Source organism: Haladaptatus sp. ZSTT2, from assembly GCF_037081775.1.
In the GTDB taxonomy this organism is placed as follows: domain Archaea; phylum Halobacteriota; class Halobacteria; order Halobacteriales; family Halococcaceae; genus QDMS2.
Genome location: NZ_JBAMHQ010000002.1, coordinates 288,358 through 403,700, shown reverse-complemented (window position 1 = coordinate 403,700; position 115,343 = coordinate 288,358). Strand labels below are relative to the sequence as shown.

General features: G+C 59.1%; 105 protein-coding genes (2 of these 105 only partly in view). 59 read left to right on the top strand and 46 right to left on the bottom strand.

All coding sequences use genetic code 11. The features are described from left to right. Positions 1-210, top strand: part of the annotated coding region (locus tag V5N13_RS16690; RefSeq protein WP_336361735.1) for an acyl-CoA dehydrogenase family protein (this coding region is incomplete at its 5' end). Its footprint begins 558 nt before the window's first position; 210 of its 768 annotated nt are in view. Positions 211-222: 12 nt separating this feature from the next. Here V5N13_RS16690 and V5N13_RS16685 read toward each other — a convergent pair. The 3 genes from V5N13_RS16685 to V5N13_RS16675 are packed head-to-tail and all read right to left on the bottom strand — an operon-like array spanning position 223 to position 2,322. Beyond that, a complete protein-coding gene (locus V5N13_RS16685; protein WP_336361734.1) occupies positions 223-804 on the bottom strand; it encodes an amino acid synthesis family protein in 582 nt (193 codons plus the stop codon). Further along, positions 801-1,946 carry an amidohydrolase family protein gene (locus V5N13_RS16680; RefSeq protein ID WP_336361733.1) on the bottom strand — a complete coding sequence of 382 codons (1,146 nt, stop codon included), beginning with the start codon at positions 1,944-1,946 and terminating at the stop codon, positions 801-803. Before V5N13_RS16680 ends, V5N13_RS16685 begins: the two co-directional genes overlap by 4 nt. 1 nt (position 1,947) lies before the next feature. Next, positions 1,948-2,322, bottom strand: a complete 375-nt coding sequence (locus V5N13_RS16675; RefSeq protein ID WP_336361732.1) for a cupin domain-containing protein — start codon at positions 2,320-2,322, stop codon at positions 1,948-1,950. 247 nt (positions 2,323-2,569) lie between these two features. Here V5N13_RS16675 and rdfA (V5N13_RS16670) point away from each other — a divergent pair, with 247 nt between their 5' ends. Both rdfA (V5N13_RS16670) and V5N13_RS16665 read left to right on the top strand, forming a co-directional pair. Then, positions 2,570-3,211 (top strand): rod-determining factor RdfA, encoded by a 642-nt coding sequence (gene rdfA / locus V5N13_RS16670; protein ID WP_336361731.1) that lies wholly within the window; start codon positions 2,570-2,572, stop codon positions 3,209-3,211. A 2-nt stretch (positions 3,212-3,213) separates the two neighbouring features. Next, on the top strand, positions 3,214-4,992 hold the full coding sequence (locus V5N13_RS16665) for an archaea-specific SMC-related protein (RefSeq protein ID WP_336361730.1): 1,779 nt from the start codon (positions 3,214-3,216) through the stop codon (positions 4,990-4,992). Positions 4,993-5,681: 689 nt separating this feature from the next. Here V5N13_RS16665 and rdfA (V5N13_RS16660) read toward each other — a convergent pair. After that, positions 5,682-6,296 (bottom strand): rod-determining factor RdfA, encoded by a 615-nt coding sequence (rdfA, locus tag V5N13_RS16660; protein WP_336361729.1) that lies wholly within the window; start codon positions 6,294-6,296, stop codon positions 5,682-5,684. Positions 6,297-6,532: 236 nt separating this feature from the next. Between rdfA (V5N13_RS16660) and V5N13_RS16655 the strand changes: the two genes are divergently transcribed. Both V5N13_RS16655 and V5N13_RS16650 read left to right on the top strand, forming a co-directional pair. Beyond that, positions 6,533-7,042 carry an FAS1-like dehydratase domain-containing protein gene (locus tag V5N13_RS16655; protein WP_336361728.1) on the top strand — a complete coding sequence of 170 codons (510 nt, stop codon included), beginning with the start codon at positions 6,533-6,535 and terminating at the stop codon, positions 7,040-7,042. Then, a complete protein-coding gene (locus V5N13_RS16650; RefSeq protein WP_336361727.1) occupies positions 7,035-7,439 on the top strand; it encodes a MaoC/PaaZ C-terminal domain-containing protein in 405 nt (134 codons plus the stop codon). The genes V5N13_RS16655 and V5N13_RS16650 overlap by 8 nt, the downstream gene beginning before the upstream one ends. On the opposite strand, the gene V5N13_RS16645 is transcribed toward V5N13_RS16650, so the two are convergent. Continuing rightward, entirely contained in the window at positions 7,436-8,644 is a 1,209-nt protein-coding gene (locus V5N13_RS16645; protein WP_336361726.1) for a CaiB/BaiF CoA transferase family protein, read from the bottom strand. The genes V5N13_RS16650 and V5N13_RS16645 overlap by 4 nt on opposite strands. A 111-nt stretch (positions 8,645-8,755) precedes the next feature. Here V5N13_RS16645 and V5N13_RS16640 point away from each other — a divergent pair, with 111 nt between their 5' ends. Both V5N13_RS16640 and V5N13_RS16635 read left to right on the top strand, forming a co-directional pair. Continuing rightward, positions 8,756-9,649 (top strand): CoA transferase subunit A, encoded by an 894-nt coding sequence (locus V5N13_RS16640; RefSeq protein ID WP_336361725.1) that lies wholly within the window; start codon positions 8,756-8,758, stop codon positions 9,647-9,649. After that, positions 9,649-10,392 carry a CoA-transferase subunit beta gene (locus V5N13_RS16635; RefSeq protein WP_336361724.1) on the top strand — a complete coding sequence of 248 codons (744 nt, stop codon included), beginning with the start codon at positions 9,649-9,651 and terminating at the stop codon, positions 10,390-10,392. The genes V5N13_RS16640 and V5N13_RS16635 overlap by 1 nt, the downstream gene beginning before the upstream one ends. Here the strand turns inward: V5N13_RS16635 and V5N13_RS16630 are convergent. From V5N13_RS16630 to V5N13_RS16605, 6 genes are all read right to left on the bottom strand, one after another. After that, positions 10,389-10,802 (bottom strand): Zn-ribbon domain-containing OB-fold protein, encoded by a 414-nt coding sequence (locus V5N13_RS16630; RefSeq protein WP_336361723.1) that lies wholly within the window; start codon positions 10,800-10,802, stop codon positions 10,389-10,391. The two genes, V5N13_RS16635 and V5N13_RS16630, sit on opposite strands and share 4 nt — an antisense overlap. Beyond that, a complete protein-coding gene (locus V5N13_RS16625) occupies positions 10,802-11,749 on the bottom strand; it encodes a hypothetical protein (RefSeq protein ID WP_336361722.1) in 948 nt (315 codons plus the stop codon). The genes V5N13_RS16630 and V5N13_RS16625 overlap by 1 nt, the downstream gene beginning before the upstream one ends. Then, positions 11,746-12,915 (bottom strand): thiolase domain-containing protein, encoded by a 1,170-nt coding sequence (locus tag V5N13_RS16620; protein ID WP_336361721.1) that lies wholly within the window; start codon positions 12,913-12,915, stop codon positions 11,746-11,748. The genes V5N13_RS16625 and V5N13_RS16620 overlap by 4 nt, the downstream gene beginning before the upstream one ends. A 58-nt stretch (positions 12,916-12,973) precedes the next feature. Then, positions 12,974-14,974 carry a TRAP transporter permease gene (locus tag V5N13_RS16615; RefSeq protein WP_336361720.1) on the bottom strand — a complete coding sequence of 667 codons (2,001 nt, stop codon included), beginning with the start codon at positions 14,972-14,974 and terminating at the stop codon, positions 12,974-12,976. Between the two features lie 9 nt (positions 14,975-14,983). Continuing rightward, the gene (locus V5N13_RS16610; protein ID WP_336361719.1) at positions 14,984-16,051 is read right to left on the bottom strand and encodes a TAXI family TRAP transporter solute-binding subunit; all 1,068 of its coding nucleotides are present in this window, start codon (positions 16,049-16,051) and stop codon (positions 14,984-14,986) included. A gap of 71 nt (positions 16,052-16,122) precedes the next feature. After that, on the bottom strand, positions 16,123-17,754 hold the full coding sequence (locus V5N13_RS16605; protein ID WP_336361718.1) for a thiamine pyrophosphate-binding protein: 1,632 nt from the start codon (positions 17,752-17,754) through the stop codon (positions 16,123-16,125). A 148-nt stretch (positions 17,755-17,902) separates the two neighbouring features. Between V5N13_RS16605 and V5N13_RS16600 the strand changes: the two genes are divergently transcribed. The 3 genes from V5N13_RS16600 to V5N13_RS16590 all read left to right on the top strand — a co-directional run bounded on the left by V5N13_RS16600 (position 17,903) and on the right by V5N13_RS16590 (position 20,988). Beyond that, a complete protein-coding gene (locus tag V5N13_RS16600; RefSeq protein WP_332900302.1) occupies positions 17,903-19,084 on the top strand; it encodes a CaiB/BaiF CoA transferase family protein in 1,182 nt (393 codons plus the stop codon). Next, complete coding sequence (locus V5N13_RS16595) at positions 19,085-19,981, top strand: DMT family transporter (RefSeq protein ID WP_332900303.1); 897 nt, start codon at positions 19,085-19,087, stop codon at positions 19,979-19,981. Between the two features lie 215 nt (positions 19,982-20,196). Beyond that, positions 20,197-20,988, top strand: a complete 792-nt coding sequence (locus V5N13_RS16590) for an IclR family transcriptional regulator (RefSeq protein ID WP_336361717.1) — start codon at positions 20,197-20,199, stop codon at positions 20,986-20,988. A gap of 132 nt (positions 20,989-21,120) precedes the next feature. Here V5N13_RS16590 and V5N13_RS16585 read toward each other — a convergent pair whose 3' ends face one another. The 4 genes from V5N13_RS16585 to V5N13_RS16570 all read right to left on the bottom strand — a co-directional run bounded on the left by V5N13_RS16585 (position 21,121) and on the right by V5N13_RS16570 (position 26,367). Continuing rightward, positions 21,121-23,070 carry an archaea-specific SMC-related protein gene (locus V5N13_RS16585; protein ID WP_336361716.1) on the bottom strand — a complete coding sequence of 650 codons (1,950 nt, stop codon included), beginning with the start codon at positions 23,068-23,070 and terminating at the stop codon, positions 21,121-21,123. A 140-nt stretch (positions 23,071-23,210) separates the two neighbouring features. Then, positions 23,211-23,846 carry a rod-determining factor RdfA gene (rdfA, locus tag V5N13_RS16580; protein WP_336361715.1) on the bottom strand — a complete coding sequence of 212 codons (636 nt, stop codon included), beginning with the start codon at positions 23,844-23,846 and terminating at the stop codon, positions 23,211-23,213. Between the two features lie 225 nt (positions 23,847-24,071). After that, a complete protein-coding gene (locus tag V5N13_RS16575) occupies positions 24,072-24,845 on the bottom strand; it encodes an IclR family transcriptional regulator (protein WP_336361714.1) in 774 nt (257 codons plus the stop codon). Between the two features lie 316 nt (positions 24,846-25,161). Next, positions 25,162-26,367 carry an acyl-CoA dehydrogenase family protein gene (locus V5N13_RS16570; RefSeq protein WP_336361713.1) on the bottom strand — a complete coding sequence of 402 codons (1,206 nt, stop codon included), beginning with the start codon at positions 26,365-26,367 and terminating at the stop codon, positions 25,162-25,164. A 187-nt stretch (positions 26,368-26,554) separates the two neighbouring features. On the opposite strand from V5N13_RS16570, the gene V5N13_RS16565 reads away from it, so the two are divergent. From V5N13_RS16565 to capA, 5 genes are all read left to right on the top strand, one after another. Further along, positions 26,555-28,009, top strand: a complete 1,455-nt coding sequence (locus tag V5N13_RS16565) for an acetyl-CoA hydrolase/transferase C-terminal domain-containing protein (RefSeq protein WP_336361712.1) — start codon at positions 26,555-26,557, stop codon at positions 28,007-28,009. A 57-nt stretch (positions 28,010-28,066) separates the two neighbouring features. Continuing rightward, the gene (locus V5N13_RS16560; RefSeq protein ID WP_336361711.1) at positions 28,067-28,633 is read left to right on the top strand and encodes a MaoC family dehydratase; all 567 of its coding nucleotides are present in this window, start codon (positions 28,067-28,069) and stop codon (positions 28,631-28,633) included. A 79-nt stretch (positions 28,634-28,712) separates the two neighbouring features. Further along, positions 28,713-29,450 carry an aspartate/glutamate racemase family protein gene (locus tag V5N13_RS16555; RefSeq protein WP_336361710.1) on the top strand — a complete coding sequence of 246 codons (738 nt, stop codon included), beginning with the start codon at positions 28,713-28,715 and terminating at the stop codon, positions 29,448-29,450. A 65-nt stretch (positions 29,451-29,515) separates the two neighbouring features. Continuing rightward, entirely contained in the window at positions 29,516-31,276 is a 1,761-nt protein-coding gene (gene capB, locus V5N13_RS16550) for a caprolactamase subunit beta (protein ID WP_336361709.1), read from the top strand. Next, entirely contained in the window at positions 31,276-33,339 is a 2,064-nt protein-coding gene (capA, locus tag V5N13_RS16545) for a caprolactamase subunit alpha (RefSeq protein ID WP_336361708.1), read from the top strand. Before capB ends, capA begins: the two co-directional genes overlap by 1 nt. Positions 33,340-33,383: 44 nt before the next feature. Here the strand turns inward: capA and V5N13_RS16540 are convergent, their stop codons facing one another. Together V5N13_RS16540 and V5N13_RS16535 are read right to left on the bottom strand one after the other, a co-directional pair. Continuing rightward, positions 33,384-34,295 carry an ABC transporter permease gene (locus V5N13_RS16540; RefSeq protein WP_336361707.1) on the bottom strand — a complete coding sequence of 304 codons (912 nt, stop codon included), beginning with the start codon at positions 34,293-34,295 and terminating at the stop codon, positions 33,384-33,386. Positions 34,296-34,364: 69 nt separating this feature from the next. Continuing rightward, positions 34,365-35,759: a substrate-binding domain-containing protein gene (locus tag V5N13_RS16535; RefSeq protein ID WP_336361706.1), complete on the bottom strand. Its 1,395-nt coding sequence runs from the start codon at positions 35,757-35,759 to the stop codon at positions 34,365-34,367. A 196-nt stretch (positions 35,760-35,955) separates the two neighbouring features. Here V5N13_RS16535 and V5N13_RS16530 point away from each other — a divergent pair, with 196 nt between their 5' ends. Continuing rightward, on the top strand, positions 35,956-36,723 hold the full coding sequence (locus V5N13_RS16530) for an SDR family NAD(P)-dependent oxidoreductase (protein WP_336361705.1): 768 nt from the start codon (positions 35,956-35,958) through the stop codon (positions 36,721-36,723). 4 nt (positions 36,724-36,727) lie between these two features. After that, the gene (locus tag V5N13_RS16525) at positions 36,728-37,144 is read left to right on the top strand and encodes a DUF3830 family protein (RefSeq protein ID WP_336361704.1); all 417 of its coding nucleotides are present in this window, start codon (positions 36,728-36,730) and stop codon (positions 37,142-37,144) included. A 24-nt stretch (positions 37,145-37,168) separates the two neighbouring features. Here the strand turns inward: V5N13_RS16525 and V5N13_RS16520 are convergent, their stop codons facing one another. Next, on the bottom strand, positions 37,169-38,011 hold the full coding sequence (locus V5N13_RS16520; protein ID WP_336361703.1) for an ABC transporter permease: 843 nt from the start codon (positions 38,009-38,011) through the stop codon (positions 37,169-37,171). Between the two features lie 86 nt (positions 38,012-38,097). After that, positions 38,098-38,853, bottom strand: a complete 756-nt coding sequence (locus tag V5N13_RS16515; protein WP_336361702.1) for an SDR family NAD(P)-dependent oxidoreductase — start codon at positions 38,851-38,853, stop codon at positions 38,098-38,100. A gap of 82 nt (positions 38,854-38,935) precedes the next feature. Between V5N13_RS16515 and V5N13_RS16510 the strand changes: the two genes are divergently transcribed. After that, positions 38,936-39,559, top strand: coding sequence for an isochorismatase family protein (locus tag V5N13_RS16510; protein ID WP_336361701.1), 624 nt, complete (start codon positions 38,936-38,938; stop codon positions 39,557-39,559). A 4-nt stretch (positions 39,560-39,563) separates the two neighbouring features. On the opposite strand, the gene V5N13_RS16505 is transcribed toward V5N13_RS16510, so the two are convergent. The 6 genes from V5N13_RS16505 to V5N13_RS16480 form a co-directional block, all read right to left on the bottom strand. Continuing rightward, positions 39,564-40,601, bottom strand: a complete 1,038-nt coding sequence (locus V5N13_RS16505; protein WP_332900121.1) for an LLM class flavin-dependent oxidoreductase — start codon at positions 40,599-40,601, stop codon at positions 39,564-39,566. Between the two features lies 1 nt (position 40,602). Beyond that, complete coding sequence (locus tag V5N13_RS16500; RefSeq protein ID WP_336361700.1) at positions 40,603-41,838, bottom strand: Zn-dependent hydrolase; 1,236 nt, start codon at positions 41,836-41,838, stop codon at positions 40,603-40,605. A 115-nt stretch (positions 41,839-41,953) separates the two neighbouring features. Beyond that, complete coding sequence (locus tag V5N13_RS16495) at positions 41,954-43,144, bottom strand: ABC transporter ATP-binding protein (RefSeq protein WP_336361699.1); 1,191 nt, start codon at positions 43,142-43,144, stop codon at positions 41,954-41,956. Positions 43,145-43,146: 2 nt separating this feature from the next. Further along, positions 43,147-44,295 carry an ABC transporter ATP-binding protein gene (locus V5N13_RS16490; RefSeq protein WP_336361698.1) on the bottom strand — a complete coding sequence of 383 codons (1,149 nt, stop codon included), beginning with the start codon at positions 44,293-44,295 and terminating at the stop codon, positions 43,147-43,149. A gap of 108 nt (positions 44,296-44,403) precedes the next feature. Further along, the gene (locus V5N13_RS16485; protein ID WP_332900125.1) at positions 44,404-44,838 is read right to left on the bottom strand and encodes a universal stress protein; all 435 of its coding nucleotides are present in this window, start codon (positions 44,836-44,838) and stop codon (positions 44,404-44,406) included. Positions 44,839-44,914: 76 nt separating this feature from the next. Then, on the bottom strand, positions 44,915-45,349 hold the full coding sequence (locus V5N13_RS16480; RefSeq protein WP_336361697.1) for a GNAT family N-acetyltransferase: 435 nt from the start codon (positions 45,347-45,349) through the stop codon (positions 44,915-44,917). A gap of 159 nt (positions 45,350-45,508) precedes the next feature. Here V5N13_RS16480 and V5N13_RS16475 point away from each other — a divergent pair, with 159 nt between their 5' ends. From V5N13_RS16475 to V5N13_RS16465, 3 genes are all read left to right on the top strand, one after another. Continuing rightward, positions 45,509-47,608, top strand: a complete 2,100-nt coding sequence (locus V5N13_RS16475) for a hydantoinase/oxoprolinase family protein (RefSeq protein WP_336361696.1) — start codon at positions 45,509-45,511, stop codon at positions 47,606-47,608. Continuing rightward, positions 47,605-49,413 (top strand): hydantoinase B/oxoprolinase family protein, encoded by a 1,809-nt coding sequence (locus V5N13_RS16470; protein WP_336361695.1) that lies wholly within the window; start codon positions 47,605-47,607, stop codon positions 49,411-49,413. Before V5N13_RS16475 ends, V5N13_RS16470 begins: the two co-directional genes overlap by 4 nt. A 64-nt stretch (positions 49,414-49,477) precedes the next feature. Next, entirely contained in the window at positions 49,478-50,842 is a 1,365-nt protein-coding gene (locus V5N13_RS16465) for an MmgE/PrpD family protein (RefSeq protein WP_336361694.1), read from the top strand. 31 nt (positions 50,843-50,873) lie between these two features. Here the strand turns inward: V5N13_RS16465 and V5N13_RS16460 are convergent, their stop codons facing one another. The 5 genes from V5N13_RS16460 to V5N13_RS16440 form a co-directional block, all read right to left on the bottom strand. After that, positions 50,874-51,713, bottom strand: a complete 840-nt coding sequence (locus V5N13_RS16460; RefSeq protein ID WP_332900130.1) for a polysaccharide deacetylase family protein — start codon at positions 51,711-51,713, stop codon at positions 50,874-50,876. A 155-nt stretch (positions 51,714-51,868) separates the two neighbouring features. After that, complete coding sequence (locus V5N13_RS16455) at positions 51,869-53,638, bottom strand: TCP-1/cpn60 chaperonin family protein (RefSeq protein WP_336361693.1); 1,770 nt, start codon at positions 53,636-53,638, stop codon at positions 51,869-51,871. A 94-nt stretch (positions 53,639-53,732) separates the two neighbouring features. Continuing rightward, complete coding sequence (locus V5N13_RS16450) at positions 53,733-55,112, bottom strand: dihydroorotase (protein WP_336361692.1); 1,380 nt, start codon at positions 55,110-55,112, stop codon at positions 53,733-53,735. Between the two features lie 77 nt (positions 55,113-55,189). Beyond that, entirely contained in the window at positions 55,190-56,614 is a 1,425-nt protein-coding gene (locus V5N13_RS16445) for an amidase (RefSeq protein ID WP_336361691.1), read from the bottom strand. Positions 56,615-56,747: 133 nt separating this feature from the next. Then, a complete protein-coding gene (locus V5N13_RS16440) occupies positions 56,748-58,085 on the bottom strand; it encodes an aspartate aminotransferase family protein (RefSeq protein ID WP_336361690.1) in 1,338 nt (445 codons plus the stop codon). A 138-nt stretch (positions 58,086-58,223) separates the two neighbouring features. On the opposite strand from V5N13_RS16440, the gene V5N13_RS16435 reads away from it, so the two are divergent. After that, positions 58,224-58,985 carry a LamB/YcsF family protein gene (locus tag V5N13_RS16435; protein ID WP_336361689.1) on the top strand — a complete coding sequence of 254 codons (762 nt, stop codon included), beginning with the start codon at positions 58,224-58,226 and terminating at the stop codon, positions 58,983-58,985. 127 nt (positions 58,986-59,112) lie between these two features. Here the strand turns inward: V5N13_RS16435 and V5N13_RS16430 are convergent, their stop codons facing one another. Together V5N13_RS16430 and V5N13_RS16425 are read right to left on the bottom strand one after the other, a co-directional pair. Next, a complete protein-coding gene (locus tag V5N13_RS16430; RefSeq protein WP_336361688.1) occupies positions 59,113-59,697 on the bottom strand; it encodes a DsrE/DsrF/DrsH-like family protein in 585 nt (194 codons plus the stop codon). Between the two features lie 3 nt (positions 59,698-59,700). Further along, complete coding sequence (locus V5N13_RS16425) at positions 59,701-59,943, bottom strand: sulfurtransferase TusA family protein (RefSeq protein ID WP_336361687.1); 243 nt, start codon at positions 59,941-59,943, stop codon at positions 59,701-59,703. A gap of 204 nt (positions 59,944-60,147) precedes the next feature. Between V5N13_RS16425 and V5N13_RS16420 the strand changes: the two genes are divergently transcribed. The 7 genes from V5N13_RS16420 (at position 60,148) to V5N13_RS16395 (ending at position 65,276) form a co-directional block, all read left to right on the top strand. Continuing rightward, complete coding sequence (locus tag V5N13_RS16420) at positions 60,148-61,329, top strand: MBL fold metallo-hydrolase (protein ID WP_336361686.1); 1,182 nt, start codon at positions 60,148-60,150, stop codon at positions 61,327-61,329. A 1-nt stretch (position 61,330) separates the two neighbouring features. Next, positions 61,331-61,825, top strand: coding sequence for a YeeE/YedE family protein (locus V5N13_RS16415; protein ID WP_336361685.1), 495 nt, complete (start codon positions 61,331-61,333; stop codon positions 61,823-61,825). Beyond that, entirely contained in the window at positions 61,822-62,277 is a 456-nt protein-coding gene (locus V5N13_RS16410) for a DUF6691 family protein (RefSeq protein WP_336361684.1), read from the top strand. The genes V5N13_RS16415 and V5N13_RS16410 overlap by 4 nt, the downstream gene beginning before the upstream one ends. An 80-nt stretch (positions 62,278-62,357) precedes the next feature. Continuing rightward, the gene (locus V5N13_RS17205) at positions 62,358-62,519 is read left to right on the top strand and encodes a DUF7512 family protein (protein WP_442905108.1); all 162 of its coding nucleotides are present in this window, start codon (positions 62,358-62,360) and stop codon (positions 62,517-62,519) included. Next, positions 62,519-63,535, top strand: coding sequence for a sulfite exporter TauE/SafE family protein (locus tag V5N13_RS16405; protein WP_336361739.1), 1,017 nt, complete (start codon positions 62,519-62,521; stop codon positions 63,533-63,535). Before V5N13_RS17205 ends, V5N13_RS16405 begins: the two co-directional genes overlap by 1 nt. Before the next feature lie 90 nt (positions 63,536-63,625). Further along, the gene (locus V5N13_RS16400) at positions 63,626-64,036 is read left to right on the top strand and encodes a helix-turn-helix domain-containing protein (RefSeq protein ID WP_336361683.1); all 411 of its coding nucleotides are present in this window, start codon (positions 63,626-63,628) and stop codon (positions 64,034-64,036) included. 115 nt (positions 64,037-64,151) lie between these two features. Beyond that, positions 64,152-65,276: an MBL fold metallo-hydrolase gene (locus V5N13_RS16395; RefSeq protein ID WP_336361682.1), complete on the top strand. Its 1,125-nt coding sequence runs from the start codon at positions 64,152-64,154 to the stop codon at positions 65,274-65,276. A gap of 121 nt (positions 65,277-65,397) precedes the next feature. Here V5N13_RS16395 and V5N13_RS16390 read toward each other — a convergent pair whose 3' ends face one another. Next, positions 65,398-66,744 carry an acetyl-CoA carboxylase biotin carboxylase subunit gene (locus V5N13_RS16390; RefSeq protein WP_442905107.1) on the bottom strand — a complete coding sequence of 449 codons (1,347 nt, stop codon included), beginning with the start codon at positions 66,742-66,744 and terminating at the stop codon, positions 65,398-65,400. A gap of 122 nt (positions 66,745-66,866) precedes the next feature. Between V5N13_RS16390 and V5N13_RS16385 the strand changes: the two genes are divergently transcribed. The 4 genes from V5N13_RS16385 (at position 66,867) to V5N13_RS16370 (ending at position 70,241) form a co-directional block, all read left to right on the top strand. Further along, entirely contained in the window at positions 66,867-67,772 is a 906-nt protein-coding gene (locus V5N13_RS16385; protein ID WP_332900136.1) for a 5-oxoprolinase subunit B family protein, read from the top strand. Continuing rightward, positions 67,769-68,746 carry a biotin-dependent carboxyltransferase family protein gene (locus tag V5N13_RS16380; RefSeq protein ID WP_336361681.1) on the top strand — a complete coding sequence of 326 codons (978 nt, stop codon included), beginning with the start codon at positions 67,769-67,771 and terminating at the stop codon, positions 68,744-68,746. The genes V5N13_RS16385 and V5N13_RS16380 overlap by 4 nt, the downstream gene beginning before the upstream one ends. 61 nt (positions 68,747-68,807) lie before the next feature. Further along, complete coding sequence (locus V5N13_RS16375; protein ID WP_336361680.1) at positions 68,808-69,050, top strand: acetyl-CoA carboxylase; 243 nt, start codon at positions 68,808-68,810, stop codon at positions 69,048-69,050. An 801-nt stretch (positions 69,051-69,851) separates the two neighbouring features. Further along, positions 69,852-70,241, top strand: coding sequence for a VOC family protein (locus V5N13_RS16370; RefSeq protein WP_336361679.1), 390 nt, complete (start codon positions 69,852-69,854; stop codon positions 70,239-70,241). A gap of 172 nt (positions 70,242-70,413) precedes the next feature. Here the strand turns inward: V5N13_RS16370 and V5N13_RS16365 are convergent, their stop codons facing one another. Continuing rightward, the gene (locus V5N13_RS16365) at positions 70,414-71,181 is read right to left on the bottom strand and encodes an IclR family transcriptional regulator (protein ID WP_332900140.1); all 768 of its coding nucleotides are present in this window, start codon (positions 71,179-71,181) and stop codon (positions 70,414-70,416) included. 221 nt (positions 71,182-71,402) lie between these two features. Between V5N13_RS16365 and V5N13_RS16360 the strand changes: the two genes are divergently transcribed. Further along, positions 71,403-73,025: a UbiD family decarboxylase gene (locus tag V5N13_RS16360; protein ID WP_336361678.1), complete on the top strand. Its 1,623-nt coding sequence runs from the start codon at positions 71,403-71,405 to the stop codon at positions 73,023-73,025. Positions 73,026-73,083: 58 nt separating this feature from the next. Here the strand turns inward: V5N13_RS16360 and V5N13_RS16355 are convergent, their stop codons facing one another. Next, entirely contained in the window at positions 73,084-74,511 is a 1,428-nt protein-coding gene (locus V5N13_RS16355) for a UbiD family decarboxylase (RefSeq protein ID WP_336361677.1), read from the bottom strand. Positions 74,512-74,887: 376 nt separating this feature from the next. On the opposite strand from V5N13_RS16355, the gene V5N13_RS16350 reads away from it, so the two are divergent. Then, positions 74,888-75,667 (top strand): ABC transporter ATP-binding protein, encoded by a 780-nt coding sequence (locus V5N13_RS16350; protein ID WP_332900143.1) that lies wholly within the window; start codon positions 74,888-74,890, stop codon positions 75,665-75,667. A gap of 76 nt (positions 75,668-75,743) precedes the next feature. After that, complete coding sequence (locus tag V5N13_RS16345; RefSeq protein WP_336361676.1) at positions 75,744-77,378, top strand: thiamine pyrophosphate-binding protein; 1,635 nt, start codon at positions 75,744-75,746, stop codon at positions 77,376-77,378. 12 nt (positions 77,379-77,390) lie between these two features. Here V5N13_RS16345 and V5N13_RS16340 read toward each other — a convergent pair whose 3' ends face one another. Further along, complete coding sequence (locus V5N13_RS16340; RefSeq protein ID WP_336361675.1) at positions 77,391-78,884, bottom strand: aldehyde dehydrogenase family protein; 1,494 nt, start codon at positions 78,882-78,884, stop codon at positions 77,391-77,393. A 192-nt stretch (positions 78,885-79,076) separates the two neighbouring features. On the opposite strand from V5N13_RS16340, the gene V5N13_RS16335 reads away from it, so the two are divergent. The 7 genes from V5N13_RS16335 (at position 79,077) to V5N13_RS16305 (ending at position 86,699) form a co-directional block, all read left to right on the top strand. Next, on the top strand, positions 79,077-80,213 hold the full coding sequence (locus V5N13_RS16335) for an ABC transporter substrate-binding protein (protein WP_336361674.1): 1,137 nt from the start codon (positions 79,077-79,079) through the stop codon (positions 80,211-80,213). Positions 80,214-80,291: 78 nt separating this feature from the next. Next, on the top strand, positions 80,292-81,122 hold the full coding sequence (locus V5N13_RS16330) for an ABC transporter permease (RefSeq protein WP_336361673.1): 831 nt from the start codon (positions 80,292-80,294) through the stop codon (positions 81,120-81,122). A 1-nt stretch (position 81,123) separates the two neighbouring features. Further along, entirely contained in the window at positions 81,124-81,936 is an 813-nt protein-coding gene (locus tag V5N13_RS16325) for an ABC transporter permease (RefSeq protein WP_336361672.1), read from the top strand. 148 nt (positions 81,937-82,084) lie between these two features. Continuing rightward, complete coding sequence (locus V5N13_RS16320) at positions 82,085-83,338, top strand: MFS transporter (protein WP_336361671.1); 1,254 nt, start codon at positions 82,085-82,087, stop codon at positions 83,336-83,338. A 120-nt stretch (positions 83,339-83,458) separates the two neighbouring features. Further along, positions 83,459-84,574 carry a tripartite tricarboxylate transporter substrate-binding protein gene (locus V5N13_RS16315; protein ID WP_336361670.1) on the top strand — a complete coding sequence of 372 codons (1,116 nt, stop codon included), beginning with the start codon at positions 83,459-83,461 and terminating at the stop codon, positions 84,572-84,574. Positions 84,575-84,606: 32 nt separating this feature from the next. Beyond that, complete coding sequence (locus V5N13_RS16310) at positions 84,607-85,206, top strand: tripartite tricarboxylate transporter TctB family protein (RefSeq protein ID WP_336361669.1); 600 nt, start codon at positions 84,607-84,609, stop codon at positions 85,204-85,206. 2 nt (positions 85,207-85,208) lie between these two features. Then, positions 85,209-86,699: a tripartite tricarboxylate transporter permease gene (locus V5N13_RS16305; RefSeq protein ID WP_332900152.1), complete on the top strand. Its 1,491-nt coding sequence runs from the start codon at positions 85,209-85,211 to the stop codon at positions 86,697-86,699. A 77-nt stretch (positions 86,700-86,776) separates the two neighbouring features. Here the strand turns inward: V5N13_RS16305 and V5N13_RS16300 are convergent, their stop codons facing one another. Both V5N13_RS16300 and V5N13_RS16295 read right to left on the bottom strand, forming a co-directional pair. After that, complete coding sequence (locus V5N13_RS16300) at positions 86,777-87,346, bottom strand: UbiX family flavin prenyltransferase (RefSeq protein ID WP_332900153.1); 570 nt, start codon at positions 87,344-87,346, stop codon at positions 86,777-86,779. 72 nt (positions 87,347-87,418) lie between these two features. Further along, a complete protein-coding gene (locus V5N13_RS16295) occupies positions 87,419-88,909 on the bottom strand; it encodes an aldehyde dehydrogenase family protein (protein WP_336361668.1) in 1,491 nt (496 codons plus the stop codon). A gap of 95 nt (positions 88,910-89,004) precedes the next feature. Between V5N13_RS16295 and V5N13_RS16290 the strand changes: the two genes are divergently transcribed. The 11 genes from V5N13_RS16290 to V5N13_RS16240 all read left to right on the top strand — a co-directional run bounded on the left by V5N13_RS16290 (position 89,005) and on the right by V5N13_RS16240 (position 98,973). Further along, on the top strand, positions 89,005-89,433 hold the full coding sequence (locus tag V5N13_RS16290; protein WP_336361667.1) for a universal stress protein: 429 nt from the start codon (positions 89,005-89,007) through the stop codon (positions 89,431-89,433). Between the two features lie 81 nt (positions 89,434-89,514). Continuing rightward, a complete protein-coding gene (locus V5N13_RS16285; protein WP_332900156.1) occupies positions 89,515-89,982 on the top strand; it encodes a CoxG family protein in 468 nt (155 codons plus the stop codon). Further along, the gene (locus tag V5N13_RS16280) at positions 89,979-90,836 is read left to right on the top strand and encodes an FAD binding domain-containing protein (RefSeq protein ID WP_332900157.1); all 858 of its coding nucleotides are present in this window, start codon (positions 89,979-89,981) and stop codon (positions 90,834-90,836) included. Before V5N13_RS16285 ends, V5N13_RS16280 begins: the two co-directional genes overlap by 4 nt. Then, positions 90,829-93,195 carry a xanthine dehydrogenase family protein molybdopterin-binding subunit gene (locus V5N13_RS16275; RefSeq protein WP_336361666.1) on the top strand — a complete coding sequence of 789 codons (2,367 nt, stop codon included), beginning with the start codon at positions 90,829-90,831 and terminating at the stop codon, positions 93,193-93,195. Before V5N13_RS16280 ends, V5N13_RS16275 begins: the two co-directional genes overlap by 8 nt. Beyond that, the gene (locus tag V5N13_RS16270; RefSeq protein WP_332900159.1) at positions 93,192-93,695 is read left to right on the top strand and encodes a (2Fe-2S)-binding protein; all 504 of its coding nucleotides are present in this window, start codon (positions 93,192-93,194) and stop codon (positions 93,693-93,695) included. The genes V5N13_RS16275 and V5N13_RS16270 overlap by 4 nt, the downstream gene beginning before the upstream one ends. Positions 93,696-93,747: 52 nt before the next feature. Next, on the top strand, positions 93,748-94,410 hold the full coding sequence (locus tag V5N13_RS16265) for an MBL fold metallo-hydrolase (protein WP_332900160.1): 663 nt from the start codon (positions 93,748-93,750) through the stop codon (positions 94,408-94,410). Positions 94,411-94,544: 134 nt separating this feature from the next. Continuing rightward, positions 94,545-95,306 (top strand): IclR family transcriptional regulator, encoded by a 762-nt coding sequence (locus V5N13_RS16260; RefSeq protein WP_332900161.1) that lies wholly within the window; start codon positions 94,545-94,547, stop codon positions 95,304-95,306. 90 nt (positions 95,307-95,396) lie between these two features. Beyond that, positions 95,397-96,605 (top strand): molybdopterin molybdotransferase MoeA, encoded by a 1,209-nt coding sequence (locus V5N13_RS16255; protein WP_336361665.1) that lies wholly within the window; start codon positions 95,397-95,399, stop codon positions 96,603-96,605. Further along, positions 96,602-97,213, top strand: coding sequence for a nucleotidyltransferase family protein (locus tag V5N13_RS16250; RefSeq protein ID WP_336361664.1), 612 nt, complete (start codon positions 96,602-96,604; stop codon positions 97,211-97,213). The genes V5N13_RS16255 and V5N13_RS16250 overlap by 4 nt, the downstream gene beginning before the upstream one ends. 49 nt (positions 97,214-97,262) lie before the next feature. After that, a complete protein-coding gene (locus V5N13_RS16245) occupies positions 97,263-98,180 on the top strand; it encodes an extracellular solute-binding protein (protein WP_336361663.1) in 918 nt (305 codons plus the stop codon). Then, positions 98,155-98,973 carry a molybdate ABC transporter permease subunit gene (locus V5N13_RS16240; protein WP_336361662.1) on the top strand — a complete coding sequence of 273 codons (819 nt, stop codon included), beginning with the start codon at positions 98,155-98,157 and terminating at the stop codon, positions 98,971-98,973. Before V5N13_RS16245 ends, V5N13_RS16240 begins: the two co-directional genes overlap by 26 nt. Here V5N13_RS16240 and V5N13_RS16235 read toward each other — a convergent pair. Beyond that, positions 98,956-100,302: an RNA-guided endonuclease InsQ/TnpB family protein gene (locus tag V5N13_RS16235; protein WP_336361661.1), complete on the bottom strand. Its 1,347-nt coding sequence runs from the start codon at positions 100,300-100,302 to the stop codon at positions 98,956-98,958. The genes V5N13_RS16240 and V5N13_RS16235 overlap by 18 nt on opposite strands. Before the next feature lie 145 nt (positions 100,303-100,447). Continuing rightward, positions 100,448-101,587 (bottom strand): XdhC family protein, encoded by a 1,140-nt coding sequence (locus tag V5N13_RS16230; protein ID WP_336361660.1) that lies wholly within the window; start codon positions 101,585-101,587, stop codon positions 100,448-100,450. A 97-nt stretch (positions 101,588-101,684) separates the two neighbouring features. Between V5N13_RS16230 and V5N13_RS16225 the strand changes: the two genes are divergently transcribed. Continuing rightward, positions 101,685-102,605 carry an HAD-IA family hydrolase gene (locus V5N13_RS16225; RefSeq protein WP_336361659.1) on the top strand — a complete coding sequence of 307 codons (921 nt, stop codon included), beginning with the start codon at positions 101,685-101,687 and terminating at the stop codon, positions 102,603-102,605. Positions 102,606-103,244: 639 nt separating this feature from the next. On the opposite strand, the gene V5N13_RS16220 is transcribed toward V5N13_RS16225, so the two are convergent. Both V5N13_RS16220 and V5N13_RS16215 read right to left on the bottom strand, forming a co-directional pair. Beyond that, positions 103,245-105,236, bottom strand: a complete 1,992-nt coding sequence (locus V5N13_RS16220) for a TRAP transporter permease (protein ID WP_332900168.1) — start codon at positions 105,234-105,236, stop codon at positions 103,245-103,247. A 12-nt stretch (positions 105,237-105,248) separates the two neighbouring features. Further along, entirely contained in the window at positions 105,249-106,295 is a 1,047-nt protein-coding gene (locus V5N13_RS16215; protein ID WP_336361658.1) for a TAXI family TRAP transporter solute-binding subunit, read from the bottom strand. 232 nt (positions 106,296-106,527) lie between these two features. On the opposite strand from V5N13_RS16215, the gene V5N13_RS16210 reads away from it, so the two are divergent. After that, positions 106,528-108,081, top strand: coding sequence for a long-chain-fatty-acid--CoA ligase (locus tag V5N13_RS16210; protein WP_336361657.1), 1,554 nt, complete (start codon positions 106,528-106,530; stop codon positions 108,079-108,081). Between the two features lie 111 nt (positions 108,082-108,192). Further along, positions 108,193-109,332 carry an acyl-CoA dehydrogenase family protein gene (locus tag V5N13_RS16205; protein ID WP_336361656.1) on the top strand — a complete coding sequence of 380 codons (1,140 nt, stop codon included), beginning with the start codon at positions 108,193-108,195 and terminating at the stop codon, positions 109,330-109,332. A gap of 50 nt (positions 109,333-109,382) precedes the next feature. Here V5N13_RS16205 and V5N13_RS16200 read toward each other — a convergent pair whose 3' ends face one another. After that, positions 109,383-110,519, bottom strand: a complete 1,137-nt coding sequence (locus V5N13_RS16200; protein ID WP_336361655.1) for a thiolase family protein — start codon at positions 110,517-110,519, stop codon at positions 109,383-109,385. A gap of 252 nt (positions 110,520-110,771) precedes the next feature. Between V5N13_RS16200 and V5N13_RS16195 the strand changes: the two genes are divergently transcribed. Next, positions 110,772-111,563, top strand: coding sequence for an IclR family transcriptional regulator (locus tag V5N13_RS16195; RefSeq protein ID WP_336361654.1), 792 nt, complete (start codon positions 110,772-110,774; stop codon positions 111,561-111,563). A 575-nt stretch (positions 111,564-112,138) separates the two neighbouring features. Next, positions 112,139-113,512 carry an MATE family efflux transporter gene (locus V5N13_RS16190; protein ID WP_336361653.1) on the top strand — a complete coding sequence of 458 codons (1,374 nt, stop codon included), beginning with the start codon at positions 112,139-112,141 and terminating at the stop codon, positions 113,510-113,512. 91 nt (positions 113,513-113,603) lie between these two features. Here V5N13_RS16190 and V5N13_RS16185 read toward each other — a convergent pair whose 3' ends face one another. The 3 genes in view from V5N13_RS16185 to V5N13_RS16175 are tightly spaced (each overlapping or abutting the next) and all read right to left on the bottom strand, a layout consistent with a single transcriptional unit that may run on beyond the window. Beyond that, the gene (locus tag V5N13_RS16185; RefSeq protein WP_332900175.1) at positions 113,604-113,816 is read right to left on the bottom strand and encodes a hypothetical protein; all 213 of its coding nucleotides are present in this window, start codon (positions 113,814-113,816) and stop codon (positions 113,604-113,606) included. Further along, a complete protein-coding gene (locus V5N13_RS16180) occupies positions 113,813-114,946 on the bottom strand; it encodes an ABC transporter ATP-binding protein (protein WP_332900176.1) in 1,134 nt (377 codons plus the stop codon). Before V5N13_RS16180 ends, V5N13_RS16185 begins: the two co-directional genes overlap by 4 nt. Further along, positions 114,939-115,343, bottom strand: the final stretch of a protein-coding gene (locus tag V5N13_RS16175) for an ABC transporter ATP-binding protein (protein ID WP_332900177.1). The gene runs 636 nt beyond the window's last position; the window shows 405 of its 1,041 coding nt (coding positions 637-1,041); the start codon falls outside the window, past its right edge; the stop codon is at positions 114,939-114,941. Before V5N13_RS16175 ends, V5N13_RS16180 begins: the two co-directional genes overlap by 8 nt.

The window sequence follows — 115,343 nt, the reverse complement described above, 5'->3', positions numbered from 1 at the left end:
GTGTCGATGGCAAAGCGCAACAACGTCCGGATGGCGCGCGACCAGTCGCGCATCGCTCGTGAGATGCTCGGCGGGAATGGGATTACCGCCGACTACTCACCGATGCGCCACATGGCGAACATGGAGACGGTGTACACGTATGAGGGAACCCACGACATCCACACCCTCATCCTCGGCCACGACCTGACGGGGATTCCTGCGTACGAATAAGCTCGAATTTTCTCAGTCGGTACGCGACTCGACTTCTTCTTTCTGGAGGCCCCCAATGCGTGGGTGAGGTCGGCCGCCGTTCGTGACGACGATGGCGAGCAGAAGCTCGTCTGGCCGCGGGGCATCGTGGACGCGCACCTCCATCGCATCGTAGTGCGTCCGCACGTAGGCTTCGTCTTTGTAGTGGGTTGGCACGTCGAGCGTGGTGCCGTGGCCGCCGCGTTTTTTCGCGCTTGGGATGATTGCCTCACCACCGCCCACTTCAGCGCGAAGTGGCGTTCCGAGTTTTGGGTGGAGCAGCGCGGCGACGTGTTCGAGTTCGCCGTCACCGCCGACGATGCCACCCTTGCCGTAGCTCTCGACTTCGTCGGGGCCGCCGAGTTGCTCGACAGCCGCACGGGTAAGCGTCTCTCCCAACTGTTCACCCCAGTCAGTCAAGGCCCCAAGGTCGTCTTTCCACTGTCCCGCGTACGGGTTCTCGAAGACGGCGATAGCGGCCACTTTTTTCACGGGCGTATCGAGGTCGTGTTCGCCATCTCTGTGCGTTTCTTCTACCGTCACCACACGCTTTCTGATAGAGAGGTCTGGGGTCATGGGCGCACCTCCGCAGCCTGCTTTGCGGGGGCTGTGTTCCGACTCCGCGTTACGAGCAGCTCGCCGTCTACGAACACCTTGTCCACGGCGGGGTACTCCCCGTGGGCGAGGGTGTCGAGTGCGGTGTCTTTCGGCCCGCCTTTCGGTGCGCCCATCAAGACGAGATCTGCAGGTTTCCCGACTGCAATCTCACCCGTTTCGAGGCCGTGATGGGCTGCCGTCGTTCCGGTGGCGAGACAGAGCATTTCTGCCGCAGACACGCTCGTCATGCTGGCGAGGATGGCCGACTGGAGGAGAACGCCAAGTGGCGTTACGCCGGTCCCAGACGGTGTGTCAGTCCCGAGCTGCACACGGGCGAGGTCGTCGCGTTCTGCGGCCAGTTCGAGCACATCGACGGCGACACGCTGATTTCCGGCGAGCACGATGTCCAACACGAGGTCTGTCTCGGTCACGAGTTTCTCGACTTCCACGTCCGGAATCGGGGTTGGCCCGCCGTTTACGTGCGCTGCGATGTCGGGTCGGATGTCCATGAACAGGTCAGCATCCGTCGATTTCACGCCGGGGAGGCTGGTGCCGCCACAGTGCATGAGCACGATCATGTCGTGGTCGTGGCCCCACTCCACGAGGTTTCTGCCAAGCGTCCGGTCTTCGACGGGCATGAGGAATTTCAGGCGTTCGACCCCCTCTTGTGCCACGTCTTCGATGTCGGCTTCGGTCATCCCATCGCTCAGGATGAGGGTTCCACCACGCACCTTCACGCCGCCCGGTCGGTCGTTTTCGAGCGACTTTCGCGCGAGCGTGGCGAGGGCTTTCGCGCTTTCGACATCGCGGGGACGGCCCGGTAGGTGGGGTTCGCCGTTCGAAATCATCGACGTAATTCCCCCGTGAAGGTAGCTTTCACACCAGCCAATCGTGTTCTGGCGCGGGGTGAAATCCCCGAAAACGGGGTGGACGTGCGAGTCGATGAGTCCCGGCGTGAGCGTGAGTCCGTTCGCGTCGAGAACGGTGTCTGCGGTGGTCGTCGTTGCATCGAGTTCGCGGATGTACCCATCTTCGACGTACACCGATTCGACGCTGCGTCGAGGGTCATCGAGGTTCCCACTCACGACCGAACCGAGATTTTCGATGAGGAGGTCTGGCATCTCACTCACCTCGCGCTCGAATCGCCTTTTCCGGACCCTGTGGGGCGAAAATCCACAACTTCTTCCACTCCTCGTCGCCGGTGTTCTCGTGGTAGTGATGCACGCCCGGCGGGATGATTGCTGCCTGCCCGGCCGCAAGATCGTGGCTGTCGTCCTCGGTGACGATGCGCCCGGTTCCAGAAAGGACAAACACGATTTCTTCGACTTCCCGAACGTGTCTCGACCCGCGTGCGCCCGGGGCGATTGTCACGACGCCGACGCCGACGTTTTCGACGCCGAGGGTCTCATCTGCGAGTATCTGACTCGAGAGGTCGCCGCTCCCGAACGATGGCAAGTCAGCTAGGGTTCTGACGACGACTGTTGGCTCGTCACTCATATGAATCGCTCACCTTGTGCGTATCTCTGCGGCGGACGAGACGTTCCACTGGAGTTGTCTATTGGTACCATATCACAGAGTGATTCGGCCGAGTCGCTAAAAAGAATTATGTCTGCTGGATGCTCTTTGAGCCGGTCGTGCTATCCCGTTTTTTGGTCAACCAGTCCGCTCGTCGGATGTAGCAAGCGAGTTGTTCGTTTCTCCCCTTTGAGTCAGATTTATACAGATTGTAAACAAACATGGGGTAATGGCTACCCAAACTCGGTGCAAGCTCGACATTGTTGCCGAGAGATATGATTTAGATGCGGCTCTCCTTCGGTACGGGTCGCTTGACGAGCATTTGCTGACGAGGTGGACTGGTGCGGACGGCAATGAGCCTGCAGGCTATCGCAGCCTTGCAAAGTGGTTCAACTTACGACTGCTCACGCGCGTCTACGACGAACATGGCAGAGAGGTGACCGGCTCACGAGTCGAGAGCGATTATGCGGCGCTCACGGGGGGAGACGACATTGTCCGCGAGGAGGTGCTTGATGACATGCGCGCAGATGGCATCAATGCAGACCTGCTCGAAGCCGACCTCATCTCGTGGAGTACGATGCGCCAACACCTGAAAGAGTGTCTCTCTGGGACGAAGCCGATTGAAACGGCCAAAACTGAGTGGGAGCAAAAAAGCGTCAACGTGGCAAAGCACGTAAGCGCTTCGAAGGTCAGCGAAGCGCTCAGTTCGCTCGATACGAAACAGCGCTTGCCCGGGGCGTCTACCGCCGAAGTCGAAATGCAGGTGTTGCTGAGCTGTCCACACTGCATGACGCGCATCCCCTTTGAGGATGCCTTAGACCGCGGATTCATCTGCAAAGACCACCTGCAAGCCTCTGTCGCCTCAGAATAATCATGACTTGGAAACTTACGATTACGAACATCGCAGGTATTCGCACAGGAAAGGCAACCATCGAACCCGGAATCAACGCGGTTCGCGGCTCGAACTGGCAAGGAAAGTCGAGTCTCCTCACCGCAATCGAGACTGCGATGGGGACGGAGACGGTGTTGACCGAAGGCGAGACTTCAGGCGACGTGACGCTCGAAACCAAGGAGAAAACCGCCCGCGTTGACCTCACCCGAGAGAACGGGACTGTCGTGAGTCAGGGAACCCCGTATCTCACCACCGAACAACAGCAAACTGCCGCCCGCCTCTATGCGTTTCTCGACGAGGATAACGCGGTCAGACAGGCGGTCAGAAACGGCGAAAACATGGAAGCCGTCCTGATGCGCCCGCTCGATTTCGAGAACATAGACGAGCAGATTGCGACGCTCAAAGCAGAACGCAATCAGGTCGAAGCCGAACTGGAGCGCGCAGAATCCGCCTCGAACAAACTGCCCCAGGTCGAACAGCAGATTGCGAGTATCGAAGACGAACTTGATTCACTGCGGCGCAAGCGAAGTGACCTCGGAGATGGACAGACCGAAGGAGACGATGGCAAACGCGACGAGCTTGCGAACGCAAAAGCAGAGCGCGACCGCGTCGAAAACCAGATCGACCGCCTCGAACGGACGGTCGAACGAACCGAAGAAAAGCTCGCTGAGATACGCGAGCAACGAGACGAACTCACGATTCCAGAGACGCCAGACGACCTCGAAGCGGAACTCGAAACCCACCGCGAACAGTACGAACAACGGCGTCGTGACGCAGAGTTGTTGCAGTCGGTGTACGCGCCAACGAAGCGAATTCTCGACGAAAACCGCCTTGACCTCATTACCGAGGTCACCCACGAGTTGGCAGCAGACAGCGCCACCTGTTGGACGTGTGGCACCGACGCGACCCGTGCTGCGTTCGACGAGCACGTAGACAAGCTCCAATCGCGCGTGGCGAGCCTCTGGGAGGCAGCAAACGAACACGAAGCGCAGTTCAACGAACTCCAATCTCGGAAAGAAGAGCTCCGCGAGGCACAACAGCGCGTCGCAGACTTAGAAGACCAGCGTGCAGACTTAGAGCGCAGACTTGAAGAGCGGACGGCAAGCCTCAAAACGGCCGAATCTCGCCTTACAGAACTCGAATCGAACATCGAGTCGCTCTCTGAGGCCGTCAAAGAAGACGACGACAAACTGGCTGACGTGGACGGTGAAATCAAGTACGCAGAAGCGCGCCTCGAAGATGCACGTGAACAGCGAGAGACGCTCGAAACGCAGGCACAGCAAAAGGACACCTTGCAAGCAGAGTGCGACCGAATCGACGAGGAGATCGTCTCCCTTCGCACGCGAAAAGAAGCGTTGAAACAGCGCACCCGAGAGGCGTTCGAGGCGGCGATGCAGGAACTCATCCCGCGTTTTGCGGTCGGGTTCGAAACCGCACGGCTGACCAGCACCTTCGATTTGGTCGTCGCCCGCGACGGGCGCGAGGCGAGTCTCGATGCCCTGAGCGAGGGCGAGGTCGAACTACTCGGATTGGTGGCCGCGCTTGCGGGCTACGAAGCGTTCGATGTCGCGGACACGGTTCCCATCATGCTCGTGGACAATCTCGGCGGGCTTGCGGACGAAAACCTCCAAACGCTCGTCGAGTATCTCGAATCACGGGCAACATATCTGGTGGTCACGACCTACCCCGAACACTCCTCGTTCGAGGGACACACCATTAACCCCGGCGAGTGGACTGTCGTGTCTCCACAATCACCGTAACGTCCCTGCTGTTTGTGGCTGTCGCGAATTTGTGCGTGAGTGGGAACTCTAGCGTATCGTGAGCACAAGCAGCGTGCTGGCTCACCATCCGATTTTATAACTATCTTTACTATATCTAGATGATGATGAGTTCGTTGTCATCACAATCAGTTGATTGTAGTGCGTTGAAAATTCCTCTTCGCCATTGTCGTATTCATTCTTAGAATTACTTCAAAAACATCGTAATTTGAGAGTTAAGTTGGTATCCGGCTGAATATTAAAATTAATACGCCATTCGTAACGTTCTCTCTTGATAGTGCGAAATGGTTCCGGCGAACAATCCGCTATCAAACCACTCGATTTTTACTTTCAAAATACTGTGGGCTCCAAAAACTACTAATTATTTTGGGGTGTTTGGATATTCTCTCACAACAGTCTGGCCGTACTCTGAAAGTGGCGTATCCCGATCTGATATTGGGGCGTGTGAACACGTCTGTTGAAAGTTGACACCACAATTTCCGCTGTTTTTAGCCTGCAGGCCCGCGAAACTTTCGGCTGCTCGTCGGTTTCTCTGCCGTCGTCTTTGGCACATCGACGGTGGATCCGACATACTTTGACGCCAATACTGCGGTAGTCGCTCCGCTGAAACGTGGCACACCACTATTTCCGATGTTTTAACCCGCTGACTGCGTGCGAAAAGGAAACCGTACTCACTCGGCAGAGAACGGCGTCTGACCGCAGCTACAGGTCGCCCCTGAAAGAACCTCGCTCGCTTCGACGCGCTCACCACACACTTTGCAGATCACTTCGATGTTGGCGACGACGAGGAAGTCCTCAAAACTCATAGAATCCTCGGTGCGTGAACTCTCGACGGCGTCTCGGGTGACCGCCTGTATTCGGCCACGCAACCGTTCGATTGTCTCTCGAGGATCTTTTTTTGTCACCGCTCGCTCTACGTCGTGGTACTTCTGGAGGAACGTATGTACCGCTTGGTGGGTGACGAAGTCGTTCAAAACGGTCTCGACGTCGACGCCATCGCGTTCGAGCGAACGCTGTGCCTGCGTCCGGTCACCGCTGCTCACGTCGGTGTCTGTGAGGAGTCGGTAATAGTTCGCCACCTCGCCTTCGAGCGGCGTCATCCCAGCCTCTACCATCGCTGCTTCGAGAATGCGTCGGTTGATTTGATGAGCGAGTGACCGGAGGCTTTGCTGGTCGCCGTTTTCTCCAAGCCAGCGGCTTGGCAGTTCTTCAGCTAACTGCGGAAGGTCGTACTCGGCCAACACCCGCCCGACTTTATATCGCGTGGCGGGGATGTCGTCGTTCATTGCTACTCCCTTTTTGTTGCGGTGCGTATTAATTTCCTCTTCTCGCTCGCAGTGGCCCGTGCCCATTTCACGGCGACGGTGCTGGTCGGAGAACTCTCGCTTGGTCAGGTTTTATCTCGCTGTTGTTCGTTGTTGCCATATGCATCCAGTGTCGTCGTGGACCTATTCACGACCCAGCCGTGCGTATTGCATACGTTCTTCGCCGCGTCCGGACGCAGCTTCAGAGAGGTGTTCGGATGCCTACTAAAGCGCTCGAAACGCTCAAATCACTCGTCGGGGAAACCCGCGAGACGGTACAGGAGTTTCGCGTCGAACGCGGAAAAATCGTCGAATTCGCAGCGGCGATTCACGCAACGAATCCGATTCACACGGACGTCCAGGCGGCCCGCGAGCAGGGGTATGCTGACGTGGTCGCACCGCTCACGTTCGCAAAGACCTCCTACTTCCCACACAACCGTCCGGAGGGAATCGACGAAAATCTCGGCTTCGACCTCGGTTTCGAGCCGTCGCGCATCGTCCACGGCGAACAGGCGTTCGAGTACGAACGACCCCTCGTCGCCGGAGACGTGTTAAACGGAGAGACGACGCTCACCGACGTGTACCAACGCGAGAGCAACCGTGCGGGGACGATGACCTTTGCGTGCTACGAAACTCGGTTCGTAGACCGCGACGGAGATCTCGTTCTCACAAGCGAAACTACCCGCATCGAAACGGGACAGGCCATCTCGGAGGCCGACGATGCGTGAGTTGGCTGTCGGTGACGAGGGGCCAACAATTCGCGTCGATGATCTCTCTCGTCCGGATTTCGTCCGGTATGCGGGCGCGAGCGGCGACTTCAACCCGATTCACTACGACGAACCGCATGCAACCAGCGCCGGAAACAAGAGCGTGTTCGGTCAGGGCATGCTGACCGCCGGGATTCTCTCGAATGTGCTCACCGAATGGTTCGATATTGGTTGTATCACGCGCTTTGAAACGCGCTTTACTGGCCAAGTGTGGCCGGGCGACTCGGTCATCGCAACCGGCGAAGTCGTGGCAGTCTCCGAAGACCCTCCCTCGGGCTACGAACTCTCGCTCACTGCGGAAACCGACGATGGGCGAACCGTCATCACGGGAAGCGCGACGGTTGAGCAGACGGATTAACCCGATTCGTGGATGACGCCGTCCGTAAATAGTTTCTCGACCGTCTCTTCGTCGTAGAGTTCAGCGAGTAGCTCGCGGCTGTGTTCGCCGAGTCTGGGAGCCGGACGGCGAATCGAAATCTCATCGCGCGACAGTGAGAGAGGTGACGCCGTCAACGACAGTTCTCCAAAGCGCTCGTGGTCTATCGTGACGAACGTGTCGCGGTGGGCGTACTGCTCCATCGCCGCGGCCTCTGCGATGGTTTGTGACCGCGCTGCGGGGATGTTGTGGGCGTTCAGCGTCTCAACCGCTTTTTCTGTGGGGACGGTCGAAAGCCACTCCTCGAACAGCCCGGTTAATTTCTCTGCGTCCGCCATTCGCCCGGCATCCGTCGCGTACCGTTCGTCTGCGAAGAGGTCGGGGCGGTCTAGGAGCGTACACAGCCCTTCCCAAATTCGGTCTGAGTAGAGCAAGAGTCCCACGCAGATGTAACCATCTGCGGCGGCGGCCGCACCGTAGAGCATGTCGGGGTCGAAGAAGGCATTCCGACCGCCTGCGCGGGGTTTCTCGCCAAGGTTGTTGTAGTATTCGTAGGCGGCATCCATGTTGTGGGCGAGCGATTCGAGCAGCGATACATCCACTAGCTGCCCACCTTCGCCGCGGTCTGCGGCCCTGAGCGCCCCCATCGCACTCAGCGCGCCGCTGTAGGCCGCAAAGTAATCTGCGAGCGAGGACTGTGACCGGATTGGCGGCCGGTCGCTGTCGGGATAGCCGTGGAGTTGGGCGAATCCGGAGAGATGTTGGACGAGCGTGTCCAATCCCGGATTGTTCGCCATGGGCCCTGTCTCACCGTAGCCGGTGATGTGGACATAGACGAGATCCGGGTTCAACTCGCGCAGCGTATCGTAATCAACGCCAAGCCGCTTTGCGACGCCGGGCGGCCAGTTCTGGACGAAAATGTCGGCCACTTCGACGAGGTCGTAGAGCGCAGCGAGTCCGTCATCATGTTTGAGGTTGAGGGCAAGTGCGCGTTTGTTCCGGTTGTAGAGTTCGAACGGTGGGCTGAACGGCTCGCCATTGAGTTGGCGGCGTTCGGTGCGATAGGTCTCCCCTGTGGGCGGTTCGACCTTGACCACGTCCGCCCCCATATCTCCGAGAAAGGTGGCACAGAGCGGCCCCGCGATCACTTGTCCGCAGTCTATGACGCGGACGTCACTGAGTGGCATATCTAGCTCTCACGCTCCACTCATACAGTCTTGTCGGCATGTACCATGCGAAAAGTTATACTGGTCCCTCCCCGGAGTGTGAGTACGAACGCAATGGCGACACTCACAGACATGGCTAGCGCGATCTCTGCGGCGCTATCCGATGGCGACAGCATCTATCTGGCCGGATTCACGCATCTCATTCCCTTTGCCGCCGGTCACGAAATTATCAGACAGGAGTACCGCGACTTAGAAGTCATCCGCGCGACTCCGGACCTCGTCTACGACCAACTCATCGCCGCGGGCTGTGTCCGCAAGGCAACGTTCTCGTGGGCCGGGAATCCGGGCGTTGGGAGCCTACGCGCGTTCCGCCGCGCGGTCGAAGACGGCGTTCCGAACGAAATCGACCTCGAAGAGTACAGCCACTACGGTACGACTGCCCGCCTCTACGCGGGTGCGACGGGGCTTCCGTTCATCCCGCTCAAGACGTTCGCTGGCTCCGACCTGCCGAAGGTCAACGACAACATCAGACCGGTCGAATCTCCGTTCAGCGACGAGACGGTGTACGCCGTGCCGCCACTCAATCCTGATGTGACCGTCGTCCGCGCACAGCGTGCAGACGAATCGGGGAACGCCCATCTCTGGGGCATTCCCGGCGAGCAAAAAGAGGCCGCCCTCGCCGCGAAGACGGTCATTCTGAGCGTCGAAGAAATCGTAGACGAATCGGTGATTCGCTCAGACCCGAATCGGACGCTCATCACGGCCGACGACGTTGATTTCGTCGTCGAAGAACCGTTCGCCTCCCATCCCTCGTACGCACAAGGCTACTACGACCGCGACAACGAGGCCTACATCGAGTGGGACGACATCTCGAAAACCCACGAGTCGCTCACCGAGTGGCTCGATGAGTGGGTGTACGGCGTCGAAGACAGAGCCGAGTACGTGCGCAAACTCTCGACAGACCGCGTGCTCTCGCTCGGAGCGGGCAACAACTACGGCGTGCCAATCAACATGGGTGGAAACTAATGGACTACACAGACACGGAACTGATGATGACGGCGGCGGCGCGACAGCTAGAAGACGGCGACTCGGTGCTCGTCGGCATCGGCGTGCCGAATCTTGCGTGTAACCTCGCAAAGCGAACCCACGCCCCTGACCTGCAGATGGTGTACGAATCAGGAACCATCGACTCGAATCCTGATTCGCTCCCGCTTTCGATTGGCGACCCCGTTCTCGCGGCGGGCGCAGCGAGCATCGAGTCGCTCATGGGTGGGTTTAGCTACTACCTCCAAGCCGGACGCATCGACGTGGGCTTTCTCGGCGGGGCGCAAATCGACCGCCGGGGCAACATCAACTCGACGGTCATCGGCGACTACGACAACCCGAAGGTGCGCCTCCCCGGAAGCGGCGGGGCCTGCGAGATTGCGAGCAACGTCGAACGCACGCTCATCATCACGCCCCACCAGCGCCAGCGCTTCCCTGAAGAAGTCGACTTCATCACGAGTCCGGGCTACATCGAAGGCGGCCGCGAAGCACACGGCCTGCGCGGCGGCCCGGAAGCCGTCATCACCGACAAAGCCGTTATGGGCTTCGAAGACGGCGAGATGGTGGTCGAATCCCTCCACCCCGGCGTCACCCGCGAGGATGTCCAAGAAGCCACGGGCTGGGAACTGCAGTTTGGAGACGACGTGAGCGAAACAGAGCCACCGACAGACGAAGAACTCAGACTCATCAGAGAGGAGTTAGACCCGGACGGGGTCTACCTCTAAACAGGGCGGAATTTCGCGCCGTAACGGACGATGCCTTCTTGTTCGAACATCTTTCTGACCACCGCTTCTACGCGGTCGCCGCGGGCGAATTCGTGGGGGTCGCAGTCGGTCAACATGCCCGGCACTCTGACGCCCTCGTCAAGTTCGACGAGCACCGCACCGATTGCGTCTTCGGCTTCGAGCAGTGCTTCGAATTCGGGAGGTGCGCCGCCTTCGATGACGGTGTGGGCGACAATCGTGCCCGTACCTTCCGGTTCGATGCGCTCGAACGCCGCGACCGAGGCGCACGTCGCACACGCACCTTCGGGCGGGAAATTGAACGCTTCACAGTCGGGACACTGACCCACGACGAGTCGGTATCGGCTATCAAGTTGCTGCCACCAGGTTGGAATGCTTACGTAGGCTCCCATCAGTTCTCACCCTCCACGTCGAGGTAACCGCGTTTTCGCAAATACTGTGCATACGAGATATCGACCGCCTCTCGCGCCCAATCACCGTCGAGGCGACCAGTAAACGTGAGTGCGTCTGCGCCCGCGCCGTCACCGTAGCTGAGGACGGTTACCTCATCTTCGCCGTCGTTCCACGCCGCGAGCAACGAGAAGAGTGCGCTCGCCGCGCCGAGGTCACCGAGCGTCCGGGCAGCGTGGTACGGTGTAACGTCTCCCGATAACGTGCGTGCGCCGCGAGACGGTAGGCTTCCGTCAGGAGCGGTGAGCGCCACCGCGTCGGCGACGGATTCGAGATTGCTCGCCGCGCCCGAAACTGCGTCAGTGTAGGCGTCGCGCTCGTAGCCAGTCGCGTTGTACGCTTCGCTCGAACTCGCTCCGCGTTGGCGAAAGCGCGTGCCGGGATACTCACGGGCGTAGCTCGCAACGTCGGTGACCGACACGTCGCCGGGTGCGGCCACGAACGCGACAGCGCCTGCCCCCGCGGCGTGATCGAGGCCATTTTTCGGGGCGGCCTGCGGGGAGTCCGCCGCAACGGCGAGCGCTGGACCGTCCGCTCTGAGCCCGGTAAGGAGGGCGCGCGTTCCGGCGCGTGTCGATTGCGTGTGCACCGAAATTTCGACATCTCGAGAGAGACCGAGAATCTCTGCGACCTGTACACCAACGTCGCCCTCGTCAACCGGCGGCGTCGTGGTTGCGAAGGCCAATGCCGTGAGGTCGTCGCGGCTGTGTGCCGAGTCTGCGAGCGCCTTGCGGGCGGCTTCGACAGCCATCGTGACCGTGTCCTCGTCGCCCGAGAGCACGCGCTTTTCTGCGACGCCGCGGGCGCTGAAGCCGCCGAGGGCGTCGCCGATGGTCTCTGCCGTAATTCGATAGCGCGGGATGTACGCGCCGACGCTTTCGACGTTCATGCCCATCCCTCCTCGAAGACGTGGACGGCGACCGAACCGCCGGAGCCACCCACGTTGTGGGTGAGGCCCCTTGAGAGGCCGTCCACCTGTCGGTCACCCGCCTCACCGCGGAGCTGTTTGTAGATTTCGACCACTTGGCCCGTGCCGGTCGCGCCAATCGGGTGGCCCTTGCTCTTGAGGCCACCAGAGAGGTTTACTGGGCGCTCCCCGTCCGGCATCGTCGCACCGGATTCGATGTACGGTCCGGCTTCTCCCTCTTCACAGAAGCCAAGGCCTTCGTAGGCCAGCAGTTCGGCAATCGAGAAGCAGTCGTGGACTTCTGCGAAGTCGATGTCTTCTGGCGAACAGTCTGCTTCCTCGTAGGCTTGTTCCGCGGCCTTTTCGGTCGCGGGAATGCCCGTGAGCGTCGGTCGCTGGAACAGTCCAACTCGCCCGCTCGCCTGCCCGCTGCCGGTCACGCGAATCGGGTTGTCGGTGAGTTCTTCTGCGACCTCGCGGCTGGCGAGGAGAACTGCGCTCGCGCCATCCGAGGTGGGACAGCAGTCGTAGAGATTCAGCGGGTCTGCGACCGTCGTCCCCTCGATAGCGTCTTCGAGCGAGCACTCGAAACCGAGGTGCGCGTGTGGATTTTTCGCGCCATTCGCGTGATTCTTGTAGGCGACGTGAGAGAGTTGTTCGCGCGTCGTTCCGTGTTCGCCCATGTGCGCGTCTGCCATCTGGGCGTAGACGCCCGCGAACGTCGTCCCGGCCATGCGCTCCCACTCGGTCTCGCCGGAGACGCCGAGCCAGAAGCGCGTGCGGTCGCTGCTCATGTCGTTCATCACTTCGACGCCACCCGCGAGCGCCGTGTCCGCGGCTCCTGCGCGGATGGCGAGAATGGCCTGTCGAAGCGCCACGCCGCTCGCCGCACACGCGTTCTCGATGCGCGTACACGAGGTTCCATCGAGGCCCACGTGTTCGGTGACGCTCGGACCGACCAACCCGAGTTGGCGACCGCCAACGCCGAGCGTCCCGATGTACGCCTCGTCGATACGTCGTCTGTCTAGCTCACCGTCGGTCGAGTCGAGCGCGTGCTCGAACGCCGTCTTGAACAGTGAGCGATAGGACTCAGTTGGAAACGAGCCGAAGTCTGACTGGCCCGCACCAACGAGATACACCTCTCGCATACCTGAAGGTCATCGGGGAGTGTGTAAACTGTTTCCATTCGACAGGGAAAAGGAGGGGTTAGTGCTGTTTCTCGGCCACTGCGTTTGCCTGCCCAATCGTCGTCGAGGGCACGCGCAGTTGCACGAGGTAGAGGACAATCGCCGCGGCGACGAGGCCGACGCGAACCATGACGTTTGGATACACCATCGCCCCGACACCAAGCACGAGGAACACAGCACGCGTGACGAGGCCAATCGCGCGACTCGACAGCGGTCGTTCGTAGTAGTTGAGGCCGTGGGTAATCGCGATGGCTCCAAGGATGGCGAGCGTTCCGGAGACGATGGTTTCAGGCGTGAACCCACCGAGGACGAGTTCGGGGTTGTAGATGAACGCGAAGGGCAACACGAACAGCGGTGTTGAGAGCTTCAGCGCCTCCAAACTCGTCTTCCAGAAGTTCGACTCGGCGATGCCAGTCACCACCACCACCGCAATCGCAATCGGTGGCGTGATGCCAGATAGAATCGCCGAATAGAACACGAAGTAGTGCGCCGCGAGGTTCGGCACGCCGAAGTCGCTCACGAGCGTCGGCGCGATGAGCAACGCGACGATCGTGTACGCGGCGACCGTTGGCATTCCAAGCCCGAGGATGATGCAGATAATCATCGCCATGACGACGCCGATTGCCATGACACCACCCGAAATCCCGATGAGTGCGAGCGAGAACTTACTCGGCATGCCCGTTGCCATCAGCAGGTCAACGATACCGTTTACGGCAGCGATGATGATGGCGATTGGTGCAATCGAGATGGCTCCGTAGCGAAGTCCGCGAATCGTCGCGGCCGCATTCTCTTTGACCGTCTCGCCGACGGACTCTTGCTTGCGGAAAATGCTCAGCGCGATGGGAATCCCACCGCCGGTGAGCACCATTGTCACGCAGGTGATGAGCGCAGAGGTCATCACGGTGAACTGTGCAACGCCGAGGGCGTACATGAGCACCGCGAACGGAATTCCGAAGCGTGCGGCTTCCACGAGCGGGTGGAAGCCGTCGTTCAGTTCGTCTATCTGTGACTCGATGTCGAGGTCGGCAGCGGTGAGCTGGCGGACGCTCATGTAGTGGACACCGATGGAGACCGAGACGAAGAAGATGAGCGCGGGAATGATGCCCGCGATGACGACTTGGATGTAGGTAATCCCGAGCAGCGACGCCATCACGAATGCGGCCGCGCCCATGACTGGTGGCATGATTTGTCCGCCAGAGGAGGCAACGGCTTCGATGCCGCCTGCAGTCTCCGATTTCATGCCGCTGCGCTTCATCAGCGGGATGGTAAACGAACCGGTCATCGCGGCGTTCGCCGTCTGTGCGCCGTTAATCGAGCCGATGATGAGGCTCGAAATGACCGCAGACTGCGCGACGCCGGATTTGACGAATGTTGCCGCGCGAAACGCGATGCGCATGATGATGTCGAACGCACCGAAGGCGCGAAGCAGTCCTGCGTACAGCAAGAACAGCGCGACCCACGCGGCGACGATTTGCGTAATCGAGCCGAAAAAGCCGTCGTACTCAAGCACGAGCAGGTTGACGATGCGGTCTAAGCTGAACCCGCCGTGTTTGAGCAGTCCGGGGAACAGATACCCGAAGGCGGCGTAAATCAGCGCGAGGACGATGACGGCAAGGAACGCTCTGCCGAACGCGCGGTAGGTCAGATAGAGGATGACGACGGTGAACACCGCCGCCAGTGAGTACTCGTGGGGGAGCGCGTAGCCCGTTCGAATCGTCGAGAGGACGTCGTAGTTTACGTACACATACACAGTCGTTACGACTGAGACGATCCCCGAAGCACCGAGAAGGAGCAAGTCGAGGTACGCGCCGTCTTCGAGTGCCAGCAGTTCAGAGACGAGATAGACGAGGATACCGCCGCCGAGGAACAGCACACCGTACTGGGCCCGTGGGATCGCTTGCGTATACGCATAGCTGATGACTGCAACCCAGAGCGCCACCGACAGCACGGTGAGTGCGTTGTTCGCGATGTGCTCTCGGGAGCGGGTTAGTGGAGAGCGAAGCGGTGAGTGTTCCGACATGAGAACGCCTCAGGCTTGCGGTTCGCCACGCGTCCAGTCGTCGTTCCACGCGTCGTTCTCTTTGAGGAAGTCCGCCACGCCCGGATGCACCGGTGCGTCTGGCAGATAGCCGTCGGTCATGTTCTCGAACTTCGAGTGGTCGAGGTATGACGGCTGGCCCTCACGGACTTGTTCGTAGTGGTCGTGGCTCAGTTTGGCGAGTTCGTAGCCAACGTCCACGGACATGTCCTTTGCAAAGTGGAATTGGAACGCAGACGGCCACGTCCCCATCGTGTCAGAGCCGACGTCCTGCTCCCAGCCGTAGGTATCGACTTCTTGGAAGCTCGTCCCTGCCGTCTTGTTGATGCCTTCTTTGAACTGGTCGGTGACTTCGATGGAATGGAGTTTCGCCCGGGCGTCGACTTCGGTTGCCCAGCCGGGGAGGTTCACGTAGTTCGCGCCGTAGGCGACGATGGCGTCGACACGACCTTCTTCGATTGCCCCCGCGATGTCGCCCGTGTCCGCGTCCACGACGTTCGGCTCGATGTCTTCCCAGACACCGGCGTTCTTGAGCACGGCTTCGGTCATCTGACGCAGACCCCAACTTGGGGGGAGCGGCCAGACGTTTTTCCCGATGAGGTCGTCGGTCGTCTCAATGCCCGAGCCTTCCACTGCCATCCAGTGGAGGTGGAGCGTCGCAATCATGAACCCCTGATATGGGAGACTTTCGACCGGTTGCTCTTCGAACGGTGGCTGGTCTGCCATTGCCTGAGCCAGTACGAAGTTGCCCGCGGTGAACGCGTCTAAGTTGCCCTGGTCGTACTGTCGAATGCTCGCTGGGTCGCCACCCGTCTCTTGGGTGTTCCAGCTAATCGTCTCGGATTCTTCGCTCACGACGCGCTGGAACGCTTGACTTGCCTGTCCCGTCGTCGTACTGCTGCCCGGAACGCCAACGGCGAGCGAGGTCGAACCCCCGCCGCCGTTTCCATCGCCCTCGCCCGAGCTACTGCCACCAATACTACCCAAACAACCAGCCAGTCCAAGTGCACTTACGCCTGCCAGACTCTTCAGCGCATTGCGCCTGCTAATGTCAGCCATAGTCTAAACGTCTCATCGTGCCACATAAGTGTTCCCCTTCATTATTCGGGAAGGTTTGGAACGTCCAGTTTCTAGTCAGATTTCGTCATCCACTCACTCGCTTGTGGCTCGTAGGGGTCGGTCGGAATCTCGATGAGCGTTGCGCCCTCGCTCGTGCGTGCGCGGTCGAGTTCCGCCTGGATCTCCGTCGACGTTTCTGCACGCCGTCCGGTCAGACCCATCGACTCCGCAAGTGCGACGAAATCAATCGGGGCGTCGCCCCAGCCGTACGCCCCGTCAGAAAGGCCGTAGCTTCGGGCAGCCTCCTCGCTGATAATCGCATAATCGTGGTTCGTGAACACGACCACCGTCACGTCGATGGCTTCTGCGGCAAGGGTGTGCAGTTCGTGAATGCACATCATCAGCCCGCCGTCGCCGTTGAGCGAAACCACATCGCGTTCTGGGTTGGCCACCTTTGCGCCGATGGCGGACGGGAGGCCAGTTCCCATCGTCGCCCACGACCCGGGGTTGACGTAGCTCCGGGCATCGTACGCCGGAAACGCGACGAGCGTCCAGATACGGAAGCCACCGGCGTCCGCGGTGACGATTGCGTCGCGAGGGACGCCGTCGCGGATGGTCTGGAGGGCTTCGACGGAGGTGAGTACATCCGAGTCGTTCACCAGCGCGTCGAATCGCTCTTGGTCTGCCGCGCGTGCGGTGCTGGCGCGTTCTGCGCCATCGCTGTGCTTCGCTGGGAGCGCGTCCACGAGCGCCCGAAGGGTCCGGTCTGCGTCTCCGACGATACCGACCGCCGGGTCGTAGCCCGTCCCGATGTCGTCTGCGTGGTAGGTGACGTGAATCAGCTTCTCGGGGAAGTCGTGTTTCCACTTCCCGGTCGCTACGGCGTCGAAGTCCGTTCCGACGGCGAGCAGCGTGTCGGCTGATTCGAGCACGGCTGCGACTTCTGGACTCGTCCCGCCACAGAGCACACCCGCAGAGAGGTTGTGGTCTTCGGGGAAGGTTCCTTTCCCCTTGTACGTCGTGACGACAGGTGCGTCGATGTGCGCGGCAAGCTCTTTGAGTGACGTAGACGCCCCACTCGCTCTGATGCCACCTCCGGCGAGAATGGCTGGGCGCTCAGCCTCTGCGAGGAGAGAAACCGCGTCGTCGAGTGACGGATTCTCGCGGTCGGTGGTGGTTTCCGTCACTTCATCTGCCGTCGCTTGGGTCACATCCATCGGCAGGAAGTTTTTCGGGATGCCGACGCGGACGGGACCTTTCGGATGCGAGGTCGCTTCTTCGAGGGCGCGTTCGACCACCGCGACCGCGCTCTGTGGCGTCTCGACTAGCAGGTTCGCCTTGACCACGTTGTCGTAGGTGTCCGGTGGCGTTTCGTGAATGCCGTCGCCACCGCGCACCTCGGGTTCAGTCTCGACGGCGATGTGCACGAGCGGCGTGCAGTCGTTGAGCGCGTTCTTGAGTCCGTTCATCGCGTTCATGTCGCCCGGGCCGGGAATCACGACGGTCGCGGCGGGGCGGCCAGTCGTCTCGGCGTAGCCCCACGCCTGATGGCTGACCGCGGTTTCGTGGCGCGCGACCACGTAGCGGATGCCGTTTTCGGCCATCGCCTGATTCAGCGGTAGGGTTTGCTTTCCGGGGATTCCGAACACAGCGTCGATACCACCTGCAGCGAGCGTTTTGACGACTGCGTCACCGACGCGCATCTACGGCACCCTCGTGTGGTCGGCGGGCGTGCGTCGCGGTTGTCTCGTGTGTTGCATCATCCCGCCGATTTCCGCAATTGCCTATTAAGTGTTGCTCCGTGGGAGCGAGTGCCATGAGTTATATCGGAGGAGCCTACACATGGGTTGTATGCAACCGCTTGACGACCTCGTGGTCGTCGACGCGACGCAGGCACTCGTGGGGCCGCTGGCGTCTCAGACGCTTGGCGACCTCGGCGCGGACGTCATCAAAATCGAGCGGCCTGGTCACGGCGACCTCACCCGGACGTACTCCCCAGCTTACGGCGACGAACTCTCTGCGTACTTCGTCAGCCTCAATCGCAACAAACGCAGCCTGACCCTCGACCTCACCTCGGCCGAGGGCCAAGAAATCCTCCACGACCTCGTCTCGGAGGCGGATGTGTTCATCCAGAACTTCGCCCCCGGCAAGGACGAGGAGTTCGCCGCCGATTACGACACCCTCAACGAACTCACCGAGGACCTGATCTACTGTGACGTCTCCGGCTACGGCAACGACAGCCCGTACGCAGACGAAAAGGCGTTCGACATCATCCTCCAAGGCGAGTCGGGCATGATGAGCATCACCGGCACGGAAGACCAGCCGGCGCGGGTCGGCATCTCCATCTGTGACATCTCGTGTGCGATGACCGCCATCTACTCCATCATGACCGCGCTGTATCACCGCGAACGGGCGGGCGAGGGCCAATATATCGACCTCGCGTTACTCGACACGAGCTTTCAGTTCCTCCTCTATCACGTTACGAACTACTTCGCCACCGGCGAGAACCCCCAACGGATGGGCACGCGCCACCCGAGCCTGATGCCGTATCAAGCGTTCGAGACTGCAGACGCCTACATCATCGTTGGCGTCATCAGCGAACGCCACTGGCCGGGCTTTTGCAAAGCAATCGGCCACGAAGAGTGGATCGACCTGCCCGAATACGCCACCTTCGCAGACCGCGTCGAAAACCGCGGCGAACTCGATGCGATTCTCGACGACATCTTCGCAGAACTCACGACCGAAGAGTGGCTCTCCATCCTCGGTGAAGAAGACGTGCCGTGTACGCCCGTCAATTCGGTGGGCGACCTCATCGACGACCCACACATCGAAGCCAAGGACATGGTCGCAGAGATGGAACACCCCGACCTCGGCACGTTCAAGTCACCGGCGAACCCGGTCAACTTCTCGTCGCTCGACACAGACGCGGCCGAGGCCCCGCCGCGTCTTGGCGAACACACGGATGAAGTACTTTCCGACCTCGGTTACGACGACGCCGCGCGCGAACAGCTGCGCGCAGACGGAGTTATCTGAGTGGGAGCACTCCCGTCCGTATTCTCTGGGGAACTCCTCGCGCTCGGCGCGGCGCTCATCTCGTCGGTCGGCTACGTGAGCGCCCGACGGGGCCTCGCAGACGCGTCCGCCGAAGTGTTGGTGACGGCCACCACGCTCGTGAGCGTCGTTCTCTTACTCCCGTTCGTTTTTCTGTCGGGCATTCCCACCCTCTCACCGGAGGCGGTTGGCGTGTTCATCGCAAGCGGGATTCTGGGGTCGGGACTTGGCCGGTTCATGCTGTCTCACGTTATCGGCAAAATCGGTGCGGGCGTGACCCACGCCGTAAAGAGTGCGAGCCCGGTGACTGCAGCCGTGTTTTCCGTCCTCTTTCTCGGTGAAACGCTTTCGCCACCGCTCGCCGTTGGCATCGTCATCGTCGTTCTCGGACTCATCTTGCTGACTCGCAGGCCGCAAGCCGAACCCACCGAACCGACCGCAGACACCACCACGACGGCGATTCTCGCGCTTGTGATCGTTCTCTGGTTCGGCGTCACCCCCGTCATCAGAAAGTTCGGACTTTCAGTGCTTGGAACGCCCCTCTTACCGGCGCTCACCCTCAACTTCGCCGCCGGGTTGCTCGTCGGCGTGGTCATCTCCCTGTACACTGATTCGAGTCAACTGCGACGCGCCGTCTCTGGGAAGGCACGAAACTACCTGCTTCTCACCGGCGTGTGTTGGACCGTCGCCATCGGCGCGTACTTCACCGCGCTCTCGCGGGCGGACGCCGTCGTCGTGGTTCCGATTTTCAATTCGAGCCCGCTGTTCACCGTCGCGCTCAGTATTTTCCTCCTCGGTGAGCGCGAAGCGGCCCGCCCGAGTACGCTCATCGGTGCCGTCGTCACCGTCGTCGGCGTGGTGCTCATCACGCTCGGCTGAGGGCTCGTTCTGCTTCGTATCGCACAGAGCCGGCTCGGTGGGCTGTCGTTGCGGAAAACGCCGAAGGCAACCCATTGGTGACCGTTGCGACCCAATACGAAACGATTCAGCGACTTTCGGTGCATGAACCTGAGAATATTCTCTCACTCGAATCGAAATCATCCGTTCGTTTCGCATGAGTAAATTATTTGTGTCGGTGCGTGTGACCAGCACACATGACCGACGCCCCGGCAAACACATCGGCTCGTCACCCGACAACAGCGACGATAAAGAGTCTGGATACGACCTTTGCCATCATCGACGCGGTAAAGGAGTTAGAAGCTGCGCGTGTCACGGACATCGCCACCCACGCGGACGTCTCAAAGAGCACCGCACACAAACACCTGGCAACGCTCGTCGCCCACGAATACGTGACAAAGACGGGCAACGAGTACCGACTGGGCTTCCGATTTCTCGACCTCGGCGGCCACACTCGCTCACGATTTCCCGGGGCGCACATTATCAAGCCAAAACTCCAAGAACTGGCTGCCAAAACGGGCGAGGTTTCGCAGTACATGACCGAAGAGTACGGGCAATCGGTCGTCCTCTACAGAGAAGAAGGACAGAACGGCGTTCCCTCGAAAACGCGGCCGGGGACTCGGATGTACATCCACCAAACCGCTTCGGGGAAGGCGATTCTCTCACAGCTACCGCGAGAGCGCGTAGAGGCAATCGTGGATAAGTGGGGGCTCCCGAAAGCCACGAGTTCGACCATCACGGACCGCGAAGCCCTGTTTGAAGAACTCGCAGCGATTCGTGAACGCGGGATTTCCTACAGCTATGGCGAAAGCACGAAAGGTTTGTACGCGGTGGCGGCCCCGATGACTGACCCTGATGAAACAGTGCTAGGGGCGTGCGTTGTCTCAGGTCCTAGCCACCGGATGAAAGGAGAGCCGATGGAAGAAACATTTCCACAGCTATTGTTGAGCATTGTCAATGAAATAGAGCTGAACATCGCTCATTCATAGAATTTCGTCATGGTGAACGATTCCTAAACGACGGGAGCGAGTACCGCGAAAATGGCCGTACTCCACGACATACATAACAGGCGTACTGTTGTTAGCCAATTGGTGCCCGAAAACGGGGAAAAGCGCGAACCGTTAGATTTCGGTGATGCGCTGGTAGTCGTCGCTGACGGCGGCCGCGTCCTCTGGGAGCAACGCGACGACGAGGTACTCTGAGTAGTCGTCTAAGTATTCGAGAAGCGACGCGATACGTTCTGAGTCGATGGCTTCGAGCGAGTCAAGCAACATGAACGAGACAGTCTCGTGGACGTCGTGGGCGAGATAGCCAGCGAGGGCGAACACGAGGCCCGTCACCTCCCGCTCGCTTTCGCTCAGGTGGTCAACCGTGTCCTCGTAGGTTGCACCGGAGGCCGTGCTCCGGATGACGTGCAACTCGAACACGCTTTTTTGGACTTTCCGTCGCCCCTCGCGCACTTCACGTTCGATACGTTCGAGCCAGATACGTTCGATATTGGCGTAATCGAGCATCGAGAGCACTGTGTCCATGTGCTCGTTGAAGCCTTCGATTGCCTCTTCTTCGATGCGCTCGATTTTCGTCCGTAGCTCTTCGATGTCGGCTTGCACCGATTCGCGGGTCGAAACGAGGCTGTCGCGCTCTCTGATGCGTGATTCGAGCGTCGAAATCTGGTCTTCGACACGCTCTAAGTCGTTTTCGAGCTTGCCGAGTTCGTACTCCAGCTGGTTGGCTTCGCGGTGAACCTCGATAATCTCGCTGTAGGAGTCGTCTTCTACGTCATCGACCGTTTCTTCTATCTGCTCGATTTCTTCGGTCAGCGCCTCACGCCGCTCTCTCAGCGTTTCGATGCTCTCGTTTCGGTCTTCGATTTCGTCTTCGATTTCCGCGAGGCGACGTTCGACCCGCTCGCGTTGCTGTTGTTTTTGCTGGAGGGAGCTCCGTTCTGCTTTCAATTCGTCTAAATCCGACTGAATCTCGTTTGTCGCGCTGATCTTCTGCCGATTTAAATCTTTGAGCTGGCTCACCGTCGACGTTATCTGGTCGGTTTCGACCGCACTGCCACAGGTCCAACACGTCGTTGCGTCGGCTTCGAGCAGCTTGTCGGTGAGCGACCCATCACCGTCACGCTCTGCGCTCAGCGCGTCGAGCAGTTCGCGGTTCGTCCCGTTGAGCATCTCCTCGTTGAATCGGATGATGCTCTGGAGTTCCGTCAGCTCGCTTTCGATGGTCTGTTTTTTTCCGCGCAATCGTTCGATATCTGACTCGATGTCCTTGATTTCACCGACCGGCGCGTCCGGCAGGGATTGTGACTCGTCTTCGAGTTCGTGTTGCTCTTGCTTGAGCGCAGAGAGACTTTCTTGTTCTGTCTCAAGGTCGTAGCGAACGTCATCGAGCGAGGAGCGCTTCCCTCGAAGTTTGTCGAGCGTTTCTTCGAACTTTTCTTTCTCCTCACGCGACTCTTCTACGTCTGCATCTATCGTCTCAATCTCTTGTTCTTTGGCTTCGAGTGCTTCCTTTTTCTCCTCGATTTGGGCTTCGAGGCGCGTGCGTTCGCTTTCGAGCTCTGGCAGCTTTCCTTTGAGCGAGTCGATTTCTGCAAGTTCGTCTTCGAGCGACTTGCGCTCTGCAACGAGCCGAGAGATTTCGGCTTGAATCTCCTCTGTATCGACCGGGCGCATGATGAGTTCGCGGAGGTCTTCACCGAGGGCGACGGCTCTGCGCGCCTCGTTCGATTCGAGCAAGAACGCAAACAGGTCTGCGAGCGTGGGATTTTCGAGATGTGGGGTTCCATCACCACTCACCACGCCGTTGTGACGCGAGAGTGTACGCGTGTAGGTTTCCTCCCCAATCGTGAGTTCGACGTAGGCCTCATCTGCGTCGCCCTTGACGGAGACGTTGTCGCTCCCGCACACGGCCATGATAGCCTGTAAGAGCGAAGTGCGGTTGGTTGCGTTTCGACCAGCAAGAATGGTGACTCCGGGCGAGAATGTGACATCCGTTTCAGAAATTCCACCGATATTTTCAACGTGGATACTCGCTTTTTCCTTCGTTTGTTGTTCAACGCTCATTCTTATAACACACTGAACGGCGAGTTATCTTAAGTCTTGAGGGTACTTTGAGCGAGAGACTGCCCCCTTGGGATGCTGTTTGGCACACTCGATGTGACACGTCTCTGCTCTCCTCTCAAGAACGCGATCGCCGGGGCGTTTCAGTCGGTCGTTTCACAGTCACAAGCACCGTCGTCTAAAAGTTCTGCGACTTCGTACTGGCCGCCACAGTCCTCACAGAACACGCGAACGCTGACCATCACGCGAAACTCACCCAGCGAGAGTCTGTCGGTGTTACGGAGTTGGGCAAGTTTACTCTGGGTGACTGTTTCTGTGCGCCCACGGAGCTTTTGGATGTTCTGTGATTCCCGTTCGAGGCGATCGCCATGGTCTCGGTCATATTCGACACCGCGAACTTTCGTGAGATACGTCCGCACGGCCTGATACGAGACGAAATCACGGGTGAGGTCGTCAATTGGCACCTGTTGGCGCTTGAGGCGGCGTTCAATGCGGAGTTTATCCCCGCTGCTCGTGTCGTCGTTGGTCAAGACCTGATACGCTGTCGCAACTTCGTCATCGACGGGTTGCATTCCCGCGTCAGTCATCGCTTGCTTGAGCATCGCCCGATTTGCACGGTCTGCTAAATCCCGCAGACTCCAATGGTCGTCGCCCGTCGCCGTCCACAGTGCGGCAAGTTCCTCTCCCATGTCGTCGAGTCCGTACTTCGTGAGCTTGCGATGAACCTTACTCCGCCGACCTGCTCGCGTGCCGTCTTCCGACTCGTTCGTGTTTGCCATCCGTATCTACTCTCTGTTCGCAACCCTCATGAGCATTTCCATCACAACAGTACTTCTGTTATACATTCCCGACTTCTGGAACTGTAGCGGCGATTCACGAACTAAATGTGTATATGCGGCGGTTTTTCACAATTTTGTATGCTGTTCATCAGTACTGAACTAGAATACCATTCGAACATCACAATTAATGGGTTGGCGATACGAGAATGTCACGTTTCTGCGCCCTTAGCGCGGATATGCTAGGTTCAGTTCGATTTCGTTCGCCAACCCGAGCAGAAAGTCTGGAATCTCCTGTTCGAAATACTGGCCTTTGAGACGGTGAGACGGGCCGGACACGCTCATCGCCCCGATTACGCCACCATCTGGGTCTCTCACGGGAACTCCCACGGCGTTCAGCCGCTCTAAATTCTCCTCGCGGTTGAAGGCGTATCCCTGTTCTTTGATCGTTTCCAACTCTGTCAAGAGCTCCTCGCGATCGGTGATCGTATAGCTGGTCACTGGTGGCAGCCCCCACGTTTCGATGATGTCGTGTACTCGTGATTCGGGCAGGTGGGCCAGTATCGCTTTGCCCGCGGCAGTGGAGTGAAGGAAGATGCGCTTTCCGACGCCAGAATCGGTTCGGACCGCGTGCGTTCCCGTCTCACGAAACAGGTAGACACCCTTGCCGTTTTCCTCGACAATGAACTGAGCGCGCTCTTCAAAGTGTGACGCAAGATTCTCGGTGTGCCGTTGAAACAGTCGATACTTCGGGTGGTTGTCCCGAATCTCCTCGCCTAGCTTGAGAAAACGCCAGCTCAGCCGGTATTTCTCCCCCTCACGGACGACGTAGTCGAGATTCTTCAGGGTAGTGAGATGGTTGTGGACGGTGCTCTTTGCGAGCTCAAGCTCCGTGGCGATGTCGGTCACCCCGGTCTGTTGGCTCTCTGCGAGCAGTTCCATGATGGCGAACGCCGTTTCTACCGATTTGATGTTATCGGTTGTAGTGGGCGTTTTGGGCATATATATGGAAAACCATACCACACATGGACAAAAGGTTTCCGCCCTGACTGTGCCAAATTAACACGCTGGCTGCACCAAATCGCCTACCTTCGTGTTCGGCAGTACTGAACGGAATGTGGGTGGATAACGCTATGCATATTCCCGATTTTTTCGAACAAATTCCGCAAATATTGAGATTGATAGAACGGTACCACCATTCTACATCGGAACTGAGGATGCTGTTCGTACATAGTGTGGGCCCACATCAGACAGCGGTCTGTTCGGCACCGCTGAACACTCTTGCCTGTCGGTGTTCGATGCGACGCAAATGTTGAACTCAGTACGAACGTGGCAACCCGAGCACTTTCGTCCCAACATAGTTGAGGACGAGTTCTTGGGTAATCGGGACGAGGCGGGTCAGTCTGGCTTCCCGGAAGTAGCGTTCGACGTTGTACTCGCGGGCGACGCCAAAGCCGCCGTGACACTGTACCGCCGCGTCGGCGGCCTCGAATGCGGCATCTGCGGCGAGGAACTTCGCCATGTTCGCCTGTGCACCGATTTCTCGGCCCGAGGCCTTCTCCGCGATGTTTGCGGCGCTGTAGGTCAACTGTTTGGCCGCCTGGACGCGCGCGTAGGCTTCTGCGAGCGGGTGTTGAATCGCTTGATTCGAGCCGATTGGCCGGTCGAACACCACACGTTCGCGAGCGTAGGAAACGCCGCGGTCGATTGCGAGCTCGCCAAGCCCGAGACACTCTGCGGCGATGACCAGCCGCTCTTCGTTCAAGCCGTCTAAAAGGTGATAGAAGCCCTTGTCTTCCTCCCCGATGAGGTTCTCCGCCGGAACGCGAAGCCCCTCGAACCAGAGTTCGAAAGCGTGGACGGCGTTGCTCGCAGTTTTGTCGATTTCTTTCATCTCTAACTGCCCCGCTGCTTTTGCCTCCGCGATGTCGACAAGAAACAGCGAGATGCCGCGTGTGCGTTTTTCAACCTCGGCTTTCGGCGTCGTCCGGGCGACGACGACGAGGTAGTCGCTCGCATCGACGCGAGAAATCCAGATTTTCTGGCCGTTGATGACGTACTCGTCTCCCTTTTTTTCGGCCGTCGTCTCGATAGAGGTCGAATCAGACCCAGCGTTTGGCTCCGTCAACCCGAGTGATTGAATGGCCTTCTCACCCGCGGCGACTTTGGGTAAGAGGTCGGTTTTCATCGCCTCGCTGCCGTATTTCACGAGCGGGACGCTGTTGTAAATACCGCCGTGGATGGCCTGTGCTGCGGCAAATCCGCCGCCGCTCGCGGCAATCTCCTCCATCATAACCACGGTTTCCGGTGTCCCCATCCCGACGCCGCCGTACTCCTCGGGGATGAGAATGCCGAACCAACCGCCCGCAGCTAGCTCGTCGACGAACGCCTGTGGGTACTCGTTGTTCGCGTCTTTTGCACGCCAGTACTCGTCGTCGAACTCGCTGCAGATGTCGCGTATGCTGTCTCGTACCAATCGCTGTTGCTCCGATAACTCGACCGTATCGGTCGGAATGTCCACCATCGGACGTTGCTTTGTGTGGGCATCAATAAATCTATGCCCTTTGCTACCTTGCCCCGAGGGTTGCGTAGAATCTGGCTCGACACAAACGCTTAACCCCTATTCGCACTGACTATGCATAACAATCGCACGGCCGAGTGGCGAACAGTGGCTAAACTCGTCCGCCCACCGCCGCGACAGAGAGACACTAATGACACGCAATCTACAACGCAAGACGGGACAGCTACCGAGCGGGTCGCCTGCGGAGGCGGCGGCGAGTATCGGCGATGACGCCACGGTCGTTGTGAGTGGGTTTGGCCGCGCTGGGTATCCGAAAGCGGTCCCCCTCGCCCTTGCAGAGAGCAGCCGTGATCTCTCACTCACCCTGATCAGTGGGGGGAGTGTGGGTGACGAAATCGACACCGCCCTCGTGGAGGCGGGCGCGATTGCCCGCCGGTTTCCGTATCAGGCGACCGCAAGTGCTCGCGCCGCAGTCAACGACGGAACAATTGCCTTTCACGACCGACACATCTCCAAACTCGGGGATGAGGTGTTGTTAGGGCACTTTGGCGACCCGGACGTCGCCATCGTCGAAGCCGTCGCTGTGGGTGAAGACTGGTTCATTCCGACCACCTCCATCGGCCACACGCTCTCTTACGTTCGCAGTGCGAAGAAACTCATCGTCGAACTCAACCACGCCCAGCCCCTCTCTCTGGCAGCGCTTCACGATGTGTACGAACGAGAGTTGCCCCCGAACCGCGAACCCATCCCGATTGACGGCCCCGGCGACCGAATCGGTGCGGCGAAGATTTCGTTCGACCCGGGAAAACTCGACTTCGTTGTTGAGACAGACCGCCCGGACAAACCCTACCAGTTTCGCGCGCCAAACGACGTAGATCGCGACATCGCCGCGAATCTGGCCGGATTCCTCGAAACCGAAATCGAAGTGAATCCCCTGTACGAATCCGACGTAAATCTGCAGTTCGGCGTGGGGAGTCTCGGTAATGCACTCATGGCGTCGTTCAAGAGCTTCGATTTCGGTGAGCGTACCGTCTCGTATTTCGGTGAGGTCATTCAAGACGGCCTGCTCGACATGATCGACGAAGACAGCCTCGCTTCTGCGAGCGCCGCGTCGCTCGCACTGAGTGCCGACGGCCAGAAACGGCTGTTCGAGGACATCGACCGGTACGCGAAGTCGGTCATCGTCAGAAATGCAGATATCTCGAACAGCCCGACGCTCATCGACCGCTTTGGCGTCATCGGCGTCAACAGCGCGCTTGAAGTCGATATCTTCGGCAACGCAAACTCGACGCACCTCGGTGGCCGACACATGATAAACGGTATCGGCGGTAGCGGCGACTTCAGCCGCAACAGCACGCTCGCGGTCATCGCCCTTTCCTCGACGGCGAAAGACGGCGCAATTTCGAGAATCGTCCCCGCCGTCCCTCACGTCGACCACACCGAACACGACCTCTCTGTCATCGTAACAGAACAGGGCGTGGCTGACCTGCGCGGGCTCTCGCCGCGCGAACGCGCAGCAGCACTCATCGAAAACTGCGCACATCCCGACTACCGCGACGCACTCCGTGAGTATCTCACGCAGGCGACGGCCGACGGCGGCCATATTCCGCTCGACACCGAAACGGCATTCGACTGGACGGGCTAAGCACTGTCACGATGGAAAACCTCCTATAGCAGGCCAGCGTGGGTAGGAGTGACACAGATGACAGAGGACAGCGCACACGCACGGCGACTGGTAGCTGGATGGCAGGGACGGTATTACGAAGATTTCGAAGTTGGCGACATCTACAAACACCCCTACGGCCGCACAGTAACGGAGACGGACAACATCTGGTTCACGAACATCACGATGAACCTGAACCCGATGCACTTCAACGAGGCGTACGCCTCACAGACCGAGTTCGGCGAGATTCTCGTAGACGGCACGTTCGTCATCGCACTCGCGGTGGGCATGAGCGTCATCGACATCTCCGCGAACGCGACGGCGAACCTCGGTTACGACGACATCCGGCATCACGGCCCGGTGTACCACGGCGATACCCTGTTCGCAGAGAGCGAAGTGCTCAAAAAACGCGAGAGCAAATCGCGCGACCACGTCGGCATGGTCACCGTCGAACTTCGCGCCTACAATCAGGACGGCGACCTCGTCCTTTCACTCGAACGCACGCCGATGGTGCTCAAACGCGAGTACGCACAGCCAAGCGCCGCGAAGCCGACGGGCTGGCCAGACGGCATCGGCACTCAGCCAGCAGACCTCGAAGACGAGTAACGCAGCGCACGAACGATTTATTGCTCTTGGCTCAATTGTCAACACAGCGCATGGGCAACCGCCCGTGACTGGCAAGCACATGAAAATCAAAGCAATCAATCCGAACACAACCCTCGAAATGACCGAGAACATCGGTCGGGTCGCAAACCGCTACACTGCAGACACAACCGAAGTCGTCGCCGTCTCGCCCGAGCGCGGGCCAGTGAGCATCGAATCGTACTACGACGACTACCTCGCTGTGCCCGGACTTGTCGAAGAAATTCTGAACGACACGGATGAAGAGTTCGACGCGTTCATCGTCGCTTGCTGGGGCGACCCCGGCATCGAAGCCTGCAGAGAAGTGACCGAAAAGCCGGTCGTCGGCATTGCAGAAGCTTCCATGTACGTCGCGAACATGCTCGGTGCGACGTTCTCGGTGGCGACCATCCTTCCGCGGGCGAAACACTTCATCGAAGCCGCCGTCAAAAAGACCGGCCTCGAATCGCAGTGTGCCTCCGTCCGGTGTACCGACCTCACCGTCATCGAGACCGAGACGGCGCGCGAGGCGACCGTTGAAGGCCTCCTCGAAGTGAGCTGGCAGGCAATCGAAGAAGACGGCGCAGAAGCCATCTGCCTCGGCTGTGCCGGGATGGGTGGCCTAGACGAGGCGCTCGAAGCCGAACTTCCGGTTCCCGTGGTCGATAGCGTCGGCGCGGCCGCCGTGCTCGCAGAGTCGCTCGTGCAACTCGGCAAGTCCACGAGCAAGGTCATGACCTACAAACCGCCCGAGCCGAAACTCATCAAAGGCTACGGCGAGTTGTACCAACACGGCGACTAATCGATACACTGCTTTTGGGTCGCGTGCGCCGCTAAACCTATTTAGGAGTATGCGAGTCATTAACTGTGATACAAAGAGAGATCGATCCCATTACCCTCTCGGTCGTCCAGGGCGCACTGGAGACGGCCCAGCGGGAAATGACAACGACGATGATGCACACCGCCCGGTCGAGCGTGCTCAACATCGCCCGCGACTACTCGAATGCGCTGTTCGACGCGGAGGGCCAAATGCTCATTCAGGGTCAAGACATCCCGATTCACCTCGGCAGTCTGATGCCCGCGACGAAGGCGATAATCGAGCGCTTCAAAGACGACGTGAAACCCGGCGACGTGATGTACCACAATGACCCGGCGTACAAGGGGAGTCACATCCTCGACTGCTGTATGTACAAGCCGGTGTTCGTAGACGACGAACTCATGTACTGGACCGTCTCGAAGGGCCACGTCACGGACATCGGCGGGCCAGTTCCGAGTGGCTACAATCCCGAGGCGACCGAAATTTACGCAGAAGGCCTCCGGATTCCGCCCATCAAGCTTTGGGACGGTGGCGAACTCAGAACTGACGTGCGCGACTTACTGCTTGCAAACGTGCGGTCGTCAGAAGACTGGAAGGGCGACCTGAACGCCCAACTCGGTGCGGTGCAAATCGGTGAACGCCACCTCGTCCAACTCGTCGAGCGCTACGGCGCAGACACCGTAAACGCCTGCTTCGACCAGCTACTCGACCGCGCCGAAGAACAGATGCGCGAAGAGATGATGACGATTCCTGACGGCACCTACACCGGGACGGTGCCGCTCGAAGACTCGGGCCACGGTCTTGGCGAAATAGACATCACGGCGCACGTCACCATCGACGGCGACGAAGCCCACGTCGAACTCGAATCGCCACCACAGCTACCATACTACATCAACTCGTATGAGGCGAACTCGGTCAGCGGCATCTACCTCGGATTCATGATGTTCATGCAACTCGACCCACCGTACAACGAGGGGCTCTACCGACCCATCACCGCGGACGTGGGCGAACCGGGTACGATGACGAACGCGCAGTCACCGGCCCCGCACGTCAACTGTACGACGACGCCGAGTGAGACCATCACCGACGCCGTCCGTACCGCGCTCGAACATGCGGTTCCTGACCGAGCAGTTGCTTCGTGGGGTCACACGAGCGGCGTGAACATTGCGGGCACGAAACCCGACAGCGGAAAACCGTACACGACGATGGTGCTCGCGTCGATTATCAGCGGTGCGGGCGCATCGAACGACGACGACGGCTGGCACTCGCGCGGGCCGCTCTGTTGTTTCGGCGCGCTGTCGAGCGGTGACGTCGAGATTATGGAGCACATGTACCCGTTCATCCTCCACCAATACGCGCTTCGACCGGACAGTGGCGGTGCGGGCCACCACCGCGGCGGCTGTGGCACCATCTGGGAGGTCGAACCCCGCGACCACGAGATGCAGGTCATCATGTGGGGCGAGGGGCGGAAAAACGAGACGCCGAACGCACTCGGTTCCTACAACACGCTCACCGAGCCGAAACTCGGGCGGGTTGAGCATCTGCACGCCGACGGCGACGTAGACGAGTATCGTGAGAACACCATCATCGAAGTTTCCCCGGGCGAGCGTGCAATCAACTACAACCCCGGCGGCGGGGGTGTGGGCGACCCGAAGACCCGTCCAGTCGAGATGGTGGAAGAAGACCTGCGAAACGGGATTGTCACGCCACTCGGTGCGACCGAAGAGTACGGCGTCGCGGTGAACGACGACGGGACGATTGATATGGAAAAGACAGCAACGCTGCGCGCGAGCGCGGAGGGTGAGAACTGATGTACCGACTCGGTATCGACAGCGGCGGGACGTTCACGGACTTCGTCCTCGCGGGCGACGGCACGCTGAACGTCTACAAGACGCCCTCGACGCCCGACGACCCCTCGCGCGCGGTGATGGACGGCATCGAACTGATTGCAGACGACCTCGACACCGACGTGTCGGGGCTGCTCGAATCTATCAACATCATCATCCACGGGACGACCGTTGCGACCAACGCGCTCATCGAGCACACCGGCGCGAAAACCGGCCTCATCTGTACGGCGGGCCACGAGGATTCGCTCGAAATCCGCCTCGGCCACAAAGAGGACGGCCACCGCTACGACACGGCCTACCCGATGGCCGAAATGCTCGTCCCACGCCATCTCCGGATGCCCGTCCGCGGGCGCATGCTCTCTGGCGGCGAGGAACACGAACCGCTGAACGAAGACGACGTGTACGCGGCAATCGAACACTTCCGCGAGGAAGACGTAGACGCCGTCGCCGTCTCGCTCGTCTGGTCGTTCGAAAACCCCGCTCACGAAGAGCGGGTGCGCGAGATTCTCGCAGAGGAACTCCCCGACGTGTACACCTCGCTTTCAGTGGATGTCCTCCCGCAAATCAGAGAGTACACCCGAACGAGTACGACCGTCGTGAACGCCTACGTGAAGCCAACGCTCGACCAGTATGTCGCACGCGTCGACGAGTACCTTGAGGACCACGGCTTCACCGGCCAGATTCGCTACATCCAGGCGAACGGCGGCATCGCGAGCAGCGAACTGCTCCGCGAGCGTCCGGCCTACGCCATCAACTCCGGGCCAGCGGGCGGGCCTGCGGCGGGGCTTCACCTCGGCAAGCAGTTTGGCTCCTCTGACGTCATCACCATCGACATGGGGGGGACGAGTTTCGACGTGAGCCTGACCAAAGACGGCGCGACGGAGATTCGCAAGGACTTCGACCTCATGCGCTATCGGATGGGGCTCCCGATGCTCCAAGTCGAGACTATCGGTGCGGGCGGCGGCTCGATTGCGGCGCTGAATCGCGGCGTCCTTGAAGTCGGTCCGGAGAGTGCGGGCGCAGAACCCGGCCCGGCGTGTTACGACCGGGGTGGCACGAAGCCCGCCGTCACCGACGCGCTCGTCGTCCTTGGCTATCTCAACCAAACCGAATTGCTCGGCGGGCGAATGCAGATCGACGCCGACGCCTCTCGGAAGGCCATCGCAGACCACATCGCAGATGATTCGCAGTTAGACGTGGAAACGGCCGCCGCGGGCATCCTCGAAATCGTCAACAAGCGCATGGTCGCGGGCATCCGGCAGGTGAGCATCGAGAAGGGCCACGACCCACGGGACTTCACGATGGTGTGTGGCGGCGGCGCAGGCCCCGCCCACGCGACCGGACTCGCAGACGAACTCGGCATCAAGCGCGTGCTCGTCCCGAAGACGGCGAGCGTGCTCTGTGCCTACGGTGAGGTCGTCTCAAACTACCGGCACAACCACCTCGCGTCCTACCCCTCGGCCATCGGTGACATCGACCCAGCCAACCTCGAAGCACAGTTTACGCAACTCGAAGCAGACGCAACCGCACAGCTCCAGTCTGAGGGCATTGACGATGACGACATTCGTCTGGAGCGTGTCTTCGAGATGCGCTATCAGAACCAAATCAAAGAGTGTGAGGTGTCGATGCCAGCCGAACAGATTACAGACGAGTGGCTCGCCTCGCTCAGAGACGCCTTCGACCGTCGCCACGAGGAGCTGTACACCTACGCAGAGCCGGAGACGCCGGTCGACCTCATCAACATCGAGTCCATCGCCCACGGGCACATCACGCCGCCGGACATCACGGGCGACATCCCCGAGGGAACGCCGCTCGAAGACGCACAGGTCGCGACGCGCGACGCCATCTTCGAAGGCGAGACCGACGCCGCGCCAGTGCCCGTCTACGACGGCGAGGTAATCCCCGTCGATGGCACGCTCTCCGGTCCGGCCATCATCGAAGAGCCAACGACGACCATCGTGGTCAACCCAGAGTGGACGGCACGCTTAGACGCCGCTGGCGTGTACGAACTCACGAAAGCCGAATAAGCTGCGCTCGGCATTTTTTTGCGACTGCGAAAAAGAAGGCGAGATTAGTTCTGCGCGATGTCCGTGATGTCCACGTAGCGCGTTAGCAGGTAGACGATGGAGAAGATGATGAGCAACAGCGTGATTGAGAGCGCCGCTGCGTCCGGGTAGTTGAGCCCGTTGTTCACCGAGAGGTAGATGAGCGTCGTGATGGTGCCCGTCCCGCCCGAGAGGAACTGGGGCACGGTGAAGTCACCGATGGAGAGGACGAACACGAAGATGACGCCGATGATTACACCGGGCATGCTCAGTGGGAGGGTGATGTGCCGGAACGTGTCGAGCGGGTTGCCACGGAGCGTCTCCGAGGCGTCGAGGAGGTCTTCGTCAATCTGCGCGAGCGAGATGTAGATTGGGGAGGCCATGAACACGACGAACGCTGCGACGTAACCCGCCGTTTGTGAGAACGGCGAGAACAGCAGGAAGCCGAGCGGAGCGTCGATGAGGCCCCACGAGACGAGGAGCTTGTTCACGACGCCCGTGCGACCCAGAATCGGGTACCAGCCAATCGTGCGGATGACCGCGGAGGTCCAGAACGGAATCACGAGGAACAACAGCAGTAGGATACCGCCGTTCTGGCTCATGTAGAACCGCATGTAGTAGGCAAGCGGGTAGCCGACGATGAGCGTGAGCGCCGTCACGAGGATCCCAATCACGAGCGAACTCGCGAACACGCTGTAAATCGTTGGCTGGAACACGGCTTCCCACGCCGCGAGCGTGAACGTGTGTTCCACGCTGAAACTCGAATAGGTGAGGAAGCTGTAGTAGAGAATGACGACGAGTGGGGCGAGCAAGAACAGCGTAAACCAGAGGATTGTCGGGCCGACCAGCAGTTGGACTTCGCCAATGCCGTTCCGACGAATTCTCTCTGGGAGGCTTTGCTTTTGCTTGACAACTTGGTCTGTCGTTTCCGAACTCATTGTATGTTGATAACGCTTCGCATGAATGTAGGTTTCGGTTGGTGCTAAAAAATTTCGGGTGTTTTGCGTTTACGCGCTCGTGAACTCTTTCCAGCGTTCGAGCATGTAGTCTGCGTTGCTTGGCCAGATCTGGAAGAAGCCAATGCGGTCGATCCGCTCTTCGACCGGGCCACTGTTGCGGACCTGTCCATCGGAGGCTGGCGAGCCTTCTTCCATCGACCATTCGTACTTCTGTGGGTCGAACAGGCCGGGTTCGTCCACGGACTCGTAGGTCGCCTTTCCTTCGTACGCCCAGTCGTAGTACTCGGGACCCATTCCCTGTCCGGAATCGTCTTCGCCGTCGCGGACGAGTTCCTTGTTCGGGTAGTGTGGCACCGAGTAGCCCCAGCCCTGAATGAAGCCGGGGAACCATGCGCCGTAGTGCACGTCGTTGATGAGTTGGTGCACTTCGTCGACGTTGTTCCGGTCTTTTGCGCCGGGGTTGAGCGGGGCAATGCCGCCGAACCAGTAGCGGTAGCCCTGGATACCGTCTTCCATCGTCGCGTAGGTACACGGCGTCCCGGCACGGCGAACGTCGAGACAGGCGGGTTGCCAGATGTCACCGATGACGGCCTCTTCACTGGACATCAGGTTCACGGAGTTGCCGTAGGCAACCCACGTCGAGCGGAACTGGCCGCCCTGTTTTTGCTTGATGAGGAAGTCAACTGCTGCGTCGAGTTGGTCTTCGGACGGGTCGTTTAAGTCGCCAACTTCACCCTCAATCATGTTGTTGTCCATGAGGTGCATCAGCGCTTCAGGGATGCTGATTGCTGAGGTTGCGCCCATCGCAACCTTCCCCTTGTACTGTTCGTCGAATAACGCACTCCACTTCGTAATCGAACTCTCATCGACCAGTTTCGGGTTGAGGCCAATGGCGTCGAAGTTGTAGACGTGTGGTGGGAACCGAAGCTCGGTCTTTTCATCGTCTGCCCACAGCTCATCGAGCATCGTGTCGGTCTGTGCGCCGAGGTAACTCACACGCTCGCCGGGGTTGGTGAACAGTTCAGTAATCTTCTCTTCGTCCCACTTATCGAGCGCGTCTTTCGGAACGGACAGACTCGCGTCGTTGTCTTTCGTGAGTGCTCCTGCACCGGAGGAGTCAATCGAAAAGGCGTCGAAGTTCGCCCGGTCACCGCTCAGTAGTTTCTGCTGTGTCGTTGGAATGTCCGCCGTCGTTGTCTCGATATCGGTTCCAGTGATCTCCTTGTATTTTTCCGCTTGGCCGTCCCGGACTGCCCAGGCCGGCCCCATCCATTTAATCGGGCGAGAGCCGTCGTCGGTGGAACCGCCACCGCCGCCGTTTCCGTCGCCGCCGCCGTTACCATCGCCGTCTCCTCCGCCTCCGGTACACCCAGCTAATGCGAGTGCTCCCGAGACTGCGCCAGCGCGAACCATGAAGTTGCGCCTATTGATACCATTTGGCATTGTGTGAAAGAGGTGAGTCAGACTACTTATAGATTTACATATATCCATGAATTACATGCTGTACCAAACATTCACCAGCTACTGAAAGTTGAAAAATCGGGAAATTTGCTACATTTTTTTGGTTGCAACTGGCGACAATCATCCGGACTCCACGTCGCGCCGATAACTCTATTCGACCCTAGATGAATGGTTTCGTATGACACGGCTACAAGACCGAGTCGCACTCGTCACTGGGGCAAGCTCAGGTATCGGCAATGCAATCGCAACCACCTTCGGCAGAGAAGGCGCGAAGGTTGTACTCGCTGACGTTCGCAAAGAGCCAAAACTCGAAGACGAACGCTCGGTGTTCGACAAACTAGATGAACTCGATGCGACCTACACCTATGTGGAAACGGACGTGACGACTCCCGAATCAGTCGAGAAGGCAGTCGAAGCGGCTGTCAGTGAGTTCGGCGGCCTCGACATTCTCGTCAACAACGCGGGTATCTACTACCAGTACGCGGTGGGTGAAACGCCGCTCGAAGAATGGGACCAAATCATGGACGTGAACCTCAGAGGGCTGTTTCTGTGCTGTAAAGCCGCCCTCCCCGAACTCGAACGCTCGGAACACGCGAAAATCATCAATCTCTCTTCGATCTACGGGTTGGTCGGTGGGAAAGGCAGTGGGGCCTACTGCGCCTCGAAAGGCGCGGTGTCGAACCTCACCCGCCAGATGGCGCTCGATTACGCCGCAGACGAAATCAACGTAAACGCGCTCGCACCCGGTATCATCAAAACTGCCCAGAACGCCGAGTGGCGTGAGACAGACCCAGAGTTGCTCGCAGACTGGCAGGCGGCCACGCCGTGGCCGCGCTTTGGCGAACCGGAAGACGTGGCGAACGCCGCGCTGTTTCTCGCAAGCGACGAGAGCGACTTCGTGACCGGCACCGTCCTGAGCGTCGATGGCGGCTGGACGGCGAGGTGATTCGATGGGCGAACTCGAATTTATCCTTGGCGACCAGACGTTCACCGCGACCCTGTTAGAAGATGAAGCACCCGAATCCATCGCGGCCATGCGTGAGTTCCTGCCACTTGACTCTGAGATACAACACGTCCGCTGGAGCGGTTTTGCGGGCTGGGTGAACATCGACGAAGTCGACCTGCCTGACTTACCGCGAGAGAACCATACTGTCTACCCTTCTCGTGGTGACGTGCTGTTGTATCCGGGCTACAAGAACGACCAAGAGATTCTGATACCCTGTGGCCCAACGTGCTTCAAGAGTCCGGCCGGTGAACTCGCGGGTAATCACGTCGCCATTCTCGACGCGACTCGCGAGGAGCTTGCGTCGCTCGAAGTGTCGCTTCTGGAAGATGGGTCACAGCCAATAACGATTCGCGAACGGTAAACGCGGAAAAACTCGAATTTTTTGTTAATTGCGCGCAGAGAAGACGAGGAAGCCAGCGAACGCGAGCAAGATGGTCGAGGCAATCGTCGTCACGCTTCCGAGGGCGAACAACACCGGGGTTGCGCGGGTTGCGGATGCGACCGAGAACACTTCGAGCGGCATCGTGTTGCTGCCGCCGAGGAGCAGGAGGCTGCGCGTTGCCTCGTTGTACGAGAGGGTGAACGCGAACACGGCCGCGCCGAGGACGGTCGGGGCAATCTGTGGGAGGATGATTTCGCGGAACACGGTGATGTTGTCCGCACCCATGACACGAGCGGCTTCTTCGTTCTCCGCGAGATTCGGCGGGAACCCCGCGAGTAGGACAATCACCGCGAAGGGAAGCGTCCAGACGACGTGAACCGGCGTCGCGAGCCAGAGGCCCTTTTCGAGGCCGAGCAGTTCGTTCAGGAAGAGGGTCGCACCCACCCCGTAGGTGATGCCCGGCGTGATGATGCCGAGGATGAACAGGAACAACAGGCCACGCTGGCCCCAGAAGTCATAGCGGTAGGCAAGCGCCGCCATCGTTGCGAGCACCGTGGTGATAATCATGACCACAATCGCAAGCTGGAGCGACCGATACACTGCAGACACCATCGACTGGGTCTCCAACAGCTCGCTGTACCAGCTCGTCGTGAACTCGAGGAACGGGAAGGTCAACCCGCCCGAGTTAAACGAGAACCCGATGACAGACAGTATCGGGAGGTAGATGTACAGCGCGATGAGCGCGGTGTACACCGCGAGAATGTGTTTCATACTGATGCGTTCGACGAACGAAGCAAGGGCCGACTGATTGCGTTGCTCGCCCGAGCGGCCGGTTTGTGTTGACATCTATCACACCAGTTCTCCCCCATCTATATAAATTCTCAGGACACCGCTCGCATCGTGCTACTCAAGAAGACTGTTCGCGAATCGGCTCAGTGCATCGCGTCGCCACCGTCCGGACTGAGCGTCTGTCCGGTGTAGTAGCTGCTGTCGTCCGAGGCCAAGAACACGGCCGTCGGCACTACGTCTTCGACCCGTCCGAGACGGCCCATCGGCAACTCAGCCTCTTTGTTCGTGCGCCACTCCTCTGAAATGTCGGAGAGCAACTCCGTCTCGATTGGCCCGGGGGCGATGGCATTCACCGTTACGTCGGGGGCGACTTCTCTCGCAAGTGCTCGGGTGAAGGCGATGACGCCGCCTTTCGCCGCCGAATAGTGGACGAGTTCGGGGGCACCCTTGAAGCCGAGTTGCGAGGCCATGTTGATGATGCGGCCGTGGCCGGCCTCAAGCATCTTCGGCAGGACAAAGCGCGTAACGAGGAACACACCACGGAGGTCAACGGCCATAACGTCGTCCCACATCTCGACGGGCATCACCGCGAGGCGAGACTGTCGGACGATGCCCGCGTTGTTCACGAGCACGTCCATCTGCCCGAGTTCCGCGTCAAATGTGTCGACCATTGCCTTCACGCTCTCCTCATCGCTCACGTCACCGGAGAGGGCGATTGCCGTACCACCAGCGGCTTCGATTTCGTCTACGACCGCCTGTGCGCGTTCTGCTTCCTTGTCCGTCGGCGGATGGTTGACCGCGACTGTCGCCCCTGCTTCGGCCAACCCAATCGCAATTCCTTTGCCGATTCCGGTGCTCGCGCCGGTCACGAGCGCTGTCGTGTCTGCTAATCGCTCCATGCGGGATACTCACACGGTCGGGTCAAAAGTGTTCTCTCCGCCCCCTGAAAGAACTATCACGGTGTACGTGAACACAGCACATATGGACGAGCAAGCAGTGTACGAACGGGCCAGTATGGACACGAGCGTCGGCTACGGCGAGACGCCCGCCCTGCTCGTGGTCGATTTACAGAAAGGCTTCACCGACGAGGAGAACCCACTCGGGGGCGACCTCACTGGGGTCGTCGAACGCACGAACACGCTCCTTGAAGCGGCCCACGCCCGCGACGTACCCGTGGTGTACACTCGAATCGTGAGTTCACACCCGTCGTGTGCGGACATGGGCATCTGGCAGGAGAAAATCCCCCGCCTCGATACCCTCATGGCGGGCAGTGAGTGGGTCGAACTCGACGACCGCCTCGACGTTGCAGAGACAGACCACGTCCTCGACAAGCGGCAAGCGAGCGGCTTTCACGAAACCGAACTCGCCTCGATGCTCGTCGCGTGGGGTGTCGATACGCTCATTGTGACCGGGTGTACGACGAGCGGGTGTATCCGGGCCTCCGTGGTCGATGCCTGTGCCCACGGCTACCGCACAATCGTCCCGGCAGAAGCAGTCGGTGACCGGTCTACGCCACAACACGACGCCAACCTGTTCGACATGAACGCAAAGTACGCGGATGTCCGGCCGGTCGAAGAAGTCGTTTCGTACCTCGAAAAAGCGTGAGTCGTTAGTTCGCTTTGAACTCTGCGAACACGTCGATGACTTCCTCGACGTTCGGTCCGAGTGAGTAGAGTGCAGGTTCGGTACAGCCTGCGTCGCAGTACTCGCCGACCTTTTCGATGCAGTCTTCTGGCGTCCCGGCGGCGACGATGTTCGTCACCACGTCGTCCGAGACGAGGCGACTCGCGCGCTCGATGTCTTCGGCGTTCGCGGGCCAGCCACCGAGTTCCTCTGAGACCTGATCGCCGAGTTCGGGGTCGATACCGCACGCCTTGCGGATGTGCGGCTGTTGACCGATGTACTGGGTCACGAGGCCGCGGGCGTTGTCGATGGCCACGTCGCGGTCTTCGTCCATCGAGACGGCGATGAGCTGTGGACAATCCACGTCATCAAGGGTGCCGCCCTGTTTTTCGACGCCGATTTTCAGCTGCTCTAACGCCAACTCGTTGTGTGACGGCGGGATGAGGTAGTTCATGAACACCCCATCGACGACGCCGAGGCCGGTGAGTTCGCCGGACATCTTGTTCATCGTCAGCCCGGTCGCACCGATGTAGATGGGCACGTTGCGCTTGTCTGCGTTCGCCCGGACTAGGTCGAGTTCGATGTCGTCTACGTCGATGAACTGCCCGTCGTAGGTGACGTTCTCCAAGTCCAGCAGTTTGCGCAAGACGGTGCAGTACTCCCACATGTAGCGAAGCGGGTTCTTGCGGTCGATGCCCACCTTGCTCGCAAGGGGGTCCCACCACGCGCCGATGCCGAGCATCGCGCGGCCGCCGGAGAGTTCATCCAGCGTCGAGAACGTTTGGGCCATGAGCGCGACGTTACGCGTATAGCAGTTGGTCACGCCCGGCGCGAACTTGATGGTGTCTGTCATCTGGGTGTACGCCCCCATGACGGTCATCGCGTCGCGGACAAGGCGAGATTCGCCCTGCCAAACGGTGTCGAACCCCTTGTCCTCTGCGTACATCGCGTACTTGATTTCGTCTTTGATGTCCGGGCGCTCCCAGTTCCAGATGGCGAGGCGGTCGAAGGATGGGTCGCTCATATCACTCACCTCCGGCGAGTTTGACCGCCGCGTTCACAATCGTCGAGGCTGCGGAGTAGCAGTCGTCCCAACTCGTGTACTCGCTCTCGTTGTGGCTCTTGCCGTTTTCGCTCACCGAGAACACCATCGCCGTGTCACACACGCTGTGGAGGTGGGTCGCGTCGTGGCCCGCCCCGCTGAAGATGCGCATGCTATCGAGTTCGAGGTCGTCTGCGGCTTCTTGGACTGCATCGACGCACTTGTCCGAGAACGTGACGCTCGGGGCGCGCATTCGCTCGTTCCACTCCCACTCGACGCCCTCGCGCTCTGCGGCCCACTCTGCTTCCTGCAGGACGCGCTGGAACGCCTCTTCGACGATTTCGTCGTCGGGGTCTCTGAAGCCCCACGTGATGGTGACTTCGTCCGGGATGATGTTGATGGAGTTGGGCTTGACATCGACGTAGCCGACCGTCCCAACTGTTCGGTCGCCAAGCGTACCCGGAATCCGGCGAATTTGTGTGATGACGTCTGCGGCCGCGACGAGCGCGTCTTTGCGGTAGTGCATCGGCGTCGGCCCGGAGTGGTCTGCGTCGCCATGGAAGGTCAGCCCGCCCCACGTGAAGCCGACGATGCCAGTGACCACGCCCACGTCTTTGTCGTTCTCTTCGAGGTACGGCCCTTGCTCGATGTGGAGTTCGAGGTAGGCTTCGTACTCCTCGCGGGGTTCGACTGGCTCGTCGCCTTTGTAGCCAATCCGTTCGAGTTCTTCTTCGAACACCGCACCGTCTGCATCGGTTTTCGCGTACTCCTCTTCGAGTGAGTGTGCCCCCGCCCAGACGCCGCTGCCCTGCATCGCGGGCTGGAAGCGAGAGCCTTCCTCGTTGGTCCAGTTCACGATTTCGATGGGGTGTTCGGTCTCGATGTCGTGTTCGTTCAACGTTCGGACGAGTTCGAGCGCGGCAATCACGCCCATTGCACCGTCGTAAATCCCGCCATAGGGCTGGGAGTCGAGGTGCGAGCCGACGAGCACAGGCTTTGCATCGGGGTCGGTTCCTTTACGTCGACCGAACATATTCCCGAACTCGTCTACCCGCGTTTCGAGTCCCTCTGCGTCCATCTGTGCTGCAAACCAGTCACGAATCTCCTTGTCCTCATCAGAAAGCGCTAGCCGGTGAAGCCCACCGCCCTCGGTCCCCCCGATTTGTGCTTGCTCTTTCATCGTCGCAACAAATCGCTCGCGGTCCAGTGTTACTGGCATAGTAGACACTCTCAGAAGTGCGCAATAAGTATTTGTGTACGGTTAGCACGCACGTCGCGTCTCACCTGAAACGCGATTGATAAAATCCAGTCGAAAACCGTCCGCCGGCTGCCAGTTACTTGCCGAGGATGTCGGTTTCGAGGTCGATGTCTTCTAACACGCTCGTCCGTTCTAAGATGATGGTGTTTGCTGCGTCCCAGCCAACCGTCACCCGGTCGCTGTCAACGGTGAGCTTCTCCTCGGATTTTAACTGAATCTCCTCGGTTTCTCCCTCCTCGGTCGTCGCAGTGAGAATCATCTGCGTACCGGAGCCAGACTGGTAGAGCACGTCTTTGACCGCACACTCGATGGTGTTCTCGGCTTTATCGTCGAGCGAGAGGTACTGTGGACGCACGGCGAACGGAACGCGCTTGCCGACGAGCGAACTCGGCTCGGATTCGAGGTTGTCGGTGCTCACCGTGAACTCGCCAAGTTTGGTCTTGATGGTCGCACGGGTTTCGTCGTCTGAGAGCGCGACGAGTTCGCCATCGAACAGGTTCGAGTCTCCGACGAACGCCGCGACGAACGCGGTGTTCGGTCTGTTGTACACTTCATCGACCGGCCCGGAGTGCTCGATTTTCCCGCCGTTCATGACCACGATTTGGTCTGCGAGCCGCATCGCTTGGGTCTGGTCGTGGGTCACGTAGACGAAGGTGGTGTCGAGTTCGCGGTGGATGCGCAGCAGCTCGCGCTCCATTTTCTTTTGGAGTTTGTAGTCCATGTCGCCAAGCGGCTCGTCGAGCAACAGCAGCTTCGGTTCGAGCACCAGACTGCGGGCGAGGGCAACGCGCTGTTTCTGCCCGGCGGAGAGTTCGCGGGGCTGGCGGTCGCGCAGTTCGTGGAGCTGCATCATCTCGAGGACGTTTTCGAGCCGTTCGTCGATGACGTCCTCTGTGAGCTTCATCCGTTTTAAGCCGTAGACGACGTTCTCGGCCACGGTGAGGTGGGGGAACAGCTGGAAATCCTGGAACACGAGGCCGATGTCGCGGTGGTACGTTGGCGTGTTCGTGATGTCCTTGCCGTCTAAGATGACGCTGCCTTCGGTTGGCTTGATCTTCCCGACAAGCGAGTGGAGCGTGGTCGATTTCCCACAGCCAGAGGGGCCGATGACGACACAGAAGTCGCCCTCTTTGATGCTAAAGGAGATGCTGTCGACAGCGAGCGTCCCATCGGGGTAAATTTTCGTCAGGTCTTCGACTCGGAGTACGTCAGAACGGTCTTCGGCGGTACTTGCGTGCGGTTGATTTTCGAGATTTGTGTTGGACACGATTACACCTCCATCAGGTCATCGACGGTCACGGTATCGACTACGCTCAGCGTATCGTAGGCGATGGCGTCTGTGGCGTCCCAGCCAATCGTCGTCTGGTCGCCAATCGCTTCGAGCGGGACGTTGCCGGTCACGACAATCTGGAACTCTTCTGTATCCTCGCCAATCGAGACACTGAACTCCGTTTCCTCGCCCGTGTAGGTTCTGCCGACGACAGTTGCGGCGAACGTGTTTTCCTTCGTTGCGGCTTCGTTGCCGATGGTGATATTCTCCGGGCGGATGAGCACCATCGTCTCGGTGCCATCGGGGAACGGGCCGTTGTGTGCCTCAGCGACTACGTCGCCCTGTGGCGTGTCGACGACGGTATGTGTCGCGGTGGTTTCACGGACGGTTCCGAGCAGCGGGTTCGAGTCACCGATAAACCGGCCAACGAAGGCGGTTTCGGGGCGGCGGTACACTTCGTCAGGCGTCCCGACTTGCTCTATCATCCCGTGGTTCATCACCACGAGTTTGTCCGCGAGCTTGAGCGCCTGGTCCTGGTTGTGGGTCACGTAGACGAACGTACTCCCCATGGACTCGTGGATGCGGCGCATCTCCAACTCCATGCGCTTTTGCAGCTTGTAGTCAAGGTCTGCAAGCGGGTCGTCTAAGAGCATCACGTCACACTCACGGACAAGCTGACGGGCGAGTTCGACGCGCTGTTGTTGGCCACCACTCAGCTCTGAGGGCTTGCTGTTTTTGGTTTCACCGATGGCGAGCATGTCGAGGACCTCGTCTATCTTTTCGTCAATCTCGGCCTCGGAAAACGACTCGTCCGATTGGTGAAGCCCGAACGCGACGTTTTCGCCAACGGTCATGTGCGGAAAGAGCCGTTCTTCGAAGTCTTGGAACACGTAGCCCAGATTTCGGTCTTCGACGGGCACGTCGTCGACATTCTCGCCGTCGAGACGAATCGAGCCGTTGTCGAACGAAACGACGCCTGCAATCGATTTGAGCAGGGTCGATTTTCCACTGCCACTCGGTCCAACGACGACACAGAACTCGCCGGGTTTGACGGTGAAATCGATTCCCCGTAGTACTTGTTCGTTTGCAAAGGACTTTTCGAGTGAGGAGATGGAAATGATATCCTCGCCTTTGCTAAGCGCACTCATGATTGGTGAATCGCCAACAGTGGCTTTAATGTTTTGGGACAAATTTCAGACAATTATCTGAAGAATGTGAGTGGGTCAACGGGGAGCAATCCGCCTGCAGACGCGCGATTAGCCGAGTTGGAACACGGTACACGGAACGGAAAGGCCGAGAATAATGTCTTGGCTCGTACTCCCGAGCAGCGCCTTGCCGGTCGGGCTCCGTTTCCGGCCACCGATGAACACATGGTCGATGTCGTGGGTATCGACGTAGTCGACGACTTCGTGGGCCGGGTTGCCAACAAGGCCGACGACGGTTCGCTCTAGCCCGGCGTCACTCACAATGCGCGCGGCTTGGCTGACCACGGTGTTTCGTTTTGCCATATCGGAGGGGTCTGCCGAGTCGTACTTAAAGTCGGAGAGGAGGTGTTTGAACTCGGATTCTGAATACACCCGCAACAGCGTGACGTGCGCGTTGAACGCGGCCGCAATTTCGACCGCGCGCTCGGTCAGTTCCTCGATATTCATGCGCTCTTCACCGACGGCGATGAGAATTCGCTCAATCATCTGTCTGCCACCAAGTTGGCAGAACTACATGATAAAGGTGCCCACGGGAAACGCTACCAAATATCGGAGAGTCGTGTTATTCGTGTAAGTCTTTTTTGAAGGTGTAGCAGTAGCGCTCGTAGTCCATCCTGTTTTCGTAAAATCGGTGGGCGTCGTCGCGCCAGAGACCGGATGCCAACTCGATGACTGCACAGCCACGGTCTGCGCCCCATTGCTCTAAGTGCGCCAACAGTGTCTCGCCGTGACCCTCAGACCGGCGGTCTTCGCGGGTTACGAGGTCGTACACCCAGATGTGCGAACCGTGATAGAACGTCGTTGAAATCCGTACACCGCCGACCGCGAGCAGATCGTCGCCTTCGAACAATCCGAACAGGCGATACCCCTCGTCGGCCATGGTTCGCAGGTAGGTCATGTACTGTTCTTCGGGTATCGGTCTGAGTTCGGCCATGACGGGGTAGGCGGCGCGCCACTCTACTTCCGTCGTGAGTTCAGTTACAGTCGTCTCTGGCATGGTGGCTCACGATAGTACCGACACGACACCACGACATAAATGGTCGTCTGGGGTTCCGGGCGGAGACGGTTCTCCACGAAAAACCCGTGCGGAGCGGGTAGACGTGTCATCACCCGGGGAGAAACGATTATGTGGATGACCGATAAGGTGGGTATGTGTATGTCAAGCAGTACCAGTAGTAGCCTCGCCAGTGTACGCATCGGGGTGGACGTTGGTGGGACGAACACTGACGTCATCCTTGTCACGGACGAGGACGAATTTATCTATAAAACACCGTCTACAACCGACCCGTCGAAATCGACGGTGACTGGCATCGTTGAAATCTGCAAGCTCGCGGGCATCGAACCGGGCGAAGTCGACCAGATTCTTCACGGAACGACCGTCGCAACGAATGCGCTTTTGGAACACGAAGGTGCGACGACCGGAATGCTCACGACGCGTGGGTTCAGAGACATCCTCCACATCGGACGTCACCGCAAGCCACACAGCTTCTCGCTGCAGCAAACGATTCAGTGGCAAGAACAACCCATCGTCGAACGACGCCACCGAAAGGAAGTCACAGAGCGAATCCATCCACCTGGTGACGTGGTCACCCCGCTTGACGAAGATGAGGTTTTGACCGCAGTCGAAGAACTCGTGGCCGACGGCGTCGAATCGGTCGCCGTCTGCTACCTCCATTCATACCTGAATTCTGCCCACGAGGCGCGGACGAAGGAACTCATCGAGGAACACTATCCCGACCTGTTCGTCTCGACGTCTCACGAAGTCATCTCACAGTTCCGTGAGTTCGAGCGCTTTACGACCACGGCGATTAACGCCCGCCTCGCACCCGTGATGTCCACGTATCTCTCACGCCTCCAAGACCGACTCACTGAGGAAGGCTTCGACGCAGAAATCCTCATCATGCAGTCGAACGGCGGGATGGCGAGCCTCCAGAATGTGGCCGAACAGCCAGTGACGACACTCGTCTCCGGCCCGGCCGCCGGGGTGCTTTCGGCTGAGTTCGAAGGAAAGTCCGTCGACCAGCCAAATCTCATCATGCTCGACATGGGCGGGACGAGCGCGGACATCTCCGTGGTTCCGGGTCGCGTCCTCGAACGTGACCCCCGCGACAGCATGGTCGGTGGCTATCCGGCCATCGTCCCGATGCTCGATATCGCTACAATTGGGGCGGGTGGTGGGTCAATCGCCTGGTTCGACGGCGCGATGGGCTTCAACGTCGGCCCGAAAAGCGCGGGTGCAGACCCTGGACCGGTGTGTTACGGACTGGGCAACGACCAGCCAACGACGACCGACGCACAACTCACACTCGGCCGCATCGACCCCGACGCCTTCCTCGGCGGCAACCTCGACATCGACAAGAAGCTCGCGGTGAACGCCATCCAGACACAGCTGTGTGAGCGCGTCGACCAGTCGCGCTTCGAGACGCCAGAACACGCCGCCCTCGCCACGCTCGAAGTGGCGAACACGAACATGTACCGGGCGATTCGCGAACAGACCGTCCAGCGCGGATACGACCCACGCGAGTACACGATTGTCGCCTTCGGCGGCGCAGGACCAATGCACGCGGCGAGCATCGCAGAGGAACTCGAAGTTTCGACCGTCCTCATTCCACCGTCACCCGGCATCGCCTCCGCGCGTGGCCTGCTCACGGGGAACGTCAAATACGACTTCCAGCAAACCGTGAGTCAGCGACTCGAAACCGTGTCCACAGAGTACATCGACGAGGCGTTCGACCGACTCGAAGCGAACGGCCGCGAGCAACTCGAACGCGACGAAATCGACGAGTCTCACTGGCAGTTCGAGCGGACAATCGACTGTCTGTACGAAGGCCAAGGCTACGAGTTGAGTATCGAGTTCGATTCGACCGACGGCGACTGGCACGAGCGCATGCGCGAGAAGTTCGAGCAGAAACACGAAGCCGAGTACGGTCACTACTTCGAGGCCGACCCGGTGGTCCTGCTCAATATGCGCGTGACCGCCATCGGGGATATTCACTCCTATGAACCAAAGCCAGTCGATGAAGGCGGCGAAGACCCAAGCGACGCACAGACAACTGAAACGACGGTGTTCTTCGGTGATTCTGCGGCACCTGATGAACTGACCGTCCCGCGCTACGACCGCGACGAATTGACCGCAGGGAACGTCATAGACGGCCCAGCCATCGTTGACGAGTTCGACAGCACAGTCGTCATCAATCCGGGCTGGACGGCGACGGTGTTACAGAACGGTGCGATTCAACTGCGGAGGGAACCATGAGTTCAGACAGACCAGAGGACGAGACGGTACAGACCAGCGCGATAGACATCCTGAAAGACCGCGATATCGACCCCGTCACGATGCAAGTCATCGGCGGCGAACTCGATACGATTGCCCAAGAGATGGGCTACAAGCTCATCCGCTCGTCGTACTCCTCGATTATCAGGGAGAGCGAGGACATGGGCGCAGGCATCTTCACGACCGACTGCAGAGAGCTGTGTGAAAGCGACTCGACGCCGATGCACGTTGGCTCGCTCATTGGCTACTTACAGGGGATGTACGACACCTTCGAAGAGCGCGGTGTCGAACGCGAGGACATCATCAACGAAGGCGACGTGTTCATCCACAACCACCCTCACTACGGCGCGAGCCACTCGCCGGACATTGCGGTCGCCGTCCCCATCTTCTACGAGGGCGAACACATCGCATGGTCTGCGAACACGGCTCACCACTTGGACATCGGCTCTGCGACGCCCGGCCTCGCCATCGACTTAGAGGACATGTACGCGGAAGGCAGCCTCTTTCGGGCGACCAAAGTGTTCGACGAGGGCGAACGCGTCGATGAAATCTGGAACTTCATTGAGGACAACGTGCGCACCCCGCGCGAAGTCATCGGTGACCTGCAAGCCCAGATTTCCTCGTGTAACGTGGGCAAAGACCGCTATCTCGCGCTCGTCGAAAAGTACGGCTTAGAAGAAATCCAGAACGCCGGTGAGGCGCTCATGGACTACGCAGAAGCCCTGCTTCGAAACGAGATTCGTAAGATTCCAGACGGCACCTACTACGCAGAAGACTACTTAGACGACGACGGGCGCAATCGTGGCAAACGCCTGAAAATCGCCGTCGAAGTCACCGTTGATGGCAGCGACATCACGGTGGACATGAGTGAGTCCGCAGACCAGACGCCGACGGGGTACAACGTCCCGTTCCACGGCTCTACGGACGTGTGTATCTACTTTACCATCCGGTCGCTGCTGATGGACACCTTCGTGCGCGACGAGTACCTGCCACAGAACTCGGGGACGTTCAAACCGGTCCATCCGAAGGCGCGCCCGGGTTGTATGTTCAATCCGACGCCGCCAACCTCGGCGTTCGCCCGCATCAACCAGGTGGACAAGATGAGCGACCTCATCATCAAGGCGCTCGCGGACGCCTTACCAGACAAAGTGTGCGCCGGCACCTGCGGACAGGTGTACTTCGTCAGCTACGGCGGCACCGACGACAAGGGCGAATACTGGGTGTATCTCGAAGTCAACGAAGGCTCCTACGGGGGCCGCCCGGCCGCAGACGGCCTCGATGCGGTCGACGCGCTTGTTCACAACACGAAAAATCGGCCGGTCGAGGACATCGAACTCTCCCATCCGATGCGCGTCGAACGCTACCACCTCCGCGAGGACGGCCACGGCGCGGGCAAGCACCGCGGCGGCCACGGCATCGTCCGCGAGTCGCGCTTCCTCACGAACGCTGTGATGACGATGGAGGGCGACGGGAACACCTACCGCCCACACGGGCTGTTCGGCGGCGGCGAGGGGACTCACGGTGACCTCAAACACATCAAAGCAGACGGCGAAGTCATCGACTTGAACTCGAAGGAATCGGGTTACAAGTTCGAGGCGAACGACCGCGTGCTCATCAAAACCGCGAGCGGTGGCGGTTATGGCGACCCACACGAGCGCCCCGCTGCACAGGTGTACGAGGACTATCTCGATGGGCTCGTCTCGGTCGAAGACGCCCGCGAGAACTACGGCGTCGTCATCGAAGACGGCGAACTCGACATGGCTGCGACCACCGAACTGCGCGCCTGAATCGGCGGGCTGTGTGGCTCGGTGACACAATCTTTTAGCCACCCTCGCCCAAACACCCACTATCATGACCCAGTCGTCAGCGGAGACTACCCAAACTCCCGAAGACGTGCTCGCAACGTTCGTCGCCGGGTTGTCCTACAAGGACGTCCCCGAGAGTACCATCGAAACCATCGAACGAGCGTTCGCAGATACCGTTGGCGTCACGCTCGCTGGCGTCGTCGCTGACGCGGGCAAACGCGCGAGCGCCATCGCCACACCGACCGCACCCGAAAACGGCGGGGTGAAAATTCTCGGAACCGGAACCCACGCCGCACTCGCAGACGCGGTGCTCGCAAACGGTACTGCGGGTCACGCACTCGATTTCGACGACCTCTCGTGGGCCATGGACGGCCATCCGAGCGTTCCGATGGTCGCCCCCGCACTCGCCCTCGCAGAGCAACTTGACGCGAGCGGCAAAGACCTCATCACGGCGTTCGCCGCAGGCTACGAAGCCGAGTGCTACGTCGCAGAGCCAATCAGCCCCACCCACTACGAACTCGGCTGGCATCCGACGGCCACGTTCGGGACGTTCGGGGCGGCGGCGGCAGCCTCGCAGCTCCTCGGGCTGTCTGCTGAGGAGACGAAACGCGCGCTCAACATCGCCGCCTCAATGCCCTCTGGGCTCAAGCGAAACTTCGGGTCGATGACGAAGCCGTTGCACGCGGGATTGTCCGGGCGCTCCGGCGTCACCGCCGCGCAACTCGCTGCAGAAGGCTTCACCGCAGACGAGGCCGCAGTAAGCGGGTCACGTGGGTTCTGGGACCGGTACGGAACGGGGGCAGAGCGGGTGGCGAAACCACCCGGTGACCCGTGGCGACTGGTTGAGACGGGCATTAGCATCAAAGCCTACCCGTGTTGTTACTTCACCCACACGAGCATTGCCGCTGCCCAAGACCTCGTGTCGACTCACGACATCGAACCAGCAGACGTCGAACAAATCAAATCGACGGCTTCCGGTGGGGCGGGCGACGCGCTTTCACATCCCGACCCGCAGACCGGCCTCGAAGCGAAGTTTTCGATGGAGTACGCCCTCGCGTGTGCGGTGGCGCTCGATACGGTTTCACTCGACGCCTTCGAAGACGATGCTATCGGGGAAGAGACGGTACAACGTGTGCGCGAGCGAGCGATTTTCGAGGTCGATGAGAGCCTGCCCTACAAATCGAACGACGTGCTCGTCGAACTGACGACAACGGACGGTGACACTTACGAAGCGACGCTCACCGAGCCGCCGGGAACGCCGAACAATCCGCTTTCAGACGCCGAACTGCGGGCGAAGTTCATCGATTGTGCGACGAGAGCCGTGTCCGAATCGGTCGCAGAAGAGACGGTCGACAAACTGCTCGCGCTGCGCGACCAGCCGAGTGTTCGTGACATCGTCGCACCGCTCTGAGGAACCCGGTTTAAAAAAATTCGACGTGGGTTTAGTTCGCTTCTCTGAACTCGGTGGCGACGGTGTCCATCTCTTTGAACTCGACGCCGGGCTTGGTCTGCATGTGCTGGATGAGTTTCTCTAAGCGCATGAGCCGGTGGCCCTGACCGATAACCTGTGGGTGCATCGTGAGGATGAACACGCCATCATCGACGTTGTCGTACATCCAGTCGAATTGGTCGTACCAGCGCTGGAAGATGGAATCTTCACTGACGTACCCCATGCGGTGTGGGCGTGCCCACGTGAACGTGAACGGCGGCCAGTCGTCGCGCTGCCACGAGACGGGGAGTTCGACAATGTCGGTTGGTTCGCCGCGGTCGTATGGGCCGTCTTCTGGGGCGCTCCACCCGCCGTAGGTGTAGTGCGGTTTGAAGTCAGAAGCCATCTTGCTCGAATCCCACTCGATGCCGATATCTTCTAAGATGTCGAGGGTGTGTGAAGAAAAGTCCCATGCCGGCGAGCGATAGCCGGTTGGCTTGCGGCCGGTGAGATCAACGATGCAGTCGACGGCGCGTTCGACGTCTGCGCGTTCTGCTTCTTCTGATTCGAACGTTGCTGGGCCAGTGTGACTCCACCCGTGGTGTTGGATGTCGTAGCCACGATCCCAAACCTCTCCACTAATCTCAGGGAAACTGTCGATGGTGTGGCCAGGAATGAACCACGTCGCAGGAATGTCGTATTTGTCGTGCAGGTCGAGCAGTCGTGGCGCGCCAACCTCGGCACCGAACACACCGCGGGAGTGTCGGGTTGGTTCGTCCCACGAATCGTAGGACCACAGCCAGGTCGATACGGCGTCGAAATCGTACGATAGGCAAACGGTAGCTTTTGTCATGCGTCAGGCTGTAATTCCCAGTGAAACTGGTTAAGTCTTTACCGAGTTGTCACATTACTTGCCATTTTCAGTCAGAGAAAACCGGCAGTATGGTGCATGAAACGGAGTAAAACGGGGAAGTTCGCACCGAAATCGCCGCAAAACGCGAACGGTTGTTACCGGTCCCAGCGCGTGCCGGGATTTTCCTCTAAGTAGTCGAGGTGGTTCTCCGCGCGGTCTTCGTAGATGACGTCGCCCGGCCCGGCCGGTTCCTCAGAGAAGGTGGCGTCAATCGCGTCGTCGACGCGGAGGATGAGGTCTGCGACCTCGGTAGCGGTCACGAGCAGGCGTTGTTTGTAGTCAGTCGGGTCGAGAACGCCAGCGTCGACAGCGTTCGATATCTTACCGTCCGGGTAGACGAAGCCGATTTCGGTGTCGCCACCAGCACGGGCAGCGTGGAGGTTTGCGAGCACCGAGAGGCGGTCGTGGCCGCCGTTGTCGATGAGCGCCGCGACCGTACGTTCGAGCGCGTCTGCGAACGCCTCGACGGCGAGCTGTGCGCGGCTCGAAACCTGCGGTGCGTGCCCACGAACGGCAGACGCAAGCGTGAGTTCGATTGCACCCGCGCCCGGAACGACGCCCGTTTTTGCACCTCCCTCACCGCGAGCCGCAGCGAGCGCGGCGGCTGCCTTTCTGAGTTCAGTCGCGGCTTGGTCTGCGGGTTGGCCGGAGACGCCGTGAATTTCGGCAGCGACGCCATTTGCCCCCTCACACCCGTCGATGACGGTCATGTAGCGGTTCTTCCGGCGGCCGCGTCGCGGTTCGATGCGCACCTCAGAGACGCTCCCCGCGTATCCGAGGTCGTCTGCAGACACGTCGCCGGGGTGACGCACAAGCCTCGCACCCGTGGCTCGCGCACACTGCTTCATTTCGAGGACGCTCACGCCCCGAATCCCCATGATGCCTGCATCCGCGAGCAGACGTTGATACTCCTGACTAATGCCGAGCCGCGTGATGACGACATCGACGCCGAGCGAGACGTAGTGGTCAACCACCGCCTTCCGGCGGGCGGCGTGGTGGGCGTCTAAGTCGTCAAGTTGGCTCCGCGATTCGAGTTGCATGACCATATTCTCGTCCCATTTCGGGTCTTGAAGCCCGCCCGAGTTGTGGCCGTCGAGCAGGAGCACCGTCGCCTCTTCTACGTGTCGCGGCATCTCGTCGCTCGCGCGCGTGTTGCGGTCGAGAATCGCTCCGTGGACGAGTCGAGAGTCGGAAAGCGACCCTTCTCCGAGACATCGAACGCTGAACGTCTCCTCGGTTGGTCGTCCGATTTCGTCCACTGCCGCCACCGCGAGCGACGCCCACTCGTCTGCGAGGCCGCCGATGTCGTTGCCCGTCATCGCCGTGCGCGCGATCGCGTGGGCGGTTGCCGCCGGGTCGTCGAATACTGAGAGCGGCTTCGAGTGTGCAGAGAGGGTAGAAAGCGCCTGTTCGAGGGCGATGGCGTAGCCCTGTCGAATGTCGTAGGAGTGCAGCCCCAGTTCAAGCAGGTCTTCGGCGTTCGACAGTAAGGCCCCAGTCAGAATAACGCCTCCAGAGACGCCGTCGGGGATGTCTTGGCCTTCGACAGACGTTTCTCCCGGGCGTTCCGGGCCGAGAATCCGCGTGACGATGGGCGCAACGGGGTGTTCGAGTGGAAGGGCGTTCAAGAGGGTCGCACCGTCGTTCGCCACGGTGAAGTCGTCCATTTTCGGGAGTCCTTCGTTTTCGGGTTCGTGTTGCGTGGCGACTTGGTTGACGACCAGTTTGTCGCGTGACCGGGGGCCAAACGTCGATTCAAGGACGTTCGCCATCACGCGGACTGCGACGCAGTTCGCGTGGGGAAACTGCGGAACCGGTTCCTCCGCAGGTTCCTCGGCTTCGGGCCGCTTGTGTACGCTACTCATCTACCATCATGTTACTCCGTACCAATAAAAGAGTGTCCCCTCTGCGGGTGATTTATGGGGCACATTCGCACAAAAATTGACAGGTGTCGGTGGCTCAGACGCTCCAGTCTGGAATGTCGCGCACGACGAACTCGCCGTGGCCCGGCGACCCAACGACCTCGCCGTCTTTCGCGACGCATTCGCCGCGGACGTACGTCTGCTTGACGCGGCCGGTGACCTCTTTGCCTTCGTAGATGGAGAAGTCAGCCGCAGAGGCGTTGTCTTCTGCTTTGATGGTGTACGTCTCGTTCGGGTCGAACAGGACGATGTCGGCGTCAGAACCGGGGTCAAGCGACCCCTTCTCCGTGAGGCCGAACGTCTGGGCTGGATACGTGCTCATCACGCGCACGAGGAACGGATAGGAGAAACCACGGTTGTTCACCGCTTCGTCGTGAACCACCGGAAGGCTCGCTTGCAGGCCGTTTGCGCCGAAGGTGCTCTCCCACCAGTTATCGACGTTCTTTCCTTCCAGTTTGTACCCACAGTGGTCGGTCGAGACCACGCCGAGCGTGCCCTTCTGGAGGTGTTCGAACATCGCTTCGTTGTCGTCTGGCTTGCGGATTGGCGGCGCAATCATCGCCTGATTGCCGAGTTCGCCGTAAATCGAGTCGTCGAGGGCGAGATAGTGGGTACACGTCTCGCCGCGGACGAGCGAGCCATCGACCTGGAACTGTTCGAGGACGTCCGCGGACTTCCGACAGCTCGTGTGGATGCCGTAGTACTTCGCACCGGCTTCGGTCGCCATCCGCACAGCGTCCTCTGCAGCCATGGCCTCTGCGTAGTCGGGGCGCGACTGTGGATACCACGTCGGGTCGCCTTTCCCCTCTTCTTGGAACTGCGCGGTCAGTTCGTCGCACACGTCGGGGTCTTCGGTGTGGAACACGCCAACGGCATCGAGTTCCGCGATGCGTTGGAGGACGGTGTTCATGAACCCGTTGTCGAGGCCGATTTCGTAGGCCGTGAACATCTTGAACGAGGTAACGCCCGCTTCCACCGCGTCTTCGAGTTCATCGAGCACGGCGGGGTCTTGGCGCGTGAGCGCGCCGTGAACGCTGTAATCGATGATTGCCTTCTTGCCTTTCTCTTTCTTTTCCTCGATGCCCTCCATGAGGGTGCCCTCTTCTTCGTAGTTGCTCAACTCACCAACCCACGCCTGCCACGCGAAGTCGATGTACGTCGTGACGCCCCCGAGGGCGGCTGCCCCAGTTCCCGTTTCGTACGTATCAACCGAAAAGTGGTCTTCGATGTGAACGTGCGGGTCGATGATTCCCGGCATGACGAGCATCCCGCTTGCATCGACGACTTCGTCCGCGTCCGGCATCGATTCGTCGGTGCCGACGGCGACGATTTTCCCACCGTCGATGGCGAGACTCGCGTCGAACATGTCGGTCGAAGTGACGAGCGTGCCCCCACTGATGACTGTGTCTACAGGCATATGTATGTCACCTCGTGACACTACAAAAAGGTTCACTGTGGGGAAGTGGCAAAACGGCCACTGTCCACTGTTGGAGACTATTCGCCAACCACTTCGAGCGCCGCTGCCACCCGGAGCGCAGTCGCGTCATCGAACTGCGGTGCGACGGCTTGCGCGCTAACCGGCAGTCCATCGACCGTCCCAACTGGAACCGAAACGGCGGGCGACCCGGTGATGTTGAACGGCGCGGTGTTGCCAATGAGCGGGAGGAAATCTTCACGCGTCGTCGTCTCACCGATTGCGGGCGGGAGCGTCCGGAGGGTCGGCATCACGAGTGCATCCACGTCCTCGAAGGTCGCAGCGAGTCGTTCGGCGAAGTCGATGCCGTCTCTGCGGGCACGAGCGTAGGCTTTCCCTCCCGTTTTCGCGTCTAAGAACGCTGGCGGAAGGATGCGACGGGCGACGTGGTCGCCAAGGCCCTGTTCTCTCGCCCGTTCGAACGCGGCGCGGAGTTCTTCGCTGTACCCGGAGCCAAACCCGCGCACGACCCCGTTGCCCGCGAGCAGCCAGCAGAACTCGGCCGACCCAATGTTCAGATAGGCGTGTTCGAGATTCAAGTCGAGGGAAACGGGTTTCGTCTCGATGCCAACGTCCGCGAGCCGGTCTGCGGTCGCCCGAACCGTCGAATCGACGGCGCTCTCGGCCCGGTCGAAAGCCGTATCCGGAATTCCGACAGTGAGGTCTGTAAAGTCGGTGAGGCTGCCTTCGATACCATCGAGATCGGTGCCAGCGACAGTTGGGTCGCGTGGGTCGGGCCCAGCCATTGCCGCGAGGGTGCGCGCCGCCGTGTCTACATCGCGGGTGAGCGGCCCAATCGTGTCGAGCGACGGGGCGAAATCGACGAAGCCGTAGCGTGGAACGAGTCGGTGCGACGGTTTCGCGCCGACGACGCCACAGCACGCGGCGGGGATGCGGATGCTCCCGCCGGTGTCACTTCCGAGCGCGATATCGACGGTTCCTGCGGCGACAGCCGCACCGCTCCCACTCGACGACCCGCCTGCGACGAAGTCTGGGGCGGTCGGATTCGTTACGTGCCCGAAGTCGCTGAACTCGCCGGTCGGACCCATCGCGAACGGCTCCATGTTCGCCTTGCCAACGAGCGCGCCGCCCGCCGCGAGCAGGCGCTCGATGACGGGCGCGTCGAACGTCGGGACGAGCGAGTAGTGGGCAGACCCACACGTCATCTCTAGGTTTGCGACCGCGATGTTGTCTTTCACCGCAATTGTCTGGCCTGCAAGCGGCCCGTCCGGCGTCTCGATTCGCGGTTCGTCGTAAACGGCGAGTAGGGCGTTTTCGTTGTCCGTACTCTGCTGGCCGCGATTCTCGCCAGTCGGTGGCGGCGTTTCGTCAACGTCCGCTTCATCGAGCGCGGCCGAAACCAGCTCTTCGAGAACCGAATCTGGAAGGTCGAAGGCGAATCTGGCTGCTTGCTCGCGCATGAGCGCGAGGTCTGGTTCGCTCATCGTACGCTCCTCCAACGGGACGCCCGGCGCAGTCGCTGTCTCGTCATACCCTCACCTCTCCGGGGAGTCTCTTAAATCCGCCGTCGCAGACAATTTCGGTGGGTTTGTGGCGGTCTGAAAATCGAGAACTACCCTACGTGTGCGCCTCGATTCCTGCGGTGATGATGTCCATGCCCGCTTCGGCTTGCGCCTTGGTCATGACGAGTGCCGGAAGCAGGCGGAGCACGTTGCCGTAGCGACCGGCAGACCAGACGAGCACGCCGTGTTCGTAGCAGTACTTCTGGATGGCCTTGACCGTGTCTGAGAGTGGGTTTCCGTCTTCGTCCCACATCTCGACGCCGATGAACAGCCCTTCGCCGCGTACCTCCGTTGTCGCGGGGTCGGTGGCTTCAGCGAGGCGGTCTCTGAGGTAGGTGCCGAGGTCGCGTGCGTGTGCGAGCAGGTCGTGTTCCTCGATGTATTCGATGGCGCGGATGCCCCCGCGCATGGCGGGGACGTTGCCGCGGAACGTGCCGATGTGGCCGCCCGGCCCCCACGTATCGAACTTCTCGTGATACATGACCGCGCCGAGCGGCAGGCCCGCACCGCCGATGCCTTTCGCCATCGTCATTGCGTCAGGGGTCACGCCCGACCACTCGGAGGCGAACCACTTGCCCGAACGCCCGAAGCCGGATTGAATCTCATCGAAGATGAGCATCACGTCGTTGTCGTCTGCGAGGTCGCGCAGGCCGGGCAGGAACTCTTGGGGTGGCACGACGACGCCGCCTTCGCCTTGAATCGGCTCGACCCAGATGCCTGCTGGATTCTCCTTCCCGCTGTAGGGGTCTTCGAGAACCGTCTGGATGTGGTCGAGCGCGTGTGCGCATTCTTCGTCGGTCGAGGGGTACGGTGCGTGGACGACCCCCGGCAGGAGTGGCTCGTAGCCTTTCTTGTACTTCTTCCCGGCGGTGAGGCTGAGCGCCCCGCCAGTCGAGCCGTGATAGGCTCCCTCGAAGGCGAGCAGTCCGGTCCGGCCCGTGTTGTGCTTTGCGAGTTTGATGGAGCCTTCGATGGCGTCGCTACCGCTCGGGCCGCCGAAGACAACTTTGTTGTTTCCTTTGAGCCCGCCCGGTGCAATCCCGTCGAGTGCCTCGATGAAGTCGAGGCGTGTCTCGGTGGGGAAATCAATCGTGTGGGTGATTTTCTCCGTCTGCTCATGGACGCCTTCGAGGACGTACGGGTTCGAGTGGCCGACGTTCAGTACGCCGATGCCAGCGAAGAAGTCGAGGAAGATGTTTCCATCAACGTCCCGAACCGTCGAGCCTTTCGCCGCGTCGAGGGCGATGGGAACACTTCGTGGATAGGCAACGGCGTTGCTTTCGATTCGCTTTTGTCGCTCGATAAGTCGATCCGACTCGGGTCCGGGAATCGAGGTTTCGAGGTGCGGTGCGTCTGCTAGGTGTAGTTCGTCGATGGGAGGCCCTGCGCTCATCATCTAAGGGTCACAGGGCGTCACCATATAGGTTGTCACTTCGTGACATGGTTTCGACACGCACCCGGCTGATTCGCAGATTGTAGACTGGGACGGGAAGGCGGAAGCTATAATTGGGATGTCGTGCGAGATACTGGCATGGTTTCAGTGGACATCAACTGCGACATGGGAGAGAGCTATGGAAACTGGGAGATGGGCAATGACGAAGGGGTGATGCCCTACATCACCTCTGCGAACATCGCCGCAGACTACCACGCGGGCGACCCACACGTCATGCGCGAGACGGTCGCCCTCGCTGCAGAACACGACGTCGGCATCGGCGTCCACCCGGGGCTGCCGGACAGAATGGGCTTTGGGCGGCGCACGATGGACGCCTCCCCCGAGGAACTCCGCGACTTCGTCATCCACCAGCTGGGTGGGATTCGCGTGTTCGCTGACTACTACGACCTGTCGATGCAACACGTCAAACCCCACGGCGCGATGTACACGATGCTCTCACAGAGTGCAGACCACACCCGGGCGGTCATCGAAGGCTTACTCAAAGTAGACCCGAGTCTCGTGTTCGTCGCCACCGACATGAACATCTACAACGTCGCCCAAGAGTACGACGAGCTGCGGTCAGTGTTCGAAGGCTTCATCGACATCGACTATCGTCCGGATGGGAGTCTCATCGTCGAGCGGAAAGTTGGCCCGCGCGACACCGACTTGATGGTCGAACGGTTCGTGAGCATGGCGCTCGACGACGAAATCGAGACGCCGTCTGGCGAAGTGATTGAAATGCCCGCAGACACCATCTGCATCCACGGCGACGGCGCGAACGCCGTCGAGATTCTCGAAGCGATTCACGCAGAAAAAGACGAGTATGGAATCGAACTCGCAAAGCTTGACGAGATTGTCTGAGTGAGATTCACAATCTAGCGTCCGTTTTTTTAGGGTCTGGCGAGTGTAACACTGTCTCATCGGTCTTTTCGACCGTCTTGGGCTGCTGCTGTGATACAGGTGGCTCGTAACGCCCAACGCACGTGAGTCAGATCATGAGTTGGATGTCAGAATCAGCCATCTGTTGAATTGCAGTTGCGGCTCCAACACCGGTCGTGACGCCGTCAAAGAAATCATCTTCGTCGTAGCCCATCAGGTCGATGGTCATTTGACATGCCTGGAATTCGACCCCCATTTCGAGGGAAGTCTCGAGGAGTTCTTGGATGGTGGCAGTGTTGTTATCGTCAATCTGCTTTTCCATCATTTTCGTCGTCACTCGATCCATTCCTGGCAGCGCAGCGACGATGTTCGGCAGTGGAGTGTTGGGGTTACCAACTGAGCTCATCTTCAGGTTCTTCGAATGTTTCTTGTGCAAAATATCGAGTCCCCAGAATGTGTGAAACACTGTGACATCCCAGCCAAATGCTGCGGCTGTACTCGCGAGGATGAGCGGTGGGTACGCCATGTCGAGAGTGCCCTTCGTCGCGATGATGGACATCTTCTTTGGGCCCGCTTCTTTGGCCTCGATATCACGAAGGCGAGATTCGAGATTTTCAATACGGGATTCGAGTTCATCTCGACTCAGTGCGTCGGCATCGACCGAATTCTCAGGACTATCTGTGTCGGTACTCATAGATTACTCCGTCTTGCGCACATAGTGTTTGTACACGTCTCCATCTTCTACCTGGTCGAGAAGTTCCGCGTTTGACTGTGTCTTTGCCCATCCGCCGAGATCGCTCATGCTTCCTGGGTCGGTCGCTAGAACCTCTAGTACGTCACCTGCTTCGAGGCCATCGACTGCCTGCTTCGTCTTGACGACAGGCATTGGACAGTTCTGTCCTTTCACGTCAAGGATCTTCGTGGGGGTGTAGTTCGTCATGGTATTGAGTTCATTGCCCAATATCAGACAGGGACGTAAATATCTAACGACAGCCGTGCCGAATAGGTGCACAACCGAAACGGTATTCAGTTACAAAACCTCCTTTTGCAGGCTCTTGGGACGTTTCCTCCCAATCAATATTGATTGGCTTGCACAATTCTATCCAAAGGTTTATGCGCCGTCTCCGGATATGTGCCACTAACAATGGCGCAACGCAACCTCCATGAAAATGAGGACGCAATCGATTCGATCACACCAATGGCGCTGAAAGAGCGCATCGAAAGTGGGGCGCCGGTGTTCCTCCTCGATGCTCGCGCTGAAGATGACTTTTCGGAGTGGCACATCGACGGCGAAACCGTCGAGATCATAAATTACCCCTACTTCCAGCTCCTCGACGACATCCCAGAAGCTCTCCTCACACAACTTCCCGAGGAGCAGCAGATTACGGTTCTCTGTGCAAAAGGGGGCTCTAGTGAACTGGTCGCAAAGAACATCCAAGACGAGGGCTACGATGTGAATCACCTTGAAGACGGGATGAATGGCTGGGCACGCATCTACGAGAACACCGAACTCGATGTCGATGTGGATGCGACGATAGTCCAATACCGCCGGCCATCGAGTGGCTGTCTCGCGTATCTCATCGTTTCAGACGGTGAAGCTGCAGTTATCGACCCGCTCCGAGCGTTCGCCCACGAATACGTACAAGACGCCCACGCAATGGGTGCAGAACTTCAGTACGCCCTCGACACCCACATCCATGCAGACCACATCTCTGGCATCCGCACTGTGGCAGCAGAGTCGGCTGCAACTCCACTGCTCCCCGAAGCTGCCGTGAACCGTGGAGTCGAATACGATGTAGACTACGAGATGGTCGGAGATGGCGACACACTTTCAGTGGGAGACAGTACGATCAAAGTCATCCACACGCCCGGCCACACGACCGGCATGACCGCGTACAAAGTCGGTAACGTGCTGTTCACCGGCGATGGTCTCTTCACTGAAAGCGTAGCTCGGCCCGACCTTGAAGATCCAACCGCCGCAAAACACGCGGCGAGTACACTCTACGAAAGTCTCACTGAGAACGTTCTCACCCTTCCTGACGAGACCATTATCGCGCCGGCACACTTCAGCGACGCCGCGGTGCCACAAGACGACGGCACGTACACGGCAAAACTCGGTGATTTGAAGGCCTCGATGGCGGCACTTTCGATGGACGAAACTGACTTCGTTGAGTTCATCGTCGCAGATATGCCACCACGACCGGCGAATTACGAGGAAATTATCGCGACCAATCTCGGGCACCAATCGGCAGACGCCGAGGAAGCGTTCACCCTTGAACTCGGGCCGAACAACTGTGCCGCGAGCGACGAAGCTCTGATTAACTAATATGAACATGCTCACCCCGCTCGTTGCACTCTCAGAGCTCTTTCCGAGAGGGGTTTCCCCGTACCTTCTCGGGGGCCTCCTCGTTGGGCTCGGTGCAGCGACAATTTATCTCGCCACCGGGATTATCGCTGGCGCGAGTACATTCCTTGAATCGTCGCTCTCGTACGTTTCAGAAGTCAAGCGATTCAACCGATACAAGTACGTCTCCTCCCGCAATTGGCGCGTCGTTTTCACCGTCGGAATCGTTAGCGGTGCGGCTATCTACACGCTGATATCAGGCCAAGGCGCGTGGACGACTGATGTCCAATGGTGGCGACTGCTCGCCGGTGGGTTCCTCGTCGGCGTGGGTACCCGCCTCGGTAAGGGCTGTACCTCCGGACACGGTGTCTGTGGCGTCGGGTCGCTCTCGAACACATCGTTCGTGAACGTCGCGACGTTCCTCGCTGTCGCCATCGGGACAGCACAACTCGTCCAAGCACTCGGGGTGTCGCCATGAGTGACACTGGACGGAGCCCGTGGTTCCTCCCGGTCATTTACATCGGGGGAATTATCTTTGGAGTTGGCCTCGCCTTGAGCGGTATGGCAAAGCCAGAAATCGTTCTGGACTTCCTCCAATTCGAGGACTTCGGCCTCCTGTTCGTAATGGGCGGGGCTGCCCTCGTGACCGGCATCGCATTCGCAGTCGCGACTCGGTATCTTGGGTCAGCTCCGTTGACCGGCAGTGAGTACAGACGCAGGGTCAAGAACCTCGACCGAAATGTCGTCGTTGGTGGAGTCGTGTTTGGTGGTGGCTGGGGCCTCTCAGGAATCTGTCCTGGGGCAGCCTATGCCAGTGTCGGCATCGGTAATGTTCCCATTCTCTGGGCTATCGCCGGGATGTTCCTCGGCGCGTACGCCCAGGGCTACTGGCGATCTACTCGATCAGACGAGGCAGTCCCATCCAATTGAAACAATGCGCACACACAACTGCACAGGCCTACGCCCACAGGATTGTCCAACAATGAATCTGCTGTACATAAACCAAACCCATGAGTAAACTGGTCGCACTCGAGTTGTTAGCCGGGTCGACACACGCTGTAAGAACTGTCGGAATCGTCCTCGCCGAAGCCGGAGCACTGTACGTTGGGTACGGCGCGATGACCACCGTGATTGGCCCAAAAATACAAGCCACACTGGAAGGTGAGCAATGATGGATCTGTTCGGGTTGAGCCTTGTGATGGTCGGTATCTTCGTCGGGTTCGGCCTGCTCATCGGCATTCTGTTCGGCTTTTTCGGCATGGGTGGGTCGTTCCTCGTCACGCCAGCCCTCCTCGTGATGGGCTACCCAGCGAAAGTAGCGGTCGGGAGTGGACTGGCCTTCGTCTTCGGGACGAGCGTTATCGGTGCGCTTCGCCACCGCAGCCACGGGCAGGTCGATTATAAACTGGCGACGATCATGACCATCGCGATGACCATTGGCATCAAATTAGGTGAGTACGTCATCACCTACCTCGAATCGACCGGGGTCATCGATGTGGTCATCAGCGTCGCCTACGTAAGCCTCTTGGCGATTGTTGGTCTATTCACGCTCCACGACGCACGGTCGACCGACCGCAAATCTGTGGGTGTAGATCTCTCCACAAAAGTCCAATCCATTGAGATACCACCGATGGTCACGCTAAAAGGTGACATCCGCATCTCTGCAGCCATTATCTTCGTACTTGGGCTCGCAATTGGCGTCCTCTCAGGGCTCCTCGGCGTCGGTGGCGGATTCCTCCTCATGCCTGCGATGATGTACGGGTTTGGTGTCCCTGCGGCGATTGCAGTCGGTACGGACATCCTCCAGATCACCATCTCAGGAGCATTTGGAGCGTTCGTTTACGCAGAGGCTGGTGCGGTGAACCTCCCAGTCGTTGGGGCACTCCTCGCTGGGAGTGCGCTCGGCGCTCGTATCGGTGCGGCCGCGACGAAACTCGTCGCCGAAGAAGGTATCAAAGGTTACTTCGCCGCAATGTTACTTGCGGGAAGTGTGGCCGTCGCCGCGAAAAATCTAGCCGAACCGCTCGGTTTGGCGTGGTTGGAAATGCTGAGTATCGCGCTCATTTTCGGTGCGGCAATTCTCGTGAGTGGCGCCGTCGTCCTGAGTGCCATCTGCCAGCTGAGAAGTAACGCCACGGGTGCGTGGTGTCGATTAACCTCGACCGAGAGCATGTCGCCGGGGCAATAACAGTTTCCTGCCTATCGACCAATCGTCCCGACCAGTATTGTACACACTGCGCAAAGTCTTTTGTGTCGCCAACACCAAACTCAAACAACCATGGGAGATTCATTGAGTCAATTGCTCCAAAATCAGATGGAGTGTGAAGGCCTCCTCGAATGCATTTACGGCCTCAAAAATATCGACACGACAGTGTTCAAACTGTTGAGTACCACCCGAGAACCGATGACCGTCGACGAGGTTGCGAGCCGCATCGACCGAGAGCGTTCCACCGCCTATCGCTCAGTGCAACGGCTCATCGAGGCAGGAGTCGTCAAAAAAGAGCAGATGAACTACGAGCAAGGAGGGTATTATCACGTCTACACAGCGAGTGACTCGGACGAAATTTCGCGGAACTTCCAACGAATGCTCAACGACTGGTACGCAAAGATGGGGTCACTCATCGGGGAGTTCAACGAAAAGTATTCAGATCAAGCAAAACCCCCAGTACCTACTCAACTCGAAAGCTAACACCAGTCTTCGCACCCCTCCCATTCTTTTTTCTGTTCTCTCCGTTGGGAACCCACACTCTCTCTCTCTTCTGGCCGACGGCGTTAAGTAGGACCACCATATAGTATTGCATACAATGAGCAATATTGAATTTGCGCCGTCCGCTCTCGCAAATCGACTCCATGACGACAATGCTGAGGAGCTCTACATCCTCGACATCCGCCGAAAAGAAGACTACAATGAGTGGCAAATTCCGGGGAGTACGAACCTCCCAATCTACGACGACCTCCTCAACTACGATTACTCGTCGCTCAAAGACCACTTAGACGACCTCCCCCAGAACAAAGAGATCGCAATCATCTGCGTGGCCGGCGTCACCTCTGCCCGAGCCGCAGAGTTCCTCCGCGAGCACGGCTTCGACGCGAAGTCCGTTGACAACGGCATGAACGGCTGGGGGCGCGTCCACCAGCAGTACAACGTCACGGGCGCAGAAGGAGTCGTCCAGGTTGTACGGCCCGGAACCGGCTGTGTTTCGTACATCATTCACGACGATGGTGAAGCACTCATCATTGACCCAACCCAGTACATGGACGAATATCTACGCGTGGCCGACGAACGCGATCTCGAAATTATTGGCGTTACAGATACGCACGCCCACGCAGACCACATCTCCGGTGCTCGGAAGCTGTCTGGCGAACTCGACGTACCGTACTACCTCCACGAGAACGACGTGTCCGAACTCGACAACATTACCGAACTCGAGGATGGTGAGACACTGACGGTTGGCACTCGCGAAATCGACGTTATCCATACGCCTGGCCACACCCATGGGAGTGTCTCTTTCCAGTTTGGCGACGCTCTCCTCTCTGGGGACACATTGTTCCTTCGGAGTGTCGGCCGCCCAGACTTAGAGGACAACTCCGAAGACGCTGTTCGCCAAGCAGCAAGTCTACTGTTCGACAGTCTTACCGACTTGACCGACCGTCCAGACGAAACCATCGTCCTCCCAGGCCACTTCAGCAATGAGATGAGTCGTCCACTCGCCACAGAACTTGGCGAGGTTCGTGAAGAGTCGAACAACGAACTACTGAGCTATGTTACCGATGGTGACGAGAAGAAATTCGTCGAGACAATCGTCGAGAGCCTCTCCGACGAACCCGCGAACTATAACGAGATCAAGGAGATAAATTGGGGAAAAAAGCAGCTGGGAGCAAACGCAGAATCACTCGAACTCGGGCCCAACAACTGCGCGGCAAACTAAGTCAGTCCACTTTTTTTAACAAGCCGAAACGAGACGATATCCGCAGTTGTAGACGCATGTCGTTCGGGGACGCCAACTATTATTTGCTGTGTGAAAGACAGGTTCAAACAGAGTGAGTTGGTTATTCGACTCCAGTGAAATCCTCGTCTACGTATTTTGTGGTGTGCTCGCTGTCGAGGAACGTATCGTCTTCGAGCACCGCGAGGTGGAACGGAATCGTCGTTGGAATCCCCTCAATGCGGGCTTCGTTGAGCGCCCGGCGTGCGCGGCGAATCAGTTCCTCGCGCGTCTGGCCCGTGACGATGATTTTCGCAAACATCGAGTCGTAAAACGGTGACACCGAATCATCTTGATCGATACCATCATCGACGCGCACGCCCATCCCGCGCGGCGGCGCATACCGGGTCAGTTTGCCGGGGTGCGGGCGGAACTCTTGGGTGGGGTCTTCCGCGTTGAGTCGGAACTCCATCGCTGCACCGCGTGGCTCGACGGCGTCCTGTGGGAAGTCGAGTTCTTCACCTGCCGCGATTCTGAGTTGCCACTGGACGATGTCGATGCCTGTGACCGACTCCGTCACTGGGTGTTCAACCTGCACGCGCGTGTTCACTTCGAGGAAGTAGAACTCGCCGTCCTCGTAGAGGAACTCAACGGTGCCAGCATTCTCGTAGCCAGCCTCTTTCATCCCACGGCGGGCCGATTCGCACAGCTCCTCTCGCACCGCTTCTGTGAGCACCGGCGACGGTGTCTCCTCGATGAGCTTCTGTTGGCGGCGTTGCACCGAGCAATCGCGTTCGCCAAGATGACGAACGTTGCCGTGGGTGTCTGCAATAATCTGCACCTCGATGTGACGCGGGCTTTCGAGGTACTTTTCGACGTACACCGTCGAGTTGTCGAAGTAGGCTTCACCCTCGCGTTGGGCGTTTACGAGCGCGTCTTCGACCTCATCTTCGCTTTCGACGATGACGAGCCCGTGACCGCCGCCCCCACCGTCTGCCTTGATGGCGATTGGATACTCGTACTCCGCGGCGAATGCTTTGATCTCGTCTGCGCTGGTGACGGGGTCGGTGGTTCCCGGGACGATTGGCACGCCCGCTTCTTGCATCACCGTGCGCGCTTTGGTCTTCTCACCGAGTTGCTCCATCGATTCGGGCCGTGGACCAACCCACGTGAACCCCTCGTCTTGGACGCGGCGGGCGAACGCTGCGTTCTCCGCGAAAAAGCCGTAGCCTGGATGGATGGCATCGACGCCCGCTTCATTCGCAACCTCGAAGATGGCGTCTTGGTCGAGGTAGCTTTTCGCCGCTGACGACGGCCCGACGTGGTACGCCTCGTCCGCGAGCCGGACGTGTTTTGCCGACTCATCCGTGTCGCTGTAGATTGAAACGGCTTTGACGCCGAGTTCCTTGCACGCCTGAATCACCCGGACGGCTATCTCTCCTCGATTGACTACGAGTACACTGCTGAACATCTACTCATAGGTTTCAGGACTCCACTATAAATTGCGTGGGCAAACTGTGCTCAGCACACATGTTCGTTCGACGATATACAGCAACTATACATAAGGCTGTTGTGAACAATGCATTCACTGAGATGGTTGCGAATAGCATCACACCCAAGACCCTTCCAGAACCGCGATACGAACATGGAAGTGACGATTACATCTTCGTCGAGTTAGACGAGGAGATGAGTTTCGACGCCAACTTCCGGGCCGTGGCGATTACCCAGCAGCTACGCGAGTTGGAGCTTCCGGGCATCATCGAAATCTGCCCGGCGAATGCGTCGTACATGATTCACTTCGACCCCGACGAAATTGCTCCAGACGCACTCGTCGCGAAGTTAAAAGACGTCGCCGCAGACACCGACCTCTCAGACTATCAGTGGGAGACGCGTGTTATCGACTTCCCCGTGCTCTACGAAGACGAGTGGACTCACGAGACGCTGATGCGGTTTCGGGATAACCACCAAGACGCGAACGCGACCGACATCGAATACTCCGCGAAAATCAACGGCTATGACACCGTCCAAGACTTCATCGACGCGCACACGGGCGCGCCGCACATGGTGACGATGGTCGGGTTCGTCCCCGGCTTGCCGTGGTGTTTCCAAATGGTGCCCCGCGATCGACAGATTGAGGTGCCAAAGTACGTCTCGCCGCGGACGGACACCCCTTCGCGCGCGGTCGGGTTCGGTGGCGCGTTCACCGCCGTCTATCCCGTCCAAGGTGCAGGCGGCTACCAACTGTTCGGCCGGACACCCGTCGAAGTGCTCGACGTGGACCAGGAACTCGCGGACTTCGAAGAGTCGATGGTGTTCCCATCGCCGGGTGACATCTTCAAGTTCCGCCAAATCGACCGCGAGGAGTACGACGAGATTCGTGAGGAAGTCGAAGCGGGAACGTTCGAGTTCAAAATGGAACCAGTCGAGTTCTCCCCAGAGGAGTTCTTCAACGACCCAGATGCGTACAACGAGCGGCTCATGGAGGTGCTGTACGAATGATTGAAGTGTTAGATGGTGGCCTCTCGACCACCGTTCAAGACAACGGCCGCTACGGTCAGTATCACATCGGCGTCCCACCCTCAGGCGCGATGGACCAGTTCGCCCACAGCGTCGCAAACTACCTCGTTGGCAACGACGAAGAGCACGCGACGCTCGAAATGACGTACAAGGGCTGTGAGGTGCGCTTCGAAGAAGACACCGTCATCGCGCTCGCAGGCGCGGAGATGGCCGCGACGCTCGACGGCGAAGCGATTCCGATGTGGGAGGCCGTCGCCGTCGACGCAGGCGACGAGTTAGCGCTCCAGTTCGCCACCGCAGGCGCGCGAACCTATCTCGCCGTCGCGGGAGGCATCGACGTCGAACCGGTGATGGACAGTCGCTCTACCTACGCGCTCATCGGCATTGGCGGACACGAGGGGCGCGCGCTCGAAGAAGGCGACGTGCTCGCCGTTGGAGAGCCAGCCGCGAACGCAGACGCCTTCGTTGGCACGCGGGTGCCAGCCGAGGACATTCCCACCTACGACGATGATGATGCGAACATTCGTATCGTCATCGGCCTCTGTGACTACCGGCTCACGGAGGAAAGCAAAGAACGCCTCACCACAGAGGAGTGGAAAGTCGCGGCTGACGCAGACCGCGTTGGCTACCGACTCACCGGCCCGGAACTCGAGTTCGTAGAGCGCGAACAGCCGTTCGGTGCGGGGACGGACCCGACGAACGTGGTCGACCTCGGCTACCCGGTCGGGTCGATTCAGATTCCACAACAGCCCATCGTCGTGATGCGCGATGCTGTCACGGGAGGCGGTTACGCCACGGTAGCGACGGTCATCAGCGCAGACCGCGGTAAGCTCTCACAGCGGCGTACCCACCAGTCGGTGTACTTCACCAACGTCTCCGTGGATGACGCGCTGGCTGCGCGCGAAGAACAAGAGGCGGTGCTAGCCGACATCAAGGCGGCGGTGACACCGTCCTAACAGCGTCACGAACTGGATAGTCTGCACAACAATTATCTAACCAACCAACGACACACCAATAATGAAAGAAACAATCAGTGCTCCGATGCCAGGCGTATTCTACCGCAGATCAGACCCAGACACCCCAGCGTTCGTAGAGGAAGGCGACAACGTCAGCGCAGGCGATGTGGTCTGCCTCGTCGGCGTTATGAAGAACTTCTACGAAGTGACGGCCGAAAGCGACGGTACCGTCTCGAAAATTCTCGTCGACAACGAATCTGAAATCGAAGCGGGCGACCCACTCATGGAGATCGAAGTCGAGTAACCACACAGCACGCGACGAATACACCTTTTTCAGGCCACCTTCTGCACACAGAGCGAAGGCGGTGAGCGACTGCTCTACACGCTCGCGACACAATTTCTCTAGATTGAACTATGTCAGAGAAAAGAGTGGACATAGAATATGGTAGACTAGCGCCATAACGAAAGAGTCGAAAAATGCACCACAATGCTCCACGAAATAGATTGTAGTTCTATAGCTTAGAGAGTTATTGAATTCAATCTAAGACAAGTATAATACCGCACATCGCGCGAAAATAGTAAATATCCAGCTTTCATAAGGCGTATTTAGTATTAGTGAGCGTTTGCATGATGGAATCAGTAATTAATTAGAGTAATTAAAAATATTAGCGGTGGGGATGGCCAATTCGTTAATTGTCTCCCGTCCGATCAGTTAACCCTCACACAGGAATGTGAAAACCCACTCACTGCACAGCAAGGTAGTCGCAATTGCTAATATTTTCATAATAAAAATTAATCCGACATATATTCGAATTCGCCCCAATCACCAACCGGCCACTGCAGAAGCCGTCTGTTCAGCTCTGCCGAACACGTGTTGCGAGTGCTGCAATATGAGCGCTATGCTCACATGCCTCGTACATCTCACAGAAGCCGACACACCTTAACATAACAATAGTACCATCGTTATGTATGGCTCTGATTCGACACGAAAGGAATCGACCAGAGCCTCATTCACTCCGGAGTCGGTTGAATTCCACATTGTGGAATTAGCGGTGAGGTTGTCGCTCCAGAAGATATTCGTGGGTGGGAACCGTTCACGTACGAGATGACGAAAAACCTCGCACAGGTGTTCTTGCAGGTGGCAGACGTTGCACAATCAGTTGCGTTCTACGAAACTGGGTTGGGACTGACCGTCACCCATCGAGGCGAACAGAATGCGACCTTCGAGACCGGGTCGTGCGAGCTCATGGTGCAAAAACAGTTCGACGCACAAACGCTCGATGGCTTCGGGCTGGTGCCACCCGAGGAACCCAAGGGAAGCGGAGCAATCATCGTCCTCGAGGTCGAAGACGTGGAAGAAGCCTACGAGGGGCTGGACGCGGTCGATGCCGACCTTCGCTGTGAGCCACAGGTCGTCCCGTGGGGTCGTGAGATGTTCATCGTTGCTGACCCAGACGGCTATATCCTCGAAATTTCGCGCCCAGCACCCGAATAAGCGAGTCGAAACAAAAGCACGTAGAGTCGTTCCCCATGGTGGAATGGCAATTCCATATCGTGGAAACGCCCTCCAGAGCACCCATAACACCGAATTTCATGCGTACGAGCAAACGGATTTCCAGTTTCTCACCAACCATCATTCCGCATTGTAGAATGTGAAGGTTCGTCAATCACTGATATTTTAATTTGAGTTCGATTTCGTTTGCTGCCCCAAGCAACAGCTCGCCAACCTCGCGCCCGAACTGCTCTCTATCCATCCGGTAGCGAGGGCCAGAGACGCTCACTGAGCCGACGACATCCCCGTCAGGCCCGATGATTGGCGACCCAACCGAGAGGAGCCCATCGACGTTCCCCTCGCGATTCCACGCGATGCCGTCTGCGCGTATCTGTTCGAGTTCTGCGAATAAGGCATCGCGGTCTGTGACCGTGTTCTGCGTAATTTGGGGAAGCCCGCGTTGGTCGATGATTTCGTCAACTCGATGAGCAGGGAGATGGGCCAATATCGCCTTGCCAACCGAGGTTGCGTGCAGGTAGAGGCGCGTCCCCACGCGAGAGTCGGTTTCGACCGCGTGTTGCCCGGTTGCAACGTGGACATAGACGCCGTAGCCGTGTTCTTCGACCACAAACTGACAGCGTTCGTTCGTCTCCGCAGCGAGCTCTTCGATTTTTGGCTTCGCAACGCGGTGAATCTCTTTTCGCGTCCGCGCGTACTCACCGAAGTCGAGGAAGCCAAGCGAGAGGTTGTAGGTTGTTCCCTCTTTCGTGACGTAGCCGATGTCATGGAGCGTGGTGAGATGCCGGTGAATCGTGCTGTTCGCATAGCCCGTGTGGTCTGCTAGATCTGCAATGCCAGCGCCATCTAGCTCTTTGAGCGCGGTGAGAAGACTGAATGTACGCTCTACAGCCTGCACGCTAGACCGGCTCGTATTCGAACGCATACCCGACAGTATGGGTTCTCCGTAATAGCTGTGTCCCTGGTTCTAGAGGAAAATTCGTGAAAATTCCATTCCGCATTGTAGAATTTCGGAGCGTGGGCGAAACCGGGTCGCTTTCTCCGAGGAGCGCCCGAAGCTGTCAGACGGGAGCTCCCTGCCAGTGCAGTAATATTTATAAACGCCCCTATAGAGGAGTTAGCATGGCTGGCTCGTCATACCATGACATGAATGAACATCTTGAGGCGCTCGCAGAGCGCGACCTCTTAATCCGGGTCGACCGGGAAATCAACAAGGACACAGAACTCCATCCCCTGGTACGGTGGCAGTACCGGGGTGGCATCCCCGAAGAAGACCGGAAAGCGTTCCTCTTTACCAACATCGTCGATTCGAACGGCGAAAAGTTCGACATGCCGGTGACCGTGGGCGCACTTGCAGGCAATCCGAGCATCTACGGCGTCGGGCTTGGCGTCGACGTTTCAGAGGTGAACCAGAAGTGGGACAACGCACTCAGTAATCCAATCGACCCCGTCGAAGTCGACAGCGCGGACGCTCCTGTCCACGACATCGTCTACTCGGGGAGCGATTTAGACGAGCCGGGCAAGGCACTCGACGGGATTCCGGTTCCCATCTCCACACCGGGCTTCGACAACGCACCGTACACGACGATGTCGGCGTTCATCACCCACGACCCTGAAACGGGTGTTCGCAACGTCGGCATCTACCGGGCACAGCTCAAAGGGCGCAAACGAACGGGGATGAACCCCTCTGTCGAGTGGGGCAAGGGCGTCTACGAACACTGGAAAGTTGCAAAAGAGCGCGGAGAGACGCTTCCGGCGGCCATCGCGGTCAGCGCACCACCCGCCGTTGCCTACACCTCGGCGCAGTCGCTTGGCTTCGGCGTAGACGAGATGGCCGTCTCCGGCGGCCTCGTCGGTGAACCCATCCACGAAGTCGAAGGGAAAACCCAACCTGTGATGGTGCCAGCGCGTGCAGACCTCATCATCGAAGGCGAGATTCGAACCGACGTGCTCGAACCCGAAGCACCGTTCGGGGAATCACACGGCTTCATCAACAACAAGGAGTACAACATGGTGATGGACGTGACCGGCATCACGAAACGCGAAGATGCGGTGTACACCTCCATCATCAGCCAGGTGACGCCGAGTGAGAGCAGCGTCATCAAGAAGACAGCGCTCGAACCACTGTTCCTGAAGCATCTGCGCGAGGAGTGCAAACTGACCTGCGTAAAAGACGTGACGCTCCACGAACCGCTCACGAACCTGCGGAAACTCATCATCATCCAGATGGAACGCGGGACGAAGCGCTCGCTCGTCTGGCGGGCGCTCACAGCGTGTGCGTCGTTCCGGTCGTCCCACGGGAAGTTCGTCGTCGCCGTAGACGAGGACATCGACCCGGACAACTTAGACGCCGTCTTCTGGGCGATTGGCTACCGCTCGAAGCCCCACGAAGACACCCAAATCATCAAAGGACGCAGCGTCGGCCACGCGCCACGACGCGACGACCGCGGCGAGGCGAGCGACTCTGCCATCCTCTGGGACGCAACGCTCAAACACCCAATGCCACCGATTTCGCTCCCTGCAAAGGAGTACATGGAGCACGCAAAGGAGATTTGGGACGAACTCGGACTGCCCGAACTCAACCCAGAGATGCCGTGGTACGGCTATTCGCTCGGTGAGTGGAACGACGAACTCCGTGAGGAGGCCAAACTCGCCGTCGAAGGGCGGTACTTCGAGACGGGCGAGAAACTGAAAGACCAGCAGGTGTCATCTGACGACGTGGAACCGAACTCGAACGTGTTCGACCACGACGATTTCGACGAGGAATAACCGCTCGACACCAGGTTCGACGTGGCGGTTTTTGCAACAGAAGAAAAGAGAGGCGGCTTTAGAGGTCGTCGATGTTCCACTTTTCCGCGATTTCTTCGCGGTAGTCGTCATCGAACTTGTTGACCGACGGATAGTCACCGTTGTACGGGATGGTCGCGTCGATGATGGCGCGTGACGCTTTGTTCTGCGAGCGGTCGGTGATGGTTGGGTCGAGCGGACTCGTGTAGACGCCATCGACGATTTCAATCTCGTCTGCCGGACAGCGCGTCGTCATCGCCCAAATCACGTCTTCGAGATTCGTGATGTCGATGTCGTCGTCCACGACCACGACGTAGCGCCCGCCGTAGGCCCCGTTTGCGACCACGGCGGCTGCGAGGCCCGCTTGCTTCCCGTGGCCGACATACTGCTTGTCGATGGAGACGACGAGGAACTGTGGACGTTCGATGATGTGCGACCAGACGCCGGTCACGCCGGGGATGCCTGCGTTCTCAAGTTGGTTCCACACACCACCAGCCGTCCGAATCGGGACGCCGAGGGTGTAGATAGACGGCGGCTTGAGCGGCGGTTGACCCAGGATAATCGGGTCGTCGCGGTGGGAAATCGAAGTCACGTCGATGACCGGCGTGTTGTCGTGGGCGGGCGTCGAGTAGCCCGGCCATTCACCGAACGGGCCGTCGACGCAGCTTTTCTCATCGAGTGGCGGAATCTCGCCTTCGAGGACGATTTCTGCGTTCGCCGGGACGGGAAGCCCAGTCTCTGGCATCTCGACGATTTCGACGGCTTCGTCCATGAGCCAGCCGGCAATGTCGTACTCGCTTTCTTGACGACGAGCGGTACACGTAGAGGCAATCCAGGTGTACGGGTCGAGGCCGATGATGAGGGCGACCGGACAGTTCTCGCCGCGCTCGTGGTACTTTTGCATCTGGATACGGGCGTCTTTGCCGGGGGCGACCCAGAGCGAGACGGTCGAGTCGTCCACGATCATGCTGCGGTAGACGCCGAGGTTTATCCACCCGGTCTCCGGGTCGCGCGTCACGACCGTACAGCCCGTGCCGATGTAGCGGCCACCGTCGGACTTGTGCCAGTGCGGAACCGGGAACATCGATACGTCAACGTCGTCGCCGGTGACGGTGTTGTCGAGAATTGGGGCGGTCGAAGGGTCGACCTCCGTTGGCGCGATGCCTTCGTAGTTGTTGTACTCGCTTCGCCACCGGTCGACGATGCCGAGCGGTGTGATTCCCTCTTCTAGGTTGAGCGCCAGCCGCGAGCGGTTAATCGAGCCAAAAAGGTTCGTGACGATGCGTGAGCCTTTGGGATAGTCCCCGATTTCGTCGAACAGAAGCGCCTTGCCACCGAGGCCGCCGCCTTTCTCTGCGACGAGTTCGGTAATCGCCCCGATTTCGCCGTCCCAATGTGCGCCCGTTACCTCCGCCAGTTCACCTTCGCCGTCTACTTCGTCGAGGAAGGTTCGTAAATCTCGAGCCATGCGAGAAGATAGCTAATAGCGACCATAAGCATTTGTCTTGAAACAACCGGTCCGGAAGAACGCATCGAGCGGAGCCGCGACGAGCTCACCATCGTGGCCCCAACCGGATGCGAGTCACATGATACAGCGGTGCCTCTTGACAGGGTGCCTGACAATTACTCATCTGGTGTATCAACACGTACCCATGCTGTGAAGGCAGTGTGCTACCATATGAGTTGCCAAGGGCGACTACCAGTAGATTGAACCAATATAAAAATCTTTGTTCCACCCGTCCTGCCCACGTGTCCCGAGAGACGCCCGCGCTGGCGCTCATGGCGGACGCAATATGTGAACATGTGGCAAACTTATATACGAGAAGCCCGCACTCCTACACAGCATGGCCACACTGGAAGCGAAGAATATCACCAAGATCTACGGAACCGGGGAGAAGGCGGTAAAGGCACTCGACAACCTCTCTATCGACGTTGGCGACAGCGAGTTTACGACCATCGTCGGCCCGTCAGGCTGCGGGAAGACGACGTTCCTTCGAATTCTCGACGGACTCATCGAACCGACCGAAGGAGAGATTACGATTAACGGCAACCCCGTGAGCGGCTCCGGGCAAGACCGCGGCATGGTGTTCCAGTCGTTCAACCTCTTTCCGTGGCGGTCTGTGGTCGAAAACGTCGAGTTCGGCCTCGAATGTGGGGGGACGCCGAAAGGAGAGCGCCGAGGCATCGCAGAAAAGTACGTAGAGCGCGTGGGTCTCAAAGGCTTCGAGGACTCCTACCCCTACGAACTCTCCGGTGGGATGCAACAGCGCGTCGGGCTTGCCCGGGCGCTCGCCATCGACCCGGACATTCTCCTGATGGACGAACCGTTCGGCGCACTCGACGCCCAGACGCGCGAGTTGATGCAGACCGAACTCCTCAAGATTTGGTCACAAGACCAGAAGACGTGCGTGTTCATCACCCATGACATCGACGAAGCCGTCTACCTCTCAGACCGGGTCATCGTCCTGAGCGCCCGACCCGGCCGCATCAAAACCATCATCGACGTACCGTTCGAGCGCCCACGCTACGAACGCAACGTCCGTGAGAATCCCGAATTCAATCGCCTCCACAACGAGATTTGGGACAACCTCTTCGAGACGCAGGAAGCGACCGCGAAACTCTAAACCGGCAGTACAGCGCGTTCTTCTCCCGATTTCCACGAACCGACCATTTTATGTGTGGGTCACGATAACCCGTTGCATGGACGGAGCAAGCGTACTCGTAGAGACGCTGGAACGTGCAGGCGTATCCCAGGCATTTGGCGTGGTGGGCACCACAGTTCTCAGCATTCTCGATAAAATGGCGGACAGCGAGGTCTCCTACGTCTCGACACGACACGAACAAACGGCTGCAGGGATGGCGGCGGCCTATGCGATGGCGACGCGGGAACCGACGGTCTCCATTTCTCACGTCGGCCCCGGCGCGGCAAACCAAGTGATCGGCGTCGCCGCAGCCTTCCGCGACGAAATACCCGTCGTCAGCATCACCGGGAACGAACCGAGTACCGTACTCGGCACGGACTACAACCACGAGTGGGACGTGATGGGTGTGTTTGATGAATTCACCAAACACGGCGTCCAACTCACCGAAGCCCAGTTCGGTCGGCAGGCGCGAATGGCGCTGCTCCAAGCGGTTTCCGGAATGCCCGGCCCCGTGCACATCGACGTCCCAAAGGACGTGTCCGACGCCGAGGTGTCGCCACTCGACGAACGCAGTCGCACGGTGTTGCGCGAACGCGACTTCCACGCCACCCCAACCCGTGCACGACCCGATAGCGAATCCGTCGCCGCCGTGCGAGACCACCTTCTCGACGCAGAGCGACCGCTCATCATCGCCGGAACGGACGTGCGGTGGACCGAGAGCGCACCGGCACTCAGAGAGTTTGCAGAACGCCTCCAGATTCCAGTCGCCACCAGCCAGAGCGCCCGTGGTGCGTTCCCCGAGTCCCACGAACTGTCGCTCGGGCCGGTTGCCCACGGCAGTATCGACGCAGGCAACGAGTATGCGAAGAGTGCAGACCTCGTCATTTCTATCGGGGCGCGCTTCTCAGACCTCACGACTGACGACTGGCAGCTCATCGCAGCAGACGCGGTGATTGTGCACGCGACCCTCCGGGCGCGAGAACTCGACCGCCACTACGTCGCTGACGTGAGCACCCTTGCAGACCCCGGGTCGTTCTGCGCTGATGCTCTCGATGCCGTCGCAGAAGACGACGTACGCTTCGCAAGCGAAGCCAAAGCCGCGTGCGTCGCGTTCGACGAAGCGAGACGCGACCTCCTCGAACCCGGTCCCGAACTCCCCGACCGGGTTGACCCACGACGCGTGATTGCCGCAGTCGAGAAACACGCAGACGACTTCGCGTACACGACCGGCGGCGGCGTCCACAACACCTTCCCGCGACTGTTACCCGTAGACGATCTCCGCGGGTATTTCGGGACGCGAAACTTCACCGGCATGAGTCAGGGCCTTCCGCTTGGCCTCGGCGCGCAGCTGGCGCTCGACCGACAGGTCATCGCCTTTGAAGGAGACGGTGGGTTCGCAATGGTGATGCAGGACTTAGAGACGGCCGTCCGCGAAGACATCCCCCTCAAAATCATCATCCTCAACAACGACGCCTATATGTCCCACGCGGTTCGCCAAGAGGAACACTACGGCGGCCGATACGTCGGGACGAAGTACACGAATCCGGCGTTCGACGCTATCGCTCGCGAGTTCGGAATGTTCGGTGAGGCCGTCGAAACGGATGCCGATGTTGACGCTGCGGTCGAACGATTGCTCGCCGTCGATGGACCGGGGCTCCTCGATGTGCACGTCGACCCGTACATCGGGAGTTAAACAATCGAACGCTCAGGCGAGTGGGTCGCGATCTCGCAGCGAGATCGCGACGTTTTTCACCTGCGTGTGGTCGCGGAGCAGTTTGATGCTGTCTTTTTTCCCGATACCACTCTGTTTGAACCCGCCAAACGGTGCGCCAGCGAAGTGCGGGCCGTGTTGGTTCACCCAGACGTACCCAGCTTCGAGGTCTTCGACCGTGGTGAGCGCGGTGTCGAGGTCGTTCGTCCACACGCTTGCAGACAGGCCGTAGCGCGTCGAGTTGGCGAGATCGATAACGTCGCCGTACTCGCTCCACTTCATGACCGAGAGGACGGGTCCGAAGATTTCCTCTCGGGCGATGGTCATGTCGGGGGTGACTTCGAACACGGTCGGTTCGATGAAGTAGCCCGTTTCGTACTCATCGACGGGCTTGCCGCCCGTGAGTAGGGTCGCCCCTTCGTCTTTTGCGATGTCGATGAATTCGAGCACCTGCTCGTACTGCTGTTCTGAGACAATCGAACCCATAGTCACGTCCTCGTCGAAGGGGTCACCAACGGTGGCGTCTTCGAAGCCGGCCACGACGCGCGAAACGACCTCGTCGTAGACGTCCTCGTGTACGAGCAGTCGCGACCCACTCCCACACGACTGGCCTTGCCACGCGAGTGCCATCGCGCCAACCGCTCCTTCTGCGGCCTCTTCGGGGTCGACGTCGGGGAAGACGATGACGGGGTTCTTCCCGCCGGTACCGAGCATCACGGGAGCGATGTGGGTTGCGGCCCCCTGCATGACCTTCGAGCCGGTTTCTGCGGAGCCGATGAACGTCACCATCCCAACGTCGGGGTGTTCGGTCATGCGCGCGCCGACGGCTCCGCCGCCGGTCACGATGTTGATGAGCCCCGGTGGGAACAGGTCTGATTCGTCAACGAGGCGTGCCACATACAGCGACGAGAGCGAGGTGTACTCAGATGGTTTGATGACGATGCCGTTGCCCGCGACGACGGCGGTGGCGATGAGTTGGAGACAGAAGAGAACGGGATGGTTAAAGGGTAAGATGGCGGCGACGGCCCCGTACGGTTCGCGCCGCGTGAAATCGAGCGTGTCGTCGTCGGTCGGAATCGTCTCGCCTTTGAGTTCGGGGGCAAGTCCGGCGTAGTAGCGGATAGAATTTGCTCCCGAACTCGCATCGCGGCTGAGCCGCGAGATGGAACTCCCGTTGTCTGCGACATCGAGATTCGTAATCTGTGTCTCGTGTTCCTCACAAATATCAGCGAACGCCTCGACCCGGCGGCGACGTTCGTCCTGTGAGAGCGCCATCCACTCGTCGCTCGCCCGATTCGCGGCTGCGACGGCCGCATCGACCTGCGCCTTCGTGGCGATGGGAACGTCTGCGAGTTTGGTTTCCGTCGGTGGATGGACGGTGCGAAACGTTTCGTTGCCTTCGACGAACGCCCCATCTACGTACATTCGGGGCTCGATTTCGAGGGAGATACTCCTGGCAGTGAGTGTTGTTAGCATTTCGGTCGGCATAGCAGAAAGACACAAAGGCTGTTGATAAAATGCTTTCGCCGACCAAACCGCTCCTCGGCCGTCTCAGAACCGCTAATCCCGAATATCATCCGACAAGAAGATGGAGAATTTAGCACGAACCATAAAAATGCACGAACATTCGTGACGTACAAACCCATACAATTATAATGGGGATAGGGTATATGTCAATAGATGGCATCCCACAAGGCACCCAGTGGTAGTCGAAGAAATGTACTGAAAACGATTGGCGGATTAAGTGTCGCTGGCGCGCTCGCTGGCTGTACCGGCGGTGGCGGTGGCGATGGGTCTGGTGACACTACGGAAAGCGGTGGCGGTTCGACCACCTCCGAAGGCGGGTCAGGCGGCGGGATGGAATCGGAACTCTCGTTCGACGCGACCATGGCAATCGTCGCGATGGAGATGAGCCAGATTCCAAGCGTCACCGCGATGCGCGAGATGCTCCCTGCTGCGAGTGACGACCGATTTACCGGCTCTGTCAGAACGTTCTCGGGTTCGACCCTCGCGATTCAGGCGATGGTCTCCGGGTCGGTCGACTATTACGCGCTGAGTCCGGGTAACGTAGTCCAAGCACAGCTCGCCGGGAACGACCTGCGCGTTATTGCGACCAAGGTAAAAGGATCTGACTACGTCTTTGCCGTGCAGCCGGACATCAACAGCATCGACCAAATCGTCGAAGAAGGCCGGTCGGTCGGTATTGCCGGGCTCGGCGGGGCGTCCCATATGCAGGTCGCTGGCATCTTCTTAGAAGAAGGCTACGACCCCGACACCGAAGTCAACATCCAACAACTCGGCGGGTCGAGCACCCGAACAGCGGCGGTTGCATCCGGAAAAATCGACGCGACGATCATCCACTTAGACCAGTTCGCACAGATCCAAAACGAAGGGTTCGAAGGCAAGAGCTTGTTCGAGGTTCGCGAGTACTTCCCGAACTTCATCAACCACACGATTACGGTTCCCGGAGCGTACCTCGAAGACGAAACAAAGCGTGCCCACATCGAGGCGTACATGACGGAGTTCGTGAAAGCGAACAAACGGGCGACCGAGGACTTCGGCTGGCTGTACGAGAAGACCCAAAAATACCAGTCAGAAACCCTCCCAGAAGAGGACGCAAAGGAAACGTGGGAACTGAACGCGAATGTCCTCAACGCGTGGCCGTACAAGGAGTCTGACTTCACGAAAGAGGACTACGAGAAACAACTGACCGTGCTCGTCGGTGCGGGCGTCTTGAGCAAAGAAGACAGAGAGAAAGTCGATATCGACGCGCTCGTCGACACAGAAATCTACGCAAACGCAATCGCGAATCTGTAACGATGGCGAGACAGGTCTTCGATTTCGGATTTTTCGGTGGTGGGTAGTGCAACGAACATGAGCAGATAGCAACAATAAATGTCAACAAGTACACTGTTCAGCGATTTGTCAGAGCGGGTCAGCGGATTGCTGGCTGGAAACTCACGGATTAGCTCGGGCAGGATTCTGAACATCCTGTCCATCATCGGCGGTGTAATCCTTTGGGAGGCCGCAGCACGAGCGTTCGGTGTCGTTATCCTAGCACCCCCCTCAAGCGTCGCAGAATCGTTTATCGAACTGATGGTCTCACTTGCCCTGCCGATGGCAATCTTCGGGTCGTTACAGGCGCTCGTGGTGGGTTACTTGATTGCGGCGTTCATCGCCATCCCGCTTGGCTTTCTCATCGCGCAATCTAAGTACGTCCTCTGGGCGCTCGACCCGTACATCGACGCGGTGTACACGGCACCACCAATCGTGTATCTCCCGCTCGTCGTCGTCTGGTTCGGACTGGGCTTCGAAGCACGGGTGTTCTTCGTGTTCATCTTCTCGTTTTTCGAGATTCTGTTGAACACATACCAAGGTATCACCACGGTCAAAGACGACCATCTGATCACGGCGCAATCGTTCGGTGCGTCCTGGTGGCAAACCCAGTCACGCGTGATTTTCCCCGCCTCGATTCCGTTCATCTTCACGGGCCTTCGCCTCGGGATTGGACGGGCCGTCCGCGGGGTCATCGTCGCAGAGTTGTTCCTGCGGCTGGTCAACCTCGGACAACTCCTCCAATCGTCGAATGCCGTGCTCAACACCTCGATACAGTTCGCCGTCGTCATCACTATCGCAATCCTGGGGATCTTCCTCCAGCAGATCGTGGCTGAAGTGAGAAAACTTGTCGCACCGTGGGACTCCCACGGCGAACAGCGGGGTGCCTGAGATGGCGACGAGTTCACAGTCGCTCAGTGACCGGTTTACGAGCCTCGAGGAGGGCCAACAAAAGTGGATTATCCGAGTTATCTCGCTCGTCGTTGTACTCTTAGTCTGGGAAGGAGTTGGACGGGTTCTCGGAAACATCTTCTTCGCGCCGTTCTCTGACGTGGTGGTCGCGTACATCGACCTCGCACTGAACGGCGAGATGTTCCAAACGCTGATAAACAGCATCAAGGAAATGCTTATTGCCTACGCCCTCGCGGTCGCCGTTGGCATCCCCGTCGGCCTCGTGATGGGTCGGGTACGCACCGTAGAGCAGTTGTTGAACCCGTGGGTCAGCGCAATGTTCGTCACGGCGACGGCGTCGTTGCTCCCGCTGTTCATCATCTTCTTCGGCATCGACCTCACGTTCCGGCTCGCAATCGTGTTCATCTCGTCGGTCTGGTTCATCCTCCTGAACGCCTACCACGGCGCGAAGGGCGTGAACTTAGACTTCATCGACGTAGGCAACTCGTTCAACGCCTCGCGGCTGAAGGTGATGAAAGACATCGTGCTTCCAGAGACGCTCCCGTACATCTTTACGGGTCTGCGGATGGGGCTGATTCACGCGCTGCGGGGCATCATCCTCGCAGAGACGTTCATCGCCTTTGGCTACGGCGGCATGATTCATGAGTACTCACTCGCCACCGCAGACACGGCACCCATCTTAGCGCTCATCTTGACCATCATGATATTCGGCTACGGGATGCGCATTACGCTCCAACGCCTGCAAAATCGCATCTTCCCGTGGGCCGAAGACTCACAATCTGCGAGCCACTGAACACCTATTTTTTAGGTTCACCCGACGCTGGCGAAACCCGACTTCGTAACGAACTGCATCCTCAAAAGAGTAGATACCTTCGACAGACAACCCTACCGAATTTGTAAGCGCCGATTCTTTTATCGTTGTTGTTCGCATCGCTCGATACGTGCAACGTGAAGATTCCTCTCTGCAAGGCGGGCCAGACCGCCTCGTCATCGGGCTGGTGAGCGGTGGGCACTTTCTTGCGCACTTCTACGCCCTCGCGTTTCCACCACTGTTTCCACTGCTTATCGACGAATTTGCGCTTTCGAACACCGAACTCGGGCTGTTGATGTCGGTGATGGCACTTTCGACGTTCATCCTCCAGATTCCCGTTGGCGTACTCGTAGACAAAGTCGGTGCGAAGCGCGTGTTCATCGTGGGGCTCGTGCTTGTGGGCGGCGGAACAATGCTCGCGGGACTGGCGGGGTCGTACCTGTACTTGCTCGCGGCGGTGTTCGTCGTCGGCATCGGGCAGTCTGCGTTCCACCCAGCAGACTTCGCGCTCCTCGACGCGGCGACCACCGGCGGGGCAGAGGGCAAGAGTTTCGCTTTCCACACCTTCTCTGGCTACACCGGCTTCGCGGTCGCACCGTTCGTCGTCGGGGGGCTTGGCGTCACCCTCGGGTGGCAACCGGCGTTGCTCATCGTCGGCGCGGTCGGTGTCGTCTACGCGCTTGTCTCACAGCTGTCGATGCGCCCGCTCTATCGCCTGCGAATGGCAGGCGCAAAAGCGGAGACGGAGTCGAGCGGCCCGACCGAGTCGCGGTTTGCGGCCGTGACGAAACTCCCCATCCTCCTCCTGTTCGCCTTTTTCATCACCGTCACGATGGCGAACAAGGGCGTCCATACGTTCACCGGGGTGTTCTTGCTGAGCGAGTTCAGCCTCGATGAGTTCGTCGGAAACGCTGCGCTCACGAGTTACTTTACGCTTACGGCGATTGGCGTCCTCGTCGGTGGCGCGCTCGCAGACCGGTATCGAGCAACCACCGTGATTGCGACCGTGCTCGTGTTGGCCGGGCTTTCGACGTTCGCCACAGTCGCGGGCGTCCTCCCGATGACCGCCGAGGTTGCAGTCGCGCTGTTCGCCGTCGTTGGCCTGTTCTACGGGCTTGCCCTCCCATCGCGCGACCGCCTCATCAACTCGTTTTCGACCGACAGCACCACCGGGCAGAGCTTCGGATTCGTCTACACCGGCCTCCCGCTTGGGGCGATGGTGAGTCCGGTTGTCCTCGGCGTCGTCATCGACTTCTGGGATGCGAAACTCGCGTTCGCGGCGATTGGCGCGCTGTTCTTGCTGAGTAGCGCGATTGGCGTCATCTCCGGGATGAAGTACGTCACGCGGAGTACGACCCGGGCTGCGGTGAAAAACACGGAATGAACCTCTAGGCTGCGGCAGACATATATTCTCGCCGTAACAGGCGCAGAAGTCAACTCCGTCAGTTGGAAACACTGCGCAAATAGCAAAATATATAACCTATTACTTGGTCTTTTAACATAGATGACCATGAGAGATGAAACCAAACCACGTAGTTCGGACTACAACCGACGGACATTCCTGAAAGCAACCGGGGCAATCGGCGCCACGATGGCCATCGCAGGCTGCACGGGCGACGGCGGCAACGGCGGCGACGGCGGCGACGGCGGAAACGGCGGCGACGACGGCAACGGCGGAAACGGCGGTGACGGTGGCGACGGCGGCAACGGCGGCGGCGAAGAGTACCCATCGAGCGAAATCACGATGGTAGTTCCGTTCGGTGCGGGTGGCGGGACAGACACACAGTATCGAGGTATCAAACAGTACTTCGAGGACGAACTCGGCGTCCAGACCGTCGTCGACAATCGTCCCGGTGCAAGTGGGCGACAGGGTATGAACTACATGTACCAACAGGACCCCGATGGCTACACCCTCGGGTGTATCTCCGTCCCAACGGGTGTTCTCGGTGCGGCGATTTACGACACGCAGTACAAGATGTCGGACATCACCACCATCGGGATCCCATCCGCGCAGTACTTCGCGTGGGTGTCCGAGAGCGGCCGCTTCGAGTCACTCGAAGCGTTCGTTGACTTCCTCCTGAACTCCGATACCGTAAAAGTCGGCACCGTTGGACAGGGGAGTTCGAACCACTTCGGCGCACTCGCAACGCTCGACGCGATGGGCGTAGATGTAGCAAACACGGTCCAATCCGTGCCCTACGACTCTGGTGCCGAAGTCGGGACCGCGGTTGCCCGTGGTGACGTCGACTTCGGGACGGCGGGCGAAACCGGTGTGACCGGCCTCGTCGAAGACGGCCGCCTCGACGTGATGTTCATCGACCGCCCAGAGGCGAGTCCGTTGTTCCCAGACGCCCCAACCGTCTCCGAGATGAGCGAGGCAACCGGCTCTGAGATCCCAGTCATCGCACTGCAACTCGGTGTGTTCGGCCCGCCGGGTATCGAAGATGCGAAAATTTCGAAGCTCGAAGAGTCGCTCACCGCCGCGGCGCAGACGGATGAGTACAAGTCGTGGGCAGAAGGCCAAGGGCTCTCCGTGGTTGGCGCAGGCTCTCAAGAGCTGCGTGACCAAATCGACCAACTCGAAGAAGCCGCACAGCGCTACAAAGAACTGACCCAGTAAACAGTTACGTTACTGGAACCTCACTTCCTCTTATGAGCACTAATCCACAGACACAGGATGGACCGGAGGAGTCCTCACTCAAACGGTTCCTCATTGACCACGGAGAGGTGGTGCTCTTCCTCGTCGCCTTCGCGTACCTGGCGTACACAGCCACCTCCTATGAACCAAGCGCACGGCAGTTTCCACTCGTGTTTCTCGTTGTGGGATTCATCGCACTGATACTCGAACTCGGCATCATCGTCCTGCCCCAACAGTACTCTGCTCCACTTCGGCGCATGACCACTGGCCTCGCCGCAGACATGGGGGAGGAACTGAAAGCCACCGCGGATGACGACGAAGAAGAAACACGCGAGCCAGTTGCCCCGGAGCCGGAAGTAGACGGCCCTGAGAACAGAAAGATTGCAATTACGCTGGGGCTGATGCTTGGCTTTGGCGTCGTGGCGTATCTGTTTAGCTTCCTGTATGCGATTCCCGTCTTCGTCTTTGCGACCGTCTACTTCGTTGGCACCCAAAACTACCGCAGAGCGGCCATCGTCTCTGCCTTCTTGATGGTGTCTGTGTACGCTGTGTTCGGTGAGCTCATGAACGTTCCAATCCAGGACGGCGTGTTGCTGGAACTCATCTTTGGCTAATCATGGTTACAACAGGCGCAATCATCGAAGCTCTCGGACTCGTACTCAACCCACAGCTGTTGCTCGTCATCTTCGGCATCAGCATTCTCGGAATCATCCTCGGGGCGCTCCCCGGGGTTGGCCCAACGCTCGCGATGGCGTTGTTTTTCCCGTTCACGTTCGCCTTAGACCCGGTGACCGGCCTCGTCATCATGGCTGTCATCTATGGTTCTGCCACCTACGGCGGGTCTATCTCCGCAATCCTGGTGAACGTGCCCGGAACGCCCGGCTCTGCGGCCACACTGCTCGATGGCTATCCCATGACGCGCGCGGGACAGGGAGCCGTCGCCATCGGCATTTCGACGATGGCCTCGTTCGGTGGGGCTGTCGTCGGGCTGATTCTCCTCGCGTTTTTCGCGCCGGTTCTCGCGGACATCTCGCTGCTGTTTGGCCCGCCTGAGTTCTTCTGGCTCGCCATCCTCGGCCTCTCGACGGTGTCTGCGGTGAGCGGCGATTCGCTGCTCAAAGCACTCGCCGCGATGAGCCTTGGTATCTTCTTTGCGACCATCGGCGTCGATCCGATTCGCGCACAGCCGCGATTCGTCTTCGACACCTTCTACCTGCAAGGCGGCATCAACCTCATCGTCTTGCTCGTTGGCCTGTTCGCCATCTCACAATCGATCGAACTCGCCCTCGAATCGAACGAAGACGCCACTGATGCGAGCAGCCAGATGCAGGGCAACGTCTGGGACGGCGTTAAACTCGCAATCAGCGACTGGTTCGGACTGATTCGCGGTGGGGTCATCGGGACGGTCGTCGGGGCGATTCCCGGCCTCGGCATCTCTGCGGCGAACTTCCTGTCGTACCTGACGGCAGTCAACCTCTCGTCGCACCCAGAGACGTTCGGGACGGGCGAGCCGAAAGGCGTGGTCGCAGCGGAGTCCGCGAACAACGGCAGCGCGATGGGCGCGCTCATCCCGGCGATGGCACTCGCCATCCCGGGCGGAGCGGCGGCCGCGGTGTTCATCGGTGTGATGCTCACCTACGGCATCACGCCCGGCCCGAACGTGTTTGAGACGACGCTCCCGTACGTGGTGTTCATCGCCATCCTGCTCGGTGACATCGTCATGCTGTTCGTCGGCCTGTTCGGCGCGAAGTACATCGCACGCGTAACCTCCCTGCCAAACGACGTCATCCTCACCAGCATCGTGGTGTTCGCACTGATCGGCAGTTTCACCGTGCGCAACAACATCCTCGACGTGGGAATGGCCCTGTTCTTCGGGCTGTTCGGGTTCCTGCTCGCCCGTCGGGGCTACTCGCTCATCTCGTTCATCCTTGGGTTCATCCTTGCACCCATCGCAGAACGGGGTTTCCAGCGAGCACTCCTCATCTCGAGTGGCGACTACGGCATCTTCTTCGCCTCGCCAATCGACATCCTGTTGATTCTGCTGTCGGTGACGTTCCTGCTGTCACCCATCTTGCTGCGACTGCGTTCAGACTCGAACGCGGCGTAACTTCCAGCTTTTTTCGGCCGATTACACTCGAAAGCCAGTGCTCCGGAGAAACAGGCTTCCAGAAAACAACTGCTTTGTTAGTCGAACGACAGGCCAGTCCACTCTTGGACCGACACGTCGACGTTGAGCAACGAGAGCGCCCGAGCGACGGTGTTCGTCACCATCTCGTCGATGCTCTCTGGGTGGTTGTAGAACGACGGGAGCGGCGGCATGATAATGCCACCCGCATCGGTGACTTCGAGCATGTTTTTGAGGTGAATACGGTTGAACGGCTTTTCCCGCGGCATGACGACGAGCCGACGCCGTTCTTTCAAGATGACGTCCGCAGACCGCGTGATGAGGTTGCCTGAGTTGCCGTGAGCGATGTTCGAGAGCGTCTTCATCGAACACGGCGTGACGAGCATTCCTTCCGTCTGGAACGACCCACTTGCCGTCGGTGCGCCGATGTTTTTGACGCTGTGAACCTCGTCTGCGAGCGCTTCGAGCGCGTCTTTGTCGTAGTCAGTTTCCTGTTTCGTCGTCAGCAACGACGCGCTCGAATAGATGAGGTGTGTCTCGAAATCGGTCTCACTGAGGAGTTCGAGCGCACGGATACCGTAGATTTGGCCCGTCGCACCCGTCATCCCGATGATTACTCGCTTCGTCACAATAACAGAAGTTACGGGTGGAAGGTTATAACAATATGGACGACCTCGCCCTGGTTTCTCGAAAAAGAGGGATTATTCGTAGGCGAGCGGCCCCGACAGGTCGAGGTTGACGTTCTTCTCGCGCGTGTAGACGAACAGGCCGCCGAGACCGCCGTGTTTGCCCACGCCGCTGTCTTTGAACCCGCCAAACGGCGTCTGGAGGTAGATCCCACCGTGGCGGTTCACCCAGACATACCCCGCATCGAGGGATTGGGCCGTCTTGTGCGCCGTGTTGAGGTCGGTCGTCCAAATGCTCGCGGTGAGGCCGAAGTCGACCGCGTTTGCGAGATCGATGACGTCGTCGTACTCGCTCCACTTCATGACTGAGAGAACCGGCCCGAAGATTTCCTCGCTCGCAATCGTCATCTCGGGGGTGACTTCGAACACGGTTGGCTGGACGAAAAAGCCGGGGAGGTCAGGAACGGGGCCGCCACCCGTGAGGCAGGTTGCCCCTTCTGCCTTCGTCGTCTCGATGTAGTCGAGCACCTGTTCGTACTGTGGCTCGGAGACGATTGCGCCCATGGTCACGTCCTCGTCAAAGGGGTCGCCAACCGCAGTGTTTGCAAAGCGTTCTACCACGCCCGATACGACTTCGTCGTAGACATCCTCGTGGACGAGCAGGCGCGAGCCGCTCGCACACGATTGGCCCTGCCACGCGAGTGACATCCCGGAGACCACGCCGTCTTTGACCTGTTCTACGTCGGCATCCGGAAAGACAATCGCGGGATTCTTCCCGCCGAGTTCGACAATCGAGGGAATCAGATTCGCGCCCGCAGCAGCCATTACCTTCCGGCCGGTCTTGACGCTTCCACGGAAGGAAACGAACGCCGTCTCCTCGTGGTCGACGAGCGCCGCCCCGACGGCACCTTCGCCGGCGAGGACGTTCACGAGGCCGTCGGGGAAGCAATCAGCGTTGTCGATGAGGTGGGCGACGTACAGCGCAGAGAGCGACGTGTACTCGGAGGGCTTGATGGTGATGGCGTTCCCGGCGATGAGCGCGGGGGCGAGGTCTCGGACAAGAAACATCGTCGGGTGGTTAAAGGGGAGAATGCTCACCACCGCACCGTGTGGCTCTCTGAGAGTGAAATCGAAGGTCTCTCCCGGCGTTGGAATGGTCTCGCCTTTCAACTCACCCGCGAGGCCAGCGTAGTAGCGAATTGCCCGGACGGATTTCTCTACGTCGTCGCGCATCTTCGAGAAACTGCTGCCGTTGTCCGCGGCGTCGATGGCGGCGATGTCGTCTGCGTTCGCTTCGAGAATCGTCGCAAACAGTTCGAGGCGCGCTGCGCGGGTAGCAAACGGAAGTGCCTGCCACTCCTCGGCGGCCCGCGAAGCCGCAGTCATGGCCTTGGCGACCTGTTCTGTGGACGCAACGGGAAGCTCTGCGAGGTGGTCGCCGGTGGTCGGATTGGTGGTTGGAATCGTTGTCTCGCCTGCGACGAAGGCGCCATCTATGTACAGTCGGTCTGCTACGGGTATCGCCACAGTGTCGCCTGAGACGGTGGTGATTTCTCTCTGCTCCATACGCTTGCATTTTCGACTGTCACCTTCAGTGTTCCTGCAAGACGAGTTTTGCTGGAGTGGGATGACTATATCACACCCTCACGCCAACGAGTAATATGGCAATTATCGTTGCAGTCGACGAAAGCGACCGTGCGACTCGAATCCTCACCGTGGGCGAAGACCTCGCCCGCGCGTACGATGACGAACTTGTCGTGGTACACGTCACGCCCGAGGACATCGTCGAATCACGCCGCGAGTCGTTCGACGAGTACTACAGGGACGACGCCGTCGAAGACGCCGCCACGGTTGCGCGGACCGCGACAGAGGGTGTCGTAAGTGCCGAGACGGATGTCGAAATCGTCGGTCGAGTGGGCGTCGTGGTCAGTGAGTTGCTCGAAGAAGCAACCGAACGCGATGCCAGGTATCTCGTCATCGGTGGGAGAAAGCGCTCCCCGACGGGGAAAGCACTGTTCGGAAGCACCACCCAGTCGATTCTGCTCAATGCTGAGCTCCCGGTCGTGTCAGTGATTGGTATCGAAAAGTAGCTACGACCGGCACGTGGTATGTGTTTACGTGTTCGAAAAGTATTTAGACAACGTGGACATGTTACACAGTGACAACCGATTATGGCAGAAGTGACCAGAGAATTCCGGGTTGCACGACCCGTGGAAGACACGTGGAACTTCTTTATCACCCCTGAAACCGTCGCACCCTGCGTTCCGGGCTGTGTCGATGTAGAGGAGTTAGAGGAGGACGTATTCAACGCAAAAATCGAGGTTAAAGTGGCGTACACGAGCCTCACGTTTGATACACGAATCGAACTCACAGACAAACAGCCGCCAAATTCGGCGAAAGTCGAGGCGAAAGCAGAGCCGTCGGGGCGGATGCCGGGGTCTGCAACTGTCGATGGCGACCTCTCGCTCGAAGCCGACGGGGACGAAACGGTGGGTGAAATCGGTATCGAGTTCGCCATCCGCGGCCGCCTTGGCTCGCTTGGCGAAAGCGCATTCCGCCACAAGTGCGAAGAGATGACCGACCGGTTCATCGATAATATGAAAACCGAACTCGAAGAGAATCAAGCCCTCGCAGAATGAAGCGCTTCAATATGGCGTTCCCCCAGACGGTGGGGGAAGCCTGTACACAATTGGAAGAACATCCCGGAAGTCGGGTCATCGCCGGTGGGACGGCGATTACGGTCGTGATGAAAGAAGGCGTCTATACGCCCGAACTGCTCATCAACCTCCGTGGCTTAGAAGACGACCTCCGCTTCATCGAAGACGACGGCGACAGCGTGCGCATCGGTGCACTCTCGACACTCCGCGACGTAGAGCGGTCTGCCATCATCGAAGACAAGTTCCCGACGGTCGTCCAGTGTCTCCAAGAGATTGCGGGGGTTCGCGTTCGAAACAGCGCAACCCTCGGCGGGCATCTCTCGCACGCGGACGTTCACCTCGATTTACCACCTGTGCTCGCTGGCTACGACGCAGAGATTGTGGTGAGTTCGGGTGACGACAGCAGACAACTCCTGCTCACGGACTTCCTCAAGGGCTATTACGAGACAGCACTCGAAGAAAACGAAATCGTCACGGAAATCGTCCTGCCGAAACCCGAAGCCGGGCGACGAGGGACGTACGTGAAACACCGATACTTCTCCGAGGTTGACTGGCCGTGTGTGGGCGTTGCGGCGTTCGCAACGCCAAACGGCGACCAGTTCGAAGACGTTGAAGTGTTGTTGAACTCAGTCAGCCACAACCCCGTCTTGCGCCTCGATGGCGTCAACGACGTGGTAGACGGCGACCTCTCTGATGAGCACATCGACGCCGTTGCCGACCTCGCACGCGACCAGTCGAGTCCGTCGAGCGACCTGCGTGGCTCTGCGAACTACAAAGAACAGATGGCGGGCGTGTTCACGAAGCGCGCGCTCCGGAAGGTGAGAGCGGATGTCTAAGAGTCTACAAAAGCAGAGCGAGCGAAAGAAGGCGTATTCGAGCGTCTCGAAGCACGTAGAGCGTATCGACGGGAAAGAAAAGGTCGACGGCACCGTCGAATACGGTGACGACCTCGTGTTCCCCGACGTCAAACACGTGAAGCTCTGTCGGGCAACCATCCCGCACGGCAAACTCGTGGACGTAGACCCGAGCGCCGCACTCGAACTGCCCGGCGTCAGACGGGTCATCACACGCAAAGACATCTACGAACTCCAAGACGAAATCGGGTACAACCCCTACTACGGACCGGCAATCAAAGACCAGCCCGTCCTCGCACTCGATAAGGTTCACTACATTGGCGACCCCGTCGCGGCCGTCATCGCAGACGAACGCGACATTGCAGAGGAAGCCATCGACCTCATCGATGTGACCTACGACGAGATGGACTTCTGTGAGGACGTAGACGACGCGCTCGCAGACGACGCGCCCATCATCCACGAAGAGTTCGAAGCCGCGGACACCTTCCCCGACTTAGAACAGGTCGAAGGGGGCCGAGACACGAACGAAGCGTTCCAGTTCAACCTTCGCTACGGCGACGTAGACGCTGCCTTGGAAGAAGCAGCGCACGTCTTCGAGAACACCTATCGGTCGCCACCCGTCCAACACATGCCGTTCGAGCCGTTCGTCGCCACCGCGCGGGCGAACCAGGACGGCACGATGGAGATCTGGACGCCGAATCAGAGTCCGCACTTCGTGCGCAACGAGATCGCGTCGATGTTCAATATGCCACAGTCGAAGGTTCGCGTCCGCGTGCCCCAAGTCGGTGGCTCCTACGGGATGAAGCTGTACGCGAAGACGGAGCCGATTATCGCGCTCTGTGCGTACCTCACAGACGAGACGGTGAAGCTCAAGATGGACATCGAAGAATCGTTCTCGACCATCACCCGCCACGGGACGAAAATTGTCCTAAAGACGGGCGTCGCAGACGACGGGACGATTCTCGGCCGCAAATGTGACGTGTACTACGACACGGGTGCGTACGCAGAAATCGGGCCACGCATCACGAAGAAGTCGGGCTACACTGCCGCCGGCCCCTACGAAATCGAGAACGTGAGCATCGACTCACACTGTGTGTACACCAACAAACCGCCCGCCGGCGCGTTCCGCGGGTTCGGGGTGCCACAGCTCGTGACGGCTTACGAAGCGCAGATGGAAACCATCGCGGTCGAACTCGGCCTCGACCCAACCGAGTACCGCAAGCGCCTCGGCTACAAGGAAGGCTCGACCCACCCAACGAGCGTCCCGGTCAAATCTGTGGGCCTCGTCGAGTGTATCGAAGCCGTCGAAGAGGCAATGGAGTGGGACAAACCGCTCGAACAGCCAGACGACCCGGCGCTGAAACGCGGACGGGCAATTGCGTGTGGCTACAAAGCCTGCATCACGCCCTCCTCGTCGGGGGCGCTCGTCATCGTGAGCGGGGACGGCTCGGTGACGGTACATTCGAGCAGCGTCGAAATCGGGCAGGGCGTGAAAACCACGCTCGCCCAGCTCGTCTGTGAGGGCTTCGGTATCGACATCGATTACGTCGATGTAGCCCAACCAGACACGGCAACGTCGCCGTTCGACACCATCACAGCAGGTAGCCGGACGACGTTCCACATGGGCAACGCCGTCATGCGCGCGGTCGATGACGCGAAAGACCAGATGCGCGGGATTGCCGCGCGGACGTGGGGCGTCGCCGCAAACGAGATTACGGTCGAAGACGGCGTCGTCAGCCACGCAGACTCCGGCAACGAAATGTCGCTCGGTGACGCGGTGAAAGCCGAGTTCGGGAAAGCGGGTGGCACGCTCCTCGGCCGAGGTTACTTCACGACCGAAGGCGGCCACCACGACCCAGAAACCGGCCAAGCCGACAAGGTGACCGTGTTCTGGTTCTTCGGCGCGACCGGCGCGGTTGTCGACGTGGACACAGAAACCGGGAAAGTGTACGTGAGAGAACTCCAGAATGCCGCAGACGTGGGGCAGGCGATTGACCCTGACCGCGTCCGCGGGCAGATTCTCGGCGGGGCGGCCCATGCCCTCGGGCAGTCGCTTCACGAGGAGATGGTGTTCGATTACGGCCAGCAGACGAATCAGCAACTTCTCGACTACAAGGTGCCGTCGTTCCGGGACATGCCCGAGAAGGTTGGCAACCACATCGTCGAGGTGGACCACCCCGACGGGCCGTACGGCGCGAAAGGGGTCGGTGAAACCGGGTCGTTCGCGGTTTCGCCAGCCATCGGAAACGCAATCCTCAACGCGACCGGTGCGGACGTAAAGGCGATTCCGTACACCCCAGAGCGCGTCCTTGACGCGGTTCAGGAGGCAGAAGACAAATGACCGAAACCTACCAATCCGTCGATATTGACGTGACGGTAAACGGAGATGACGAATCACTCGCCATCACCCCGAACGTCACGCTCGTTGAACTGCTGAGAGACAAACTCGAACTGACCGGAACGACCGAAGGCTGTGGCGTTGGCGTCTGTGGCTGTTGTACCGTCTACGTCGATGGCGAACCGATCAACTCCTGTCTCGAACTCGCGGTCAACGTCGATGGCAAGGAAGTAGAGACCATCGAAGGGCTTGGCACGGGCGACGAACTCGACCCCGTCCAAGAGGCGTTCTTAGAAGAAGAGGGCTTCCAGTGTGGCTACTGCACCTCCGGCATGATCATGATGTCGAAGGCGATGCTCGAAGAGCATCCAGAGCCAGAAAAGGACACGCTCAAACACTACATGTCCGAGAACCTCTGTCGGTGTACGGGCTACGAGTCGATTCACTGTGCACTCGAAAATGCACAGGGAAAACTCGCTGATAGCAAACCAGCGGACGACTAATCGAGTTCCCACATCAGAAACCTTTTTGAAGCGCTCTCCCAATCGTTGAGTAATGTTACCAGAAGGCATTCACTCGTTCGAGACGCTTCGGCCGATGTTCCCAGAGCCACCGCGCCCGATGACGAACGAACCCGTGTCCGTCCACGTCTTAGAAGGCGAGCAGACGGTGTTGTTCGGCACCGGATTCGAGGCGGACGTTGACCGACTCATCGACTTCCTCGACGGCTTTGGCGGCCCGGACGTCATTGTCGTAGAACACACAGACCCCGACCACTACGGCGCACTGCCGCGCCTGCTCGAAGAGTACGATGCCATCGTCGCTGTCCCAAAACAGGAAGCCGACGTGCTGCGCGAGAAGGGCATCAAGGTAGACGTCGAACTCGGCCACGACGAGGTTCGCTGGGGCGTTCGGACGATTCACATCCCCGGCCACACGCCCGGAAACATGTCGTTCCTCCACGAGGAGACGGGCACGCTGTTCGTCGGCGACACCTTCGTCCACCACAACAGCTTCGCGGCCGCACCCGGTGAGTGGTCGGGTGCGTTCGCGCCCATCAAGCCGTCACTGAACGCGGATAACGACCTCGCCCTCGAAAACATCAAGATCCTTGCAGACTACGACTTCGACGTGGCGCTTACGACCCACGGCCTCAACGTCAAGGAGGGAGCGCGCGCCGAACTCGACAAACTTCTCTCCGACCTCGGCCTCGCATAAACAAACACCGTTTTTGTCCCTGCTTTGAGAGTTCACCATTGCGAACGATGCGGCAGCGCGCCGCTCTCCCATCTGTCGCGATGTCGATTCCACGATGCAGAATACTATATAGGGTCTCGCGCTAGTACTCACGCATGAACGAACACCAAAGCCGGGTTAAGTCGGTTGAGCGGACGTTCGTTATCCTTGCGGCGCTGAAAGAACTCGACGGTGCGCGAATCATTGAGTTGGGCGAACACACTGGCTATGCGAACAGCACGATTCATCGCCACCTGACCACGCTACACGAAGCCGGGCACGTCACCAAAGAGGGTGACACCTACCACATCGGCCTCTCGTTTCTGAACTTTGGTGAGTACGTCAGAAACCGAAAGGAAGCCTACCGTCTCGCAAAGCCGAAGGTAGAGGAGTTAGCCCAAGAGACGAACGAGCGCTGTCAGTACGTCGTCGAAGAACACGGGCAGGGCGTCTACGTCCACGTCGCGACGGGGCCACACGCAGTCGAGACGAACTCTCGGATTGGCTCGCGGCTCTTCTTGCACTCGACCTCCGTGGGGAAAGCGATTCTCGCTCACCTGCCAGCGGCGCGCGTAGACGAAGTGCTCGACCAGTGGGGGCTTCCACAACTCACCGAGGACACCGTCGTGACCAAGAGTGAGCTCCTCGCGGAACTCGAAACCGTCCGTGAAACCGGCGTCGCGTACAACCGCGAAGGAAACGTCAAAGGTCTGCGCTCGGTCGGGACGCCCGTGTTCGGACCCGAAGGCACTGTCGTTGGCGCACTCAGCGTCTCCGGGCCGACCCACCGCATGAAAGGTGACCGGTACGAACGCGAAATTCCAGACCTCTTGCTCGGGGCGGCAAACGAGCTCGAACTCAAACTCAAGTACTCCTGACCACGACGAAGTGCGCGATTTTTTGGCTACCGATTCTCAAAATCATCCGCGGAGCGAACAATTATGTCGTGGTATCACAGACCACCCATCATGACACACCACGATATGTGGCGTCGGGACGACGCGGCGAAGACGGTGGGCTCGCTCCGACGCGACATGCTGTCTTCACGAGAGACGGAGCGTGTCCCGCTCGCAGAAATCGGCGGCCGAACCCTCGCAAGCGACCTCGTTGCAGATGCAGACCGACCGCCGCTGTCGCGGGCGACGATGGACGGGTTTGCGTTCGACGCGACCGACGCCTATCCCCTCCGCCTGCGCGAAGGTGGCATCTTCCCGGAGGATAGCCCACCGACACTCGAATCCGGCGAGGCAATGCGGATTTCGACCGGCGCGCCGCTTCCTGACGGGGCGAACGCGGTGTTGAAAGTCGAAGAGGCGACCGTCGAAGACGGACTGCTTAGCGGCACGGAGATATCACCGGGGACCTACACCTACGCACGCGGCAGCAACGTCAGAGCGGGCGAGGTGCTGTTTCAGGCGGGCGAGCGCCTCTCCCCGAAGGACGCGCTGTTGCTCCGAGACCTTGGCCACGAGTCGGTGACCGTGCACACGAGGTTCTCCGTTGGCATCCTTGCGACCGGGACGGAGTTCCACGAGGGCCGACAGCCCGACCTCGATTCACCCATGCTCGCGGGGCTGGTTCGCTCGTGGGGTCACGACCCAGTTTACGAAGGGTCGGTTCCCGACGACTATGACACGGTCACAGAGCGAATCGCCGCGCTCGCAGCCGACCACGACGTGGTCGTCACGACCGGCGGGACGAGCGTTGGAAAGAAAGACCACGTCATCAACGCGCTCACTGAACTCGGTGAAGTGTTGTTCCACCGCGTCGCCATCCGGCCGGGAAAACCAATCGCGGTCGCCCGCCTCGACGACTACGACGCTGTCGCGCTCGCAATACCCGGGAAGCCAGTTGGCGCACACACCATCACGTCACTCGTCGCTCGCCCGCTGTTCGTCGGTGAGACGACGCTTCCGACCGTCTCAGCCCGCCTCGCTCGCGATATCGGCCTCGGCGCGCCCGGCTTCGAGTACGTGGTTCCGGTGACGCTCGAAGACGGCGAAGCCATGCCGCTCGGTCACGTTGACTCTTCGCTAGCCGTATACAACGAGGTCTACAATCCAAGCGTGCTCTCGTCTTCGACGCGCGCTTCTCGTGCGGATGGCTTTTTCATCACTGAAGAGGCCGTTTCGAGCGGCGAAACCGTCAACGTCGTCCCCTACACCGCCGTCGAATGACGACCGACAGCCAACAAGTCTGTGGCGTGCTGCTCGCGGCTGGCACGAGCACCCGGTTTGGAGCGAAAAACAAACTGCTCGAAGCAATCGACGGCGTCCCGCTCGTCCGGCGAAGCGCAGCGACGCTCGTAGAGGCCGGGCTTACGCCGCTGATTGCCGTCGTTGGCCACGAATCGGTGCAGGTTCGTGACGCGCTCGCCGGTCTGGGCTTCGAGATTGTCGAGAACGAATCGTACCGCGAAGGACAAGCAACGTCGGTTCGCGCTGCGGCGCAAGTTCTCACCGAACGCGACACCGTCGATGCCGCCGTGTTCGCACTCGGAGATATGCCGTATGTCTCGGTGGCTACCATCCGATCGCTCGTTTCGGCGTACGAAGCGGGCGAAGGAACGGCACTCGCTGCCGCCTACGAGGGCGTTCGTGGAAATCCAGTGTTGTTCGACCGACAGCACTTCCAAGCACTGGGTGAGGTAGACGGCGATACGGGTGGCAAAGCAGTTTTCAAAGGCGCTGACCAGCATGCACTGGTCGAGACGGACGACCCCGGGGTCAGAATCGACATCGACACGACGAGCGACCTCGACACAGAACGCCCAGACCATTCGTAACCGTTTGTGGTTTAGTAACACCTATACCGTAATCACCAGTGGTTGTTTTATGGACACGCGGTACGGATTCACGAGGCGGAAGGCGCTCGCCGCCGGGGCGGCAGTTGCGACCTCGTTTGCAGGCTGCCTCGCCTCGGGCACATCGAACAGGGAAACGCCCGTGTTCCTTCTCGCAGCCGGGAGCCTCAACAATGCACTCGAAAACGGGCTTCGTCCGAGTCTCGACGTGCCCCTCGAAATCGAAGCCCACGGCTCTGCGCAAGTCGCCCGCCTCGTCGCAGACGGGCAGAAGGCCCCCGATATTGTCTCCCTTGCAGACGTAGCCTTGTTCGATGGCCCGCTCCATCCCGCGTGGTACGCTGAGTTCGCGACCAACTCACTCGTCATCTCGTACGACCCGGCGTCAGAAGGAGGCAAGCGGATAGCTGCGGCGGGTGAGCAGGGGTGGTTTCGCCCGCTACTCTCTGGTGAGGTGTCGCTCGGGCGGACCGACCCTGACGTCGACCCACTTGGCTACCGGACGCTGTTCATGCTCGAACTCGCCACCCACCACTACGACACCGACGAAAATCTGCGAGAAGCGATTCCCGACCGCGAACAGATTTACCCAGAGACCCAACTCGTAAGCCAGTTCGAAACTGGGTCGATTGACGCCGCAGTCACCTACCGCAACATGGCCGTCGAACGCGACTACTCGTTCATCAACCTTCCAACGGCAATCGACCTGAGCGACCCCGCCGCCGCCAGCGAATACGAGACGGCAAGGTACACGCTTCCGGATGGCAAAGAAGTTCGCGGCGGCGTCATCAGCTACGGTGCAACGATACCCGACGGGAAGCAAACCGAGTCGGTGGCGTCAGTGTTTGCGGCGCACACAACCGGGTCGTACCTACACGAGTTCGGCTTCACCGTCCCTGAAAACTACCCTACCTACACCGGAGATGTCCCAGACGCACTCGACGCGTAGGCTGGCAGGCTGGGACTGGCTTCGTGTCACGTTCCTGCTCGGCGGAGCCCTCGCACTCTACTTTCTCGCGCCGCTCCTTGCACTGTTTGCCACCCAGTCGCCATCGGCCGTGTTCGGACAGCTCCAGAGTCCAGTCGTGGTCGATGCCGCGACGAACTCGGTGACGACTGCGACGGTGAGCACGCTGCTCGCAACGGTTTTCGGCGTCCCGCTCGCCTACTGGCTCGCACGGACGCGCTCTCGCTGGCAACTACTGGTCGGCGGCATCGTCGCCCTGCCGCTCGTCTTACCGCCGATCGTGAGCGGTATCATCCTCCTGATGCTCGTCGGCCCGAACACGACGGTCGGAAGCCTCGCTTCGCTCGGGGGGATTTCCCTCACCCGCTCACTCGTCGGCGTCGTCATCGCCCAGACGTTCGTTTCCGCACCGTTCGTCGTCGTGACCGCGACGACGGCGTTTAACGGCGTCGACCGGACGCTCGAAGAAGCCGCACGCACCCTCGGGACGACCCGAAGTGGGGCGTTTCGACGGGTGACGCTCCCGCTCGCAAAACGTGGGATTCTCGCCGGAATGACGCTCGCGTTCGCGCGGTCGCTCGGTGAGTTCGGCGCGACCATCATGCTCGCATACTACCCGCGGACGATGCCCGTCCAGATTTGGGTGTCGTTTACGACATTGGGTATCGAAAATGCGCTGCCGGTCGCCGTCATCCTCGTCGGCATTGCGATTGCCGTCCTCACGGTGCTCGCCGCCCTCGGCGCGAACCCGTGGGAGTCAGTAACCCACGACTGAAGTCGTGGGCTTGTCAGTGGACTCCCCTTCTGACTCCGTAACGGAGTAGGCGTGGAAATCGCCATTCAGGTTCAGCGTCCCTGACGCTAGCGCACACTGACAGGGTGCGCCTCCACCCGAAGACTTCTGCCCCGAGTGGAGTTTCTTGAGCAGTTTACGAGCAATATTCTTGCTCGCGTTGTAGTCCGCGTTCAGTTCGTACTCGCACTTCTGACACACGAATTGGTGCTTCGACCGCCGATTCGATTCATGCGTAAACCCACATGACGAACACCGACGGGAGGTGTAGGCGGGACTCACTTGCTTGACCACGACACCGAGCATCTCGGCTTTGTATTCGACGTATTGGTAGAGGCGTCGGAACGCCCACGCGTGGAATCGTTTTGCACCAGCCATCCGTTTGCGAATGTCGGTCAGATTCTCGAAGGCGATGTGCGTACAGTCGTGGTCTTGGGCTTCTTCGAGAATCTGATTAGATGCTCGGTGTAACTCGTCTTGCATCCAGCGGTGTTCGCGGTCTTTCATCGACTGAATCGACAAGTGTGCCGACCGCGTTCCTGCCTGTTGCATCGCCCCGCGAGTCTTCTCAAACTCTCGGCGTCTATGATTCATCTCGTCGGCGTTCGCGATGAACGCGCCAGTGGAAGTCACAGCAAGAGAGCCATCCACGTTCAGGTCAACACCAAGGACTGTTCTGTGCTTGGCGTCCTCAGAACGCGAAGCGTTCTGATGGGCTGCATCAGACTCCGTCTGATGAACGTCAAAAGGAGTCATGGACTGCTCGTCACTTTCGACTCGGCGCATCCGTGCGTGGAGGTAGAACGACTCTGTGGGGCGGTCGTACTGCAATGTAGACATACGGAACTCGTAGTCTTCGTTCAGTAGGTACTCCCCAATCGGTGTTCCCTCAGCATCGTTGGGAATCACGTAGTCACACTCAACGCGACCGTTTACCGTTGAGAGGGAAACGTGGTCGCGGTGGAACGTCGCAGAACGTTTGTCGTAGACGACGCTCCACGCATCGAAGTGTGGTTGGCTGGTGTTGTCACCTTTCTTGAGTCGGGTGACACCGCTTTTGGTGGCCTCGATAGCCCGACGAATCCCTTTCTGAACGAGGTTTGCAGTCAATTCCGTCTCGGTTCGAAGTCGTTCGTAGAGGGCTTTCTCGGCTTTCTGTTTCGAGGTCACGCAGTAGTCGTTCGGGTGTCTCCACGCCCACTCTGCGGTGGTGTTCGCACAGTGGAGGAACTGATTTTTGGTCTGATGAAGGTCGTCGAACCGCTCGTTTGGTACGTCTAGTTTGACTTTGACGGTACGAATCACCTCCATCGTTAATTCACATATCGAACAGACTCTTTATAATGGTATGGATTGGCGTGGGGGAGTCTGCTTGCTATCGCTCGTGGTTGGTAGAGTGGCTTGTCGGATTCCTCCCACTCCTAAAGGAGTGGGCTTCCTCCTCAGAGTCTTGTGATTAGCGAGGGTGAATCGGGCCTTTGCTCGTGGTCAGCCGCCCACCGTCGCGGTCGTTGGCAACCGCGAGGGCTTCAGCGACGATACTGAGGGCGATTTGGGTGGGTTCGCTGCCTGCTAAATCGAGGCCAACGGGCGTTGCCACCCGCGCGAGTTCGGCTTCCGTGAAGGTGCGCCCTTCCTCGCGGAACTCGTCGCGCATTTGTTCGAAGCGCTTTCGTGGCCCCATCAACCCGATGTACGGAATCTCGGTGTCGAGAAGCGATTCGAAGGCGAGGCGGTCGTCGATGAAGTTGTGCGACATGATGACCGCGTAGGTGCGCGTTGGGTCATCAACCAGCCCGCCCAATTCCGGGGGGCGAGTTTTCACCACGGTCTCTGCTGCCGGGAAGTTTTCGGCTTTTGCCTGCCCACCGCGGGCAGAGGCGACGGTGACGCGAAAGCCGACGTTTCGAGCGACCTCGGTCACGGGAACCACGTCGCCATGATGCCCGAAAATGAGGAGTTCTGGCGGGGGCGTCATCCCATCGAGAAAGAGGGTGACTTCGCCGTCATCAGTGTCGAGAGTGACTCGTTCGGTTCCGTTCGGTGAGAGCGCCGTGACGCGGTTTCGAAGTGCCTCGCCAAACTGGTCCGCGACATCGTGGTCGTCGACACTGACGGGAGTACCCTCACCGTCGAAGACCGACCGGTCGCCTACCGACAGCGTGGAGGTTTCGCTTGCTATCACCGTCGCGGAGATGGCGCTCTCTCCCGCCGCAAGTCGGTCGAGTACCGCCTCAAAGGATGCAGCAAGCGGTTCGATGAGAACTGTGATGATGCCGTTACAGCCGAGGCCAAAGCCCCACGTATCGTCGTCGCCAGTCAGGTCGAACACCTCAATCGTGGGCGTGCCCTCGCGGGCGACGTCCTGTGCGAGGTCGATGACGGGGTCTTCGAGACAGCCCGGCGTCACTGCACCGAGCGGTTCGCCGGTTGGAGTTACAGCCATCTTCGCCCCCGGGCGACGGTAGGCGGAGCCGTCTACGTTTACGACGGTGACGAGCACCGATTGCTTGCCCGCCGCGGCCCGGTCGCGTAGCTGGTCGAAAATGTCTATCGTGGTGACGCTCCACGGATGCGTGGCGTCTCTGCCGTCCATGTCAGGTCGTACCATCCGACGCTATTTATTTGCTCTCACCTGTCGATTTGTCAGGTACCCCCGGAGCGTTCATCACGGCTGGTTCCAATGTGAAGGTATGAACGGGACCGTCGTTTCAGGCGAGGGACGCGCAAGTGAGTTCGTCGCATTCGCCGCAGACGAACTCGCCGATGCGCTCGCGTTTGCGCCGTATTACGGAACGCTGAACATCACAGACTGGGATGGCCATGACCGCCTCCCGAGTCAGTTCGTCCCAGAGGTCAGCAACGACTACTGTGCAGGCATCGACCTCTACGACTGTCGCGTAAACGGCGTGCGCAGCGCGGTTATCGTCCCCCACGTCCCCGACTACCCAGACGACAAAGTGGAAGTGCTCGCCCCCGTCCACCTGCGTACCCTTTTCGACCTCGAAGATGGTGACTGCGTGGACATTACTCCACCAAGCGAGATGGGGTCGTCCATGAACCAACTGGAGCCAACAGCCCTCGACGAATTCGACGGCGTCGTGTTCGATTTAGACGGCACGCTCATCGACCTTGCCGTCGATTGGCGAGTGGTCGAAGCCGAGTTAACCGACCTTTTCGGCGCACACCTCGAAGGAGGGGTTCGGTCGTACGCACCGAACGAACTCCACGGCCTCGCCGTCGAAATCGGGAAGCGGGCCGAGTTCAATGAATGTCTCGCCACCCACGAGACTGCTGCTGTCGAAGCAAGCAAGCCCCTTGCGCTGCTCGACGTCCTCGCACAGCTCGACTGTCCGGTTGGAATCTGCACGCTCAATGCGGTGGCGGCCGCAAACCGTGTTCTCGACCGCTTTAACTGCCACGATGCGGTTGATGTGATCGTCGGCAGAGAGACCCTTGTCGCACAGAAGCCACATCCAGCTCCCCTCCGACGGTGTTTCGAGAAGTTGAACGTGGCTGCTGGGTCTGCCGTGTTCGTCGGTGATGAGGTCCGTGATGCAGAAACAGCGGTTCGTGCGGAGACGAGTTTTCTCGACGCAAACTGGGTGAACTGAACCGGCCAACACACCAAAGACAGCCAATGCAGCCTATTTGTACAATCTATCCAAACTGTCCAAACTAGTTCGACTATCACAACCGATTCGGGTAGATTGTGTGTCCACTCTCGAGTGGATTCATAATTCGGACGACTGCGTGTCCAGTGTAGCTGGCGAAATTGAGTGCTGTATCGAAATTCATACCCGTTTCCATATATACGAAGAAATATTATGATAATTATCTGTCTGATGGGTTGGGAGAGCATACCCGTTCGTTAGTAGTGGACTAGAATCGCGCCAACGCACTCAAATCGCCCATTATCTTCGAAATCTCGTGATCATAAAAAAGTGGGTCGGGGTAGCACCAAATCCACTCACAATTATCCTTAAAAATAGTTTTAACGCCGAAACAACCACATCTGCCGAATTATTTCTCACGGAAGCAGATAAAAATTTTTGCCTTCTCGGCACAGAACGACATACATAAAATATATTTCATAACCATCTAACCGCCATAGTTATGTCATTAACCTGTGCTGCGGTCATCCAATAGATTTTGGGCATTCACTGCAATAGCTTTGAGCGCTGTGCAGAAGTAATAGGGCGTCACCACCCCGGAAATCACGAACGATGATGGTGAGAAAACGCAGTGTTGCGTTACTCCGCCGGCGTGACGACTGCGGGGAGCCGGTCGAGGTGAGCCAGCGTGAGACCCGCGAACGCAAGCGCTCCAGCGCCAATCTGAACGAGGGTCATCGGCGCGTAGAGGGTGATTACCGAGAGGGCGAGATACGCCCCACGGTGGGGGAATCCGAGGTCATGGCGGCCGTCGTAGCCAGTTGTCGCCGCGACGAGTGCGACGACGCCAATGAAGACGATAATCGCGTGGAGCGGCGTCGCCGGGAACGACCAGAAGATGAGACTCGGGTTGGTGACGAACGCAAACGGAATGAAGAAACCGGGCGCGCCGATACGCATCGCCTGCATACCCGTCTGCAGGAAGTTCGAATCGGCAATCCGTGAGCCAACGGCGACCGCCACCGCTACCGGCGGCGTGATAGCCGACAGCATCGCGAAGTAGAACACGAACAGGTGTGCAGTAATCTCAGGAACGCCAATCTGGATGATACCCGGGGCGACGAGGATGACCACAAGGATGTACGCCGCCGGCGTTGGCATTCCGAGCCCGAACAGGATGCTCAGCACCATCGCCATCAACAGAACCGAGATGAGGACGCCACCAGCCAGTCCGACCATCCGGATGCTAATTTTCTGTGCGAGGCCGGTTTGGGTGAGCATGCTGATGATGACGCCCATCGACGCGAGCACGCCAACGAGCGGGGCCATGTCCACCGCACCGTCTCTGAACCCTTCGAAGGTTTTCCGAGTCGTGTCGACAAGCGTGTCCACCGATGGACCACCGACGAGAAGGTCACGGACGAACATCGTCACGACCATCGTGACCGAGGTGTACAAGCCCGCACTGAGTGGAGTCAATCTGAGGACGACGAGCGTGTAGATGAGCACCACCATCGGCACGGCGAAGTGTGCGCCCTTGCGCAGGATGCTCCGGTCGAACTCTCCGGACTTTTCCGTCGTCCAACCATACTTGAGGACGGCGAACTGGACTGCGATGCCGACGCTAAAGTAAAAGAGCAGCGCGGGCAGGATACCGGCTTGGAGGATGCGGACGTAGGGCACCTGCAAGATGTCGGCCATGATGAATGCCGCAACGCCCATCACGGGGGGCATCATCTGCCCGCCCGAGGAGGCGACGCTCTCGATAGCAGCGGCGAAGTCTGACCGGACACCTTGGCGCTTCATCATGGGGATGGTAAAGCTCCCGGTGGTTGCGGTGTTCGCGGCCGCACTCCCCGTAATCGACCCCATCGCCATACTGGAGATGACGGCAACCTGTACGACGCCCGAGCGAAGTTTATTGCCGAGTTCGGTTCCCACGTCGAGAATGTAATCGAGCGCGCCGTAGGTTTTCGCCATGCCAGCGAACATGATGAACACCGCGACCCACGTCGTCCCGACCCCGAGAATAAACCCGTACGTCCCCGAGAGCCCGACTGCCCCGAAGCGGGCAACGTCCTGCCAGTTCATACCGGTGTGACCAAGGAAGCCCGGCAACCACGGGCCAGCCATCGCATACCCAATCGCGGCGATGACGACAGAGGTGATCGCAAAGCCGTAGGCTCGGCGTGTGGCGTCAGAGACGAGCACGACGATGAGTGCACCTACGATGAAATCCACCTCCGAATAGCCGAGGACGGGCGCGTCAAACTGGAGGCGCTCGAAGTTGAATTCGATGTAGGCTGCGAGCACGACGGCGAGCGCGGCGCTCACCAACGTGAGGTAGCCGTCATATGGCCCTATTATCGACCGCAGCCGCCCGGTGAGCGAACCGTCGTGGTCGATATCGCGGTCGCGGTACGCTTTGAAGTCATCAGTCCCGAAGACATGTTTCTTCGTCTCATAGAGATAGAAGAGTGCGACACCCGCCCCGAGAAAAATGTTCGAATGGCGAACGCGAACGAACGGGCGGTCGAATGCGTAGTAAAACGTATAGATCGTGAGTACCACGCCGATGAGATAGATGGCACTCGACAGGAGTCGTTCGCGCGAAAGCGTGGAGGAAGCCATTGGTCGGAGTGCCTACTCCTCTCCGCGAGTGAACTCATCTGACCAGAGACCTTGCTCCTCGTAGAAATCAGCCGCGGCAGGGTGGAACGGGATGCCGTCGTAGGCGTTTTTCACCCAGAAGTCGCCTTCTGCGAGCTTGTTGAGGAGGCCGTGGTATTCACCAAGTCCTTCACGATGCTCGTACAGCGTCGTCAGAAGGTTGTACACTGCGTCGTAGCTGAAGTCGTTGCGGACGACGAAGTTGTACGCAAGTGACGGCATCATCGTGGGCTGTGGAGTGTAGGCGTAGTTCTCCAGTTTGGACGTGTCCACTTCGGTGAGGAGGAGACCGGGGTCTTCTTCCATCTTGCTGATGGCCTCGTCGCTCCATCCGAGCATTCGGAGGTCGACCGTCCCCTTCATCTCCTGAAGCCAGCCAGGTTCGATGGAGAAGTTGACCAACGTAGAGGCACCCACGTCGAGGCGGCCCTCGCTCATGGCACTGCCTTGCCCGCCGTAGTCGATGCTGACGCGTTCGTAGTCGCCAGCAGCCGCATATCCAAGGGCGGTTTCAAGCATTTCTGCTGTCCCGGAGCCACGCGGCGTTGGGGAGACCCTCGCACCATCTGCGATGTCGTCGGTCGTTTCCCAGCCTTCGTTCGGCGTTGCGAGGAACCAACCGAGGTCGTAGAGGTGGAACACCTGATTTGGGGTGAACGAGAGGTTGTCGAAGGGTTTTTCGCCTGCGTTAATCTTCGCCGCAGTCCAGTTCTGGATGTAGGCGATCTGCACTTCTTTACGGTCGAGTCGCCCGATGTTGGCGTTCGTTCCCTCACTTGGGCGGGCGTCGATACGAACCTTTTCAGTGTTCTCGTTGACCACTGCCGCGATGCCCTGACTCATCGCGTAGGCCGCCGTCGTTTCGGTAGCCGTGGTCATCACCATATCTGTGGTGCCAGAGCCTCCAGAGCCTCCAGAGCCTCCAGAGCCACCACCGTTGCCGCCCGAATCACCATCGCCGCCCCCGTCGTTATCGCTTGACCCACCCGTACATCCAGCCAACGCCGCAAGTCCTGCCACACCAGCCGTCGTCTTTAGAAACCTACGCCGTCCGCTGTGGGACTGTCTACTATCGTCATTCATGTTATTCCGTTACAAAACGATAGTATTTCAATGCACTGATTGCCCCAAAACTTTCGAAAGCGTGTGGAGAGTTTGCCACAGAGACACGACGCATACTACGGGTGGTGAGCGCATCCGACTCCCGCGAGAGGAACGCTTATCATGATAGTTCCCATCACGTCGATAACGGATGACAAACCTCGTTACTGACTTCAGCGACACCGTAGAGGCCATGCCCGAGGCAACCGCCATCGTCTTCGATGGGGAGTCGATGACCTACGAAACACTGTGGGAGCGAACCGGTCAATTCGCCGCCGCGCTCTCAGAGCGGGGCATTGGTGCGGACGACCGTGTCGCCATCTACCTGCCGAATCTTCCGGCGTTCGTCACCGCCTTCTATGGGACGCTACGAGCCGGCGGCGTTGTGGTTCCGATGAACCCACAATACAAAGCCCGCGAAATCGAGCACCTCCTCGCAGACAGCGAGGCACGCGCAGTCGTGACCCTCGCTGAGAACACCGCAGCTGTCGAAGAAATCATCGCAGATACCGCCGTCGAACACGTCGTGAGCGTTGGCGAGCCGGCCGCAAACGCAACCGATTTCGAGGCGTTCCTCGCCGACCACACCATTCCGGCCGTCGAGCGAGCCGATGACGACGTCGCCTGCCAACCCTACACGTCGGGGACGACCGGCACCCCAAAAGGGGTGCTCCTCTCCCACCACAACCTCGCCTGGACCAGCCGGGTGAACGCAGAGCTACTCGATGGGGGAATCCATTCTGCGGATAAACTCCTCGGGACCCTTCCGCTCTTTCACATCTATGGCATGTCCGCTGTGATGAACGCGGCCATCATCAACGGCGCGGCGTACTATCCAATCGTCGAATGGGACGCTCAAACGGTGATGGAGACCATCGATAGCGAACGGCTCACGGTAATGTACGGCGTTCCGGCGATGTTCAACGACATGATAAACCAACCGAACGCAGACGAGTTCGACCTCACGTCGCTTCGGTTCGTCAACTCGGGCGGGGCCAGCCTCCCAATCGAGGTGCTGGAACGCTTCGAAGAACGGTTCAATGTCGCACTGTATGAGGGCTACGGCCTCACAGAGACCAGCCCGACGACGCACGCCAACAAACCCGGTGCCCGCCGCAAAGGGAGCATCGGTCGAACGCTCGACGGCGTCTCCTCGAAAATCGTCGGTTCTGACTTCGAAACGCGCCCGCGCGTCGAACGTGGGCCGGTTGACGCAAACGAGGTGGACCTCGACACCCACGTCGGCGAGCTCGTCGTGAGCGGCCCGAACGTGATGCTTGGGTACTACGGCCTCCCCGAGGCGAACGAGCAGGCGTTCACCGACGAAGATGGGACGCGCTGGTTCCACACCGGCGACCTCGGCTACTGGGACGAAGACGACTACTTCTACGTCGTCGACCGCGACAAACACATGATCGTCACCGGTGGATACAACGTCTATCCACGTGAGATAGAAGAACTGCTTTACGAGCACCCTGCGGTTGCGGAGGCGGCCGTCGCGGGGATTCCTGACGAACGCCGCGGCGAGACCGTGAAAGCATTCGTCGTCCTTGCGAGCGGTGCTGAGGCAACCGCAGAAGAAATCAAATCGTACTGCCTCGAACACCTCGCGGCGTACAAACACCCCCGCCAGGTTGCCATCGTCGATGAACTCCCACGCACGACGACCGGCAAGGTGCAGAAGTTCGAACTCAGCAAGGAGTAGATACTACGACGCCACACAGACGGGAATTTGTGGCAAGTATCGCCATCGGGTGTGACTCATCTGATACGACCGTCGGAATTTTCTTAACAGTGTATCTGTGAGTAAGGTGTAATGGCGTTCAGCCTTTCAGACGAGCACCGAGCTATCCGGCAGGCAGTCCGGGAGTTCGGCGAGAACGAGATTGTTCCCGTCGCCCGCGAGCACGACGAGCAAAAGAAATACCCAGAAGCCATCCGAAAAAAGGCCGCACAGTTCGACTTTGTGGCACCCAACATCCCGCTCGAATACGGCGGGGCGGGAATGGACAAGCTCTCGTCGGTCCTCGTGACCGAAGAGTTGTGGCGCGCAGACCCCGGCATCGGCTCTGCGGTGGGCTCTGCCGGCTTCGGGACGGACATGATCATCGAGTTCGGGTCCGAGTGGATGAAAGAAGAGTGGCTCCCGAAAATCGCCGCCGGAGAGTCCGCCTCTGCGAGCGCCATCTCCGAGCCAGCCCACGGGTCGAACGTGGCAGGCATCGAGACGCGCGCAGAGAAGGACGGCGACGAGTACATCCTCAACGGAAACAAGATGTGGATTACGAACGGCACCGTCGCTGACGTGGCCGTCGTCATGGCCAAAACCGACCCCGACGCGGGACATCGTGGCATCACCGCCTTCCTCGTCCCCACAGACGTCGACGGCCTCACCGCCGATAAAATCGACAACAAACTCGGCATCCGCGCCTCCGACCTCGCAGAACTTCGCCTCTCAGACGTGCGCATCTCCGAGGAAAACGTCATCGGCGAGGTAAACGAAGGCTTCTACCAACTGATGGAGTTTTTCGCCTCAGGTCGAACGAACGTCGCCGCGCAAGCCGTCGGCGCGGGACAGGGCGCACTTGATGCCGCACTTGACTACGCCGGGGAGCGCGAGCAGTTCGGCAAGCCAATCTCTGAGTTCCAAGCTATCAGCCACAAACTCGCAGAGATGGCAACGAACGTAGAGGCTGCCCGCTCGCTCGTCTACAGAGCGGCGACCGCGGTCGAAGAAGGCGACCAAGACCTCGCCTCACGCTTTTCGAGTATGGCGAAGCTGTTCGCCTCAGAGCGCTCTGTCGAGGTCGCAGACGAGGCCATCCAGGTCCACGGCGGCGCAGGATACGTCTCAGACCACCCCGTCGAGCGCTACTACCGCGACGCGCGCATCACCAAAATCTACGAAGGGACGAGCGAGATACAGAAGACCATCATCGCGAAACAGCTGCTCTAAGTGGTCGGCCAATTTTTTCGTGACTTGCGTTCGAAAAGCGGTGCCACCGGTCAGGGCAGGAAGAACTCGATGGCCGCACCCTGGCCGTAGCCCACACATTCTGTCGCCAACCCGCGCTCTGCACCCCGACGGTGCATCTCGTGGATGAGCGTGACCGGAAGGCGTGCGCCGCTCGCCCCGAGCGGGTGGCCAATCGCGATTGCGCCACCGTTCACGTTGAAGCGCTCGTCGTCGAAGCCGAGTTCGCGCTGACAGTAGAGCGTCTGGCTGGCAAAGGCCTCGTTCAACTCGACGAGGTCGTAGTCTGCCGCAGTCGTCCCAGAGCGTTCGAACAGTTCCTTGCACGCCGGAATAGGGCCAATCCCCATCACTTCGGGGTCGACACCGGCGACGCTGTTGTTGCCGACTTCCGCGAGGATGTCGAGGTCGTGTTCCTCGGCGAAGGCACGAGAGGTGACCATGACGCCTGCGGCACCGTCTGAGAGCTGAGAGGCGTTGCCTGCATGAACCGTCCCACCTTCTTTGAACGCGGGCGGAAGTCCAGCGAGTTTCTCTGCGGTCGTCCCCGGGCGCAGGCCCTCGTCTTTCGTGATTTTCTCCTCGCCGTTGTCGATGGGGACGATTTCGTCGTCGAATTTGCCTTCTTCGGTGGCAGCACACGCCCGTTGCTGAGAGCGCGCGCCGTAGGCGTCCTGCGCTGCACGTGAGATGTCGTATCGTTCTGCGACGGCCTCTGCGGTCGCACCCATCTCGAGGTCGTCTGGGTTCCAATTAGCAGCGATGCCCGGATAGTTGCCGATGCCGTACTGGCGCGACACGCGAGTCATCGACTCGACACCGCCGGCGATGATACAGTCGCGTTGGCCCGCCCGGATTGCGTCCGAGGCGGAGATGATGGCTTCCGCCGAGGAGGCACAGAGCCGGTCGATGGTCGTCGCCGGGACGGTCTGACCGAGGTCTGAGAGCAGTGCGATGACGCGGGCGATGTTGTTGCTCTGTTCGCCCTCTTGTTGGGCGCACCCCCACCGGAGATCATCGACCTGTTCTCCGCTGAGCCCGGTCCGGGCAAGCATCTCGTTTACGAGCGGTACCGACAGATCTTCGCTTCGCACCTCTGCGAACACGCCGCCGTGTTTGCCCTGTGGCGTCCGCACCGCGCTGACGATGACGGGTTGGTTTTCCTCCATAGAAATCACTCGAGGGCTACCGCAGAAATCGAGTTTTCGAACCGTTCTCGGGGGGACTCGCGAGTAACACGAGGCGTCGTACGTAGGTCTCTTTCGAGACACACAGTCTCACACATGTATTCACGAATTGGAGGTGGGACTAATAACCATTTGGACAGGGCGATATATCGCGCACCGTGACAGTGGTGTCACCTAATGAATTCTCGTATAAGTGAACTTTATATATAAACGCTCAAAACAAGTGACTCAAGCATGGTAAACAAAAATTCCGGGTCGAAAACGGGTGGGAACAACCCTCCAACACTGAAAAGTTTGGACAACACGTTCACCATCATTACAGAGCTACAGGAACGGGGAGGGGCGCGAGTGACCGAACTCGCAAACGCGACAGAGCTCTCGAAAAGTTCGGTGTACAAGCACCTCACTACGCTGGTGTCACACGATCTCGTGACCAAGAAAGCCGACCAGTACCATCTCGGTCTCCGATTTCTTGACGTTGGTGCGCATGTCCGACATCAGATCGAAGGAGCGCGCATCATCAAAGAAAAGCTCCGCGAAGTGGCAGAAGAAACAGAGGAGACAGCCCAGTTTACCACAGAAGAGCACGGGCGAGCAGTGGTTCTCTTTCGCGAGACGGGGCGACGAGGCGTGCTCACGAAGGGTCGAGTTGGGAAACGGTTCCACATCCATCAAACCGCCGCTGGAAAAGCGATTCTCTCACAATTTTCGGACGAGCGCGTCCGCGACCTGATTGCGAGAAACGGGCTCCCACGGGCAACCAAGGGAACAATCGTTGACGAGGATGAACTGTTGGACGACCTCGAAGCCATCCGTGAGCGTGGCTATTCGTACAACAACGAGGAGAGTACGAAGGGGTTGCGCGCGGTGGCAGTTCCGCTCATGGCCCCAGATAGGAACGTCCTCGGTGCCTTTGCCGTTGCCGGTCCGACCCACCGAATGAACCAAGACCGACTCGATGGCGAACTCCCCGAACTCCTTCGGAGTGTCGTGAATGAACTCGAATTGAACCTCACGCACATGTAGCGCAGTGACGTTTGGTATTATGATAATTATAGATCCAACCGACAGAGAGTAGAGGAGTTATGGCTTGAGTGGCTCATCCACCTGTTTTTAGTTGTGTATGTCTATTCTGAGCAACCTTGTTCAGGATATCTATACTCACAGTAATAGACTAGTAGCATTCTCTCACGGGGTTTTTGGGATGCTAGACAATATCGAGAGGTTCCAGCGATAATTGAACCGGAGATAGAATTCAGTTCGTCGATGGTACGCGCGCACTCACAAGAGAGAACGTAGAGATCCGAGAGGAACTTTTCGGTGATGTCACGGCACGGGATGCCCACAATCTACGAGAAGGTAAGCAAGCAGGCTCACTAGGTGTTCGCCAGTTTGCCCGTGATAATCGACTTTCTCAAGGAGGTCTTTCACGGTAGTACTGCATTGAATCGTCGTCAATGTCATGGTACGTGATTGGAGGTATTGTCGATACCTGCTTTGTTTGCTGAAACGATTCCTGATGCAACCTATGTAGGTAGTACCCCTTCAGAATCGCCGCGACCGACACATTCTTTCTCTCGTTAGTTGTTGGTGATGTACGAATGTCCAAGCCGCGGGACAGAGTTGTCGCTACCTGGCAGTCCGTGATGGCACTGTCCTGGCCAATCGTGGTTCAACAGTTTCTCAACACGTTGATGCGTTCAATCGATATCGTCGTGACGGGATTCTTCTCGCCGGCAGCGGTTGCTGCTATCGGGTTGGCCGACCTATATGCGCAGGTTCCGTTCCGAATCGGGCGTGCACTAGGGACTGGTGGGATTGCTCTCTCAAGTCAAGATACCGCTCGGGGCGACGCGAAAACCCGTGATCAAGCCACGACCCAAGCGCTACTCATCGGATTTCTGGTCGGCCTCCCGATCGTCGTCATTGGGTTCACCCTGGCGGACGCCCTCATCGCAGTTCTCGGCGCCGAACTGGAAGTCGTGAGGATGGGAGCCAGCTATCTCACGCTCGTTTTTGCAGCCGCACCGCTCCGAATCGTTGCGTTGGTTGGTGCACGCACCTTGCAGGGGACCGGTGATACGCGAACACCGCTCGTGGTAAACGGGCTCGCGAACGTCGTCAACATCTTCGCAACTGTCGGATTGGGACTCGGACTCGTGGGGCTCCCGCGGCTTGGTATCGTGGGTGTCGGGCTTGCAACTGCGTTTAGCCGCGGGCTTGAGTGCCTGGCGATACTCGGAATGATAGGGAGTAACCGAACTGAACTGTCGCTCAGGCGACCACGAGACGCCACTGTTACGAAGCAACTGGTCGCAGTTTCTCTCCCCAACTTCGCGGAGGGAATGAGTACATCTGTCGCAAATTTTCCGTTCAACGCCTTGTTACTTGTCTTTGGGACAGAAGTGAGTGCCGCATACCATATCGGACGGCGAATCTACCAACAGATAGCAGGCCCCCTGTACCGTTCGTACAGCGTCGCTGCGAGCATTATCGTCGGGCAGAGACTTGGTGCGGGAAAGCCGGCCGACGCCCGCTTTTCGGGCTTGGCCATCACAGCTCTCAGCGCACTCACGCTCGGGGTCGTTGGCACTTCAATCTGGATCATGGCAGAACCGCTTTCGAGCATATTCACAGCAGACCCGGAAACGCTTGGGTACGCTGTTACCTTCACGCGCATCTCCGGGATTTCGATGTTCTTCTTCGGAGTCTTCTTCCCGATGGCAGGAGCACTCCAAGGCGCAAGCGATACCCGGACGCCATTCTACGCTCGGTTCACCGGAACCTTCGGCTTCATGCTTTGCTTCAGTTACCTCGCCGGTTTCTGGCTTGGGTACGGACTCTCTGCGGTCTATCTTGGAATCGTTCTCACGTACGTCTGGTGGGCACTCGTTGTGAGTGCGGGCTTTCTCTGGGGTGATTGGGCCGAGAGAGCAGAACAATTGATGGCCGACCGAGCCTCGACAGCAGATTGAGAACCTCCGCTGTCGTCATCAATGTCCTTGCCCAATTGTGATCACAACTCGAACAGCGCGGAAAAATTAGCACCAAGAGTTAGTTGTCTCCTCAGAAGGGCCGTTTTCCGAGAGCGAGGCGACCGTCGCTATCGAACGCGACGCGACAGATGACGTACCATGTTGCAATTGAGAGCACAACCGTCACAACGAACGCAAGGACGCCCGTCAACACCGTCGAGATTATCGACTGGTATGCCAGGACGAGCAAGAACGTCAGCAGTAGCGGAACCAGCGACTGGAGGGTGTCCTGCACTCGAATCATTCGTTTGCCCCCGTGGTAGTGAACGCTCCCTCATTCTCAGGTGACGTGGTCTCAATGGCTCCGTTTTCGTGCAGGAAGTTCTCCGGCGCGTACCGGTCTCTGGATGCCGATTCGAGCGTAATACCCCCATCTTCACCGAACGAACCGACGTGGATGCACGCGGTTTCGTGACCGACTGTCGCGCCGTCGACCTGTTCTAGGTCCGGGTCGATAGAGCGACACTCTTCGGTCGCCTCCGGACAGCGTGGATGGAACGAGCATCCTTTCGGTGGGTCGATAGGTGACGGTACCTCACCCGAAAGTGGTTCTCGCTGCTGTGCGAGTTCCGGGTCTGGTTCTGGAATCGCTTTGAGCAGTGCTCGAGTGTATGGGTGCTGTGGGTTCGCAAACAGCTGTTCCGTCTCTGCTATCTCGACGATTTCACCGAGGTACATTACCGCGACTCGGTCACAGACATGCCTTATGACTGAGAGGTCGTGGGCAATGAACAAGATAGTGAGGTCGTACTCCACTTGGAGGTCTTTGAGCAGGTTGAGGATCTGCGCTTGGATCGAGACGTCGAGCGCCGAAACGGGTTCGTCGCACACGAGAAACTCCGGTTCGACAGCGAGTGCACGCGCGATGCCCACGCGTTGGCGCTGTCCGCCGGAAAACTCGTGAGGATACCGGTTTGAGTACTCGGGTGAGAGGCCGACTTGTTCCATGAGTTCCTCGACGCGTTCGTCGCGTTCGCCCTTGTACAGGCCGTGAATCTGCATCGGTTGTCGAATGATCTGACCGACGCTCTTTCGTCGATTGAGACTCGAAGCAGGGTCCTGAAACACCATCTGGATACGCTTTCGGAACTGCTTGAGTTCCTTTGACGTGAGCGAAGTCACGTCTGTTCCATCGTACGTGACGGTACCAGCGGTAGGTTCATCGAGTTGAAGAATGCTTCGAGCAGTGGTCGATTTGCCAGAACCAGACTCACCGACGAGCCCAATCGTCTCTCCGTGACTGATCTCGAATGAGACGTCTTGGACTGCTTTGACCGTCTGCGTCGCACCGAACAACCGGTCGATGAAGCTGTCGTTCTGTGTGAAATGCTTCGTGAGACCATGGACGCTCATTATCGTGTCGCGGTTAGTCATTGGAGACACCTCCATCCGTCGTTGCCGAATTATTTGAGCTTTGAGTCATCGTCGCTTGATTGTAGCCAAGGGCGTGGATACAGGCGGCTTCACGCCCCGCCTCAACCTCACGTAGGTCGGGATCCGTCTGTGAACACTCCTCTGTCGCGTGGACACACCGGGGGTGGAACGAACACCCAGTCGGCAGGGCGGTCAAGTCTGGAATTCGACCCTCGATAGGTGTCAGTCTGCTCTCGTTCGACCGGAGGTTCGGAATCGACCGCATCAATCCTCGTGTGTAGGGATGGCGCGGAGATTTGAAGAGGTCGTGTACCCCTGCCCGCTCGACGATACGGCCTGCGTAGACGACGGCAACCCTGTCGCAACTTCCCGCGACGACTCCCAAGTCGTGCGTGAT

Coding starts and splice junctions, on each gene's coding strand:
- V5N13_RS16685 (WP_336361734.1), bottom strand. CDS start 804: ATGACCCCAGACCTCTCTATCAGAAAGCGTGTGGTGACGGTAGAAGAA.
- V5N13_RS16680 (WP_336361733.1), bottom strand. CDS start 1,946: ATGCCAGACCTCCTCATCGAAAATCTCGGTTCGGTCGTGAGTGGGAAC.
- V5N13_RS16675 (WP_336361732.1), bottom strand. CDS start 2,322: ATGAGTGACGAGCCAACAGTCGTCGTCAGAACCCTAGCTGACTTGCCA.
- rdfA (WP_336361731.1), top strand. CDS start 2,570: ATGGCTACCCAAACTCGGTGCAAGCTCGACATTGTTGCCGAGAGATAT.
- V5N13_RS16665 (WP_336361730.1), top strand. CDS start 3,214: ATGACTTGGAAACTTACGATTACGAACATCGCAGGTATTCGCACAGGA.
- rdfA (WP_336361729.1), bottom strand. CDS start 6,296: ATGAACGACGACATCCCCGCCACGCGATATAAAGTCGGGCGGGTGTTG.
- V5N13_RS16655 (WP_336361728.1), top strand. CDS start 6,533: ATGCCTACTAAAGCGCTCGAAACGCTCAAATCACTCGTCGGGGAAACC.
- V5N13_RS16650 (WP_336361727.1), top strand. CDS start 7,035: ATGCGTGAGTTGGCTGTCGGTGACGAGGGGCCAACAATTCGCGTCGAT.
- V5N13_RS16645 (WP_336361726.1), bottom strand. CDS start 8,644: ATGCCACTCAGTGACGTCCGCGTCATAGACTGCGGACAAGTGATCGCG.
- V5N13_RS16640 (WP_336361725.1), top strand. CDS start 8,756: ATGGCTAGCGCGATCTCTGCGGCGCTATCCGATGGCGACAGCATCTAT.
- V5N13_RS16635 (WP_336361724.1), top strand. CDS start 9,649: ATGGACTACACAGACACGGAACTGATGATGACGGCGGCGGCGCGACAG.
- V5N13_RS16630 (WP_336361723.1), bottom strand. CDS start 10,802: ATGGGAGCCTACGTAAGCATTCCAACCTGGTGGCAGCAACTTGATAGC.
- V5N13_RS16625 (WP_336361722.1), bottom strand. CDS start 11,749: ATGAACGTCGAAAGCGTCGGCGCGTACATCCCGCGCTATCGAATTACG.
- V5N13_RS16620 (WP_336361721.1), bottom strand. CDS start 12,915: ATGCGAGAGGTGTATCTCGTTGGTGCGGGCCAGTCAGACTTCGGCTCG.
- V5N13_RS16615 (WP_336361720.1), bottom strand. CDS start 14,974: ATGTCGGAACACTCACCGCTTCGCTCTCCACTAACCCGCTCCCGAGAG.
- V5N13_RS16610 (WP_336361719.1), bottom strand. CDS start 16,051: ATGGCTGACATTAGCAGGCGCAATGCGCTGAAGAGTCTGGCAGGCGTA.
- V5N13_RS16605 (WP_336361718.1), bottom strand. CDS start 17,754: ATGCGCGTCGGTGACGCAGTCGTCAAAACGCTCGCTGCAGGTGGTATC.
- V5N13_RS16600 (WP_332900302.1), top strand. CDS start 17,903: ATGCAACCGCTTGACGACCTCGTGGTCGTCGACGCGACGCAGGCACTC.
- V5N13_RS16590 (WP_336361717.1), top strand. CDS start 20,197: ATGACCGACGCCCCGGCAAACACATCGGCTCGTCACCCGACAACAGCG.
- V5N13_RS16585 (WP_336361716.1), bottom strand. CDS start 23,070: ATGAGCGTTGAACAACAAACGAAGGAAAAAGCGAGTATCCACGTTGAA.
- rdfA (WP_336361715.1), bottom strand. CDS start 23,846: ATGGCAAACACGAACGAGTCGGAAGACGGCACGCGAGCAGGTCGGCGG.
- V5N13_RS16575 (WP_336361714.1), bottom strand. CDS start 24,845: ATGCCCAAAACGCCCACTACAACCGATAACATCAAATCGGTAGAAACG.
- V5N13_RS16570 (WP_336361713.1), bottom strand. CDS start 26,367: ATGGTGGACATTCCGACCGATACGGTCGAGTTATCGGAGCAACAGCGA.
- V5N13_RS16565 (WP_336361712.1), top strand. CDS start 26,555: ATGACACGCAATCTACAACGCAAGACGGGACAGCTACCGAGCGGGTCG.
- V5N13_RS16560 (WP_336361711.1), top strand. CDS start 28,067: ATGACAGAGGACAGCGCACACGCACGGCGACTGGTAGCTGGATGGCAG.
- V5N13_RS16555 (WP_336361710.1), top strand. CDS start 28,713: ATGAAAATCAAAGCAATCAATCCGAACACAACCCTCGAAATGACCGAG.
- capA (WP_336361708.1), top strand. CDS start 31,276: ATGTACCGACTCGGTATCGACAGCGGCGGGACGTTCACGGACTTCGTC.
- V5N13_RS16540 (WP_336361707.1), bottom strand. CDS start 34,295: ATGAGTTCGGAAACGACAGACCAAGTTGTCAAGCAAAAGCAAAGCCTC.
- V5N13_RS16535 (WP_336361706.1), bottom strand. CDS start 35,759: ATGCCAAATGGTATCAATAGGCGCAACTTCATGGTTCGCGCTGGCGCA.
- V5N13_RS16530 (WP_336361705.1), top strand. CDS start 35,956: ATGACACGGCTACAAGACCGAGTCGCACTCGTCACTGGGGCAAGCTCA.
- V5N13_RS16525 (WP_336361704.1), top strand. CDS start 36,728: ATGGGCGAACTCGAATTTATCCTTGGCGACCAGACGTTCACCGCGACC.
- V5N13_RS16520 (WP_336361703.1), bottom strand. CDS start 38,011: ATGTCAACACAAACCGGCCGCTCGGGCGAGCAACGCAATCAGTCGGCC.
- V5N13_RS16515 (WP_336361702.1), bottom strand. CDS start 38,853: ATGGAGCGATTAGCAGACACGACAGCGCTCGTGACCGGCGCGAGCACC.
- V5N13_RS16510 (WP_336361701.1), top strand. CDS start 38,936: ATGGACGAGCAAGCAGTGTACGAACGGGCCAGTATGGACACGAGCGTC.
- V5N13_RS16505 (WP_332900121.1), bottom strand. CDS start 40,601: ATGAGCGACCCATCCTTCGACCGCCTCGCCATCTGGAACTGGGAGCGC.
- V5N13_RS16500 (WP_336361700.1), bottom strand. CDS start 41,838: ATGCCAGTAACACTGGACCGCGAGCGATTTGTTGCGACGATGAAAGAG.
- V5N13_RS16490 (WP_336361698.1), bottom strand. CDS start 44,295: ATGAGTGCGCTTAGCAAAGGCGAGGATATCATTTCCATCTCCTCACTC.
- V5N13_RS16485 (WP_332900125.1), bottom strand. CDS start 44,838: ATGATTGAGCGAATTCTCATCGCCGTCGGTGAAGAGCGCATGAATATC.
- V5N13_RS16480 (WP_336361697.1), bottom strand. CDS start 45,349: ATGCCAGAGACGACTGTAACTGAACTCACGACGGAAGTAGAGTGGCGC.
- V5N13_RS16475 (WP_336361696.1), top strand. CDS start 45,509: ATGTCAAGCAGTACCAGTAGTAGCCTCGCCAGTGTACGCATCGGGGTG.
- V5N13_RS16470 (WP_336361695.1), top strand. CDS start 47,605: ATGAGTTCAGACAGACCAGAGGACGAGACGGTACAGACCAGCGCGATA.
- V5N13_RS16465 (WP_336361694.1), top strand. CDS start 49,478: ATGACCCAGTCGTCAGCGGAGACTACCCAAACTCCCGAAGACGTGCTC.
- V5N13_RS16460 (WP_332900130.1), bottom strand. CDS start 51,713: ATGACAAAAGCTACCGTTTGCCTATCGTACGATTTCGACGCCGTATCG.
- V5N13_RS16455 (WP_336361693.1), bottom strand. CDS start 53,638: ATGAGTAGCGTACACAAGCGGCCCGAAGCCGAGGAACCTGCGGAGGAA.
- V5N13_RS16450 (WP_336361692.1), bottom strand. CDS start 55,112: ATGCCTGTAGACACAGTCATCAGTGGGGGCACGCTCGTCACTTCGACC.
- V5N13_RS16445 (WP_336361691.1), bottom strand. CDS start 56,614: ATGAGCGAACCAGACCTCGCGCTCATGCGCGAGCAAGCAGCCAGATTC.
- V5N13_RS16440 (WP_336361690.1), bottom strand. CDS start 58,085: ATGAGCGCAGGGCCTCCCATCGACGAACTACACCTAGCAGACGCACCG.
- V5N13_RS16435 (WP_336361689.1), top strand. CDS start 58,224: ATGGTTTCAGTGGACATCAACTGCGACATGGGAGAGAGCTATGGAAAC.
- V5N13_RS16430 (WP_336361688.1), bottom strand. CDS start 59,697: ATGAGTACCGACACAGATAGTCCTGAGAATTCGGTCGATGCCGACGCA.
- V5N13_RS16425 (WP_336361687.1), bottom strand. CDS start 59,943: ATGACGAACTACACCCCCACGAAGATCCTTGACGTGAAAGGACAGAAC.
- V5N13_RS16420 (WP_336361686.1), top strand. CDS start 60,148: ATGGCGCAACGCAACCTCCATGAAAATGAGGACGCAATCGATTCGATC.
- V5N13_RS16415 (WP_336361685.1), top strand. CDS start 61,331: ATGAACATGCTCACCCCGCTCGTTGCACTCTCAGAGCTCTTTCCGAGA.
- V5N13_RS16410 (WP_336361684.1), top strand. CDS start 61,822: ATGAGTGACACTGGACGGAGCCCGTGGTTCCTCCCGGTCATTTACATC.
- V5N13_RS17205 (WP_442905108.1), top strand. CDS start 62,358: ATGAGTAAACTGGTCGCACTCGAGTTGTTAGCCGGGTCGACACACGCT.
- V5N13_RS16405 (WP_336361739.1), top strand. CDS start 62,519: ATGGATCTGTTCGGGTTGAGCCTTGTGATGGTCGGTATCTTCGTCGGG.
- V5N13_RS16400 (WP_336361683.1), top strand. CDS start 63,626: ATGGGAGATTCATTGAGTCAATTGCTCCAAAATCAGATGGAGTGTGAA.
- V5N13_RS16395 (WP_336361682.1), top strand. CDS start 64,152: ATGAGCAATATTGAATTTGCGCCGTCCGCTCTCGCAAATCGACTCCAT.
- V5N13_RS16390 (WP_442905107.1), bottom strand. CDS start 66,744: ATGTTCAGCAGTGTACTCGTAGTCAATCGAGGAGAGATAGCCGTCCGG.
- V5N13_RS16385 (WP_332900136.1), top strand. CDS start 66,867: ATGGTTGCGAATAGCATCACACCCAAGACCCTTCCAGAACCGCGATAC.
- V5N13_RS16380 (WP_336361681.1), top strand. CDS start 67,769: ATGATTGAAGTGTTAGATGGTGGCCTCTCGACCACCGTTCAAGACAAC.
- V5N13_RS16375 (WP_336361680.1), top strand. CDS start 68,808: ATGAAAGAAACAATCAGTGCTCCGATGCCAGGCGTATTCTACCGCAGA.
- V5N13_RS16370 (WP_336361679.1), top strand. CDS start 69,852: ATGACGAAAAACCTCGCACAGGTGTTCTTGCAGGTGGCAGACGTTGCA.
- V5N13_RS16365 (WP_332900140.1), bottom strand. CDS start 71,181: ATGCGTTCGAATACGAGCCGGTCTAGCGTGCAGGCTGTAGAGCGTACA.
- V5N13_RS16360 (WP_336361678.1), top strand. CDS start 71,403: ATGAATGAACATCTTGAGGCGCTCGCAGAGCGCGACCTCTTAATCCGG.
- V5N13_RS16355 (WP_336361677.1), bottom strand. CDS start 74,511: ATGGCTCGAGATTTACGAACCTTCCTCGACGAAGTAGACGGCGAAGGT.
- V5N13_RS16350 (WP_332900143.1), top strand. CDS start 74,888: ATGGCCACACTGGAAGCGAAGAATATCACCAAGATCTACGGAACCGGG.
- V5N13_RS16345 (WP_336361676.1), top strand. CDS start 75,744: ATGGACGGAGCAAGCGTACTCGTAGAGACGCTGGAACGTGCAGGCGTA.
- V5N13_RS16340 (WP_336361675.1), bottom strand. CDS start 78,884: ATGCCGACCGAAATGCTAACAACACTCACTGCCAGGAGTATCTCCCTC.
- V5N13_RS16335 (WP_336361674.1), top strand. CDS start 79,077: ATGGCATCCCACAAGGCACCCAGTGGTAGTCGAAGAAATGTACTGAAA.
- V5N13_RS16330 (WP_336361673.1), top strand. CDS start 80,292: ATGTCAACAAGTACACTGTTCAGCGATTTGTCAGAGCGGGTCAGCGGA.
- V5N13_RS16325 (WP_336361672.1), top strand. CDS start 81,124: ATGGCGACGAGTTCACAGTCGCTCAGTGACCGGTTTACGAGCCTCGAG.
- V5N13_RS16315 (WP_336361670.1), top strand. CDS start 83,459: ATGACCATGAGAGATGAAACCAAACCACGTAGTTCGGACTACAACCGA.
- V5N13_RS16310 (WP_336361669.1), top strand. CDS start 84,607: ATGAGCACTAATCCACAGACACAGGATGGACCGGAGGAGTCCTCACTC.
- V5N13_RS16305 (WP_332900152.1), top strand. CDS start 85,209: ATGGTTACAACAGGCGCAATCATCGAAGCTCTCGGACTCGTACTCAAC.
- V5N13_RS16295 (WP_336361668.1), bottom strand. CDS start 88,909: ATGGAGCAGAGAGAAATCACCACCGTCTCAGGCGACACTGTGGCGATA.
- V5N13_RS16290 (WP_336361667.1), top strand. CDS start 89,005: ATGGCAATTATCGTTGCAGTCGACGAAAGCGACCGTGCGACTCGAATC.
- V5N13_RS16285 (WP_332900156.1), top strand. CDS start 89,515: ATGGCAGAAGTGACCAGAGAATTCCGGGTTGCACGACCCGTGGAAGAC.
- V5N13_RS16280 (WP_332900157.1), top strand. CDS start 89,979: ATGAAGCGCTTCAATATGGCGTTCCCCCAGACGGTGGGGGAAGCCTGT.
- V5N13_RS16275 (WP_336361666.1), top strand. CDS start 90,829: ATGTCTAAGAGTCTACAAAAGCAGAGCGAGCGAAAGAAGGCGTATTCG.
- V5N13_RS16270 (WP_332900159.1), top strand. CDS start 93,192: ATGACCGAAACCTACCAATCCGTCGATATTGACGTGACGGTAAACGGA.
- V5N13_RS16265 (WP_332900160.1), top strand. CDS start 93,748: ATGTTACCAGAAGGCATTCACTCGTTCGAGACGCTTCGGCCGATGTTC.
- V5N13_RS16260 (WP_332900161.1), top strand. CDS start 94,545: ATGAACGAACACCAAAGCCGGGTTAAGTCGGTTGAGCGGACGTTCGTT.
- V5N13_RS16255 (WP_336361665.1), top strand. CDS start 95,397: ATGACACACCACGATATGTGGCGTCGGGACGACGCGGCGAAGACGGTG.
- V5N13_RS16250 (WP_336361664.1), top strand. CDS start 96,602: ATGACGACCGACAGCCAACAAGTCTGTGGCGTGCTGCTCGCGGCTGGC.
- V5N13_RS16245 (WP_336361663.1), top strand. CDS start 97,263: ATGGACACGCGGTACGGATTCACGAGGCGGAAGGCGCTCGCCGCCGGG.
- V5N13_RS16240 (WP_336361662.1), top strand. CDS start 98,155: ATGTCCCAGACGCACTCGACGCGTAGGCTGGCAGGCTGGGACTGGCTT.
- V5N13_RS16235 (WP_336361661.1), bottom strand. CDS start 100,302: ATGGAGGTGATTCGTACCGTCAAAGTCAAACTAGACGTACCAAACGAG.
- V5N13_RS16230 (WP_336361660.1), bottom strand. CDS start 101,587: ATGGACGGCAGAGACGCCACGCATCCGTGGAGCGTCACCACGATAGAC.
- V5N13_RS16225 (WP_336361659.1), top strand. CDS start 101,685: ATGAACGGGACCGTCGTTTCAGGCGAGGGACGCGCAAGTGAGTTCGTC.
- V5N13_RS16220 (WP_332900168.1), bottom strand. CDS start 105,236: ATGGCTTCCTCCACGCTTTCGCGCGAACGACTCCTGTCGAGTGCCATC.
- V5N13_RS16210 (WP_336361657.1), top strand. CDS start 106,528: ATGACAAACCTCGTTACTGACTTCAGCGACACCGTAGAGGCCATGCCC.
- V5N13_RS16205 (WP_336361656.1), top strand. CDS start 108,193: ATGGCGTTCAGCCTTTCAGACGAGCACCGAGCTATCCGGCAGGCAGTC.
- V5N13_RS16200 (WP_336361655.1), bottom strand. CDS start 110,519: ATGGAGGAAAACCAACCCGTCATCGTCAGCGCGGTGCGGACGCCACAG.
- V5N13_RS16195 (WP_336361654.1), top strand. CDS start 110,772: ATGGTAAACAAAAATTCCGGGTCGAAAACGGGTGGGAACAACCCTCCA.
- V5N13_RS16190 (WP_336361653.1), top strand. CDS start 112,139: ATGTCCAAGCCGCGGGACAGAGTTGTCGCTACCTGGCAGTCCGTGATG.
- V5N13_RS16185 (WP_332900175.1), bottom strand. CDS start 113,816: ATGATTCGAGTGCAGGACACCCTCCAGTCGCTGGTTCCGCTACTGCTG.
- V5N13_RS16180 (WP_332900176.1), bottom strand. CDS start 114,946: ATGACTAACCGCGACACGATAATGAGCGTCCATGGTCTCACGAAGCAT.